Annotated in this window: 103 protein-coding genes, 3 pseudogenes and 1 riboswitch (1 of these 107 running past the window's edge); of the genes and pseudogenes, 63 read left to right on the top strand and 43 right to left on the bottom strand. The window is 34.7% G+C overall.

The annotated features are described in order from the left end of the window. A protein-coding gene (gene ppiB, locus ACGH49_RS05120) for a peptidylprolyl isomerase B (protein ID WP_065626113.1) crosses the window boundary here: on the top strand, positions 1-455 show its 3' portion. 37 nt of this gene lie to the left of the window's left edge; only the last 455 of its 492 coding nucleotides appear in the window; the start codon falls outside the window, past its left edge; it ends in the stop codon at positions 453-455. Continuing rightward, positions 448-1,200 carry a UDP-2,3-diacylglucosamine diphosphatase gene (locus ACGH49_RS05115; RefSeq protein ID WP_411588478.1) on the top strand — a complete coding sequence of 251 codons (753 nt, stop codon included), beginning with the start codon at positions 448-450 and terminating at the stop codon, positions 1,198-1,200. Before ppiB ends, ACGH49_RS05115 begins: the two co-directional genes overlap by 8 nt. Here ACGH49_RS05115 and modC read toward each other — a convergent pair. Genes modC through modA form a run of 3 tightly spaced genes read right to left on the bottom strand, consistent with a single transcriptional unit; the run spans position 1,179 to position 3,338 of the window. Next, positions 1,179-1,859, bottom strand: a complete 681-nt coding sequence (modC, locus tag ACGH49_RS05110) for a molybdenum ABC transporter ATP-binding protein (protein ID WP_411588477.1) — start codon at positions 1,857-1,859, stop codon at positions 1,179-1,181. The two genes, ACGH49_RS05115 and modC, sit on opposite strands and share 22 nt — an antisense overlap. Positions 1,860-1,864: 5 nt before the next feature. Continuing rightward, complete coding sequence (modB, locus tag ACGH49_RS05105) at positions 1,865-2,554, bottom strand: molybdate ABC transporter permease subunit (protein WP_411588476.1); 690 nt, start codon at positions 2,552-2,554, stop codon at positions 1,865-1,867. Positions 2,555-2,582: 28 nt separating this feature from the next. Continuing rightward, positions 2,583-3,338, bottom strand: coding sequence for a molybdate ABC transporter substrate-binding protein (gene modA, locus ACGH49_RS05100; RefSeq protein WP_411588474.1), 756 nt, complete (start codon positions 3,336-3,338; stop codon positions 2,583-2,585). 280 nt (positions 3,339-3,618) lie between these two features. Between modA and ACGH49_RS05095 the strand changes: the two genes are divergently transcribed. From ACGH49_RS05095 to amtB, 9 genes are all read left to right on the top strand, one after another. Continuing rightward, the gene (locus tag ACGH49_RS05095; RefSeq protein WP_411588473.1) at positions 3,619-4,401 is read left to right on the top strand and encodes a TOBE domain-containing protein; all 783 of its coding nucleotides are present in this window, start codon (positions 3,619-3,621) and stop codon (positions 4,399-4,401) included. Between the two features lie 15 nt (positions 4,402-4,416). After that, complete coding sequence (gene modF, locus ACGH49_RS05090; protein ID WP_411588471.1) at positions 4,417-5,889, top strand: molybdate ABC transporter ATP-binding protein ModF; 1,473 nt, start codon at positions 4,417-4,419, stop codon at positions 5,887-5,889. A gap of 383 nt (positions 5,890-6,272) precedes the next feature. Next, entirely contained in the window at positions 6,273-8,276 is a 2,004-nt protein-coding gene (gene uvrB / locus ACGH49_RS05085) for an excinuclease ABC subunit UvrB (protein WP_411588469.1), read from the top strand. 70 nt (positions 8,277-8,346) lie between these two features. Beyond that, the gene (locus tag ACGH49_RS05080) at positions 8,347-8,652 is read left to right on the top strand and encodes a RidA family protein (protein ID WP_255308748.1); all 306 of its coding nucleotides are present in this window, start codon (positions 8,347-8,349) and stop codon (positions 8,650-8,652) included. Positions 8,653-8,821: 169 nt separating this feature from the next. Next, a complete protein-coding gene (gene purE / locus ACGH49_RS05075; protein WP_411588467.1) occupies positions 8,822-9,322 on the top strand; it encodes a 5-(carboxyamino)imidazole ribonucleotide mutase in 501 nt (166 codons plus the stop codon). Between the two features lies 1 nt (position 9,323). Beyond that, positions 9,324-10,400, top strand: a complete 1,077-nt coding sequence (gene purK / locus ACGH49_RS05070; protein ID WP_411588465.1) for a 5-(carboxyamino)imidazole ribonucleotide synthase — start codon at positions 9,324-9,326, stop codon at positions 10,398-10,400. 41 nt (positions 10,401-10,441) lie between these two features. After that, on the top strand, positions 10,442-11,932 hold the full coding sequence (gene dgt, locus ACGH49_RS05065) for a dGTPase (protein ID WP_411588463.1): 1,491 nt from the start codon (positions 10,442-10,444) through the stop codon (positions 11,930-11,932). Positions 11,933-12,186: 254 nt separating this feature from the next. Next, positions 12,187-12,525, top strand: a complete 339-nt coding sequence (glnK, locus tag ACGH49_RS05060; protein WP_034912116.1) for a P-II family nitrogen regulator — start codon at positions 12,187-12,189, stop codon at positions 12,523-12,525. A gap of 21 nt (positions 12,526-12,546) precedes the next feature. Continuing rightward, entirely contained in the window at positions 12,547-13,827 is a 1,281-nt protein-coding gene (amtB, locus tag ACGH49_RS05055) for an ammonium transporter AmtB (RefSeq protein WP_411588462.1), read from the top strand. 121 nt (positions 13,828-13,948) lie between these two features. Here amtB and ACGH49_RS05050 read toward each other — a convergent pair whose 3' ends face one another. The 5 genes from ACGH49_RS05050 to fdhD all read right to left on the bottom strand — a co-directional run bounded on the left by ACGH49_RS05050 (position 13,949) and on the right by fdhD (position 19,889). After that, positions 13,949-14,425: a hypothetical protein gene (locus ACGH49_RS05050; protein ID WP_065607533.1), complete on the bottom strand. Its 477-nt coding sequence runs from the start codon at positions 14,423-14,425 to the stop codon at positions 13,949-13,951. Positions 14,426-15,553: 1,128 nt separating this feature from the next. Continuing rightward, positions 15,554-16,501: an EamA family transporter gene (locus ACGH49_RS05045; protein ID WP_411588461.1), complete on the bottom strand. Its 948-nt coding sequence runs from the start codon at positions 16,499-16,501 to the stop codon at positions 15,554-15,556. A 173-nt stretch (positions 16,502-16,674) separates the two neighbouring features. After that, positions 16,675-17,913 carry a nucleoside permease gene (locus ACGH49_RS05040; RefSeq protein WP_411588460.1) on the bottom strand — a complete coding sequence of 413 codons (1,239 nt, stop codon included), beginning with the start codon at positions 17,911-17,913 and terminating at the stop codon, positions 16,675-16,677. 58 nt (positions 17,914-17,971) lie between these two features. After that, the gene (locus tag ACGH49_RS05035) at positions 17,972-18,790 is read right to left on the bottom strand and encodes a purine-nucleoside phosphorylase (RefSeq protein WP_411588459.1); all 819 of its coding nucleotides are present in this window, start codon (positions 18,788-18,790) and stop codon (positions 17,972-17,974) included. A 292-nt stretch (positions 18,791-19,082) separates the two neighbouring features. Then, on the bottom strand, positions 19,083-19,889 hold the full coding sequence (gene fdhD / locus ACGH49_RS05030) for a formate dehydrogenase accessory sulfurtransferase FdhD (RefSeq protein WP_141674040.1): 807 nt from the start codon (positions 19,887-19,889) through the stop codon (positions 19,083-19,085). A gap of 183 nt (positions 19,890-20,072) precedes the next feature. Here fdhD and ACGH49_RS05025 point away from each other — a divergent pair, with 183 nt between their 5' ends. After that, entirely contained in the window at positions 20,073-20,603 is a 531-nt protein-coding gene (locus tag ACGH49_RS05025) for a DedA family protein (protein WP_065607522.1), read from the top strand. Here the strand turns inward: ACGH49_RS05025 and mscM are convergent. From mscM to ACGH49_RS05010, 3 genes and pseudogenes are all read right to left on the bottom strand, one after another. Then, positions 20,600-23,218: a miniconductance mechanosensitive channel MscM gene (gene mscM, locus ACGH49_RS05020; protein WP_065607520.1), complete on the bottom strand. Its 2,619-nt coding sequence runs from the start codon at positions 23,216-23,218 to the stop codon at positions 20,600-20,602. The two genes, ACGH49_RS05025 and mscM, sit on opposite strands and share 4 nt — an antisense overlap. Before the next feature lie 7 nt (positions 23,219-23,225). After that, a pseudogene (asd, locus tag ACGH49_RS05015) lies at positions 23,226-24,071 on the bottom strand (archaetidylserine decarboxylase); the annotation flags it as partial. A gap of 259 nt (positions 24,072-24,330) precedes the next feature. After that, a complete protein-coding gene (locus ACGH49_RS05010) occupies positions 24,331-25,743 on the bottom strand; it encodes a sodium:proton antiporter (RefSeq protein WP_411588458.1) in 1,413 nt (470 codons plus the stop codon). A gap of 273 nt (positions 25,744-26,016) precedes the next feature. On the opposite strand from ACGH49_RS05010, the gene rlmF reads away from it, so the two are divergent. Both rlmF and dld read left to right on the top strand, forming a co-directional pair. After that, positions 26,017-27,009: a 23S rRNA (adenine(1618)-N(6))-methyltransferase RlmF gene (gene rlmF, locus ACGH49_RS05005; protein WP_411588457.1), complete on the top strand. Its 993-nt coding sequence runs from the start codon at positions 26,017-26,019 to the stop codon at positions 27,007-27,009. Positions 27,010-27,161: 152 nt separating this feature from the next. Beyond that, positions 27,162-28,859, top strand: coding sequence for a D-lactate dehydrogenase (dld, locus tag ACGH49_RS05000; RefSeq protein WP_411588456.1), 1,698 nt, complete (start codon positions 27,162-27,164; stop codon positions 28,857-28,859). Between the two features lie 107 nt (positions 28,860-28,966). On the opposite strand, the gene mutS is transcribed toward dld, so the two are convergent. Next, positions 28,967-31,525: a DNA mismatch repair protein MutS gene (mutS, locus tag ACGH49_RS04995; protein ID WP_411588455.1), complete on the bottom strand. Its 2,559-nt coding sequence runs from the start codon at positions 31,523-31,525 to the stop codon at positions 28,967-28,969. Positions 31,526-32,411: 886 nt separating this feature from the next. Between mutS and ACGH49_RS04990 the strand changes: the two genes are divergently transcribed. Further along, the gene (locus tag ACGH49_RS04990) at positions 32,412-33,620 is read left to right on the top strand and encodes an MFS transporter (RefSeq protein ID WP_411588454.1); all 1,209 of its coding nucleotides are present in this window, start codon (positions 32,412-32,414) and stop codon (positions 33,618-33,620) included. A 103-nt stretch (positions 33,621-33,723) separates the two neighbouring features. On the opposite strand, the gene surE is transcribed toward ACGH49_RS04990, so the two are convergent. Continuing rightward, positions 33,724-34,503 carry a 5'/3'-nucleotidase SurE gene (surE, locus tag ACGH49_RS04985; protein WP_075524084.1) on the bottom strand — a complete coding sequence of 260 codons (780 nt, stop codon included), beginning with the start codon at positions 34,501-34,503 and terminating at the stop codon, positions 33,724-33,726. Between the two features lie 9 nt (positions 34,504-34,512). Continuing rightward, positions 34,513-35,370, bottom strand: coding sequence for a neutral zinc metallopeptidase (locus ACGH49_RS04980; protein WP_411588453.1), 858 nt, complete (start codon positions 35,368-35,370; stop codon positions 34,513-34,515). A gap of 211 nt (positions 35,371-35,581) precedes the next feature. On the opposite strand from ACGH49_RS04980, the gene ACGH49_RS04975 reads away from it, so the two are divergent. Continuing rightward, positions 35,582-36,463 (top strand): DMT family transporter, encoded by an 882-nt coding sequence (locus ACGH49_RS04975; protein ID WP_411588452.1) that lies wholly within the window; start codon positions 35,582-35,584, stop codon positions 36,461-36,463. A 351-nt stretch (positions 36,464-36,814) separates the two neighbouring features. Then, positions 36,815-38,320, top strand: a complete 1,506-nt coding sequence (gene proP, locus ACGH49_RS04970; RefSeq protein ID WP_065559897.1) for a glycine betaine/L-proline transporter ProP — start codon at positions 36,815-36,817, stop codon at positions 38,318-38,320. A 339-nt stretch (positions 38,321-38,659) separates the two neighbouring features. Here the strand turns inward: proP and ACGH49_RS04965 are convergent, their stop codons facing one another. Beyond that, positions 38,660-38,830 carry a hypothetical protein gene (locus tag ACGH49_RS04965; protein WP_167370038.1) on the bottom strand — a complete coding sequence of 57 codons (171 nt, stop codon included), beginning with the start codon at positions 38,828-38,830 and terminating at the stop codon, positions 38,660-38,662. Positions 38,831-39,225: 395 nt separating this feature from the next. On the opposite strand from ACGH49_RS04965, the gene ACGH49_RS04960 reads away from it, so the two are divergent. The 5 genes from ACGH49_RS04960 (at position 39,226) to ACGH49_RS04940 (ending at position 41,298) form a co-directional block, all read left to right on the top strand. Further along, positions 39,226-39,333 carry an EexN family lipoprotein gene (locus ACGH49_RS04960; RefSeq protein WP_411588451.1) on the top strand — a complete coding sequence of 36 codons (108 nt, stop codon included), beginning with the start codon at positions 39,226-39,228 and terminating at the stop codon, positions 39,331-39,333. 134 nt (positions 39,334-39,467) lie between these two features. Beyond that, on the top strand, positions 39,468-39,689 hold the full coding sequence (locus ACGH49_RS04955) for an EexN family lipoprotein (protein WP_411588449.1): 222 nt from the start codon (positions 39,468-39,470) through the stop codon (positions 39,687-39,689). Between the two features lie 215 nt (positions 39,690-39,904). Beyond that, a complete protein-coding gene (locus tag ACGH49_RS04950; RefSeq protein WP_411588448.1) occupies positions 39,905-40,444 on the top strand; it encodes a siderophore-interacting protein in 540 nt (179 codons plus the stop codon). Continuing rightward, a complete protein-coding gene (locus tag ACGH49_RS04945; protein WP_411588447.1) occupies positions 40,357-40,710 on the top strand; it encodes an SIP domain-containing protein in 354 nt (117 codons plus the stop codon). Before ACGH49_RS04950 ends, ACGH49_RS04945 begins: the two co-directional genes overlap by 88 nt. A 15-nt stretch (positions 40,711-40,725) precedes the next feature. Next, positions 40,726-41,298 (top strand): ACP phosphodiesterase, encoded by a 573-nt coding sequence (locus tag ACGH49_RS04940; protein ID WP_297224076.1) that lies wholly within the window; start codon positions 40,726-40,728, stop codon positions 41,296-41,298. Positions 41,299-41,374: 76 nt separating this feature from the next. Here the strand turns inward: ACGH49_RS04940 and ACGH49_RS04935 are convergent, their stop codons facing one another. Next, positions 41,375-43,555 carry a 3-hydroxybutyrate oligomer hydrolase family protein gene (locus tag ACGH49_RS04935; protein WP_411588446.1) on the bottom strand — a complete coding sequence of 727 codons (2,181 nt, stop codon included), beginning with the start codon at positions 43,553-43,555 and terminating at the stop codon, positions 41,375-41,377. Between the two features lie 117 nt (positions 43,556-43,672). Further along, the gene (ilvY, locus tag ACGH49_RS04930) at positions 43,673-44,575 is read right to left on the bottom strand and encodes an HTH-type transcriptional activator IlvY (protein ID WP_411588445.1); all 903 of its coding nucleotides are present in this window, start codon (positions 44,573-44,575) and stop codon (positions 43,673-43,675) included. Positions 44,576-44,777: 202 nt separating this feature from the next. Here ilvY and prfC point away from each other — a divergent pair, with 202 nt between their 5' ends. The 12 genes from prfC to ACGH49_RS04870 all read left to right on the top strand — a co-directional run bounded on the left by prfC (position 44,778) and on the right by ACGH49_RS04870 (position 59,918). Beyond that, on the top strand, positions 44,778-46,370 hold the full coding sequence (prfC, locus tag ACGH49_RS04925) for a peptide chain release factor 3 (RefSeq protein ID WP_297224074.1): 1,593 nt from the start codon (positions 44,778-44,780) through the stop codon (positions 46,368-46,370). A gap of 176 nt (positions 46,371-46,546) precedes the next feature. After that, positions 46,547-49,378, top strand: coding sequence for a pitrilysin (ptrA, locus tag ACGH49_RS04920; protein ID WP_411588444.1), 2,832 nt, complete (start codon positions 46,547-46,549; stop codon positions 49,376-49,378). A 99-nt stretch (positions 49,379-49,477) separates the two neighbouring features. Beyond that, on the top strand, positions 49,478-50,350 hold the full coding sequence (locus ACGH49_RS04915) for a helix-turn-helix domain-containing protein (protein ID WP_065559891.1): 873 nt from the start codon (positions 49,478-49,480) through the stop codon (positions 50,348-50,350). 21 nt (positions 50,351-50,371) lie between these two features. After that, complete coding sequence (gene aroA / locus ACGH49_RS04910; RefSeq protein ID WP_065559890.1) at positions 50,372-51,652, top strand: 3-phosphoshikimate 1-carboxyvinyltransferase; 1,281 nt, start codon at positions 50,372-50,374, stop codon at positions 51,650-51,652. 1 nt (position 51,653) lies between these two features. Beyond that, complete coding sequence (gene cmk / locus ACGH49_RS04905; RefSeq protein WP_411588443.1) at positions 51,654-52,334, top strand: (d)CMP kinase; 681 nt, start codon at positions 51,654-51,656, stop codon at positions 52,332-52,334. A gap of 111 nt (positions 52,335-52,445) precedes the next feature. Continuing rightward, positions 52,446-54,128 carry a 30S ribosomal protein S1 gene (gene rpsA, locus ACGH49_RS04900; RefSeq protein WP_411588442.1) on the top strand — a complete coding sequence of 561 codons (1,683 nt, stop codon included), beginning with the start codon at positions 52,446-52,448 and terminating at the stop codon, positions 54,126-54,128. Positions 54,129-54,226: 98 nt separating this feature from the next. Further along, positions 54,227-54,517, top strand: coding sequence for an integration host factor subunit beta (gene ihfB / locus ACGH49_RS04895; protein ID WP_034912930.1), 291 nt, complete (start codon positions 54,227-54,229; stop codon positions 54,515-54,517). 352 nt (positions 54,518-54,869) lie between these two features. Then, entirely contained in the window at positions 54,870-57,152 is a 2,283-nt protein-coding gene (locus ACGH49_RS04890; RefSeq protein ID WP_411588441.1) for a DNA internalization-related competence protein ComEC/Rec2, read from the top strand. A 92-nt stretch (positions 57,153-57,244) separates the two neighbouring features. Then, entirely contained in the window at positions 57,245-58,258 is a 1,014-nt protein-coding gene (gene lpxK, locus ACGH49_RS04885) for a tetraacyldisaccharide 4'-kinase (protein ID WP_411588440.1), read from the top strand. Then, positions 58,255-58,440, top strand: coding sequence for a Trm112 family protein (locus ACGH49_RS04880; RefSeq protein WP_411588439.1), 186 nt, complete (start codon positions 58,255-58,257; stop codon positions 58,438-58,440). The genes lpxK and ACGH49_RS04880 overlap by 4 nt, the downstream gene beginning before the upstream one ends. A 17-nt stretch (positions 58,441-58,457) precedes the next feature. Continuing rightward, complete coding sequence (kdsB, locus tag ACGH49_RS04875) at positions 58,458-59,222, top strand: 3-deoxy-manno-octulosonate cytidylyltransferase (RefSeq protein WP_297224069.1); 765 nt, start codon at positions 58,458-58,460, stop codon at positions 59,220-59,222. Positions 59,223-59,225: 3 nt separating this feature from the next. Then, complete coding sequence (locus ACGH49_RS04870; protein WP_297224068.1) at positions 59,226-59,918, top strand: DUF2461 domain-containing protein; 693 nt, start codon at positions 59,226-59,228, stop codon at positions 59,916-59,918. A gap of 24 nt (positions 59,919-59,942) precedes the next feature. Here ACGH49_RS04870 and ACGH49_RS04865 read toward each other — a convergent pair whose 3' ends face one another. Together ACGH49_RS04865 and ACGH49_RS04860 are read right to left on the bottom strand one after the other, a co-directional pair. After that, positions 59,943-60,605, bottom strand: coding sequence for a MarC family NAAT transporter (locus ACGH49_RS04865; protein WP_411588438.1), 663 nt, complete (start codon positions 60,603-60,605; stop codon positions 59,943-59,945). A gap of 272 nt (positions 60,606-60,877) precedes the next feature. After that, positions 60,878-61,396 (bottom strand): single-stranded DNA-binding protein, encoded by a 519-nt coding sequence (locus ACGH49_RS04860; RefSeq protein WP_411588437.1) that lies wholly within the window; start codon positions 61,394-61,396, stop codon positions 60,878-60,880. 218 nt (positions 61,397-61,614) lie between these two features. Here ACGH49_RS04860 and corA point away from each other — a divergent pair, with 218 nt between their 5' ends. The 4 genes from corA to ACGH49_RS04840 all read left to right on the top strand — a co-directional run bounded on the left by corA (position 61,615) and on the right by ACGH49_RS04840 (position 64,400). After that, positions 61,615-62,556 (top strand): magnesium/cobalt transporter CorA, encoded by a 942-nt coding sequence (corA, locus tag ACGH49_RS04855; RefSeq protein WP_034912903.1) that lies wholly within the window; start codon positions 61,615-61,617, stop codon positions 62,554-62,556. A 188-nt stretch (positions 62,557-62,744) separates the two neighbouring features. Then, entirely contained in the window at positions 62,745-63,707 is a 963-nt protein-coding gene (locus ACGH49_RS04850; RefSeq protein WP_411588436.1) for a glucokinase, read from the top strand. A gap of 25 nt (positions 63,708-63,732) precedes the next feature. Next, positions 63,733-63,981, top strand: coding sequence for a YcgL domain-containing protein (locus tag ACGH49_RS04845; protein ID WP_411588435.1), 249 nt, complete (start codon positions 63,733-63,735; stop codon positions 63,979-63,981). Further along, complete coding sequence (locus ACGH49_RS04840; RefSeq protein WP_411588434.1) at positions 63,978-64,400, top strand: YcgN family cysteine cluster protein; 423 nt, start codon at positions 63,978-63,980, stop codon at positions 64,398-64,400. Before ACGH49_RS04845 ends, ACGH49_RS04840 begins: the two co-directional genes overlap by 4 nt. Positions 64,401-64,433: 33 nt before the next feature. Here ACGH49_RS04840 and ACGH49_RS04835 read toward each other — a convergent pair whose 3' ends face one another. After that, positions 64,434-64,991 carry a YggT family protein gene (locus tag ACGH49_RS04835; RefSeq protein WP_411588433.1) on the bottom strand — a complete coding sequence of 186 codons (558 nt, stop codon included), beginning with the start codon at positions 64,989-64,991 and terminating at the stop codon, positions 64,434-64,436. A gap of 36 nt (positions 64,992-65,027) precedes the next feature. Further along, on the bottom strand, positions 65,028-65,729 hold the full coding sequence (locus ACGH49_RS04830; RefSeq protein ID WP_411588432.1) for a YggS family pyridoxal phosphate-dependent enzyme: 702 nt from the start codon (positions 65,727-65,729) through the stop codon (positions 65,028-65,030). Between the two features lie 37 nt (positions 65,730-65,766). Between ACGH49_RS04830 and ACGH49_RS04825 the strand changes: the two genes are divergently transcribed. The 3 genes from ACGH49_RS04825 (at position 65,767) to ACGH49_RS04815 (ending at position 68,149) form a co-directional block, all read left to right on the top strand. Next, the gene (locus tag ACGH49_RS04825; RefSeq protein ID WP_065608588.1) at positions 65,767-66,708 is read left to right on the top strand and encodes a type IV pilus twitching motility protein PilT; all 942 of its coding nucleotides are present in this window, start codon (positions 65,767-65,769) and stop codon (positions 66,706-66,708) included. 119 nt (positions 66,709-66,827) lie between these two features. Beyond that, the gene (proC, locus tag ACGH49_RS04820) at positions 66,828-67,637 is read left to right on the top strand and encodes a pyrroline-5-carboxylate reductase (RefSeq protein WP_065608590.1); all 810 of its coding nucleotides are present in this window, start codon (positions 66,828-66,830) and stop codon (positions 67,635-67,637) included. A 302-nt stretch (positions 67,638-67,939) separates the two neighbouring features. After that, a complete protein-coding gene (locus tag ACGH49_RS04815) occupies positions 67,940-68,149 on the top strand; it encodes a cold shock domain-containing protein (RefSeq protein WP_065560231.1) in 210 nt (69 codons plus the stop codon). 413 nt (positions 68,150-68,562) lie between these two features. Here the strand turns inward: ACGH49_RS04815 and ACGH49_RS04810 are convergent, their stop codons facing one another. From ACGH49_RS04810 to ACGH49_RS04800, 3 genes are all read right to left on the bottom strand, one after another. Continuing rightward, the gene (locus ACGH49_RS04810; RefSeq protein ID WP_411588430.1) at positions 68,563-69,084 is read right to left on the bottom strand and encodes a thermonuclease family protein; all 522 of its coding nucleotides are present in this window, start codon (positions 69,082-69,084) and stop codon (positions 68,563-68,565) included. 97 nt (positions 69,085-69,181) lie between these two features. Further along, entirely contained in the window at positions 69,182-69,703 is a 522-nt protein-coding gene (gene fabA, locus ACGH49_RS04805; RefSeq protein WP_034909831.1) for a bifunctional 3-hydroxydecanoyl-ACP dehydratase/trans-2-decenoyl-ACP isomerase, read from the bottom strand. 117 nt (positions 69,704-69,820) lie between these two features. Continuing rightward, the gene (locus tag ACGH49_RS04800; protein WP_411588429.1) at positions 69,821-71,593 is read right to left on the bottom strand and encodes an AAA family ATPase; all 1,773 of its coding nucleotides are present in this window, start codon (positions 71,591-71,593) and stop codon (positions 69,821-69,823) included. 189 nt (positions 71,594-71,782) lie between these two features. Here ACGH49_RS04800 and ACGH49_RS04795 point away from each other — a divergent pair, with 189 nt between their 5' ends. After that, positions 71,783-73,555, top strand: a complete 1,773-nt coding sequence (locus ACGH49_RS04795; RefSeq protein ID WP_411588428.1) for a DUF3413 domain-containing protein — start codon at positions 71,783-71,785, stop codon at positions 73,553-73,555. Positions 73,556-73,592: 37 nt separating this feature from the next. On the opposite strand, the gene lipA is transcribed toward ACGH49_RS04795, so the two are convergent. Then, entirely contained in the window at positions 73,593-74,552 is a 960-nt protein-coding gene (gene lipA / locus ACGH49_RS04790) for a lipoyl synthase (protein ID WP_411588427.1), read from the bottom strand. A 10-nt stretch (positions 74,553-74,562) separates the two neighbouring features. Next, entirely contained in the window at positions 74,563-75,183 is a 621-nt protein-coding gene (gene lipB / locus ACGH49_RS04785) for a lipoyl(octanoyl) transferase LipB (RefSeq protein ID WP_411588425.1), read from the bottom strand. Between the two features lie 372 nt (positions 75,184-75,555). On the opposite strand from lipB, the gene aceE reads away from it, so the two are divergent. Genes aceE through lpdA form a run of 3 tightly spaced genes read left to right on the top strand, consistent with a single transcriptional unit; the run spans position 75,556 to position 81,259 of the window. Then, the gene (gene aceE / locus ACGH49_RS04780; RefSeq protein WP_411588424.1) at positions 75,556-78,222 is read left to right on the top strand and encodes a pyruvate dehydrogenase (acetyl-transferring), homodimeric type; all 2,667 of its coding nucleotides are present in this window, start codon (positions 75,556-75,558) and stop codon (positions 78,220-78,222) included. A 12-nt stretch (positions 78,223-78,234) separates the two neighbouring features. After that, positions 78,235-79,818: a pyruvate dehydrogenase complex dihydrolipoyllysine-residue acetyltransferase gene (gene aceF, locus ACGH49_RS04775; RefSeq protein WP_411588423.1), complete on the top strand. Its 1,584-nt coding sequence runs from the start codon at positions 78,235-78,237 to the stop codon at positions 79,816-79,818. A 16-nt stretch (positions 79,819-79,834) separates the two neighbouring features. Then, on the top strand, positions 79,835-81,259 hold the full coding sequence (gene lpdA, locus ACGH49_RS04770; RefSeq protein ID WP_065560236.1) for a dihydrolipoyl dehydrogenase: 1,425 nt from the start codon (positions 79,835-79,837) through the stop codon (positions 81,257-81,259). A gap of 269 nt (positions 81,260-81,528) precedes the next feature. Here lpdA and ACGH49_RS04765 read toward each other — a convergent pair whose 3' ends face one another. Beyond that, positions 81,529-82,716, bottom strand: a complete 1,188-nt coding sequence (locus ACGH49_RS04765) for a carbohydrate porin (RefSeq protein WP_411588422.1) — start codon at positions 82,714-82,716, stop codon at positions 81,529-81,531. A 361-nt stretch (positions 82,717-83,077) separates the two neighbouring features. Between ACGH49_RS04765 and prfA the strand changes: the two genes are divergently transcribed. From prfA to ACGH49_RS04740, 5 genes are all read left to right on the top strand, one after another. After that, positions 83,078-84,163: a peptide chain release factor 1 gene (prfA, locus tag ACGH49_RS04760; RefSeq protein WP_034909811.1), complete on the top strand. Its 1,086-nt coding sequence runs from the start codon at positions 83,078-83,080 to the stop codon at positions 84,161-84,163. Continuing rightward, complete coding sequence (gene prmC / locus ACGH49_RS04755; RefSeq protein ID WP_065560245.1) at positions 84,160-84,996, top strand: peptide chain release factor N(5)-glutamine methyltransferase; 837 nt, start codon at positions 84,160-84,162, stop codon at positions 84,994-84,996. The genes prfA and prmC overlap by 4 nt, the downstream gene beginning before the upstream one ends. A gap of 16 nt (positions 84,997-85,012) precedes the next feature. Then, positions 85,013-85,867 (top strand): 3-deoxy-8-phosphooctulonate synthase, encoded by an 855-nt coding sequence (gene kdsA, locus ACGH49_RS04750; RefSeq protein ID WP_034909929.1) that lies wholly within the window; start codon positions 85,013-85,015, stop codon positions 85,865-85,867. Between the two features lie 875 nt (positions 85,868-86,742). Further along, on the top strand, positions 86,743-88,080 hold the full coding sequence (locus tag ACGH49_RS04745) for an OprD family outer membrane porin (protein WP_411588510.1): 1,338 nt from the start codon (positions 86,743-86,745) through the stop codon (positions 88,078-88,080). A gap of 9 nt (positions 88,081-88,089) precedes the next feature. After that, positions 88,090-90,768, top strand: a complete 2,679-nt coding sequence (locus ACGH49_RS04740; RefSeq protein ID WP_411588420.1) for a beta-N-acetylhexosaminidase — start codon at positions 88,090-88,092, stop codon at positions 90,766-90,768. A 71-nt stretch (positions 90,769-90,839) separates the two neighbouring features. Here ACGH49_RS04740 and rraB read toward each other — a convergent pair whose 3' ends face one another. Next, positions 90,840-91,235 carry a ribonuclease E inhibitor RraB gene (rraB, locus tag ACGH49_RS04735; protein WP_034909805.1) on the bottom strand — a complete coding sequence of 132 codons (396 nt, stop codon included), beginning with the start codon at positions 91,233-91,235 and terminating at the stop codon, positions 90,840-90,842. Between the two features lie 70 nt (positions 91,236-91,305). On the opposite strand from rraB, the gene rnm reads away from it, so the two are divergent. From rnm to rluB, 3 genes are all read left to right on the top strand, one after another. Then, entirely contained in the window at positions 91,306-92,139 is an 834-nt protein-coding gene (rnm, locus tag ACGH49_RS04730) for an RNase RNM (protein WP_411588418.1), read from the top strand. 109 nt (positions 92,140-92,248) lie between these two features. Continuing rightward, positions 92,249-92,869 carry an L-threonylcarbamoyladenylate synthase gene (locus ACGH49_RS04725; RefSeq protein WP_065560248.1) on the top strand — a complete coding sequence of 207 codons (621 nt, stop codon included), beginning with the start codon at positions 92,249-92,251 and terminating at the stop codon, positions 92,867-92,869. Between the two features lie 80 nt (positions 92,870-92,949). Next, complete coding sequence (gene rluB, locus ACGH49_RS04720) at positions 92,950-93,954, top strand: 23S rRNA pseudouridine(2605) synthase RluB (protein ID WP_411588417.1); 1,005 nt, start codon at positions 92,950-92,952, stop codon at positions 93,952-93,954. 644 nt (positions 93,955-94,598) lie between these two features. Here the strand turns inward: rluB and ACGH49_RS04715 are convergent. Beyond that, positions 94,599-95,615, bottom strand: coding sequence for an amidohydrolase family protein (locus tag ACGH49_RS04715; RefSeq protein WP_296210586.1), 1,017 nt, complete (start codon positions 95,613-95,615; stop codon positions 94,599-94,601). A 458-nt stretch (positions 95,616-96,073) separates the two neighbouring features. Here ACGH49_RS04715 and ACGH49_RS04710 point away from each other — a divergent pair, with 458 nt between their 5' ends. Beyond that, positions 96,074-96,364 (top strand): putative quinol monooxygenase, encoded by a 291-nt coding sequence (locus tag ACGH49_RS04710; protein WP_411588415.1) that lies wholly within the window; start codon positions 96,074-96,076, stop codon positions 96,362-96,364. A gap of 47 nt (positions 96,365-96,411) precedes the next feature. On the opposite strand, the pseudogene ACGH49_RS04705 reads toward ACGH49_RS04710, so the two are convergent. The 6 genes and pseudogenes from ACGH49_RS04705 to queD form a co-directional block, all read right to left on the bottom strand. Next, positions 96,412-96,558: pseudogene (locus ACGH49_RS04705) on the bottom strand (hypothetical protein); the annotation flags it as partial. Positions 96,559-96,731: 173 nt separating this feature from the next. Beyond that, a complete protein-coding gene (locus tag ACGH49_RS04700) occupies positions 96,732-96,863 on the bottom strand; it encodes a hypothetical protein (protein WP_296210593.1) in 132 nt (43 codons plus the stop codon). 36 nt (positions 96,864-96,899) lie between these two features. Then, positions 96,900-97,472: a transglycosylase domain-containing protein gene (locus ACGH49_RS04695; protein ID WP_411588414.1), complete on the bottom strand. Its 573-nt coding sequence runs from the start codon at positions 97,470-97,472 to the stop codon at positions 96,900-96,902. Between the two features lie 230 nt (positions 97,473-97,702). Then, entirely contained in the window at positions 97,703-99,436 is a 1,734-nt protein-coding gene (argS, locus tag ACGH49_RS04690) for an arginine--tRNA ligase (protein WP_411588412.1), read from the bottom strand. A gap of 275 nt (positions 99,437-99,711) precedes the next feature. After that, positions 99,712-100,326: a 7-carboxy-7-deazaguanine synthase QueE gene (locus tag ACGH49_RS04685; RefSeq protein ID WP_411588410.1), complete on the bottom strand. Its 615-nt coding sequence runs from the start codon at positions 100,324-100,326 to the stop codon at positions 99,712-99,714. Positions 100,327-100,328: 2 nt separating this feature from the next. Continuing rightward, the gene (gene queD / locus ACGH49_RS04680) at positions 100,329-100,751 is read right to left on the bottom strand and encodes a 6-carboxytetrahydropterin synthase QueD (RefSeq protein ID WP_065611257.1); all 423 of its coding nucleotides are present in this window, start codon (positions 100,749-100,751) and stop codon (positions 100,329-100,331) included. 3 nt (positions 100,752-100,754) lie between these two features. Next, positions 100,755-100,800: riboswitch (PreQ1 riboswitch) on the bottom strand. A 285-nt stretch (positions 100,801-101,085) separates the two neighbouring features. Here queD and clpB point away from each other — a divergent pair. From clpB to hisM, 4 genes are all read left to right on the top strand, one after another. Beyond that, entirely contained in the window at positions 101,086-103,656 is a 2,571-nt protein-coding gene (clpB, locus tag ACGH49_RS04675) for an ATP-dependent chaperone ClpB (RefSeq protein ID WP_085165487.1), read from the top strand. 424 nt (positions 103,657-104,080) lie between these two features. Beyond that, positions 104,081-104,869 (top strand): lysine/arginine/ornithine ABC transporter substrate-binding protein, encoded by a 789-nt coding sequence (locus ACGH49_RS04670; RefSeq protein ID WP_411588408.1) that lies wholly within the window; start codon positions 104,081-104,083, stop codon positions 104,867-104,869. 3 nt (positions 104,870-104,872) lie between these two features. Next, complete coding sequence (locus ACGH49_RS04665) at positions 104,873-105,556, top strand: ABC transporter permease (RefSeq protein ID WP_065608385.1); 684 nt, start codon at positions 104,873-104,875, stop codon at positions 105,554-105,556. Between the two features lie 6 nt (positions 105,557-105,562). Continuing rightward, complete coding sequence (gene hisM, locus ACGH49_RS04660) at positions 105,563-106,270, top strand: histidine ABC transporter permease HisM (RefSeq protein ID WP_296209135.1); 708 nt, start codon at positions 105,563-105,565, stop codon at positions 106,268-106,270. A gap of 132 nt (positions 106,271-106,402) precedes the next feature. Here hisM and ACGH49_RS04655 read toward each other — a convergent pair whose 3' ends face one another. Further along, on the bottom strand, positions 106,403-106,789 hold the full coding sequence (locus ACGH49_RS04655) for a hypothetical protein (RefSeq protein WP_065608381.1): 387 nt from the start codon (positions 106,787-106,789) through the stop codon (positions 106,403-106,405). Positions 106,790-106,870: 81 nt separating this feature from the next. Then, entirely contained in the window at positions 106,871-107,497 is a 627-nt protein-coding gene (lexA, locus tag ACGH49_RS04650; protein ID WP_065608379.1) for a transcriptional repressor LexA, read from the bottom strand. A gap of 254 nt (positions 107,498-107,751) precedes the next feature. Here lexA and coaE point away from each other — a divergent pair, with 254 nt between their 5' ends. From coaE to tsaD, 4 genes are read left to right on the top strand one after another with little or no spacing between them, the layout of a single operon-like run. Further along, a complete protein-coding gene (coaE, locus tag ACGH49_RS04645) occupies positions 107,752-108,357 on the top strand; it encodes a dephospho-CoA kinase (RefSeq protein ID WP_065608377.1) in 606 nt (201 codons plus the stop codon). A gap of 5 nt (positions 108,358-108,362) precedes the next feature. Beyond that, the gene (gene zapD, locus ACGH49_RS04640; RefSeq protein WP_296209126.1) at positions 108,363-109,100 is read left to right on the top strand and encodes a cell division protein ZapD; all 738 of its coding nucleotides are present in this window, start codon (positions 108,363-108,365) and stop codon (positions 109,098-109,100) included. A gap of 30 nt (positions 109,101-109,130) precedes the next feature. Further along, on the top strand, positions 109,131-109,349 hold the full coding sequence (gene yacG, locus ACGH49_RS04635; RefSeq protein ID WP_411588404.1) for a DNA gyrase inhibitor YacG: 219 nt from the start codon (positions 109,131-109,133) through the stop codon (positions 109,347-109,349). Then, positions 109,349-110,374: a tRNA (adenosine(37)-N6)-threonylcarbamoyltransferase complex transferase subunit TsaD gene (gene tsaD, locus ACGH49_RS04630; RefSeq protein WP_411588402.1), complete on the top strand. Its 1,026-nt coding sequence runs from the start codon at positions 109,349-109,351 to the stop codon at positions 110,372-110,374. The genes yacG and tsaD overlap by 1 nt, the downstream gene beginning before the upstream one ends. A gap of 97 nt (positions 110,375-110,471) precedes the next feature. Here tsaD and ACGH49_RS04625 read toward each other — a convergent pair whose 3' ends face one another. Beyond that, entirely contained in the window at positions 110,472-110,828 is a 357-nt protein-coding gene (locus ACGH49_RS04625) for a DUF4282 domain-containing protein (protein ID WP_411588400.1), read from the bottom strand. A 127-nt stretch (positions 110,829-110,955) separates the two neighbouring features. Between ACGH49_RS04625 and ycaO the strand changes: the two genes are divergently transcribed. Beyond that, positions 110,956-112,731 (top strand): 30S ribosomal protein S12 methylthiotransferase accessory factor YcaO, encoded by a 1,776-nt coding sequence (gene ycaO, locus ACGH49_RS04620; protein WP_411588398.1) that lies wholly within the window; start codon positions 110,956-110,958, stop codon positions 112,729-112,731. 209 nt (positions 112,732-112,940) lie between these two features. Here ycaO and ACGH49_RS04615 read toward each other — a convergent pair whose 3' ends face one another. From ACGH49_RS04615 to ACGH49_RS04595, 5 genes and pseudogenes are all read right to left on the bottom strand, one after another. After that, on the bottom strand, positions 112,941-113,063 hold the full coding sequence (locus ACGH49_RS04615) for a hypothetical protein (protein WP_411588396.1): 123 nt from the start codon (positions 113,061-113,063) through the stop codon (positions 112,941-112,943). Between the two features lie 410 nt (positions 113,064-113,473). After that, complete coding sequence (locus tag ACGH49_RS04610; RefSeq protein ID WP_411588395.1) at positions 113,474-113,944, bottom strand: hypothetical protein; 471 nt, start codon at positions 113,942-113,944, stop codon at positions 113,474-113,476. Positions 113,945-113,990: 46 nt separating this feature from the next. Then, positions 113,991-114,524, bottom strand: coding sequence for a DUF2345 domain-containing protein (locus ACGH49_RS04605; RefSeq protein ID WP_411588508.1), 534 nt, complete (start codon positions 114,522-114,524; stop codon positions 113,991-113,993). Next, positions 114,449-114,812 (bottom strand): annotated as a pseudogene (locus ACGH49_RS04600) (type VI secretion system Vgr family protein). The gene ACGH49_RS04605 and the pseudogene ACGH49_RS04600 overlap by 76 nt, the downstream one beginning before the upstream one ends. Next, a complete protein-coding gene (locus ACGH49_RS04595) occupies positions 114,704-115,057 on the bottom strand; it encodes a phage baseplate assembly protein V (protein ID WP_411588507.1) in 354 nt (117 codons plus the stop codon). Before ACGH49_RS04595 ends, ACGH49_RS04600 begins: the two are co-directional and overlap by 109 nt. Positions 115,058-115,343: the final 286 nt, after the last annotated feature.

The following is a 115,343-nucleotide window of genomic DNA, read 5'->3' as shown; positions in this document are numbered from 1 at the left end:
TCAAAACTTTTGATGATAAGGCGCCAGAAACTGTTAAAAATTTTGTTGAATATTGCAAAGAAGGCTTTTATAACAACACAATATTTCATCGTGTTATTAATAATTTTATGATTCAAGGTGGTGGTTTTGAACCGGGAATGAACCAAAAAAAGACAAAATCACCAATTAAAAACGAAGCAAATAACGGTCTAAAAAATGAACGTGGTACTTTAGCAATGGCACGTACATCAGATCCTCATTCGGCAACTGCGCAATTTTTTATCAACGTCGTTGATAATGATTATCTCAACTTTCGCTCTGCGGACATTAATGGTTATGGCTATTGTGTTTTTGCACAAGTTGTTGATGGGCTTGATGTGGTTGATAAAATAAAAGCTGTTAAAACAGGGCGCAGTGGTATGCATTCTGATGTTCCTGTTGAAGATGTTATTATTACGAGTGTCACGGTTGAATAATCCTATTCGTTATTTTATTGCTGATATTCATTTAGCAGATAATGAGCCTGCTTCAGGTTATATTAATATAACCGCAGGCTTTTTGTCTTTTTTGGATACTTTGCCCGACAACTGCGAGCTTTACATTCTAGGCGACCTTTTTGATTACTGGGTTGGGGATGATGTAAAAACAAACTTACATTATCAAATTGCGCAGGCTTTACAAGCCTTATCAAAACGTAATATAAGAAAATATTTCGTTCATGGTAATCGTGATTTTTTATTGGGAAAAAAGTATGCTCAACAATGCGAAATGACCTTACTGCCTGAGATTAATAGCCTTCCTAATCAAGGAAAAAACATCATTTTTTTACATGGTGATTTACTGTGTATTGACGACCATCAATATCAAAATTTTCGAAAAGTTATGCATAATAAATGGCTTCAAAAATTATTTTTATTTTTACCACTTTTTATTCGGTTGAAAATTGCAGCTAAGTTACGAAAAAAAAGCAGTCAACATAATCAACTTAAATCTGAAAATATCATGGATGTGAATCAGCAAGCAGTTATTGAAATGATGGTTAAACATAATGCAGATATTATGGTGCACGGTCATACACATAAACCTGCTGTACATCATTTTCAAATTGAAGGCAACACTGCAACTCGTGCGGTGCTTGGTGCTTGGCATGATGGCGTTACATACATTAAACAAGCGGAAAATAGTAATACTTTAGAGCTTTATAACCATTCTTTTAAATAGTCACTTTGTAAAACATGTTTGATCTTACCAAACTCAATCAGCTTGCCTTGATCTAAAATTGCAACATTATCGGCTATTTGTTTAACTTCATTAATATTATGTGTTACATAAATAATGGGTATATTTAGCTCATTAGTTAATTTATTAATATAAGTTAACAATTCTTTTTTTCTTGGCATATCGAGAGCAGAAAGCGGTTCGTCCATTAATAGTAATAAAGGGTTGGTTAATAGTGCTCGACCAATTGCTACTCGCTGTTTTTCTCCACCAGATAACATGGCAGGATAACGATTTAATAATGGTCGGATATTAAGTACATTAACTATTTCATCAAATCTTAATTGCTTGAAATTTTTAGCACCATAAATCAGATTTTTAATAACTTTATAATGAGGGAAAAGTAATGCATCTTGAAAAACGGTACCAATATGCCGATTTTCAGGAGTAACAAAAAGGTGTTTATCGCAATCAACTAGTGGTAAGCCATTCAACTGGATTTGGCCTTGATCAGGTTTAATTAATCCATTAACAAGGTTTACTAGTGTGGATTTTCCCGAGCCAGAAACGCCTAAAATAGCAGTAACCCCTTGGCAGGCTATCTCATGATTGAATTGGAACGAAAACGAAGCAAGTTGTTTGCGAACATCTATTTTTAACATATTGATTATCCTGCTAACTTCTTTTTATGCCATCGATTTAACAATTCGGATAAAAAAAGTGCGATTAGTGATAACACAACCGAAATAATACACAGCCGTAATGCACCATGTTCACCATTGGGAATTTGTAGCAACGTATACATTGCTAATGGTAAGGTGCGAGTTTCATCTTGAATATTTGACACAAAAGTGATGGTTGCACCAAATTCCCCTAAGCAACGGGCAAAACCCAATACAATTCCCATAAGAATACCAGGAAAGGCTAATGGTAAAGTAATAGTTATAAAAACTCGCCACTTATGGGCGCCAAGAGTCCGAGCAACGTTTTCAAGGCGTGTATCAATTGATTCAATGGCTAAGCGAATTGAACGCACCATTAATGGAAATGCAACTACTGCCGAAGCTAAAGCTGCACCTTGCCAATTAAAGCTAAAACTAATATTTAAATGGCTACTCAACCACTCGCCAATAACGCTACGTCGTCCCATGGTTATTAACAACAAATAACCTAAAACAACTGGTGGTAAAACAAGAGGAAGATGCACGACGCTATCAAATAGCGATTTACCAAAAAATTGACAGCGTGCCAATATCCAAGCGGTTAAAATTCCTATTGGCAAACTAAAACCAATTGCTGTGGCGGCTATCTTTAAACTAAGTAGCAAGGTTTGCCATTCAAATTCAGTTAATAACATAGTGTTATAAAATTATTTACTTATTAAATTACTTTGTTATAAATCCATATTTTTCAAAAATATCTTTAGCTTGTGGTGAATTTAAATATTTATAAAAATCAGTTGCTTTTGGATTCAACAAAGTGATGGGATATTCGATAGACTTAAATGTATCATCAGGAAAGGATCCAATTATTTTTACCTTATTGCTTATTTTAGCATCGGTACTATATACAATACCAAGCGCAGCTTCATTACGCTCAACTAGTACCAAAGCGTCTCTTACATTGCTCGCTGGGGCAAATTGTGGCGATAATTTATTAAATACCCCTAAATTAGTTAATGATTCTTTTGTATACATCCCTGCTGGTACATGATCAGGATCACCAATAGCTATTCTTTCACCTTTAGGTAAAATAATTTCCCAATTGGTATTTTTATTAATTGAAACATTCTCTAAATGTGAATTTTGGGGAGCAATAAGCACCAATGTATTTTTTAATAAATCGTGTTTATTTTTAGTTAAATTATGCTCAATAAGATAAGTCATCCACTTTTGATCTGCTGACATAAATATATCCGCAGGTGCACCTTGTTCAATCTGCTTAGCTAATACTGATGATGAAGCAAATGAGAATATAATATTTGCATCTTTATGTTCTGCTTTATAAGCTGCAGCGATATCTTGCATAGCATTAGTCAATGAGGCAGCGGCAAATATAGTCATTTTTTCAGCAGCTGAAACTGAAAAAGTTATTGCCATCATTAAGATAATTCCAATAATTTTTTTCATTCTGTTCCTCACAATAAAATTGAGTTAATTTTAACTGTTAATATTATTTATCTAATTGATTATTATGATTTATTACGTTATTTGATAAATTATTAAATAACCGCTATATAAAATATAACATATCGATGCTAGCAGAATTTATATATAAAGTACAATTAAAATTCATTTAAGCTGATACGATATGATAATCAACAAGATTTTTAACAAGTTTTGAAGGAATGCCAAAAAGGGTCTACAATAATCACTATTATCTCTTCCAAATTGATTAGTCGGTTCTTCATGGTGTTAAATTATGTTTTCTCCTGAAATTTTATTAACGTTAAATATAAAACAGCAGTTATTTACTGATCCAAGGCGTATTGCGTTATTAAAAGCAATTGAACAGACGGGGTCATTAAGTCAGGGTGCCAAGCAAATTGGTATTAGTTATAAAACCGCATGGGATGCCATTAATGAAATAAATAAATTAGCACCTAAACCTTTTTTACTTACTGCAATTGGTGGTAAAAATGGAGGAGGCACTAAACTGAGTGCTTATGCAGTTAGATTTATCCAACTCTATGATTTATTAACTCAACTACAACAAAATGCTTTTAACATACTAAATGATGACAAAGTACCTTTAGATGATATTTTAAAAGCTACAGCTAGACTATCATTACAAACCAGTGCACGAAATCAATTATATGGTACGGTTAAGCAGATTCAAACAAATGATGTTGCTGGTTTTATTACAGTGCTACTTAGTGATAATCAAACTGAGTTAAAAGTTTATATTACTCAGTCAAGTATTGAACGGCTAAAGTTGAGTACGGACAAAACAGTATTGCTGTTGATTAAAGCTCCATTAATTGAATTAAAAAATGAAATCGAGAACGAAAACTGCTTGTCGGTTACCGTTGAAAAAATCACTACTGATGGCAATTGGAGTGAAATTGCTTTCACACTATCTTCTGGCATAGTGCTTTATGCTAACAAATTAGCCAGTGAAGTAAAAAAATCGGCCTTAACTACAGGCAAACAATCAAAACTATTTATTAATCCACAAAATATTATTGTTGCGACATTAGTTTAGCAATACGAGGTTATCATGCTACAAATAGAAAACGCACATTTTAAAATTAGCGACTACCTAGTTTTTACAATTAAATCACTTACAATAAATCAAGGCAGTAATGTTGCTTTTGTGGGGCGTAATGGCAGCGGTAAATCTATACTAGTTAAAGCATTGGCTGGTGAGCAAACATTATTATCAGGCAAAGTAATTAATCAATTTAACTCCATAGCACACATATCGTTTGAACAGTTACAAAAACTAATTGATGATGAATGGAAACGTAATAATACAGATATGCTAAGCGAAGGTGAAAACGATACAGGATTAACCACTCAGCAAATTATACAAGAAAATAATTTTAATCAAGCAATTTGCCAAAAATTAGCAATACAATTTGGAATTGAACACCTATTAACGAAACGCTTTAAATATCTTTCAACTGGTGAAATACGCAAAGCCTTAATCTGTCGAGTCTTGATGCAGCAGCCTGATTTTCTGATATTAGATGAGCCTTTTGATGGCTTAGATGTGGCATCACGTGAAAATTTAGCCGAAATACTAGCAGATCTTGCTAAGCAAGGTATCACAATTGTCCTTGTTTTAAATCGATTTAATGAAATTCCTACATTTATTGAAAATATTGGCATACTAGCCGACTGCCAACTATTGAAAATTGATACAAAAGATACAATATTAAACGATACAACTGTTAAGCAATTAGCTGATTTGGAAAATATTTCCAATATGCCATTACCAGAAACCGACGAACCATCAACTCAATTAGCTGATCAATTAGATCGTGTCATATTAAATAATGGTTATGTATATTATGATGATAAAGCAATCATTAATGGATTAACTTGGCGAGTAAAAGCCAAACAAAATTGGCAAATAGTTGGACCTAATGGCGCAGGTAAATCAACGTTATTAAGTTTAATAACTGGCGATCATCCACAAGGGTATAGCAATGATCTCACTTTATTTGGTCGTAAACGAGGTTCGGGTGAAACGATTTGGGATATTAAACGCCATATTGGTTATGTTAGTAGCAGCTTACATTTGGCTTATCGAGTTAGTTCTAGCGTTAAAACTGTGTTATTGTCTGGCTATTTTGATTCGATTGGTGTCTACCAAGCTACCAGTGATAAACAAGCTAAATTGGCTGATGAATGGCTACAGTTATTAGGGTTACAAACGCAGGCGGATAAACCCTTTCAATCGCTTTCTTGGGGACAACAAAAATTAGTATTGATTGCCAGAGCGTTGGTTAAACATCCGACACTGCTTATTTTAGATGAACCATTGCAAGGGCTTGATCATCTTAATCGAGAATTAGTAAAACGTTGGATAGATCGTTTAATTAGTGAAGGGTACACGCAGTTGCTATTTGTGTCTCATCACGCAGAAGATGCGCCAAAATGCATCACTCACCGATTGAATTTCATCCAATGCTTGGATCATAGCTATCAATATCAAATCGAACAGATAAATCGAATGATTAGTTAAAACTATCAAACATAGTGTTAAAGATAGGAATAAACATTAAAATAAAAGGGATTTGTTTTTGAAATTTTATCTTGATAATTGAAAAAAGTTTATAAAGACTATACTTATAAAGTTATCCCCGTTGCCTGTGGATAACTCTGTGAGTATTTTATTGAAAAAAGCGCTAACCTCAGTAACTATCAGGATTTTTCTTAATTTGATTGTAACTTAATCATGAAATATTTTTTTGTTTTATATCAACATGTTATCGTAAATCAAGTTATAAATTAGTTGTCTTTTTTATAAATGAAAATGTTAATTGAATAAAAAATAGTAAATTTTAAAAGGTCAAGTCCTTTTGGGGATAATTTTTATTAATAGGTAAAATATTAGGTTGCGATGTAATGAAAAAATTTAAATTATGTTCCGAATTTAAGCCAGCTGGTGATCAGCCAGAAGCGATAAAAAGGATTAATCAAAATCTTGATGATGGGATTGCGCATCAAACATTATTAGGCGTAACAGGATCAGGTAAAACATTTACCATGGCAAATGTTATTGCTAAACATAATCGCCCTACAATTATTTTAGCACCAAATAAAACATTAGCCGCTCAGCTATATGGTGAAATGAAAGCCTTTTTCCCTGAAAATGCGGTTGAATACTTCGTATCTTATTATGATTACTATCAACCTGAATCTTATGTACCGTCAACCGATACATTTATTGAAAAAGATGCATCAATCAATGAACATATAGAACAAATGCGTCTTTCTGCCACTAAATCACTACTAGAACGACGTGATGTTGTAATTGTTGCTTCGGTGTCGGCTATTTATGGTTTAGGAGCACCAGAAACCTATATGTCGATGATATTACACATAACAAAAGGCACCATAACCGATCAGCGTTCAATCTTAACTCGATTAGCTGAATTGCAATACACTCGTAATGAAATAGGTTTTAGTCGTGGTACATTTCGTGTTCGAGGAGATGTTATAGATATTTTTCCAGCTGATTCAGACGATCTTGCTGTGCGCGTAGAGTTATTTGATGATGAAGTCGATCGAATTGTTATGTTTGATCCGCTTACAGGTAATAGCATAAATGAAGTATCGCGGATAACAATTTATCCAAAAACGCACTATGTCACACCAAGAAACATTATGGAAAACGCTATTGCGCAAATAAAGCAAGAGCTTAAAGAACGTCAAAAAGTTCTGTTAGACAATAATCGTCTATTAGAGGAGCAACGTTTAACTCAGCGGACATTATTTGATATTGAAATGATGACCGAATTGGGGTATTGCTCTGGGATTGAAAACTATTCACGCTTTTTAGCTCAGCGTAATCCGGGCGATCCGCCAGCAACCTTATTTGATTATTTGCCACCTGATGGATTACTGTTTATTGACGAATCTCACGTGGCTATTCCACAATTAGGAGCAATGTATAATGGTGACCGTTCACGTAAACTTAATCTGGTTGAATATGGCTTTCGGTTGCCATCAGCACTAGACAATCGACCGTTAAAATTTGCTGAATTTGAAAACATCATGCCACAAACTATTTATGTGTCAGCAACACCAGCTAAATACGAGATTGAAAAATCAGGTAATGAAATTATTGAACAAGTAGTTAGACCTACAGGTTTATTAGATCCTATTATCGAAGTTCGACCAGTTGCAACGCAGGTTGATGATCTATTATCAGAAATCAAAATTCGTATCAATAACGAAGAGCGTGTTTTAGTGACCACATTAACTAAACGTATGGCAGAAAACTTAACTGATTATCTGTCAGAACATAATGTAACTGTAAAATATTTGCATTCAGACATCAATACGGTTGAACGTATGGAAATTATTCGTGACCTACGTTTAGGTAAAGTTGATGTACTTGTGGGCATTAACTTATTGCGAGAAGGTTTAGATATACCTGAAGTCTCACTAATAGCAATATTGGATGCTGATCGCGAAGGTTTTTTACGTTCAGAAAGTTCACTAATTCAAACCGTAGGGCGTGCAGCTCGTAATGTAAATGGTAAAGCCATATTATATGCTGATAGAATAACCCCTGCCATGCAAAAAACGATTGATGAAACTGCCCGTCGTCGTAAAAAACAGGAAGATTTTAATACAGCACACGGCATTACACCAAAATCAGTACGCAAAGAAATTAAAGACGTATTAGAGGCAGGTTTAAGTACCAAAAAATCAACAGCCAAAGTACAAGCATTTGAACCAGGCAAACCTTATCAGTATGTTTCAGTTAAAGAAGTACAAGCAAAAGTGAAAGAGCTTGAAGCAATGATGTACGAAGCGGCTAAGAATCTTGAATTTGAAAAAGCTGGTGTACTGCGTGATGAAATAAAAAAATTGCGTGCTGATTTTATTAAAGTTTCTTAATAACTCATCTAACAAGGAAAATATGATGACAATAACACGAATTGATCCAGATAACCGCTAGTCTGAAGCAGTGATCCATAATAACGTTATTTATTACACAAGTGTTTCAGCTGATCTTGAAAATGACGCTTATGTACAGACCAAAAGTGCATTAGCTGAAATCGACAAAATATTAGCCCGAGCTAACAGTGATAAATCACGTATATTAGATGTAACATTATTTTTAGTTAATAAAAGTGACTTTGCCGCTATGAATAAAGCATGGGACGAATGGGTAGCTAAAGGTAGTGCACCAGTACGTTGTACAGTGCAAGCTGGGTTAATGAAAAAAGAATATTTGATAGAAATTAAAATCGTGGCAGCAGTAAAAGGCTAACTTTTTCTTCACCACCGATACTATTCGGCGGTATCACTTTGTTTATCATCTTCATTTTGCTGGGAACATGTGTTTTAATTGCTAACAGATAAAATCCTTACTATCCCCATTAATTAAATTTTAGTGTATACTTCACATACATCTTATTTTAATTATTCATACATTTGCCATGCATACTCAACCTAGAATTGCCATTGTAATGGGTTCCAAAAGCGATTGGACTACTATGCAACACGCAGCCGATATCCTTGATGCGTTAACAATTCCTTATCATGTTGAAATCGTTTCTGCTCACCGTACCCCTGATAAATTATTTTGTTTTGCTGAAGATGCCAAACAAAAAGGCTTTGATGTGATCATAGCTGGTGCTGGCGGTGCGGCTCATTTGCCAGGTATGTTAGCTGCTAAAACGCTGATTCCTGTATTAGGTGTTCCGGTGCAAAGTGCTGCATTAAGTGGAGTAGATAGTCTCTATTCTATTGTTCAAATGCCTAAAGGTATTCCTGTTGGTACTTTAGCAATAGGTAAATCTGGTGCAGTGAATGCGGCATTACTTGCTGCACAGATTCTAGCTCTACATGATAAAGAAATATATCAACGTTTATCAACATGGCGATTAACTCAATCTGATGAGGTATTAAATAACCCAGATCCAAGAGTGAATGCCTAATATGAAACTTCAATCTGTTTGTGTACTAGGTAACGGGCAATTAGGGCGAATGCTTAAGCAAGCAGGCGAACCAATAGGTATAAAAGTTTATCCAGTTGGATTAGATGTAGATCCTACCGCCATTCCATATCAACAGTCAGTAATAACAGCCGAAATTGAGCGATGGTCAGATACGCCATTTACACAGATTTTAGCCGAGCATCCGCATTTTATTAATCGAGATGTTTTTCCGATTATTGCAGATCGTTTAACCCAAAAAAAACTACTTGATGAGCTAGGTTTACCTACAGCTAAATGGTTTGCACTTAATCAATACCAAGATTGGTCAAAGTTATTCACTGAACTTGGTGAGCTATTAATTGTTAAACGTAGAACTGGCGGTTATGATGGACGAGGGCAATGGCGAATTGCTATTAATGGTCCAATAACTGTACCTGATGATATCTATCAACAAGCTATCGTTGAACAGGCTATCCCGTTCGAAAAAGAGATGTCATTAATAGGTGCTCGTAATGCAAAAGGTGAAACAGTATTTTATCCCCTTACCAATAACTTCCACCAAGACGGCATCTTAAAAATAAGTGTTGTACAACCTAACGAATCAGATTCATTACAAATAAAAGCAGAACAAATGCTATCTGCTATTATGCATAAATTGAATTATATTGGTGTAATGGCAATGGAATGCTTTATTGTTGGTAATGAACTACTGATCAACGAACTTGCTCCACGAGTACATAATAGTGGTCATTGGACGCAAAATGGAGCTTCAATTAGCCAATTTGAATTACATCTTCGTGCTATATTGGGGCTTCCATTTCCTAAGCCAGATGTATTTACGCCATCAGTTATGGTTAACTTAATTGGCACAGAATTAAATTTAAATTGGTTATCAATTGATTTGGTACATCTTCATTGGTATGAAAAAGAAGTTAGAGTTGGACGTAAAGTAGGGCATTTAAATTTAACCCATAACCAAACAAACAAATTGTTAAAAGCATTAGAGAATTTAATACCGTTATTACCTAATGATTATCAAAAAAGTATTGAATGGGCAAAACAAACATTAGCAATTTGAAAACTTAAAACAATTTGAGTGATTAAATTAGGGATGAAACCATGATCAACTTTAACCAAAAAATCAATTATCAGCGTTATGCTAGCAAACAGCGTGAAGCTCTGTCTGATGAGTACTCAATAGTACGTTGTTTTGAAAGCGATCGTGGACGCATCATAAACTCAGCCGCTATTCGTCGCCTACAACAAAAAACGCAAGTTTTTCCATTAGAACGAAACTCAGTAGTTAGAACAAGACTTACTCACTCTATGGAAGTGCAACAAGTTGGGCGATACATAGTCAAAGAAATCGTTAATCGCCTAGGCAATGCTGGAAAATTAAAAAAATACGGGCTTGATAATTGTATAATGGCGATTGAAAGCCTAGTTGAAATGGCTTGTTTAATGCATGATATTGGTAATCCTCCATTTGGTCATTTTGGTGAGGCTGCCATTAATAAATGGTTTACTCTACGTTTAGGTCTTGGAAAAACAACAGATTATCGACTTCTAGAAATAAATGATAGTGATAAAAAAGAAATAAGAGTACTTAAAACTAAAATCCGTCAAGATTTATCAAGTTTTGAAGGTAATGCACAAGCAATTCGTTTAGTGCATACAATATTACGCCTTAATTTAACTTACTCTCAGATTGCTTCAATTATGAAATATTCTAAACCAGCTTATTGGTCTAAGCCGGTACTGCCAGAATTTTCTTATTTAATGAAAAAAGCAGGTTATTATTTATCAGAAGAACCATTTATTGAGGAGTTATCTAAACAGCTTGATATCAAACCATTTCATCGTTATCCATTTACCTATATTATGGAGGCAGCCGACGATATCTCATATTGCATTGCCGATCTAGAAGATGCGGTTGAAAAGAAAATTCTAACAGTAAAACAGCTTCATACTTACTTAGCTGAGGCATGGGGACCGATTAAAAAAGGTGATCTGTTTGATACCGTTGTCAATCGCCCTTATGAAAATCTAAATCAAAATGGTTTTGATGCGATAGGCATCGACCAATTTTTTATGTACCTACGTGTCAACACTATTGGCAAATTGGTACCACATGCTGCTGAACGCTTTATTAAAAATATTGAAGAAATTTATCACGGCTCATTTAATCATGCCTTACTTGAAGATCATGGTGCAGAATATAAATTACTCAATATTTTCAAAACAGTTGGACTTGAACATATATTTAACCATGAATCGGTTGAAAATATTGAACTTCAAGGGTACCGAATTATTAGTGGATTACTCGATATTTATAGCCCACTGCTTGATATGCCTACCAACGACTTTTTGAAATTGGTTGAGGATAAACATCACAAAAATTATCCTATTGAAACTCGCTTATATCATAAATTATCCTCAAAACATTGTGTCGCTTATAAACAAGCAGTTAACAAACTCAATATAAATAAAGCGGAAAATTTTGCGTGTATGGAATTCTACTATCGATGTCGCTTATTGCAGGATTATATTAGTGGCATGACAGATCACTTTGCTTATGACGAATATCGCAAGTTAATGGTGACATTCTAGATCCTATTAATTTTTATAACAGCTAAGCACCACTAATATGCATTGGCACCATATTAGTGCGCTGCTAAATAATAAATCTATTAACTATTTGTTATCTTTTGTTTTAACCTTCCAATCAAAACAGCTGAACTTTAATTTTATGATAGCTATATTTTTATAAATTAAGTTGTAGTAGCAAATTCAATTCAAGTTAATTTTTTTGGTACACTCTTTGCATAATTTAATCTGTAACTCACAATTTTTAGGAGCGATTGATGAAATTAGTTACCGTAGTTATAAAACCTTTCAAATTAGAAGAAGTCCGAGAAGCCTTATCTAATATAGGTATTACAGGATTAACTGTTACCGAAGTTAAAGGTTTTGGACGACAAAAAGGTCATGCCGAACTTTACCGTGGTGCAGAATATAATGTCAATTTTCTACCTAAAGTTAAAATTGATTTAGCTATTAGAGATGATGAACTTGACCAAGTTATTAGTACAGTTACTAAAGCAGCATATACTGGCAAAATTGGTGATGGAAAGATTTTTGTCAGTTCACTTGAACATGTAGTGCGTATACGTACTGGTGAAACCGATGACTCGGCATTGTAATTGATTGTTAAGGAAATCATTATGTTGAAAAAAATTATTCCCTTTTTAGTTATTTTATTCTCAAGTTCAGCTTTTGCTGAAGAAGCTGCCGTAGTTGATAAAGCGGATAACGGCTTTATGATGATCTGTACCGCCCTAGTACTTTTTATGTCGGTACCAGGGATTGCATTGTTTTATGGTGGATTATTACGTTCTAAAAATGTGTTATCGATGTTAACACAAGTGCTAGTAACTTTTTCGTTAATAGCGGTGCTATGGATTATTTATGGTTATTCACTTGCTTTTGGTGCAGGAAACTGGTTTTATGGCAACTTTAATCATTTTCTATTAACAGGGATAGGTATTACAGATGTGTCAGGATCGATTTACGAGCTAATTTGGATCGCATTCCAAGGATCATTTGCTTGTATTACTTGTTGCTTAATTCCTGGTGCTTTTGCTGAACGAATTCGTTTTTCAGCAGTATTAATATTTATGGTGTTATGGTTTACATTTTCATATATTCCCATGGCGCATATGGTATGGGGAGGCGGAATTTTAGGTGATGAAGGAGCACTTGATTTTGCTGGCGGTACTGTAGTACATATTAATGCTGCGATTGCAGGAATAGTGGGTGCCTATCTGATCAAACAACGTATTGGTTATAATCGTGAACCACTAAAACCATTTAACCTACCTTATGTCTACCTTGGAGCTGCTATTCTTTATATAGGTTGGTTTGGCTTTAATGCAGGATCATCAACGCATGCAGATGAAATCGCAGGTTTAGCCTTTATTAACACTGTTGCAGCTACAGCAGCAGCGGTTTTGGCATGGACATTCGCAGAATGGTTTTTACGAGGTAAACCATCTTGCCTTGGTTCGGCATCAGGAGTGATAGCGGGATTAGTAGGTGTAACACCAGCGGCAGGTCTTGTTGGTGTAGGTGGTGCTATGTTAATAGGGCTTATTTGTGGTTTTGCTGGTGTCTGGGGAGTATCAACACTCAAAAGAATTCTAAAAGTTGATGATACTTGTGATGTATTTGGTGTACACGGCGTATGTGGTATTGTGGGTTGTATATTAACTGGTATATTTATATCAGAATCGTTAGGAGGTATTGGTTATGCCGAAGGCATTACAATGGCAACTCAAGTAGGAATTCAATTGATGAGTGTTATTACCTGCGTAGCATGGACTACAGTGGTTGCTTATATTGCTTATAAAATTGCAGATATCACTGTTGGTTTAAGAGTATCAGAAGAACATGAAAGAGAAGGTCTGGATATTAATAGCCATGGTGAAAGTGCTTTCAATAGTTAATCCGTAAATAAACTTTCATTAATTAAAAAATCATATATAAAAAGGATTTAAATTAAAAATAATTTACAGGGAAATGTCCCTGTAAATTACTGTTTTTATTAATTATTGTTAAGATAAATTTTTAATCATCCCAAAGCATAATTGCATTATCTTCAGTCAAGATTAAAGGTGGAGCAAATAGATATTGTTTTATTTTAGTCGGTAAAATTCGCATATCATTAAAATTAAGTTGGAATTCAGGGTAAAGATTAGCGATTTCCTTTATTCTTTTCTTTAGCAATCCTTTAATTTTATTGGATTCATTTGTGATAGCTATTTCCTCTTTTAGCATTCCAATTTGTTTTTGATGATGTTCTGACTCAAATATTTCATGAAAAACAAAAGAAAAACCTCTTTTATTATTGCTCTTATCACTATCATGACATTCTCTATATTCAGGATGATGCAATTTAAGTTCTTTAACACGCAAAGCAATAATTTCGTCAATATGATCAGTGTAATAATTTAATGTGGGATCCAAATAAGCCAGAGTTCTGTGTTCAGGTATGGAATTATTACTATGTACTAAGGTAAATAAAGGTTTTTTATATATCTTCATTTTGTAACTTCCTTTTTATTAAAATAAAAAGATAACAAGACCTTAATAAAGAAAGAGGTTGTTAATTTTTATGTAAAAATGTTTCAGGTTGACAAAATACTTAAATATGAAAATAAACAAAAAATTCAAATAATTAATAATATTTTATTAGATATTCAAATAAATGAATTAAATCTCAACTCAAAAAAGCATAGAAAAATAAACACTGCTAGAAATGACTACTATTAGAGAAACGAAACAGTCTAATTTACTTATAAAGCCTGTTAAAAGGTTAATTACGGCATTTTATTAAAACAGCAAAACCCTTTACTTATTACTAGAAAACTAAATAAGCGATGACTACCTATTTTCAATAACGGACTAATACTATTAAAAATAGTCTCTTTGTATTAAGACAGATTTAATTTAGGAAAGTTCAAAAATATTGTAGATTTAATTTTTTTGTTGAAGATTTTTATTATATTTTCGCAGAAAAGTAAACCATAGAACGCCCCCAATATACTATAATAATTTTTAATATATTTGACTATTAAAGCTATTCAGAATAAGGCAGAGTATAAAATCATTTATTTTTTGATAATAAATAGCAAGATCGGCCAAATTATTAGACGATTATAGTTATGATGACGATAGTTGGTTTTTCAATGCCTTTGGATATTATAAATAATAAACCTAATATATAGAAATTACTCGCTTCGTTTACAGTAATTTCTGGGACTAAAGTAATTGACATACTTTAATTAAGATGTGGTGTACACTTTTTAGATTCTATTTCTGTAAAAATATTCAGGAATCTATACCATTTAGTAATTAATTTATATATCGTTCTATCTATTCGTTAAAACGTGTGATAACTACCATATCAATCAAAAAGCACAAAAACTGCTTATTCACAAACAAATGGAAAAGATGAAAAGAGTGATACGTACTTTGATAAAGATGAAGCATAATCAGCAAATAGTTAGCAATTCAACATATACAAACAAAATTTTAAGTGATTTGTAAGATTAATACCACATAAAGCAATTTTAAATAAAATGCCTTATGAGGTTTTAGAGGACAATTTTAACCATGAAATGTAAACAATTCGGTATTTTCTTACATTTTAAGTCAAAAAAGTCAGATAAACTAACTATTTTTCAAGTTTGCTCTTTTAATATGCTTTAAGTTAGGTAAAACAATTGCCAAAAAAATAATACCCACTCCAATCCATTGATTAAAATGGACCGATTCGTGTAAATAAAAATATGAACAAATGACTGCTACAGGCAGCTCTGTTGCCGACAAAATGGCACTTAATGAAATCCCAATTCTTGGGATTCCTACCGAAAACAAAAAAGGTGGCAATACAGTACCTAGCAATGCTAATAAAAATCCTAATTGATACAGTTTGTCGCTAATATCAAGTCTGAAGAAAAATAAAGGTGGAAATATCAAAAAAGTAACAATACATGCACCGGTAATCATCAACGCACTTTTTTCAAGCTTAGGTAATTCGTTACCAATATTGCTGCTAGTACTAATAAAGAGTGAATACATTAGTGCTGCTAAAAAACCAAAAAAACAACCAGTCAAATTTAAACTAATATCTTGATTAAAAATACCTGCTGCTAGGCAGCTACCTAAAATAATTATAATAACCGCTGAAAGTTGAATAATACTAGGTTTATTCTTAAATATAATAAAATCAATAAAGACACTAATCCACAAATATTGCATTAATAAAATAATTGCAATTGATGCAGGCACTAGTTGTACGCATTGGTAATAACAAATACCGACTAATCCAGGAAATAGACCAACAGCACAGATCTTCCATTTTTTTGTCAATTTTGTATACTTTTCTGTTGGAGTTGTTAATCGTGTGTTTGTTGATGTAGATACTTTTGGGGAGCGTATTATTTTGACAATAAAGTGAATACTCCATAACATTAACATTCCCAAAAAACATTGGATACCAGTGACTTCACCTAATTTATACCCGTTTTGATAAGCCGTCTTAACAATAGAAGATAGTACGCCAAAGCTACATGCACCTAATAAAACCAGTAAACCGCCTAAAAATTTATCTTTCATATCTAAATCTCGTAACAAAAAACAACATTGCCGATAATTGTCGGCTAAAAAACACAATAAAAGACATAGAAGAAAGATCATACAATTCATCTCCCGGTGTCTTTTTAATAAATTAATCAAATTACAATGATAATTAATGTTTCAAATATCTATTAATCTAAACGGATAAGTGATTATGCAGCACACTTACTTTTAGTATGGTCATAATTAAATGAATAATAAAAAACAATACCTAACACAAGTGCATATGTAGCAAAAATTAGCCAAATTGTTTGCCAATCTTTAAGACCATCATGTGTACACATGTCAACAACATAACCACTTAAAATCGAGCCAAAATAAGCGCCAATACCATTAACCATGGTCATAAACAGTCCTTGAGCACTGGCTCGAATATTTGAACTGACTTCTTTTTCAATGAAAATAGAGCCTGAAATATTAAAAAAGTCAAATGCACAGCCGTAAACGATCATTGAAAGCATTAATAGCACAAAACCAAAAGGTGTTGGATCACCAAATGCAAATAAACCAAATCGTAAAGTCCAAGCAATCAAGCTTATCATTATGACTTTTTTAATGCCAAATTTTTTGAGGAAAAATGGGATGGTCAAAATAAATGCGACTTCAGCCATTTGTGAAACTGATAATAAAATAGCAGGGTATTGTACAATTAAGCTATCTTTAAACTCTGAGACTTTACCAAAATCATGTAAAAAAGCGCCACCAAAAGTATTAGTGATTTGTAGTATCGCACCAAGTAACATAGCAAAAAGAAAAAAAACAGCCATAATGGGCTTTTTGAATAACACAAAAGCATCTAATCCTAAATAAGAAACCCAAGACTGTTTTTGATTTTTAGATACAGTAATATTTGGTAATATTGTACTATAAACAACAAGTACAGCGGATGCTGCGCAGGCAACATAGAGCTGAGCATTACTCAACTCGAATTTGCATAAACTAATTGTCCACATTGCAATGATAAAACCGACAGTACCAAATACTCGTATTTTAGGGAAAACGGTTACCGAATCTAAGTTATGTTGAGCCAAACAGTGGTAGCTAATAGAATTAGATAATGCAATAGTTGGCATAAAAGCTAACGCATTGCCTAACATTACCCAAAATAAAATAGCTGAATTATTAACTGATGCAGCATAAAAAAGCGCAATAGCACAAACAGAATGACAAAGCATATATAGATATTTAGCCTGTAAAAATTTATCGGCAATAATACCAATAATAAATGGTGTAATTAATGCCGCTAAACCTTTGGTACTAAATATCATAGATACTTCAACACCAGAAAAGTGTAAAGTATTGAATAGATAAGCACCAAAAGTGGCTAACCAGCTTCCCCAAATGAAATATTGGAAAAACATCATTATTTTCAATCTATTCTTTATGTTCATTGTTTATTCCTAAAATAAAGTGAACTTTTTATAGAAAATTACCAATAAAAAGTATTGGTTAGAAACGTGCAATAGTTTTTGTTATTAGTTGTAAAAAAGTTGATTTAACGCGTTCTGCTGTCTCTATAACTTCTTCGTGTCCTAATGGTTGATCTAAAATTCCGCAAGCCATATTAGTTAAACACGAAATTCCAATAGTTTTAATGCCTGAATGGTGTGCGATAATTGCCTCGGGTACAGTTGACATACCAACTGCATCGGCACCTAAAACACGAATCATTCTAATTTCGGCAGGTGTTTCATAAGTTGGACCTGTCCACCAAGCATAGACACCTTGTTGTAAGGTAATATTAAGTTCTTTGGCTACATCAATTACTTTTGAACACAATTGCTTATTATAAACCTCACTTACATCTAAAAAGCGCACACCTAAATCAGGGTTATTTGGTCCAATAAGAGGATTGTTGGCAGTAAGATTAATGTGATCGGTGATCAACATTAAATCGCCTGGTTTAAAACTCGTATTGACTGCACCACATGCATTAGTGATAATTAATTTTTCAACACCAAGCATCTTCATCACACGAACAGGGAAAGTAACTTGATCTAACGAAAAACCTTCGTAATAGTGAAAGCGCCCTTTCATTGCCACAACTGTTTTGTCTCCGCATTGGCCAATGACTAATTCATTTGCGTGGCCAACAGCTGCTGATTTGGCGAAATGTGGAATTGTGTCATAAGGAATATGAACAGCATCTTCAAGAGTGTCGGCAAAAGGTCCTAAACCTGAACCAAGAATAATTCCAATTGTTGGTTTTTTGTTTGTGTGTTTCTGAATAAAATTAACGGCTTGTTGAATATCTGAAGTTTGATGCATGATAGTATCCTTTCAAAAAAAATTAATGCTAAGCTAAAGTAAAATAGGTGAATATAATAAAACAACGATAACCTATTGCTTAGTTTAATTGGGTAAAAATCCCATAAAATAATTAAAAAACAAAATAATTTTTGTTTTCGGCATATATTATGATGATCTTCGTCTAATAAAGGAAGATGCGAATTGATATATCTTAGAATGAATTAGAAAAATTTCTTTTTTATTTTTATTATTCAATATATTGAATTTAGATTAATTTAATCACCATAAATGAAAAATACAAAAGATTTTCTTAGATAAGACGATCATCGCCAGAATAGATCACGCCTTTATCACCTCTAAAAAAACCCAATAAAGTTAAATGGCACTGTTTTGCCAAATCAACGGCCATTGAGGTTGCTGCCGAAACCGCTAACAAAAATTTTACACCACACTTGGCCGTTTTTTGCACCATTTCGTAGCTGGCGCGGCTTGAAACCAATACCACACCATGTTGATAGCTAGGATTATTAGGCAATTGCATTGCTCTAAAACCAAGCAGTTTATCTAATGCGACATGCCGGCCGATATCTTCAAACCCTACCATAAATTGTCCTTTCAAATCTAGCCATACAGCTGCGTGCGTGCAACCAGTTTGTTTACCAACTTGTTGAACATGCGATAAATAGCTTAAGCTGTCACTAAAATCTGCTAAATCAATCTGGCTTATTAATGGTAAAGTAGGAATATCTTGGCAGACTTGCTCTATCTGCTCAGTACCACAAATACCGCATCCTGTTCGCCCAGTTAAATTACGTCGTTTTTCTTTCAGCTCGCTAAAGCGTCGTGACGAAAGTTCGATCTGTACTTCTATGCCTTTGGGAGTATCAATAATATCAATGCCATAAATATCATTAACCGAATGAATAATATTTTCCGTTAACGAAAAACCAATGGCAAAATAATCCAAATCTTTTGGTGTTGCCATCATCACTACATGTGAAATTCCGTTATAAATTAAAGCAACTGGCTTTTCGATAGCTAACATATCAGGTTGAAAATGTTGTAACTTACTGTTTTTAAATTTACGTACTGGAATTGATTTAACACCGATCGCCATTAATTGCCTCTTGCTAATTTGGTTATAATTAAGACTGCTATCAGCACAAGATCAACCATTAATAATTCTAAAATGTTAACGTAGTGTAATATTTTATCAATAGATAGCGTGCTCAGCACTTAATAAGCAATATTATGATAAAATAGTTCATCATAAGCAATTGATAATTCATAAACTAACTCTATGTCATTACAAGAAATCACACAGACTATCATGCAGTTTATTGAGCACCATCAAGTTTGGGCATTACCCATTATATTTTTATTGGCATTTGGTGAATCATTGGCAATTATCTCGCTTTTAGTGCCTGCAACGGCTATTTTATTAGGGGCAGGGGCTTTAATCGGTGGAGGAGCAATATCATTTGTACCCGTATTAATTGCCGCTTCGGCAGGTGCTGTTTTTGGGGATTTACTGTCTTATTGGTTGGGTAAACACTATCATCAACAAGTTATTGCTTCATGGCCACTTAATAAGCACCCTAAATTAGTTTATCGTGCTGAGCAATTCTTTCAGCGTTATGGAACGTTAGGGGTATTTATAGGTCGATTTTTTGGACCACTACGAGCCATAGTCCCTTTAATTGCTGGCACAATGCATATGCCAACCACCAAATTTAACCTAGCAAACATTGCTTCAGCACCAGTTTGGGCTTTTGTATTGCTTGCGCCAGGAGCATTTGCCGTGCCTTGGTTAGAAACTCTTTTTGGTTAAAGTGTACCGATGGTATAACTGCGACGCCCACTCTTGCGTCCCAATGCTTCTAAATTGGTTTGCAATGGTGGGAATGGTAGCATTAAATGATGTTTACGATAAGCTTCAAGTATCAATTTATGTATAGCGCTTCGCAGTAACATTCGGTGTCCCATTTCAGCAGCAAAAACACGTAATTCAAACAACTGAATGCCTTCTTGGATATCTACTAAAAATACTTGTGGTTCAGGATCGTTAAGCACATATTCACATTCGTCTGAGGCTTGTTGTAAAAGTTTGATAACCAAATCACTATCAGCATCGATAGTTGCAGGAATGGTTAATACAATCCGAGTGATCGAATCTGATAACGACCAGTTCACCAATTGTTCGGTAATGAAAGCTTTATTGGGCATCACAATTTCTTTACGATCCCAATCGACGATGGTAATTGCGCGAGTATTAATTTTGGTGATATTACCTGTCAAATCGCGAATTGTCACCGTATCGCCAATACGCACAGGTTTTTCGAATAAAATGATTAAGCCAGAGATAAAATTAGCAAAGATCTCTTGTAAACCAAAACCTAACCCTACACCTAATGCGGCAATTAACCATTGAATTTTAGACCAGTCGATACCAATAAACGAAAACGCAATCATACAGCCTATCATCAAAGTAATATATTTTGAAACTGTGGAAATAGCATACCCCGTTCCCGGTGCTAAATCTAAATGTTGCAAAATGCCTAACTCCAACAAAGAGGGCAAATTTTTGACCAACTGTATGGTAATTGTCATCACTAAAATTGCAATACATACTGCGCCAAGGGTGATGTATTGTTCGATTTCGGTTCCATTAACAATGGCACTGGTTCCCCAAAGTTTAATATTATTCATAAAAGCAAAGGCCGAATGCAGTTCAGACCATAGCAAAATCATACTAATTAGCGCAATCATCATAATAATCGATCTGACTAAATGTAATGATTGAGCACTAATGACATCTAAATCAATAACAGGTTCATCAACACTTTCGTTAAGTGAATTGAGATCATCTTCATGTGATTTGGCTCGTTGCATACGCTCTAAGCGACGTTGCTTGGTTCGTTCAAATTCAATACGGCGTTTTTGGATCCACATCCAACGGCGAATCATAAAATAAATAACTAACAGAGCAAACCAAATAATGACAGAAGCTTCAAGACGCCCTAATAGTACTTGAGCTGTCGAAAGATAACCTAAACAAGCCGCAATGATAGCTAGCCATGGTGCACTTAATAAAATAAACCACAAAATATGGCTTAATAAATTATCGCCTGCTCCTTTTTTATCAATATAAAGAGGAACTTCAGCACGATGGATAGAGTTAGTCATAAACACCAAAGCAAAGCAAAGAAAAATAAACGACGTTCGACCAATTGTGGCTGCAAATTGGTGATTATTATATTGATCAAAACTCATCACTATCATTACTAGTGGAATTACAAGCCAAATTGAAAGTTGATAATATTTCATTGCCGAGCGTACACTACGTTCTGACCAACCAAAATGGGTAATAAACAGCCCATTGGATGATGCAAAATGTGCTGAAATAATAAATACCCACAAAATAGGCGCTGCTGCATTCACGCCATAACCTAAGGCAAATGCGACAGGATAATCTGAATTAATCTGTAAAGCATAGCCAAATACCGCCCACAAAATTGGTATAGGTAAGGCCATTATTAATGAAAATATAATTACTTTTAATGTTAAAGAATAGCTATCTTGTGTTATTTTTCCCACACGGCTAGCTGATTTGTTTAAAAAAGTATTATATTTAGCACGCATTTTAAAGTGTGCAAACACGAACAGCAACGATAAAATAATTAAAAATAACGTTTTTGGAGAACTAAGTACTTCAACGCTAGCATTATAAAGTTGCGAAATTGTATCAACAGAAAAAACCATATAAACAACATCTTTAGCTAAATCGATTGGATAATTTAACGATATTGGATTCACATCTGCTACCCAGAAAAAATATCTGTGTGCGGCATCGTTTACTTCGTCGATCGCATTAGTTAATTGCTTATTGGCAATTTTTAATTTAGTCAACTCTAAAATGGTAGTGTCAGTTCCCGAAATAAGAGTCTTAAGTAATTCGTTCTGTTCCCGAATTAAACGACGATATTGTGTTGCTTCTTTGACACTGTCAAGTGAATTTGTTAACATTGGGTAATCGTCCAAAGACGTTAAAATATTACTATAATTAAGTTGTTGAGCCTTTGCCTCGGCAATTTCGGCATCAAGTGCTTGTGATTTAGGTTTCTCAGGCAAACGCAATAATTGTTGACGTAAGGTTTCGCCCAAAGCGGTCGAAAAACTTAACCACTCCCCTTGTTCATCAAGGGTTGCCAGTGTATTTTGTACATGTGAAATTTGTGTAGTAATATTGTTCTGTTCATTAACAATACTAGTTAGATGTGCTTTTTGTAACTCCATATTTTGTCTGAGTTCATCATTTTTATCATTTAACTGGTGAACAACTAGCGAAAGATCATCCTCATTGTTAATGATTGGCGTGGTTTCTTCGGCAAAGGTCAGTGAAGAAAACAACACAGCAACAAAGCACATGACACCACGAGTCCACATAACGTTATATCCTATCGGCTAATTTTTGGCCTACACGCGTAACTTCACCTACTTTGAGTTGATTATCAAACTCAATTGAATTTGACGCAAATAGCGTAATCACAGTTGAACCTAATTTAAAGCAACCTATATCTTGCCCTTTAGTTAATTTTATACCGTTGGCATAAGTCCAGCGTTTCATAATTCCTTCTCGCGGAGGGGTAACAATGCCTTCCCATTGCACTTCTATGCTACCTACAATGGTTGCACCAACTAAAATTTGTGCCATTGGACCTAATTCGGTTTCAAACATACAAATTAAACGTTCATTACGAGCAAAAATATTAGGAATGCTTTCGGTTGTAGCCTTATTAACTGAAAACAGTGAGCCAGGCACATAAATCATCTCACGCAAAATACCATCGCAAGGCATATGAAAACGGTGATAATCTTTAGGTGATAAATAAATGGTTGCATATAAACCATTTTTAAAATATTTGATCATATCTGAATGGCATGCAAGCAATGCTTCTAAAGAATAAAAATGCCCTTTAGCTTGTAGCAGTTGTGTATCTTGAATAGTACCGAACTGACTAATTACACCATCAGCAGGCATAACAACTGTACTATCAGTAGTATCAATTGGGCGTGCATCTTCGTTTAATTCACGAGCAAAAAAGTCATTAAAGGTTTTAAACTCTTTTAAATCATTAATTTTTGCTTCACTCAAATCCACTTTATATAATTTACAAAAAAACATAATCATCCATGTAGTAATTTTTCCCAATTGTTTTTTTGCCAGCCAACCCAAAAAAACAGTTAATAACTGTTTAGGAAGAAGGTACTGAATAATTGCTTTTAATTGATTTAACATATATATCTCTCAAAATTATGTTAGGAATATTTCATTATACCAAGATTTGTACACAAAGTGTAAAATGACTAAAAACAGTAATACATGATGTGTACATTAACTACTAGAGTTTTAAAAATATTATGAATATTAATTTACAGTTTATATGAAATGAAGAATGCTGCTATTTAGTTATATTTTATCTTAAAGTAAAAAAACAACATAACAGAGTTTTTACAGTATCAGAATCACTTTAATTTATGCTTGTTAACAGTCTAAATTAAAAGAACACAAAAAACACTAAATTATCAATAATAAACACTGGTATTAAAATACACACAGACCACTTCATATAACTAAAAAAGCTTGGCATATTAATTTTATTTTGAATTGCAATGCTTTTGACCATAAGGTTAGGTGCATTACCTATGTAGCTAAGAGCTCCCATAAAAACCGAACCCATTGAAATAGCGAGTAAGGTTTTTTCTAGTATATTCATTAAAGTAGTGGCATCGCCGGAAGCTAGATTAAAGAAGACCAAATAAGTGGGAGCATTATCTAAGAATCCTGAAAGTAGACCTGATAGCCAAAAATACATGCTATTGATCGGTTGTCCTTGTTCATTTGTTACTAGTAATACTATTGGGGCTAGTGCACCATGGCTACCTGCTCGTAAAATAGCAAGTACAGGGACGATAGTAATAAAAATCCCGATAAACAGCTTAGCAACTTCAATGATAGGCTCCCAATTAAATTCGTTACCGGCACGGACTTGTTTAGGGGTAATTAACATAGAAAATAGGGTAATCATGATAAAAATAATATCACGGATTAAATTTTGTAAAGCAATATGTGTTCCTAAAACCGTAAAATTAACCGATGAATGCCAAATACCAGACATTAACACGCAGGCAATAATTGTCACCAATAAAAAAATATTGCTCATACCATAAATTTTAACGTTTTTAGTTTCTGAAATCGACGTCAGTGTCGATAAATTACCATATTGCAAACTAAAGTAGTAGTGATCAATAACGTAATAAATTGCCAGCAGTAAAAGAGAGTTAAGTAAAACAGGTAACAGCATATGCTTAACTGTCCATCCAAAATTAACGCCTTTTAAAAAGCCAATAAATAAAGGTGGATCGCCGAGTGGTGTTAACCCACCACCAATATTAGCCACTAAAAAAATAAAAAAGATAATTGTATGCACAGCATACTTACGATTTCGATTAGCTCTGATTAAAGGCCTAATCATTAACATAGCTGCGCCAGTAGTGCCCATGAGTGACGCTAACAGTGTACCTATTGCAAGCAAACCAACGTTTAGTTTGGGTGTGCTAGGCACATCGCTCTTAATTAAAATCCCTCCTGAAACGGTAAATAGTGCAAGCAATAACAAAATGAAAGGAATATATTCAGCTATAATTGCATGAGCAGTAAGATTGATGGTGATTTGTAGACCAAAAGAATATAAGGCAAACAGTACAAACAGCATTGTCCAAAAAGTAATAATTTTGCCATAATGATAGTGCCAAAGCCGCGACAGAAATAGCGGCATTAATGCAATAGAAAGTAAAATTCCCACAAACGGAATACCCCAAAAGAGTGATAGATTATGGCCACTAAAATCCATAGCAAAAAGATCAAAAGGCATTATGGTTAAGGGGATAATGGGTACAAGGGCTTTCATTTCGCATTTGTTTTTGTTTTAAAGTGATGGAGGATTATAACAAAGTGTTTTTAATATATCGAATTTTAGAATTTTTGAGGGAGATGACACTATGCAACAATGGTTATGCGGTTATGCTGGAAATTTAGTTGTATAAAACTAAAAAACGTCAGGTAGAGTAAAAAACAACATTCCACCGTAGTCATTTTGATTAATTGATTTGTTCGGTTTTCGCATATTGCTGTTAAGTCGTTATAATAGCGGTTATTTGATTTTGGATAAAATAGGACAATCGTGCAAACCCCATTAAAAAAGCCCCAATTACATTGTAGAAACAAACACCGGAATGGCTATGATTTTGCAAAGCTCATTAAAATACTGCCTGAGCTGTCTCGATATGTAAATCAGAATTCCTATGGCAATTTATCGATCGATTTTGCCGATCCTATGGCTGTTAAAAAGTTAAATAAAGCCTTGTTATTTAATGATTATCAAATGAATTATTGGGATATCCCAGACGGTTTTTTATGTCCGCCCATTCCTGGTCGAGCTGATTATATTCACTATTTGGCTGATTTATTATCTCAAGATAACCAAAATAGCATTCCAACAGGTAAACAAATTCGGGTTTTAGATATCGGCGTTGGGGCTAATGTGATTTACCCTATTATTGGTTGTGCCGAATATGGTTGGTCATTTGTAGGGAGTGATATTAATCCAGTTGCGATCAAAGTTGCTTTGCTAATTACACAAGCCAATACGTTATTAAAAAACACTTTGCAGTGTCGATTACAAAAAGACAGTGGATCGATTTTTAAAAATATCATTAAACCCAATGAATTTTATACTTTAACGCTGTGCAATCCGCCTTTTCATGCTTCAGCAGAAGATGCGTTGGCAAGTACGCAAACCAAATTGAAGAAGTTAGGTAAGTTAATAAATTCCACTCAAAAAACTGTGCTTAATTTTGGTGGACAACATGCCGAGCTTTGGTGTCAAGGAGGTGAAAGTGCTTTTATTAGTAATATGATTAATGAAAGTACTCAATATAAAACTCAATGCCTATGGTTTACTTCATTAGTTTCAAAAAAAGAGACTTTGTCGATAATTAACAAAAAATTAAAACAAGCTGCTGTTGTTGAAAGCCGTATTATTCCCATGGCGCAAGGGCAAAAAGCGAGCAGATTTGTAGCGTGGACTTTTTTTAATCAAACTGAACGCAACAACTTTTGTCAAAAAATACCAAAAAACAAATTGTTAAACATTATAAATAAATTACCTTTATAGACCTTTTTGTTGTAAAAGGTCGTTTAAGTGTGTTTTGTTCATCTGCAATAAAAATTCCGATAGCTTATTGTTTTGCTTTTGGTTAAGATGGTGATTATTTAATCGCCACTATTAACCCATCTCAATTTTCAATAACCATAGGAAATACCGATATGAAAATTAATCAAACAGCTAAGCTCATTGAGCAGCTACAAGGTATTGTTGGACATAAATATACTTTAACCAATCCAGCACGCACATTACCTTATCGTCAAGGTATTCGCTTTGGTGAAGGTGATGCATTGGCAGTTGTTTTGCCGGGAACGTTAGTTGAACAGTGGCAGGTGTTAAAAGCGTGTGTTGAAGCGGATGTGATTGTTATCACACAATCCGCAAATACTGGATTAACTGGTGGTTCAACGCCTGATGGTAATGACTATGATCGTCCTGTTGTTATTGTTAGTACTCGTCGCTTAGATAGTATTAAAGTGATAGAAAATGGTGAACAAGTTGTCTGCTTGCCAGGTAGTACACTTTTTCATCTAGAAAAGGAATTAAAAAAATATCATCGAGGTCCGCATTCGGTTATAGGTTCATCTTGCATTGGCGCTTCTGTGATGGGTGGGGTATGTAATAATTCGGGCGGGGCACTGATTCAGCGTGGACCTGCGTATACTCAAATGGCGGTGTTTGCTCAATTAGATGCGCAAGGGCAATTGCGTTTAGTTAATCATTTAGGTATAGAATTGGGTGATGAACCAGAAACAATTTTACAGAATCTTCAAAATCATACTTATACTGATAAGAATATTAAACATGATGCTGGTTTAGGTCATGATCACCATTATTGTGAGCATGTTCGTGAAGTAGATGCCGATACGCCTGCTAGATTTAATGCTGATCCTGCTCGTCATTATGAAGCATCAGGTAGTGCTGGTAGATTAATGGTATTTGCTGTGCGCCTTGATACATTTCCGTTAGAGAAAAAATCAGCCGTATTTTATATTGGTACAAATGATATTAATGAATTAAATGGTATTCGTCGCCATATTTTAAGCCAATTTAAAACCTTGCCTGTATCGGGAGAATATATACATCGCGTGGCTTTTGATATTGCCGCGGTTTATGGGAAACCGACCTTTTTAGCCATTAAAAAGTTAGGTACAGATATGATGCCACGCATGTTTGTGTTTAAGAACTTTGTTGATCGTGTTACCGCTAAAATTCCATTTTTTCCAAAAAATTTTTCAGATCGGTTTTCTATCTTTGCTTGCAAATTTTTGCCAAATCATTTACCAAAATCAATGCGTGATTATCGTGATCGTTATGAACATCACCTTATTTTAAAAATGGCAGATGATGGGATTGCAGAAGCCGAGGTTTTTTTAAAAAACTATTTTCAAAATAAAAATGGTAATTATTTTTTATGTAACGAAAAAGAAGCTGAAGCCGCAATGTTACACCGTTTTGCAGCTGCGGGTGCTGCTACGGCTTATCGTAATGTACATAGCAAAACAGTGGAAAACATTGTTGCATTAGATATCGCACTACGACGTAATGATACCGATTGGTTTGAAACGCTGCCAGAAAACATTGATCAAAACTTTATTTATAAAATGTATTATGGGCATTTTTTCTGTTATGTATTTCATCAAGATTATATAGCTAAAAAAGGGGTGGATTGTGATAAAGTTAAGGAGGATATTTTAGCATTGCTTGATCAGCGTGGTGCGCAATATCCAGCTGAGCACAATGTGGGGCATTTGTATCATGCCAATGAGGATTTGAAAAAATTCTATCAAGAGCTTGATCCTACAAACTGTCTTAATCCGGGCATAGGTAAAACATCTAAGAAGAAAAATTGGGCTTAATTTTTTAAATTCTAGATGCTATTAATAATTAAAACCAACCGCTAGAAATCACATCTAGCGGTTTTTTCAGAATAATATCACAATAGAACAATTAGAGGTTATTTAAATTACACCAACTTTTTTAATTGATATAAAATTTCTAATGCTTGTTTTGGTGTTAAAGCATCAGGATCAATCTGTTTTAACGCTTCTTCAACTTCCGAAGGTTCAGGTTCGTTGATAAAAGAAAGTTGAGATTGAGCAACTCCACTGTTAGCCGTTTGTTTTGAAATAATCTCGAGCTCTTTCAATTTTTGTTTAGCTCGTTTTAGTACTGTCTTAGGCACACCGGCAAGTCCAGCAACAGCAATACCAAAACTTTTACTAGCTGCGCCTTCAGATACTTCGTGGATAAAAGCAACAGTATTATCATGTTCAATGGCATCAAAGTGGATATTATAAACACCTTGCATATGCTCGGGTAATTGGGTTAATTCAAAGTAATGAGTGGCAAAAAGCGTCATTGATTTGATTTCATTTGCTAAATTTTCGGCACAAGCCCAAGCTAATGAAAGCCCATCATATGTTGAAGTTCCTCGACCAATTTCATCCATTAATACTAAACTTTGTTGAGTTGCATTGTGCATAATGTTAGCCGTTTCGGTCATTTCGACCATAAAAGTGGAGCGACCAGATGCCAAATCATCAGAAGCGCCAATACGTGTAAAAATGCGATCAACAGGTCCAATGACTGCTTTTGATGCAGGGACAAAGCTACCAATATAAGACAGTAATACAATTAAAGCAGTTTGACGCATATAAGTACTTTTACCGCCCATGTTTGGTCCCGTAATAATTAACATACGTCTGCTTGGTAATAATGAGAGCGAGTTTGCAATAAATGGTGTTTGTAAAACTTGCTCAATCACCACATGTCGGCCATCTTTAATTTCTATTCCTGAGTCGGTTGATAGTGTTGGCTTTTGATAGTTAAGGGTTAGTGCTCGTTCCGCCAAGTTGGTAAGCACATCAAGTTTGGCAATGGCTTCAGCACTGATTTGCATAGTGGTTAGATCTGGCATTAATAGATCAAATAGCTGTTCGTAAAGTTGCTTTTCGAGTGCTAATGCTCGTCCTTTGGAAGTTAGCACTTTATCTTCGTACTCTTTAAGTTCGGGGATGATATATCGCTCAACATTTTTCAGTGTTTGACGACGAGTATAATGAATTGGTGCCAAATGGCTTTGCCCACGGCTGATTTGGATATAGTAGCCATGCACAGCATTAAATCCAACTTTTAATGTGTCAATGCCAAGTGTTTCACGTTCTCGGATTTCTAACTGTTCTAAATAATTGGTTGCACCATCCGCTAAACTTCGTAGTTCGTCTAGTTCTGCATTATATCCAGTAGCAATAACCCCACCATCACGAATAATTACCGGCGGTGTTTCAACAATAGCCTGATTTAATATTTCAGCTATACGGTCAAATTGGTTTATTTTTTTACGCAAGTTAATTAACGCAGGTGAAGTAAGACCACTTAATAGTGTTTGTAATTGTGGTAATAAATTATAAGCATCACGTAAACGAGCAAAATCACGAGGTCGAGCCGTATGTAATGCAAGTCTTGCCAAAATACGTTCCAAATCACCAATTTGTTTTAATAATAGATTAACTTCATCAATATAGTTTTGTAATTCGCCAATAGCTTGTTGTCGATTTTGTAATATAGTTAAATTACGAATTGGTGAATGCAACCAACGTTTAAGCATACGGCTACCCATTGGTGTTTGAGTTTTATCAAGTATTTCAGCTACAGTATTTTGAGTTCCACCAGATAGGTTTTCGGTGATTTCTAGATTACGGCGTGTTGCGGCATCTAACACGACAAAATCATAAGCCGACTGTTTAATAATTGAACGTATATGAGGTAGAGCTGTGCGTTGGGTATCTTTAACATATTGTAACAAACAGCCAGCTGCACAAAGTGCATAATTACACTCTTCCACACCAAATCCAATTAAATCATTAGTACCAAATTGTAGATTAAGCTGTTGTTTTGCTGTTTCAAGATCAAAGTCCCATTGTGGACGACGGCGCAATCCAGAGTTATTTTCAATTAATGGCATGGATTGGAATTCTTCCGGATATAGCAATTCGACAGGACTTGTACGTTGTAATTCGGCTTGCATTTCCTCGAAATTGTCACATTCAAAAATATAAAATCGTCCTGAACTGATATCGAGTGTAGCATAGCCGTAATAATTTCTATATTGCCAAATTGATGCCAGTAAATTGTCTTTGCGATCTTCTAATAATAGCTCATCACTTACTGTACCAGGAGTTACAATACGGACAATTTTTCGTTCTACTGGTCCTTTACTAGTAGCTGGATCGCCAACTTGTTCACAAATAGCAACTGATTCACCCAGTGCGATTAATTTTGCTAAATAACTTTCAACCGCATGATAAGGCACGCCAGCCATTGGAATGGGCTCTCCATTTGAAGATCCTCTTTTAGTAAGAGAAATATCTAAAACCTGTGATGCTCGTTTGGCATCGTCATAAAACATCTCATAAAAATCACCCATGCGATAAAATAATAAAATATCAGGGTTTTCAGCTTTAAGTTTTAAATACTGCTGCATCATTGGGGTGTGGTTGGCAAAATTGTCTTTATTAGTCATGGTGGTTTTTCTTTTTTTTATCCTTCAACGTAATAAGTAAATTCATTAGTCTAACAAAGAACCATTAAAAAGCATAAATTCGTACTGGTTCTTATTTTTAGTTTAATCATAAATTATGATAAATGTAATTTGTATAATGTAATCATTTAGATAATAATTTTATTATAACTGATTATTGGTTTATTACAGAGAGCTATTTGGGGCTTAATGTAAAATGGATATGCTTGCATTTAATTAAAGAATTGGACTCATTACGAGCCCATTATTCTAAATTATGTACTTTTTTGTGTGGTTTGGTTATTCAACAATATTGAATATAAAAAAGTTGTTATCTTGATGTTGCCACATAATTTTTATATCATTTTTGTACTAATAACCAGATATTTACAATTCAATTCTTTTTTATGATTAGTTAAGACTTTTAGATTAATAAAATGGGCAAAAGTAACCAATGGATCGTTATTATCAATTTTATTCAGTAAATTATCAAAGGTATTTCGCTTTTTTCCTAATCTATTGGTCAATGATTGTAGTACAAGCAATTTTTTTTACTTGTTTGTGTAATTATACAAATAGTTTCTCTCATTCTCTTTTTCCTTTGTTCTTACCTTTTTTTACTGTTTTTGATTCATTGGCACAGCTTAGATTAGAATTTAATTATTATGTAAATTAGTTTAATTATAATCGATTTTATTCGACATTAAATTATCAGTCACCGATTGAATACAAAAGAAGTCGATGACCTTATATTTTTGGTACTAAAAAGTGTGAACACACCAGTTTAAAAATGAGCAGATACACAAATTTATTTACAGAGTCGAATTTTGTTACGTTTATGCCAATTTTAAGTATATAATTGGTATAAATTCCTCTACTATGTATTGTTATGACTAAAGTATCTTCGTTTCGCCAAAAGCAAAGCACTATTTTTGTCGCATTTCTAGTCACAACTTTTATTGTTGGTATTGCTGGTGCTTTACAATCTCCTACTTTAAGTCGATTTTTAACTTTTGAAGTTAATGTTAATTCACGGCTAGTTGGGCTTTTTTTTTCTGTTAATGCTTTAGCAAGTATTGTGGGTAGCTTTTTATTGGCTAAATATTCCGATAAAAAGGGCGATAGGCGTTATATTGTTATATTTTGCTGTTTAATGGGCATTGCTAATAGCATTACTTTTGCGTTTACACGTCACTATTTGGTGTTAATCACGCTGGGTGTTTTGTTTGCTGCGTTATCGTCTGCTGCTATGCCACAAATTTTTGCTTTAGCACGCGAATATGCCGTTAAAACTGGGCGTAATGTTGTGGCATTTAATTCACTTATTCGAGCTCAACTTTCGCTTGCTTGGGTATTTGGCCCACCAATTTCTTTTGGCTTAGCTATTAATTTTGGTTTTACGGCAATGTATTTAACGGGCATGTGCATGTTTATGGTCGCGATGCTGTTTGTTGCTATTTTTTTACCTTCGGTTGAAAAAAATCCCACCTCACAATTTAATAACGAAGCAGAGTTACAAGCGGCAAACCAACCACTTTGGAAGAATACAAATGTGCTTTGTTTATTGCTATCTACGGTATTTATGTGGACAGCAAATATGATGTATATTATTGATATGCCAATTTATGTTGATGTTGTATTACATCTTTCAGATTCATTGCCGGGTGTATTGATGGGGCTTGCTGCTGGTATCGAAATTCCAGTTATGCTTATCGCTGGATATTTAGTACCCCATTTAGGTAAACGAAATCTGTTTTTTATTGCGATTGTTTGCGGTTTGATTTTTTATCTTGGTATGATTTTTTGTACTGGTAAATATGCCTTATTAGCATTACAGCTCTTTAATGCTCTATTTATTGGTATTGTAGCTAACATTGGTATTATCTATTTTCAGGATTTATTGCCTACTCGAATGGGAGTGGCTTCTACTTTATTTAATAATGGTATTATTTTCAGCATAATTATAGCTGGAATGTTGCAAGGATTTGTATCAGAAGCCTATGGACATCAGGTTATCTATTGGATTGCGTTAGTAATGGTTGCGATATCATTGTTATTCTGTACGTTGGTGAAAGATGTAAAAACTAACGTGGGCTGAAAGTAGATGAATAGTTAGATAATTAATAACAAAATCAATAGTAAATAAATAATTAAGTGTAATTTGTCTTCTTAATAGTTAGGAAGACAAATTACTGAAACAATTAAAGATTAGATGTGTTTAACAGTTTTTCATAAAAGGCATAATCGGTCCTTTCATAACCCAATGGCGTAATGGCAATAAAGTTGGCATTAGCGGCATCAAGTTCTTTATTGTCATCAAGTATTTGTAAATTGCGTTTTGCTCTAAACCAAAAGTAATCGTTGCCTTCGGGATCTTGTGTTGGTATCACCATAAAACGACTTACATCGCTATCGCCTTGTTTTGTTATTTTCAAACCTTTAATTTGTTGTGCTGTACATGCAGGAAAATTAACGTTAAAACAAATATTTTGCGCAGATGGTAACGAAAGTAATTTAGCAATAACTGTTTGAGCGTGATGTTTAGCACAACTCCAGTCAGTTGGCTGGTTATCTTCACTGGTTAATTGACTCAATGCAATTGCAGGAATGCCCAAAGTCATAGCCATCATTGCCGCACCAACAGTGCCAGATAACACTGTTTCAAATCCTACATTTGAGCCATTATTAATTCCAGATAGTACTAGATCGGGTAGGTTGTTAGCCATCAAATATTTAATTGCAAATAGTGAGCAATCGGCAGGTGTGCCATAAACGGCAAATTCTTGTTTTCCACGTTGAACAACTCTAAATGGCGTTTTTAAGCTCACTGAACAAGATACTCCACTTTGATCTATGGCTGGTGCAACTACCCAAACCTCGTGAGCTATCTTTTTTGCCACTTCTTGCAATAGTTTAATACCTGGTGCATCAAAGCCATCATCATTGACTAGTAAAACGCGATTAACTAATTTTTCTAACATATTATTTCCTTATTGAGCAAATGTATTACATTCGTTAATTGCACCACTATCAAACCCACGTTTAAACCAAGTATAACGTTGCTTAGATGTACCATGGGTAAAACTATCAGGTACAACATAACCTTCACTTTGTTGTTGCAAGCGATCATCACCAATGGCTTTTGCGGTGTTTAAAGCTTGTTCAATATCACCTTCATCCAGCCGATTTTGCTGTTGCATTGCATTGCCCCACATGCCAGCAAAACAATCGGCTTGGAGTTCTAATTTAACCGACAATTGGTTATTTGTGATTGTGGACTGACCTTGTTTTAATTGCTCAACGTGGCTAAATGTACCCAGCAAATTTTGTACATGATGACCAACTTCATGCGCAATTACATAACCTTGAGCAAAGTCGCCACCACCACCAAGTCGCTGTTTCATCTCTTGATAGAAAGACATATCTAGATAGACAGTTTTGTCAATACTACAATAAAATGGTCCCATAAAGGTTTGACCAGTGCCACAAGATGTTCTTGTAGAGCCTTTATAAAGTACTAACTTAGGGGGAGTATAGGTTTTACCTAAACGTTGAAATTCTTGATGCCAATAATCTTCAGTACTTGCTAAAATGATAGACGTAAATTTGACGGCATCTTCATCATCAATTGAATATTGATTAGTATTTTGTTCGGTACTGTTCGTATCAATTAGTGTTGAATCTAGCAAGCCAGTTAAATCAACACCATAATAGCCAGCAATTAACACTACAATAAATAAAACAACCTTACCTTTACCACCAATTGGAAGTCTTGTTCCTATTTCACTTCCTGATTGTGAGCGACGATCTTCAATGTTATCGCTTTCTCGTTGGTCTCTCCAGCGCATAGGAATTACCTTGTCAGTTTTAGTTTAATTATTTTAATGGATAACAAATAAGTATTCTAGATTAAGTTATTAGCGTTGTTATAAATTGAACAAATTAACCGTATAAAAATAGGTAAAGTATTTGTTTGTAAATTTGGTTATTTCTTGCTTTTTTTAGGTATATAATAGAATTCATACCATTATATCTTTATACTAATATTTGGGTATTGTTATGCCATATTTATTTCTTACTTTGGCGGCTTGTTTTTGGGGTGGTAATTACGTTGTTGGACGTGTTTTAGTTACTCAAGCCGATCCTATGGTAATATCCGAAGGTCGTTGGGTTATTACTGCGCTGTTATTATTGTGTTTATATCAACGTCAAGTTCGTAATGACTTATCCAAAATTAGAAAATCAATTGGTCCCATTTGTTTGTTAGCCATTTTTGGGCAGATTTTATTTCCATTAACACTTTATGTTGGATTGCAATATACCTCATCGCTTAATGCATCAATTTACCTTTCTGCAACACCATGTATGGTGTTGGTTATGAATAAATTGTTATTTAATGATACGATTTCAAAAAATAATATTTTAGGCGTGCTATTTAGTACAATTGGCGTTATTTATTTGATTTTACAAGGGAATATAACCAATTTAAGTGAGTTGAGTAATATTAATAAAGGGGATTTATGGGCAATGGCATCAGCAATGAGCTGGGCTTGTTATAGCGCATTTATACGGTTAAAAGATAAATCTATATCTGGCAATGCTTTTGTGACTGTTAGTGCCGTGTTAGGTTCGGTCATGTTACTTCCTGTTGCGTTAGTGTATTTTTATTTTTACCCAGTTTCTAATCTAGCGCATTATACCTCAACAAGTTTTTTGCTTGGCTTATTATATATTGCTATTTTTGCGTCTTGGTTATCTTATTTATTTTGGAATAAAGGTATTATGGATATTGGCGCAACACGTGGGCAAATCTATACTCATATTATCCCTTTGTCAGCAGGAATTTTCAGTATTCTATTTTTACATACGCCAGTTGCGTATTTTCATGTTGTGTCGATAGTGCTAATAGTTATTGGGATCTACTTTTGTTCACGGAAATAGTTAATAATGCAAACCATGAGTCATTTTTAAAATGACTTTAGTATTAACTTAAAAATCAAGAAAATTTTACAAAATGAGGTTATTTTGCTATAATTAGCATTCATTTTTCACAAAAAGGAATTGTTTTGTTGTTATTTAGTAGAAATTAAAACAAACAATAAAACATTAGTTTTTGCTTTTTTATTATCCTCTTTTTTTATCTTTGCTGTATTTTGCTTCAATTTTAATTAACTGATAAACACTTTTTCAAAGTGAAATTTAAAAAGTATTGTTCTTTGTGTATTAAAAGGTAACCGTTTACCTTGTTGCATCATTCCTTTTTATTATTTGTATGTAAACAGGCGGTATTTTATGAAAAAAATAAGACAGTCCCAAAATAAACCATTAAACATCAACGATATTACTATAATTGATGATAGCAAGTTAAAAAAAGCTATTACCGCAGCAGCACTTGGTAATGCGATGGAGTGGTTTGATTTTGGTGTATATGGCTTTTTAGCTTATGTTTTAGGGCAAGTCTTTTTCCCTGATGCATCCCCTAGTGTTCAAATGGTTGCCGCACTTGCCACGTTTTCCGTACCATTTTTAGTTCGGCCGTTAGGCGGTTTAGTGTTTGGGATCCTTGGTGATAAATTTGGACGCCAAAAAGTATTATCAATAACCATCATTATTATGTCGTTAAGCACTTTTTGTATTGGTTTAATTCCTTCTTATGCCTCGATTGGTATTGCTGCACCAATATTATTATTGCTAGCTAAATTTGCGCAAGGATTTTCAATAGGGGGTGAATATTCTGGTGCGGCTATATTTGTTGCCGAATATTCGCCAGATCGCAAACGTGGTTTTATGGGGAGTTGGTTAGATTTTGGTTCGATTGCTGGTTTTTTAGTTGGAGCAGGTTTAGTCGTGCTTTTATCTAGTATTCTTGGCAAAGTTGCATTTCATGATTGGGGCTGGAGAATTCCATTTTTATTCGCTTTACCGCTAGGACTAATTGGGCTTTACTTACGTCATGCACTAGATGAAACACCTGCATTTCAACAGCATACCGATTTGATGGATCAAAATGTTCGCGATCATATTACTAATCAACCTAAAATGACTTTCAAACAGATTATTATCAAATATTGGAAAAGCCTATTAGTCTGTGTAGGGTTAGTGATTGTTACTAATGTGACTTATTATATGTTGCTTACCTATATGCCTAGTTATTTATCTCATAACTTAAATTACGATACAGATCATGGCGTACTAATTATTATTGCTATCATGATAGGTATGTTATTTGTTCAACCATTAATTGGTTTTATTAGCGATAAAATAGGTCGCAGACCGTTCATTATTGGGGGAAGCTTAGGTTTATTAATTCTTGCTTATCCGTCATTTGTTATGATCAATAGTGATATTATAGGTCTTATCTTTTTAGGATTATTGATTTTAGCTGTATTACTTAACTGTTTTACTGGTGTTATGGCCTCAATTTTACCGGCTATCTTTCCGACTAGTATTCGTTACAGTGCTCTAGCTATATCATTTAATATCTCGGTATTAGTTGCTGGTGCTACTCCAACAGTGGCGGCTTGGTTGGTTGAAGAAAGTAATAATTTATACATGCCAGCTTATTATTTAATGGTTGTGGCATTAGTGGGTTTACTTACAGGCATAAAAATGAAAGAAACCGCAAACCGTCCACTCCGCGGCGCAACGCCTGCAGCATCAGACAGGTCAGAGGCAAAAGAAATATTATCGGATCACTTTGACTCAATAGAACAAAGAGTCGAAGATATAGAACAGCAGATCGAAACATTACAACAACAGCGTCAGAATTTAGTCGATCAGCATCCTAAGTTAGATTGATGTGGTTATTTTTTGGTTTTGTATATTTTGTTTAACATACAAAACCAAAATTTAATAAAATCAATACGATACGCAAGTAATTTTTAACGGTAAAATTGATCCATCATAGAAATAGCTAAAACACTGCCAATCCTTTTTTTATTAATAAATAAAAGTAAATAAAAACAAAGTATTATGTAAGATCTATAAAAAGGTTTTGAAAACAGAAATCCTATTTGCCTTTTGCTAAACAGAGTTTATAGTATATCGGTTTCTAGTTTACCGCCGCATAGGCGGTTTGGAAGTCATTGGTTATGTTATCCAGTGATTATTTTGCCTGGATAGGTTTTGTTATAGTGTTTAGTTAGCTTGTTGTCTTAATTTATCTTCAATGGACTTTTTAACTTTAACCAGATGTTTAATTCCATAACCAATGGTTTTATAACGTTTACCTTTACAGGTTAGAGGCACAAACAGCTTCAATCGGACTTTCTTTAGCACGCTATAAATGGTCGTCAGACGACTAGTCATAAAACGTTTAGCCAATTCAGTGACAGTTATTTTTTCTTTATGATATAGGTGACATATCTCTTGTTTTTGATAAAGGTTTATTTTTTATTTATATTCATTATAATGCCTTACCAAATTACTATAAACAACTAAGCGAGTAAACTGGCTGATGAATTAGCAGATCGTTCATATGCTGGTGGCGGTAAGAAAGAATCTAAATCTAAAGTAATGAGAAAAATTTAGTTTGAAATTGATGAAAGCCAATATGAGGAATTAGAAGATATTGCAATAAAAAATAAGCGGCGAAGTTGCCTTTAAAAACAATACCTGATTTATTTAGGTTAGCTGTAGATGATTTTTTAATAAAATACAATAAAGCTTAATCTAATATTAACCAACGATTTTAAGGAATTTATATGAAAAAGATACTAGTATTAATTACAGCCATGTTTTTATTTGGATGTAATGAGAAGACCTATACTGTGGACGATTTCAAAAATAACAAAGAACTACTAGATAAATAGCGTAAAAAATGTAAAAACGGTGAAATTGATGGTGATAGCTTAAATTGTCAAAACTCTCACAAAGCAATGGTTAGTCTTAGTAGACCAACTAATACAGGAAAATGGACTGATTAATTTAATTGTAAGGAATTTATATGAAAAAGATACTAATATTAATTACTGCTATATTTTTATTCGGATGTAATGAAAAGACCTATACTGTTTCTGACTTTGAAAATAACAAAGAACTACGAGATGAATATAATAAAAAATGTCAAAATGGCGAAATTGATGGAGATAGTCTAAACTGTAAAAATGTATTTGATGCATTAATAAGTATAGAAACACCAAAACAAAACCCTCACGCGTGGGATTAATTAAATCTCTATCTGTGATAAGTTTATAGACTTAATTTGCTCCTTATTTGTAGGAAAAAGCTTATGAGTTTTTAGATGATTATTTTAATCATGAAGTGTAAACAACTCGGCATTTTCCTACAGTTTATCTATTTTTTCAATTATAAAAATAGCATTATTCTAATATATTTTGTTGTATGATGATGCCATTTAGCAATAAATATAAGGATCTGCTGATGGATGAAAAAATAGGAAAAATCAAATTCAATAAGAAAGTCATCGTCAATGCGTTATTAACAGTATTGAATATTGAAAAAATATCTCCCAGTTTTATTCGCATACAGTTTAGTAGCGATAAATCAGTGAATATCGATCCATTATGGGTTTGTCCGTATTTAAAATTGCTTTTTCCTGATCCTTCAACCAATGTAATTACTTTCCCTAAACTTGATGATAATAATAAAATCGCTGTTGATGATAAGCAACATCAGCTAGTCCGTAGTTATAGTGTGCGCGAATTTGAGCGTGCCTCTAATCAATTTTTTGTTGATTTTGCTGTTCATGATACAGGTTTGGCTTCAGTGTGGTCGCAAAAAGCTAAGATTGGTGACCAAATCGGTTTGATTGCGGCAGCCAGCAAGTTGCGATTTACTGATAATTGTTTGGTGTTAATGGGGATATTTCGGCTGTGCCCACCATATGTTATACGCTTGAACATCTTCCCCAAAATCAGAAGGCTTTTGCCTTTATACAGGTTAATCATAAAAGTGATATAGTGCTGTTGCCAGATAATAAAAATATTAAGGTGAATTGGTTTATACAAAATAGGGATAATCCCTTTCAATTAGTTGATGCGGTAATTAATGCTGATTTATCAGAGCAAAATAAGTTGTTGTTTTGGGGAGGAATGGAGCGTTCGTTGGCACAATCTGTTCGTCATGCTATTAAAGATAAATATATACATTTGTCGCCTGATGCTTTTCATATTACTAGTTACTGGCGAGAAGGTTTCGCTGAAGGCGAATTTAAACATCGTGAATAATTAACGGTTACTTTTATGAATATTCTTGCTCATTTGCATTTGGCTACGTTAGCACGTAGTTCGTTAATTGGTAATACAGTAGCTGATTTTGTTAAAGGTGATCCTTATTTAATTTATGACTCTAATATTGCCGATGGCATTATGCTACACCGCAAAATTGATAGATTGACCGATAGCCTGCTTGAAGTTAAAAAAGCCAAGTTGCTGTTTAGAAAATCGCATCAGCGTGTTGCACCGATTACATTAGATATTGTGTGGGATCATTTTTTGTCAAAGCATTGGGCTAATTACGGTTTGCTGTCTAGTGTGTCTCAATTTAATCAAGTAACAAAAGCTCATATCCAACCTTATATTGACGTTTATCCGGCAGATTATCAGCATTTTATGAATTCAATGTGGCAAGGGGAGTGGCTCGAAAATTATGCTTCTATTGACTTTGTTGGTAATGTGCTTAGTGGCATGGCAAATAGACGACCAAAATTATATTTGTTAAAAGAAACAATTGTTGATGTTAAGCAGCATTATGCTCAATTAGAGTCGTTATTTTTTTTGTTATATCCCAAAATCTGTTTAATAGTAAAAGCTTAGCTCTAGCTAAGCTGAGTTTTGGTGCTACCAGTTCAAGCCGCTGTGCTTAAACCAGTAGCATTTTGAATATTTGCTGTTAATTAGGCAATATCAGTTTGCCATCCTCTTTTTGGATAATGCTGTTGCTATTTGGCGTTTGGGCTATCGGTTTTAGGTTGTTGTTGGTTATTTGTGGCGCATAACCACTTTTACCTCCACGAGTTTTAGTATGTACAACTTGGCTTATTGGTAGCGTAGCGTTGTTGGTTAAGTTAGCCCATAACCATTCGATGGCATCTTCGCCATAATAATCAATTGGTAGTAATGTGTTGTCAAATGGGGCTCTGCCATCTAAGTAGCTGGCGTTTTCTACTTCAATATATCGCAGTTGTGATTGTTTACCTTCTACCAAACTGTTTAATGCAACATAAGCGCGCGATGTATAGTTTGGTAATTGTTTAACATTATTCCGACCATGGACAATAAAGGTTTTTATACCATGTAAGTTACCCGATGCCATAACTTGTTTTATGCCTTCGTTAACGCGTGGTTCTTGTGATTTTTCATAAACACAGATCGACCCTTTGGTGCCATAGTCAATAGTGTTTTTTGTTTGCGAGCTAGAATAAAATTCACGTCTTGGGGTGTTTAGGTCTTTGTTTTCAACTAGATCTAAAATTGTTGCATTATAACCATTCCAAAGCGGTAAATGACCGTTAGCCATTCCCCATATTTGTTCAAAAGATATTTCTTCTAATGGTGCAACTTTACCTGTGTTATTAATTGGATTCTGCTGGGTACTTGCTACCGAAAAATCACACATATTTTCGATGACACTATATTTGCCATAGGCACTAACATATTGATAAGGCAGACCAATGGATTCAGTGTAGTAAAAATAGGGTAGCTGGATGTCCATTTCTGGTGTCCAACCATTTTTGTGTAGTTTTTCTAATGCTTCTTTGGGTGTTCCTGTAGTCAGTAAATTTGCTTTTTTAAGTGCGTTACAGCGTTCTTGCGAATAAATAAAATAATCCGCATAAGGTACATAAGAATCGTCTTTATAGGCTTTTATGGCTGGTATGGCGCATGGTATATATAACGCACCATAAGCACTGTAATTTGCAATGGATTTGGATTCTAGATTTTGTAAGTTGTTGCCAATTTTTAGTGTAACCGAAGCTTGGTCAAGATTCGGTTGTATTTGCGGATTAACTGCAACAATGCCGTCAATCATATTTTGATCATCTAATTCACCAGCTTTTAATGCTGCTCCACCGCCATCGCTTGCGCCATAGACTAAAACGAGGGTGTTATCTTTGTTGAATATAGCTTGATCATTAGAGGAAAACATACTATTAAGTTCATAAAAGGCAAATTCTATGGATTTTAATACATGTTCCCCCCAGCGGGCTTCGGCATTGAGTTGCGAGTGTAGTTGTTTTATAGCATAGCGATGGGGATATTTTTTAATATATTTATCTTTATTATTAATCGAAGGAGAGAATAAGATGTTACCGCTTTGTGCTTCTCCCCAAACGGTGAACCCAAGATTGCGTTCAATATCATAAATGCCGTTACCTAGTCCTTTATCGTTATATACTACTGCACAGTTGTGACGGAGTCCCCATAATCCACGAATTTGTATATCTTTGGTATTAAATATTCCATCCGAATCACTAGCAGGAACTGCAACAATACAGGGTTTTTTTTTGTTAAAATCAAGTGGAATTTGTAGCAACATGCCAACACCGTCTTGTCTTTGTACGGCTGATATTTCGGTACCTGCAATTTTACCGTCAAACAAAGGTGTTAGTTCTTGCTTCCTGAAACCAAATAGTGTGCCTTCACCAATTTTGATGTCAATGTAGCGATTTAGTTTGGCTTGTCGGCGTTCTTGAAAGTTTGGTTTAGCTGGGATTTTAACTTTTGGCGTGATAATGGTGGTTGACAGTGGGGTAAACCCAAGCCCTGCTGTAACAAGGTCATCACTATCGCCATCATAATAAGCCAATGTATTGCGGACTAGCCACTTTGGTTTTTTTATTGTGTTATCAATTTGAGATGGCGTGCTGTTGTTAGTTTCAACATTGGTTGTTGTAGTCGTGGTTGTGGCTGTATTTGCGGTTTTGCTGTCGACCTCTGTATTTTTGGAGTCACTGTCAGTGTTTATGTTAGATGTGGGTGATTTTGTGGTATTGGGCTGTGCCGTTAATGGCATAATAACAGCGACAAAAAGAATCAATGAGACCAAAGTTTTTAATTTTATTTTTTTCATTTTCAATACCATGGAATGTTATTCTGTTATATAAAATTTTAATAAAAAATTAGGTATATGCTAGTTAATACGTTATATAGTTTTAATTTTGAGATGCGATTATACACTATAATTTTGTTATGCGTTATTAGGTAAATTGAGATTGCATATTGCCCAAAAGGCAGCAATGATTTTTTCTGATAATCTTCTTTTTTGTACACAAATACCAACATCAAACGGTTCCATTAAGTTTGTTGACCATTCGGTTATGCGTTCTCTTATTCGTTCAGGGCTATTGTCCATTACGACTTTAGGTAATAAGGCTACCCCACAACCTAAAGCTACCATTGATACAATGGCTTCATGTCCTGCGACTGTAGCATAAATTTTGGGATTAGAAATTTTTCTTTGCTTAAACCATAAATCAATACGGTGGCGACTGGGGCCATGTTCAGGCAATATAAAGGGAATATTGTGCCAGTCAGGCTGTTTTTGATGTAATTTGTCACTAAATGTGCTATTAAGTTTAGGTATTAGCAATACCATTTCAATTTCGCCAAATTTTAAAAACTCAATACCAGTGGGGAGCTGTTTTGGTTTGCCAGCAATAGCTAAATCGGCTTCATTTGCTTGTATTTTTTTTACTGCGTCAGCTGCATCCCCCGTTGATAGTTTGATTTCAACCAGTGGATAGTGGATCCTAAAGCGATCAAGTATTTCAGGTAGATGACTATAAGTAGCGGTGACTGAACAAAATAGAGTAAGTTCACCGACAATCTGTTGGTTAGATTGATCTAAATCATGTTTTAGTTGTTGGTGCATATTTATAACTTGTTGAGCAAAACGTTTAACTTTTTCGCCCTCCGAAGTGATTTGTACTTGCCTATTGTCGCGAATAAATAGCGGATGACCAAAATGTTCTTCAAGTCGCTGGATCTGCCTTGATAAGGTTGATGGACTAACATGCATAGCATTTGCTGTTATACCAAAGTGACAGGTTTCACATAAATGTAAGTACAATTTTAAATCACGAATGTTCATAGCAAATTCCAGTTTTATACTTAAACACATAGTTACCGGAAACTTTTTAACAAGAAGCAGTAAATAGTGCATTACTTATTAGAGTAAATATTATGCATAGATAAATAAATAAGGCAAATAACGTTACATATAACATCAATGGCAAAATAGGCAGATACCTGCTAAAATATGCGATTATTTTTGTGTGGGTTAAAACAGTTTTATGACAGAACAAGCTTATTTAGACGAAGTTAATGCACGTCGCACTTTTGCAATTATATCTCACCCCGATGCTGGTAAAACAACCATTACCGAAAAGGTATTGTTATTTGGTCATGCAATTCAAACAGCAGGTACAGTTAAAGGCCGTGGCGCTAATGCCCAACATGCTAAATCAGACTGGATGGAAATGGAAAAACAACGTGGTATTTCAATTACTACATCTGTGATGCAGTTTCCTTATAATGATTGCTTAGTTAATTTATTAGATACTCCAGGGCACGAGGATTTTTCTGAAGATACTTATCGTACGCTAACAGCGGTTGATAGTTGTTTGATGGTGATTGATGCCGCAAAAGGGGTTGAAGATCGTACACGTAAATTGATGGAAGTGACACGATTACGCAATACACCAATTTTAACCTTTATGAATAAGTTAGACCGTGATATCCGCGATCCAATGGAACTGCTTGATGAGGTTGAAAACGAGTTAAATATTATGTGCGCCCCTATTACTTGGCCGATTGGTTGTGGCAAATTATTTAAAGGTGTTTACCATTTAGCTAAAGACGAAACTTATCTTTATCAATCAGGGCAAGGTCATACAATACAAGAAGTGCGAATTATTAAAGGGTTAACTAACCCTGATTTGGATTTAGCGGTGGGTGATGATTTAGCGCAGCAACTGCGTGAAGAGCTTGAATTAGTGCAAGGCGCATCAAACGAATTTGATTTAGATGCTTTCTTGTCAGGCGATTTAACACCAGTCTTTTTTGGTACGGCATTGGGTAATTTTGGCGTTGATCATATGCTTGATGGTTTAACAGCTTGGGCACCAACTCCTCAACCTCGTCAAACCGATAAGCGCGAAGTCGAATCATCAGAAGAAAAGTTCAGTGGTTTTGTTTTTAAAATTCAAGCCAATATGGATCCTAAACACCGTGACCGCGTTGCATTTATGCGCATTGTATCGGGTAAATATGAAAAGGGCATGAAATTACGACATGTACGTATTGCTAAAGATATCAATATTTCTGACGCCTTAACATTTATGGCAGGTGATCGTGAACATGTTGAAGAAGCCTATGCTGGTGATATCATTGGTTTACATAATCATGGCACGATTCAAATAGGTGATACTTTTACACAAGGTGAAGATCTGAAATTTACAGGCATTCCTAACTTTGCACCAGAACTGTTTCGTCGAATTCGTCTTAAAGATCCACTTAAACAAAAGCAGTTATTAAAGGGGTTAGTTCAATTGTCCGAAGAGGGTGCTGTACAAGTGTTTCGCCCATTAACCAATAATGACTTAATTGTGGGTGCTGTAGGGGTTTTACAGTTTGATGTGGTGGTTGCTCGATTAAAATCAGAGTATAACGTTGAAGCCATTTATGAGCCAGTTAATGTGACAACAGCGCGTTGGGTTGAGTGCTCAGATGTGAAAAAACTGGAAGAGTTTAAACGTAAATGCGAACAGAATTTGGCATTAGATGGTGGTGATAACCTTTCTTATATTGCGCCAAGCATGGTTAATTTGAATTTGACGCAAGAACGGTATCCTGATGTTGAATTTAGAAAAACTCGAGAACATTAATTGTATTCATCACAAAATAGCGGAATCTATCATTATGTTTAAGCATTTTGATACATCCGCTTCTTTCTTTTTAACCGCATTTTTTTGATGATAAAGTCAAGCGAGTGAATATTATGGATTTGAAAAATAAAAAAATAGTCAATTTAATAATTAGTAGTGTTATTGGATTATTAACTATGACTACTTCACCGGTATTGTTTGCTATTGAAAATAAGCTTGTGAGCCCAGTTTTGTTAGAAAAAGTTCAGCAAAGCGAGCGCGATAAGCGCCAATATGAAGTGATTGAGCTAGCAAATAAAATGCGCGTGTTACTTGTGTCTGATCCTAATGCTGTAATATCACTGGCATCATTAGCATTACCCGTCGGCTCGTTGCAAGATCCCAAAGAGCAACAAGGGTTGGCTCATTATGCTGAACATATGGTATTAATGGGATCGAAAAATTATCCAGAACCAGCAAGCTTTTCTCAATTTTTAAGTCGTCATTCGGGAAGTTATAATGCTAGCACTGCAGCACATAGAACGGCTTTTTATTTTGAAGTTGAAAATAGCGCATTTGATAAAGCACTGGATTATTTAGCTGATGCTATTGCTGAGCCCAATTTAGATCCTAAATTTGCCGATAAAGAACGTAATGCAGTTAACGCTGAATTGACAATGGCCAGATCAAATGATGGTTTTAGGATCGGGCAAGTTAATTCCGAAACTATTAACCCTAATCATCCATCGGCACAGTTTTCGGGTGGTAATTTAGAAACATTAAGTGATAAACCAAGTAGTAAATTACAAGATGCTTTAGTGACTTTCCATAAAGATTATTATTCGTCTAATATCATGGTGGGGGTAATTTATAGTAATCAGTCGATCAATAAATTGGCAAAATTAGCTGAAAACACCTTTGGTAAAATCCCTAATAAAAATATTAATGCTCCAATAGTTGATAAGCCAGCGATCACACCAAATGTGCTAAGCAAACAGATTGCAATGGTGCCAGCGCAACCTAAAAAATTGCTATTTTTACAATTTCCAATGGAAAACAATTTAGATAAATTTGCTGATAAAAGTGATGAATATATCACTTATTTAATTGATAACAGTAGCACCAATACGTTGTCTGATCAGTTACAAAAGCAGGGGCTTATTGAAGGTATTAGTTCGTCTATCAACCCTATCCGTTATGGTAATAGCGGTATGTTGAGTATTAATGTGAGCTTAACCGACGATGGTCTCGCTCAAAAAGATAAAGTTATTGGGGCTATTTTTAATTATTTACAGTTAATTCAAAAGCAAGGAATTTCTGATGCTTATTATGAAGAACTTAAGAAAGTTTTAGCTCTAGAATTTAAGTATCAGGATGTTGAGCGTGATATGTCTTATGTGGAATGGCTATCTGATCAGATGTTGTTGTACCCCGTTAAAAATATATTAAATTCTGATTTTATTGCTAATAATTTTGATAAAACAGCGATCACCGCTCGTTTAAAAAGCCTAACGCCGGATAACGTTAGAGTTTGGATTATTTCACCAAATGAAACAACTAATAAGACGGCTTATTTTGTAGACGCACCTTATAAAATCGATAATATTACTAGTGAGCAAAAAGCGAATTGGTTGGCTTTAGGCAAAAATTTCACATTTAGTTTACCTGAATTAAATCCTTATATTCCCGACGATTTTTCAATTGTGAAGCAAAACCGTGCTCAAGCTCAACCAGCTGGGTTTAGTAAACGTGGTAATCATCTTCATTTTGTTAGTCAATATTTCAAAACTGAACCTAAAGCGGCGATTGTGGTTTCGTTACGGAATAACGAGGCTTTTAGTGATGCTAAAGCAGAGGTCGCTTTTAATTTACTTGATTACATTGCAAGTCGTAATTTAGAACAATTACTATTTCAGGCAGGCGTTGCGGGTATTTCGTTGTCAACGGATGATGATAATGGCTTAATGATTTCAGCCAGTGGTTTTAGTCAGCATTTACCAAAAATGGTGACAGCAATTCTTAATAGTTATCGCAATGTGACGATTGATGATCAAAGCTTAGTGTTAGCTAAATCTTGGTATTTGCAGGAATTGGATAAATCTGAGCATGCTAAAAGTTATTGGTTGGCGGTTAATCCTGTTAATGAATTGTCAGATTTACCGTATTTTGAACGGGATGAAAGACGTCAAATTACAGCAACCATGACTATTAATGACGTGTTAACTTATCGCGATAATTTATTAACCCACTCAGTACCTTATATGCTTAGCTTGGGTAATTTGTCTAACGAGGATTCTTTGGATCTTTATCATTCCATCCAAAAAACACTAGTGCGTGATGTTGAATTTACTCCTGTTGATAATATTCAGATTAAAAAATCATTGGAGGCCAAAATGACTCAATATGCGAAAAGCACTGATAATGCTTTGATGATGAGCTATATTCCAACAGGTTATGATCGAATTGCTAGTAGTATGCTAAGTTATACGTTGTCGAAAATTATTTCACCTTGGTTTTATGATCAGTTACGCACCAATGAACAACTCGGCTACGCTGTATTTGCTGGCCCTGTTACAGTTGGAGATTCAGTTGGAATGAGTTTTATCATTCAAAGCAACCAATACGATCCAGTTTATTTATTTAAGCGTTACCAAGAATTTTATCCTGTTATATTAAGTAAGCTTAAAGCATTATCTAAAGAAGATATTGAGCAATATAAAAAAGCGGTACTTGATGAATTGAAAATGCCTCCGCAAACATTGGATGAAGAGTTTAGTCGTTATATGGCTGACTATCGAAATTCGCGTTTTACGTTTGATTCACGGCACAAAAAAATTGAACAATTGAAAAAAATCACTCAACAAGATTTAGTTGATTTTTATAACCGTTCAGTGATGGATAAAAAAGGTTTTGTATTTGCATCGCAAGTTCTTGGTAAGCGTGAAGATAATGCTAAACAACCAGAGGCAATTTCTGAGTTTACTGAATTTGAAAATGTATCGGCATTGCAAGATGTGTTATTAAAATAGTTGTTAAAAATATAGGCTACACCTAAAACATTTTGCCAAAAATTGGCATTGCTATCACCTTGTGATACACTGCCAAAATCCTAATAGTTTGAGTGTATTATGATTACTGGATCGATTGATTATTGTGCTATAGGTCAGCGTCTGCGTGCGTATCGGATTGCTGCCTCTTTGAAGGCTGAAGATGTTGCAGAAAGCCTTAAAATTTCAAGAGCAGCAGTATATCGGTTAGAGAAGGGTGAGATCGTTAAAATTGAAACTCTAGAGCGATTGGCTTCCTTGCTTGATACGTCTTTTGCTAGTTTACTCGGCATTGATACTGAATACTATTCGAGTGGTGAAGGTTTTTTTGAACGTATGCGCCAATTAGAAGAACAATCAACTCATATCTATTCTCATTTCGATCCTTTTTCCTTTTTATTAACTTCTTCTGATTATTTGTCTCATTTAGCGATGATGTTAAATGAATCGAGTAAACCCGCTGATCCTCAAAAATATGCCACTACCTTATCCATTTTAAAAGATCGTAAAACTCAGTTCTGTCAATCAATTCCAAAAGTTATTAATTTAATCAGTTTACGTAATGTAGAACGTTTTTTACATATTGGTTTGGTTGGTAATTTAACTATTTCGCCGGGTAAAAAATCGGAAAGAATGCTACTAGCACGCAAAGAAGTTTATCACTTAATTCAGTTAATTGAACAACAATCTCTTGCGCCAACAATTGCTATTACACAAGAAGCTATTCCGTCAATTGCTTTTCAGATTTTTTATCAAGATGGGGATCCTATTTCATTAGCAATGAGCCCATTTCGATTAGGTGAGTTACCTAATGTTACTACTGGTATTGCGTCGATTACGTCATCTTATCATGCAATTAAACGGTATCGCCATTTATTTGATAAGTTATGGGAAAATAGTGCTAAAGATAAGCAAGCAATTGATTTATTGAAAGCGACGTTAGAGAAATTTTAAAGAATATTAAAGAGAGTCCTTATGTTATCCTTAACATTACAACCGATAAAAAGATTTAATGGTACTATCAATTTGCCTGGTTCAAAGAGTGTTTCTAATCGTGCTTTATTATTATCAGCATTGAGTAAAGGTAATACACGGTTAACGAATTTACTTGATAGTGATGATGTTCGTTATATGCTTGATGCGCTTGCAGCGTTAGGTGTGAAGTATCAGCTATCACACGATCGCACGATTTGTGATGTGCAAGGTGTAGGCGGTATTTTGCAATCCAACCATGCATTAGAGCTTTTTTTAGGTAATGCTGGCACAGCGATGCGTCCACTGACTGCAGCTTTATGCCTTGGTCATAATAATATTGTGCTAACCGGCGAACCACGCATGAAAGAGCGCCCAATTGGCCATTTAGTCGATGCGCTGCGTCAAGGTGGTGCTAAAATTGATTATCTCGAAAATGAAGGATACCCACCATTACACCTTCATGGTGGTTTTATTGGTGGTGAAATCCAAGTTGATGGTTCGGTCTCTAGCCAATTTTTAACTGCGTTGTTAATGGCTTCGCCATTAGCACAAAATGATACTCAAATTACTATAATTGGTGATTTGGTGTCTAAGCCTTATATTGATATCACTATTAAGATGATGGCTATGTTTGGTGTTTTGGTTACCAATCACAATTATCAAAAATTTACTGTTAAAGCTAATCAGTGTTATCAATCGCCAGGCGATTATTTAGTTGAAGGCGATGCTTCTTCTGCTTCTTATTTTTTAGCAGCGGCTGCAATTAAAGGCGGTACTGTTAAAGTAACTGGCATTGGAAAAAATAGCTTACAAGGCGATACCCAATTTGCTCATGTACTTGAAAAAATGGGGGCTAAAGTTATTTGGGCTGATGATTATATTCAATGCTCTCGTGGTGAATTACACGGTGTTGATATGGATATGAATCATATCCCAGATGCAGCAATGACTATCGCCACAACAGCGCTGTTTGCTAAAGGTCCAACAACAATTCGTAATATTTACAATTGGCGAGTTAAAGAAACTGATCGCTTATATGCGATGGCAACTGAATTAAGAAAGGTTGGCGCAACTGTTGATGAAGGTCACGATTATATTACTATTATTCCTCCAGTTAAATTAAACCATGCCGAAATCGAAACCTATAATGATCATCGTATTGCTATGTGTTTTTCATTAGTGGCGCTTTCAGATACACCTGTGACAATATTAGATCCTAAATGCACAATGAAGACTTTTCCTGATTATTTCGAACAATTTAAACGATTAAGCGAAGAATAAAATGAATAAATCTGTTCCCGTTATTGCTGTTGATGGGCCAAGCGGTGTCGGTAAAGGCACGTTATGTCAAGCATTAGCCAATCATTTTAAATGGCATCTTTTAGATTCTGGTGCTATCTATCGTGTGCTAGCTCTTAGCGCGCTTAAGCAAGGTATTGCGCTAGATGATGCCAATAAACTTGAACAACTAGCTCTGAATTTGCCACTAACGTTTGATACGCAAGGTTATAATGTTAAAGTGTTATTAGATCAGATTGATGTGACTAAAGAAATTCGTACAGAACAGACGGGGGGAGCTGCATCAAAAGTGGCGGCAATTAATTCGGTTAGAGCAGCTTTATTACAACGTCAACGTGACTTTAAGCAAGCACCTGGATTGGTTGCAGATGGTCGTGATATGGGCAGTGTAGTATTTAGTGATGCCCCTGTTAAGATATTTCTTGATGCTAGTGCCCAATCTCGTTCAGAAAGGCGAATGAAACAGTTGCAAGATAAGCAAAATAATGTTAAATTCGCCGAAATTTTGCAGGAAATAACTGCGCGTGATGAACGAGATCGTCATCGCGCCGTTGCGCCACTTAAACCTGCAATTGATGCTCTAATAATTGATACTACATCACTGTCTATTCAAGATGTTTTTAATCAATCAATTGAGTATATAAACGAAAAACTTGCGTTGTAACTTAAATTATAGCGCGAACATAGCTCCATTATAAGGATGTATGGAGTATTATAAACAACCCCACAAGACAGGATGTAATGTGGACGTTAAAATTAACTTAAGTATATAAATATGACTGAATCTTTTGCTCAACTCTTTGAAGAGTCTATCAATCAACTAGACACTCGTTCTGGTAATATGATCCATGGTACTGTCGTTGCAATCGACAAAGATGTTGTTTTAGTTGACGCTGGTTTAAAATCTGAATCAGCGATTCCAGTAGAGCAGTTTAAAAATGCCCAAGGCGAATTAGAAGTTCAAGTCGGCGACGTTGTTGATGTTGTGCTTGACTCAATCGAAGATGGTTTTGGTGAAACTATCTTATCTCGTGAAAAAGCTAAGCGTCATGAAGCATGGCTTACACTAGAAAAAGCAGTTGAAGATGCTGCAACAGTTTTAGGTGTTATCAATGGTAAAGTTAAAGGTGGCTTTACGGTTGATCTTAATGGCGTTCGTGCGTTCCTTCCTGGTTCACTTGTTGATGTTCGTCCATTACGCGATACTTCTCATATTGAAAATAGAGAAATCGAATTAAAAGTTATTAAATTAGATCAAAAACGCAACAACGTTGTTGTTTCACGTCGTGCAGTTATTGAATCTGAAAATAGTGCAGAAAGAGAACAACTTCTTGAAAATCTACAAGAAGGTTCTGAAGTTAAAGGTATCATCAAAAATCTTACCGATTACGGTGCATTCGTTGATCTTGGTGGGGTTGATGGTTTACTTCACATTACTGACATGGCTTGGAAACGTGTTAAACACCCAAGTGAAGTGGTTGAAGTTGGTCAAGAATTACTTGTTAAAGTACTTAAATTTGATAAAGATCGTTCACGTGTATCACTTGGCTTAAAACAATTAGGTGAAGATCCATGGGTTTCAATCGCTAAACGTTATCCAGAAGGTACTAAAGTAACAGGTAAAGTAACTAACTTAACTGACTACGGTTGTTTTGTTGAAATTGAAACAGGTGTTGAAGGTTTAGTTCATGTTTCTGAAATGGACTGGACAAACAAAAATATTCATCCATCTAAAGTTGTTAGCTTAGGTGATGTTGTTGAAGTTGTTGTGCTTGAAATTGACGAAGAACGTCGTCGTATTTCTCTTGGCCTTAAACAATGTAAACCAAACCCATGGTTACAATTTGCTGAAACACACAATAAAGGTGATAAAGTTAGTGGTAAGATCAAATCAATCACTGATTTTGGTATCTTTATCGGTTTAGATGGTGGTATCGACGGTTTAGTTCATCTTTCAGACATTTCTTGGAATATGCCTGGCGAAGAAGCTGTTAAAGCTTATAAGAAAGGTGATGATATCGAAGCTGTTGTTTTACAAGTTGATGCAGAACGTGAACGTATCTCTCTAGGTATTAAACAATTAGAAGATGATCCATTTAGTAGCTTTGCTTCTAACTATAAAAAAGGCACAATAGTTAAAGGTACAGTAAGTGCAGTTGACGCTAAAGGTGCAACCATCGAAATCGCTGAAGGTATTGAAGGCTACTTAAAAGCACAAGATATCGCTCGTGAGCGTATTGAAGATGCAACAACTGCATTAAAAGTTGGTGATGAAGTTGAAGCTAAAATTGTTAACATCGATCGTAAAACTCGTGCAATTTCGTTATCAGTACGAGCGAAAGATGAAGCTGATGAAAAAGAAGCTCTCGCAGCAGTAAACAACACAGCAACTCAAGAAGATGCATCATTTACTAATGCAATGGCAGAAGCATTCAAAGCTGCATCAAAAACTGAGTAAAAAATATTTATGTAAAGAGTAAAGAGGGCTTGCCCTCTTTTTCTTTTATGGGATAGAATGAAATAGTTACATGCCACATAAATAAATTAGGAGTGATCATGAACAGATCAGATTTAGTAGAACGAATTGTTAACTGGCGAACACACCTCCCTGTTCAACTAGTTGATGATTCAGTTAGAGATATCATTGAACAGATCGCTTTAGCTATGGAAAGTAACGATCGTGTGGAAATTCGAGGTTTCGGTAGTTTTAGTTTGAACTATCGAGCTCCACGTAAAGCAAGGAATCCAAGAACTGGTGGTAATGTTGAAGTGAAACATAAATATATACCTCACTTCAAACCAGGTAAAGAATTACGTGAAAGAGTAAATAATGCTGCAAACGCATAATCTTTAAATTTTACACCTAGATAGAAGCCTTTGAGTTAGATCAAAGGCTTTTTTGTTTTAGCTAGTTTAATTTCTATCATTTAGTCGTACTTACTTATTTAAACAATCTTTACCATTTATCATTAAGGAAAAACCAGTCAACGTTATGTTGATTTAAGTCGTTAACTCCCTCTTTTTAAATATGCAATATTCCGAATAATTTCAGTAAATTTCATTAAGATTAATAATTAAAATGGAACAAAGATCGAAAAATTCAACATCAATTATTTTTTTATGATATCAAGTGATAGGCTTATATTGTTTAATATAAAGATGGTAAGTATTAGTGCAGAAAATTTGTTCTTTGGATTTAATGGCTATAATGTTTTCATTAGGTTGTTTACCATTACTATTTTTGCCACATTTATTGTCTGATCTATATTGGTATTTACTTGCTTTTATCTTGTTTTTAGTTGTGTTAATCGTTCCTGTTAACTTTCGTTGGTATTTATCTGTTTTTGTTGTATTTAGTTTAGGTTTTTTGTGGTCAACTGCTTATTCTAAGCAATATTTATCCAACATTTCTCCCTATATTGATAAAACGCTAGTTGTTCACGCCAAAGTAGTTAATATCAATACTCATCAGGCAGCAACGGCCAACGAACCTTATTACATGCCATTTTCTATTTTTTCCATTTCAGATGTTACGCTTGCAAAGGATATTCCGATTTCGGTTTACTGGGATAGGTTAGATCCCCCTAAATCTGGGGAAATTTGGCAATTGACACTAAAAACAAAAATTGTACATGGGTATTTAAATGATGGAGGATTTGATAGCCAACGCTTTTCGATAGCAAACCGTAGTTTATTATCGGCTAAATTGGTTGATGCCAAGTTGTTAAATAATAAATCTGACTTAAGACAATATATTACTAATTTGGCTCTACCTTATATCGATTTATTTAGTTATAAAGGTATTTTGCTAGCCCTTGCTTTTGGTGATCGTTCTCAATTAGGTGACGAGCATCGTATGGTAATGATGCAAACAGGTATTGCTCATTTAATGGCTATATCTGGTATGCATATTTTAGTTGTTTATGGGCTTAGTTGCTTTTTGGCTAAAGCTATACTGTTTTTTATTCCAAAGCGTTTTATCTATTTTTTTGTACCAATTATAATAGGGTGGTTATGTGCATTTTTTTATGCATGGTTAACAGGTTTTAATCCGCCTACTTTGCGAGCTATGGTTGCTTTGTCAATTTGGATCTATTTTCGTTATAAAAAATATAAAATAAGTTCATGGCAAAAAATCAATCGGATCATTGCGTTGTTATTATTATTTGATCCATTGATGATTTTATCTGAAAGTTTTTGGTTATCTTGCTATGCAGTAATAACTTTAATTTTTTTGCATGATTGGGTGCCGCTTTCCAAAGCAGTAAGGCATAAAAAACGTTGGTATATAATTAGGATATTGTATTTGCAGTGTGGGTTAACCTTATTGCTGCTTCCTATTCAGTTTTTTGTTTTTCAAGGTGTTAGTGGAGTTTCGATTTTAACAAATTTAATTGCAATTCCTGTTATTTCATTAGTTACATTTCCTACCATTTTATTGGCGTTAATATTTAGTATTTTTGATTGTTTTTCTATTGCCTTATGGTTTTGGCTAATTGCTGATAAATCTCTAGAATGGCTATTTTTGAGTTTAAATTGGCTTAATCAATTATGGATTAACATTCCTTCAGATTTTTATTTATTAGGTTTTTTAGGTTGGTTAACTGTAGTGATAATCCGTACAGGAGTTTGGCAACGCTTTAGCATTACTTTGCTCGTAATTTTGATGATACTGGTTACCCCTTTTTTTAAACAGCAACACTATCGTTGGCGGTTAGACATGTTAGATGTAGGTCATGGATTAGCTATCGTTATCCATGATGGTAAGTCTGCAATTTTGTATGATACAGGGGCTAAGTGGGAAAAAAGTTCCGCTATGGAAAGGGTTATTATTCCTTTTCTACAATGGCATAATTTGAATGTACAAGGTATTATTATTAGTCATCAACATAATGATCATGTTGGCGGTTTGAAATTACTTCAACTTATTTACCCTAAAGCATGGTTAATGAGTTCGTCTTCTGATTTTAATAATGATTATCAATGCTTAGCGGGTAATAGTGTTATTTGGAATGATCTGACGTTTAATGTGCTGTGGCCTAATCAGCTGGTTAGCGATGCTCAAAATAAGGATTCCTGTGTGGTACAAGTTACCGATGGACATTTTTCTGTATTGTTAACTGGGGATCTAGAACGTAATCAGGAATATCAGTTAGTTACTAAATATCGAAATCAGCTAACATCCACTATTTTACAAATCCCCCATCATGGTAGTAGTACATCGTCAAGTTATACATTTTTAAATCATGTTAAACCAGTAAAGTCATTGGTGTCTACATCTCGTTATAATCCTTGGAAACTCCCCTCCAATAAGGTAATGGCAAAGTATAAAGATTTACAATTAGACTATTATGTTACTGCTAGAACAGGTCAAATAAGTCTTTTTTTTGATAAACAAACATGGAAGCTAAAAACTATGCGAGGTGAAATTAAACCTAGATGGTATCATGATTGGTTTGGTAGTTTACCAAATTATGAGTAAAATAGGCTATCGTTTGCTATAGGCAACTATAATAATTGTTATATTGAGATATAAAACAATTTTACTAAATGTAATTGAGTGATGTTAAAGTTATGATTGAAAAACTGTGGTATGGTAAAAATCGTTTATTTTGGTTATTCATACCATTTTCCTTATTATATGGTTTAATTGCTATTTTCCGTCGCTTTTTATATCAAGTTGGTATTTTAAAATCTTGGCGATCTCCTGTACCTGTTATTGTTATTGGCAACTTATCTGTTGGCGGTAACGGTAAAACGCCACTAGTTATTAGTTTAATTGAATCGTTAAAACAAAAAGGATTACAGGTTGGAGTCGTTTCACGAGGATATGGAGGCAAGGCTGATAACTATCCGCTTATTTTAGATAATACAACCACAACCGAACAAGCAGGTGATGAACCTGTGCTTATTTATCAACGTACTAGTGTACCTATTGCTGTCTCACCTTATCGCTCTGAGGCTGTTCAAGCGTTATTAAAGCAGTACCAGTTAGATGTTATTTTGACTGATGATGGTTTACAACATTATGCTTTAGCGCGTGATATTGAAGTGGTGGTGATTGATGGAAAGCGACTATTTGGTAATGGATGGTGGATGCCGGCAGGGCCAATGCGAGAGCGTGAAAGTCGGTTAAAATCGGTTGATCTTATCGTCATCAATGGTGATAGTGTAAATAATTTAGCGCAGCAGTATCCTAATAAAACCTTTACTATGCAATTAATGCCCTTGTATGCAGTGAATTTACTTACTCAAGAAAAAAGAGCGTTATCTTCGTTGTCAAATATATGTGCTATTGCTGGTATTAGTAATCCAAAACGTTTTTTTAATATGTTAGGTAAAATGCAAGCGGATGTGGTTGAAACCGTTTCTTTTGCCGATCATCAAAAATTTACTTTACCGTTGTTAAACAATGTTGCACGTAATAAACAAACACTTTTAATGACTGAGAAAGATGCAGTTAAATGTAGACAATTTGCTCAACAAAATTGGTGGTATCTGCCCATCGATGCAGTAATACCTGTGCAAGTTATTGATCAAATCTGTTTATTACTAGCTGAGACAAAATCCCAAGAGAAGAAAAAATGAAAGATATCCTATTAAACGCACTTGCTTGTCCTAAATGCCATGGCCAATTGCAATATAATACTACTAATCAGCAGTTAATTTGTCATGCAGATAATTTAGTTTATACAGTTAAAGATAATATTCCGGTGTTGCTAGAATGTGAAGCTAAACCACTTAACCAATCTGAATGTATTAAAGAATAAATAATAAGGTCTTAATTATGAACTTTTCGGTTATTATTCCCGCTAGGTATGCTTCGAGCCGTTTACCAGGTAAGCCACTAGCGGATATTCATGGTAAACCAATGATTGTGCGTGTAATGGAGCAAGCAAAAAAATCCTCAGCTAATCGAGTGATCATTGCAACCGATCATCAGCAAGTTTTTGATGTAGTCAAAACGTATGGTGGAGAAGTTATTCTGACAAGTGATAAGCATAATTCAGGTACTGAAAGGTTAGCAGAGGTGATTAATACTTATCAATTTGCAGATGATGAGATTATTGTTAATGTACAAGGCGATGAACCTTTAATACCGCCTATCATTATTAACCAAGTGGCTGAAAATTTAGTGCAATATAAAACGGGAATGGCAACGTTAGCTGTGCCAATTGATTCTGTTGAAGAAGCATTTAATACGGGTGCTGTTAAAGTTGTGACAGATAAAGATGGTTATGCGCTTTATTTTTCAAGGGCTACCATTCCTTGGGAACGCGATCGTTTTGCGAAATCAGCTGAACAGTTAAAACCGTCTAGCATTGGTGATTTTTATCTTCGTCATATTGGTATTTATGCTTATCGTGCTGGCTTTATTCGTCAATATATTAAATGGGCACCATCAACGCTTGAGCAAATTGAGATGTTAGAACAATTAAGAGTACTTTGGTACGGTGAAAAGATTCATGTTGCTGTGGCAAAACAACCTCCTGCAATTGGTGTTGATACATTAGAAGATTTAGAAAAAGTAAGAGCGTTATTTAAGGAGTAAGCAATGGCAAACTTTACTGGGTTTACGCAAGAAGGGCTTAATTTTTTACAAGACGCTTGGATTAAAAACAGCAAACCGTGGTTTGAAGAGCATCGTGCTATTTATGATAACGATTTAGTTAAACCGTTTAGGCTTTTGGTTGAACAATTAACACCAGAGATGCTCAAAATTGATGAGTGGTTTGAAACTCGTCCTGCTATTGGTAAAACGATTTCACGTATACATCGAGATACTCGTTTTTCAAATGATAAATCACTTTATCGTAGCCGACTATGGTTGACATTTAAACGACCAAATAAAGATTGGAAAGAAGCGCCTGCTTATTTTTTTGAAATTAGCCCTAGTAGTTATCAATATGGACTTGGCTATTATTGTTCGTCAAAACAGACGATGGATATTTTTCGAGATGAGATTATTAACGATACTAAGAAGTTTTTGACCATGACACGTTGTGTCAAAAAACCATTTGAACTTGTTGGTGAAAGCTATAAACGTCCTTTAATCAAAGAGCAGGATGCTAAAATTGCAACATGGTATAACCGAAAAAATCTCGCAGTTATGGTAACAAGTAATCATATTGAAGACGTGTTAAATAGTGACTTACCCAAAAAATTAATTAAAGGATTTAAACAACTCGTTCCACTCTACGATTATTTAATGCGAGTGGAAATGATTAAAAATATACCAATGCTTTAGCTTTATTGAGTTTATGTTTTTATATTAGATATTAGGGAAATTTAATATAATTTCTTTCACACCATTAATTATAAATTGTGTTCCAACACAAACTAATAAAAAGCCCATAATTCTTGAAGTGGCTTCAATGCCACTTTTTCCCATAAAGCGCATTATACTGCCAGCACTGCGCATACAAAACCAAAGAATAATACATAATAATAAAGGCACTAATATCGAAGCGGTATAAACAACCCAAGTTGAAACGTTATAGCCACCACTTTTTACTGTTGATGACATACTTATTATCATTGCAATCGTTCCGGGTCCTGCTGTACTTGGCATGGCGAGAGGAACAAAAGCGATATTATTTGAGATCTCTTTCTTTTTTGCATCTGCTTCAAGAGTTTTGTGTGATGGTTGCTGTGGAAATAACATTCTAAAGCCAATAACGCCAACAATCATGCCACCAGCAATACGTAATCCGGGAATCGATATGCCAAATGTGCTCATCACTAGTTGCCCACAATAAAACGAGACAACCATAATTATAAACACATAAATACAGGTCAATTTTGATTGGTAATTCCGTTCTTCATTGGTCATATCCCCAGATAGACCCAATAACAGTACCACAGTGGTTAAAGGATTCGTTAAAGGAATAAATAAAATTAAACCAAAGCCGACAGTTTGTATAAGTTCCAACATAGATTTATTTTAAATCCAACAAAATTTGTAGCTAAGTATAATTGAAATAATCAAAAAATGATATATGGAGGTGGTTGTAATTGGGTATCGGATTTTATTACCATGTTTGAAAAAATTGCAGGTTCTACGCTGATAATTATAGGTCTAATATTAGTAAAAATAATACTAAATCTGAATAATTCTTATAAATTAGTAGATAAAATGTGATATCAAATTAAAGTTTGAAAGGAGTATAATATTACTCCTTTCATTTAATCAAATAGGACTTCTAATCAGAATGGAATATCATCATCAAAATCCATCGGCGGTTCTGGGGTTGCTGCAGGCTGTGCTGGCGCATTTTGTGTTGTAGGACGAGACTGAGCCATTGGTGCTGATGAAGAATTATTAGCACTTTGTCCCCAATTTTGTGATCCATCGCCCATATTTTCACCACTATTGCGTGTTCCTAGAATTTGCAAAGTACCGCCAATAGGGTTTATTACAACTTCTGTCGTGTAACGATCTTGTCCTGATTGGTCCTGCCATTTTCGAGTTTGTAATTGTCCTTCGAGGTAAACTTGTGAGCCTTTTTTTAAATATTCGCCCGCAATTTCAGCTAATTTACCAAATACAACAACGCGATGCCATTCAGTTCGCTCACGATTTTCATTAGTTTGTTTATCCTTCCATGTTTCCGATGTTGCAATGCTAATATTTGCAACAGCATTACCATTAGGCATGTAACGAACTTCGGGATCTTGACCTAAATTACCAACTAAAATGACTTTATTTATTCCTCTACTGGCCATTATTGACTCCTAAAAATTACACTAAGCATTTAAGTTGCGTATTGTAACATGAGACTGCAGTAATATCAGCGAATTTAATTCAATAATGGAATTTTGCGTTCATTTTATAAATGATATAGAAAGATAGGTTTAAACATAGGAATTTGTTGCTATAGCGAGTATAATGCCAAACATTTGTTAATGTGATGTTCTAAAAGATTTTTCCTATAGGAGGCCTTATGATTAATGCGTTTGGATTGAAAAACAAACAATTAGTAAAAATTAATGAAGGCGATATAAATAATGCAACTTGGATTGATTTAATTGAGCCAGAAGAAGCTGATCGAGATTTTGTTTTAACACATTTAGGACAAAACTTAGCAACTAGTATTGAACTTGACGATATTGAAGCGTCAGCTCGTTTTTTTGAAGATAACGAAGGTTTACACGTCCACTCTTTCTTTTTTTATGAAGATGCTGAAGATCGTGCTGGCAACTCAACGGTAGCTTTTACAGTGCATAATGGTCGTTTGTTCACTCTACGTGAGCGAGATTTACCAGCATTTCGTTTGTATCGCATGCGATCGCGCTATCAAGGCATGAACGATGGAAATCCTTATGAAGTTTTACTTGATTTATTTGAAGTTAAAGTTGAGCAGTTAGCAGATCAAATTGAAAATATCTACAGTGAACTCGAAGAATTAAGTTTAATTATTATGGATCGTTCTGCTCAAGAGCATTATGATGAAGCTATTACCTCATTGGCTGAACTTGAAGATACCGCGTGGAAAGTTCGTCTTTGTTTGATGGATAGCCAACGAGCGGTTAATTATTTAGTTCGCCGAGCAAAAATGCCAGTAGATCAGCTAGAGCAAGCTCGTGAAGTTATTCGCGATATTGAATCGCTTGTTCCTCATAATGAGTCATTATTCCAAAAAGTAAACTTTTTAATGCAAGCTGCAACCAGTTTTATCAATATTGAACAGAGTCGAATTATCAAAATTTTCTCGGTTGTATCTGTTGTGTTTTTACCCCCAACGGTAGTTGCTTCAGCTTATGGTATGAATTTTGAATTCATGCCAGAATTAAAATGGGAATATGGTTATCCGTTTTCATTACTATTAATGTTGCTAGCAGGCGTTGCTCCTTATATTTATTTTAAACTTAAAAAGTGGTTGTAGATTTATTGATTTAAATTGAGTTTTTATTCGATAGTTTTTTAATATATTAGATGAAATTCTTATCGTACTAACTGCTTAGGATAATTTAATATAAATAATTATTAATATCAGCAATATACTTTCATCGATTGATGGGCAAAACTTATTATTTTAACTAAAAAGAATTAATTTATCATAAAGGAAGTAACATGAATCAATATGCACTTGTCACCGATATTGGTGGAACTAATGCTCGATTTGCGCTTTATAATTTGGCTACAAATGAGTTATCAGCAATAACTAAAGTTCTTATTGCAAAGGATGATGTATTACTAAAATTAATTAAGAATTACTTACAAGCTCAATCAGTTACTATAAAAATGGCTTGTATTGCAATTGCCTGTCCGATTAATGATGAAGATATAATTAGCATGACAAACAATGATTTGTCGTTTTCACGAGCTAAATTAGTTAAGGAACTTAATCTTGAAAAACTAGAAGTAATTAATGATTTTACAGCAGTATCGACTTCAATCCCTAAATTATCTAAACAAGATCTTGTTCAGATTGGTGGCGATGAACCTGATTTAGATTATCCAATTGCAATTTATGGTGCAGGTACAGGGCTTGGAGTGTCGCATTTAATTAAAGTTAATGGACGCTGGATTAGTTTGTCAGGAGAAGGGGGGCATACAGAGCTTCCAATGATAAGTGATGATGAAGACCGTATTTTAATGCAACTTCGCAAAAAATTTGGGCGTGTTTCTACTGAGCGGTTTTTATCAGGCAATGGTATTGTTAATATTTATCAAGCGTTGTTACAAATTAATAATCAACCAGTAATAGAGATTACACCCGACATTATTGTTGAGAAAGCTCTATCTAAAAGTTGTCCACTTTGCTTACAAACTTTAACCTATTTTTGTACTTTTATGGGGCGTTTTGGAGGTAATTTGGCATTAACACTTAATACACAAGGTGGTGTTTATATTGCTGGTGGTATTGTGCCGCGTTTTATCGAATTTTTTAAAACATCTCCATTTAGAGATGCTTTTGAACATAAAGGGCGTATGTCCTATTTAGTCAAAAAAATTCCTGTTTATGTAATAACACATGAAGATCCAGGCTTGTTTGGCGCAGGTGTTTATTTACAAAATTGTCTTAATAAATAGTATTAATGAGTAAAGGTTTTATTCTATGATGTGGTGTTATATTTACCGAAGTACCAAAAAAGAGAACAGCTATCTATATATGGAACATGAAAATGATTTTTCAACGATTCCTGAAAAAGTAATGTCTATTTTTGGTTCTCCTGTTTTTGTCATGAAAGTATTACTTGACGGTAAACGAAAATTTGTAGTTGGTACCGCCACTGAAATAGAAGAAAAAATTAAAACTGATGGATTTTTCTTACAAATGCTAAAAGAAGATGATTTCAAAGTATGATTGAGCCATTTTGGGAATCTAAGACATTAGCTCAGATGAGCGATGAAGAATGGGAACAGCTCTGTGATGGTTGTGGTCAATGTTGCTTAAATAAATTGATGGACGAAGATACAGACGAGATCTTATATACTAATGTTGCTTGTAATTTGCTTGATTCCAATACTTGTCAATGTAAACATTATAATAGACGTTTTGATTATGAACCCGATTGTATCAAGTTAACTCGTGATAACCTCCTTACCATTGAATGGTTACCTTTAACCTGTACCTATCGTTATTTTTCTGAAACAGGGCAATTGCCACATTGGCATCCGATTATTACGGGTAATAAAAAGCTTATGCATAAGCTGAAGATATCAGTTAAAAATCGGATTGTTTATGAAAAAGATGTGATTTGTTGGGAAGACCATATTATTTAAAATAGGGAGCTACTGCTCCCTTTTGATTTGAGTTTAAAGTATCAGCCATAAATATCCAAATACATCAACAGCAAGCATATTTAAAAACATTAAAATAAATACAAAAATCATAAATGAGATATCAATCATTCCAAGCGGTGGCACAATACGGCGAATTGGTGCTATAAGTGGCTCAGTTAACTGGGTAAGTAATTCATCTGTATTTGATTGTCCACGGCTAACCCAACTTAGAATTGCTCGAAATAGTAATAACCAGAATAATAAATGCCCAAATGCATGAGCTATGGCAGCAACAGCATAAAGTAGGTATTTACTAGCCCAAATTGATTCACTAATCATTCCATAGTTGGAAATAAAAAGAATTTTGATGACGGCAACAAAGTATAAAAGAACCCATGTAGCGGTATCGATTTGCTTAATAGAAGGAATGACTTTGCGTAGTGGACCGATAACAGGTTGAGTTATTCGTACGATAAATTGGGTAAATGGGTTATAGAAATTTACACGCACACGCTGCATCCATAAACGCAAAATTAAAACATAGAGACATACCGTTAAGATGGTATTACCTAGAAAATAAAGCGATGTCATTTAAGACTCCTTAAAATAAACTATTCGGGCAATATATCACAAATACTGTCTTGTTCCAAAGATCGCTGTACCTATTCGAACCATAGTGCTACCAGCAACAATAGCAGCTTGCATGTCGCCACTCATGCCCATGGATAATGTATCCATAAATGGATAATCAGTTTGTAAAGAACGCAAAAGCTCATGCATTTTGTTAAAGACGTTTAATTGTTTGTCAAAATCATTTTCAATTTCAGGGATCGCCATTAATCCACGTAAATTTAAATTGGGTAGTGTTATAATTTGTTTTGCTAAATCAGAAACTTGTTCAGGATCAACCCCCGACTTGCTGGCTTCTTTACTAATATTAACTTGAATAAGTACATTTAAGTTTTCCATATTAGCTGGGCGCTGAGCATTTAAACGTTGAGCAATTTTAAATCGATCAATGGTATGCATCCAATCAAAGTGTTCAGCGACTAATTTGCTTTTGTTCGATTGTAATGGACCAATAAAATGCCAAGTTAATAAAGTATTGGGAAGTGTTTGTTTAAAATACAGGATTTTTTCAACGCCTTCTTGAACATAGTTTTCACCAAAAGATAGTTGACCTGCATCTATCGCTTGTTTGATTAGGGTTACTGGTTTTGTTTTACTGACCGCAATAAGTTCGATTGTATTGGGATCTCGTTCGCATTTTTCGGCTATTTTTTGAATTGTGTTTTTTATAGTAAGTAAATTGTCACGTACTGTATTCATGTTAATTCCCAATTAATAAACTAATAGGTAAAATATAATGTTAAAATCGATGTTGTCGCTTAGTGTAACGCAAAAAGCATCTGATTTGCACCTTTCAAGTGGTGAAGCACCATGCATTCGAGTTAATGGGCAATTAAAGTTTTTGTCTGAAGACAAATTATCTCCGGTAGAACTTGAAATTAAATTACTCAATTTATTGGAACAACCACAAATTGATATCTTAAAACAAAGTGGACAAATAGATCTTACATATCATTTGGTTGAAGTAGGGCGATTTAGAGTTAATATTTTTTATCAACAGCGCGGCATTTCTGCTGTGTTTCGCATTATTAATCATCGGATACCTACTCTTTCGGAAATTAATGCCCCCAATATTTTTAAGGATCTAGCCGTAATTGAGTCGGGAATTATTCTTGTCACAGGTGCAACAGGAAGTGGTAAAACAACGACTTTGGCGTCATTAATTCAATACATAAATTCAACAGTAGCTAAGCATATTATTACCTTAGAAGATCCGATTGAGTATATTTATCAAAATGATAAATCGTTAATTCAGCAATGCGAAGTGATAAATTTCACAAGCGCTATCGATAGCCTTTTAAGACAAGATCCTGATATCCTATTGCTAGGAGAACTACGCAATAAACGTTCAATCCAAGCCGCATTAACGGCTGCTGAAACAGGCCATTTAGTTTTTGCTACTTTACATACTAGTTCTGCTATTCAGACCATTAATCGTATTATTGATGTATTTGAATACGGCTCTCGAGATTTTATTCGCTCGCAACTTTCCAATAGTTTAAAAGCTATTATAAATCAAAAATTAATACCTATTGAAAATGGACGTAAAGCATTATTTGAAGTGCTTATAAATACATCTGCCGTTAGCAATTTAATCAATGAAGGTAAAATTAAGCAAATATTTTCCCTTATGCAAAATGGGCAGCAATATGGTATGCAAGTAATGCCGGACTGTTAATATAATCTGCATTTTTTTATAAAAGTAATTAAATAATTTCTTAGAATATAAAATTTTGAGATTTATATATAAAATCAATTATAATCTTTTTAAATAATCTTTTGTAAAAGAGGGTGAAAATGGAACAACGAATTGGTTTTATTGGTTTAGGTAACATGGGGAATGCTATATTGCAAGGTATTTTGGGTAGTAATATTGTGCCGGGAACACAAATTTATGTTTATGATCATCATCCGGAAAAAGGTCAAGTTCTTAATCAAACTTATTCAGTAAATAATCTCGATTCAGCAAGAGATGTTGCTCGAGAAGCCGATATAGTTTTTGTTGCGGTTAAGCCTAATGTGTTTGTTGATGTACTTGTTGATATTCAAAAAGAATTAAAGAAAAATACCATTGTAATTTCAATTGCAGCGGGTGTTACTATTAAAACAATTGCCAAATGTGTGGGTTATGAGCAAAAAATTATACGAGTTATGCCAAACACACCAGCCCTTGTTAATGCTGCTATGTGTTCAATTACCCCTAATACCGAAATTACCGATGAAGAATTGTCTATTGTTCAACAATTGTTAAATTGTATTGGTGAAACTGAAGTTGTTCCTGAAGGTTTAATTGACGCAGTTATTGGCGCAAGTGGATCTTCCCCCGCTTTTGTGTTTATGTTTATTGAAGCACTAGCAGATGGCGCGGTTAAAGGCGGATTATCAAGAAAACAAGCTTACAAGTTTGCTGCCCAAGCAGTTTTAGGATCGGCAAAACTATTATTAGAAACAGGTAAACATCCTGGGGAGTTAAAAGATATGGTCTGCTCACCTGCAGGTACAACCATTGAAGGTGTGCAAATACTTGAAGCCAAAGGATTTAGATCGGCTGTTATTGATGCAGTGGAAGCAACGATAAAAAAATCTCAAATAATGGCAAAAAATTAATATTATAAAATTCATAATGTTATATCTTCAAATTAGCGTTATGAATTATTTTTACTGATATAATAAGTAATCTTTTAAAAAGATTGCTTGCATTAGTAAACTAATTATGAGTAAATAGAAACAAGCATACGACATGCGGATTTATTTTGTAACATTTCGATATATGTAGTTTGTAGTTTACTATGTCTTAGAGATTAGTTTTCTTTAGTATATTCTTCTTAGTGTTAATAAGTAATCTAGGTTTTATGTTTTTGAATAAGCCCTTTAGGGGCTAAAGTTAATTTATTTATAGGAAGATTATTATGTCTAAGAAAACTGGCCAAGTAAAATGGTTTAACGAAAGTAAAGGTTTTGGTTTCATTTCTCCCGCTGATGGTAGCAAAGATGTATTTGTACATTTCTCTGCAATTTCTGGCGATGGATTCAAAACTTTAGGTGAAGGTCAACAAGTAGAGTTTTCTATTCAAGATAGCCCTCGAGGTCCTTCAGCTACAGATGTTAGTGTGATCTAATTTTTTTTATTATCTTATCAGCATTTGCTGGTAAGATTTATATATTTCCATCCTAAAATTTTTCATTAAATCCTAGTTATTTTATAATATTTAATTTGTTTTTTTTATACATTACCAATAAATATGAAATATAAAAAGGTAAAAATTAGTATTTTTATGGCACTTTTAGGCATTTTTCCTGTAGCTATGGCTGATTTGTCTGAAGCTTGTAAAAATTTTATATTGATAGTTAACTCAAAACTAGCTCTGATGATTTAGCAATTAAATAACCAACTGACATAATCAAACAAAGCTTAGAATATAATAAACAATAGATTTCTGTACTACCAGCCGATAATCAAGAAGTAGACTTGCTTAGCATTGACATGTTGAAGCTCTACTCCTCTTAAAAAATAGGTATTTTATAAGGCGCTTTATTTGTTATTATGTCGAAAATCCCAAGGAGCTATTGGATGTTTATCTTTCCATAGTCCTATTTGGTTCTGTTTTGCTCTGGCCTCTAATTTTACCATCATTTTGTTATTAGCTACCCCTTTATAACGATATGCCCAAGCATAACCTTTTTCGACCATTTTGGCATTAATATTAACTTTATTTAAAAAAATAGTACCTAAGGTTCTTTTATAGATATCTTTTTTGTTTTCTTTAACAAAGACATTTTTACCAGCAATAAGTGAAGCTAAATATTTCCGTGATACATTACCATAGGCTTGTTTACTTTCAGGAGCATCGATATCAAGCAAACGAACACGGATTTTTTGTTTTTTGACAGTTAAGATATCGACTGTATCGCCATCAATTACTTTGACAACTTTACCATTGAAATCAGCATAAACTAGCGTGTTTGATAAAAAAAATAAAATAATACAAATCAATAAATGTTTTAAACGATTCATTATAAATAAAAAAGTATAAAAATTTGTAGCATTATACATGATTGTTTATGCTATAACTACATATGAATTTGATAAAAAAGAGATGATGTCAACCTTACTTGTATTTAATAAGGCTGACAGAAAGAGTGACTTTTAATTAAAAAGCGTTGGTATCTTGGAATAGACCTACTTTTAAATCAGATGCTTGATAAATAAGCTTACCATCAACAAAAACTTCACCATCACCGATACCCATAATTAATTTTCGATTAATTACACGTTTGAAATGGATTTTATAGGTTACTTTTTTATTAGTTGGTAGTACTTGCCCTGTAAATTTTACCTCACCAACACCTAAAGCTCGCCCTTTCCCTTTACCGCCAATCCAACCTAAATAAAATCCAACTAATTGCCACATAGCATCAAGTCCAAGGCAGCCAGGCATAACCGGATCGTTTTTAAAATGACATTTAAAAAACCATAAATCAGGATTAATATCAAGTTCAGCTTCAACAAAACCTTTGCCAAAGTTACCACCGTTTTCATTCATTTCGATAATACGATCCATCATTAACATTAAATCAGATGGTAATGGTGGTCCATCATGACCAAATAACTCATTATTGCCTGATTTAATCAGATCTGCTTTATCGTAAGATGATTTACGTTCAAATGTCATAAAAAAACCTTTTATTTAATGTAAATTAAAACATGTTTTGAAAAATTGAAAGTTAGCTAACTCTCTTTTTCTATTTCGTAATTAATAAAATTTTGAACCAAAGTTTATTTGGTATTGTTACTTTTTGCAATATTTTTGCCATCTACTTAACCAACTATCTTGTTTTTTGTCTTGTAGTAATACTGCATGCATACGTGCGTGAATTAATTGGTAAAGATTGATGTTACTTTTATCTTTATACGGAATACCTGTCAGCAAATAAAGAGCATCGGCAATATGTTCAACTGTCCATATTGAAAACTTCTCTTGTTCAATAGCTTCAATAACTTCATCACTTAAACTTAGATGGCGTTGATTGATAGCTGGTATGATCACTCCTTGTTGACCTGTTAAGCCTTGATGCTGACAAACGGCAAAAAATCCTTCAATTTTTTCGTTAACGCCACCAATTGCTTGAACATGACCAAATTGATCCACTGAACCGGTTACAGCCAACTGCTGATCGATAGGTTGCTGAGATAAAGCGCTAATGATTGCACAAAGTCCGGCAAGCGAAGCACTATCACCATCAATTTCACTGTAAGATTGTTCAAACACTAAAGAAGCCGAAAAAGGTAATTGGTGATTAAATGCAAACTCAGACATGATAAAAGCTTGCATTATCATCATTCCTTTTGAATGAATATTACCGGCTAATTCTGTTTTGCGTTCAATATCAATGAGTTCACCATCGCCAAAATGAATAAGGCAACTTAAACGTGTCGGTTCGCCGATAGTTTTTGGATGTCCAGGATATTCAATTACCGATAAACCATTTATTTGTCCAACCACTTGATCTTTCGTATTAATCATTATTTGATTACTAAATATCTCCTCATGTAGCCTTTCTTGCAAATAATTTTCGTGCCATGATTTTTGCTTTATAGCAGAAGTGATGGCTGATTCATCGATTACACTATTTTGCATAAAGTGTGTAGCATTAACTAATAGCGAATTAATCCAATCTACCGAAAGAGGGAGGTAATGTTGATCACCAGTATAGCGAGTAGCCTCTTTGTAAATTTTTGCTAAAGCTAAGGTGTCAATATTAGGTAATTGTTGTTTATTAGCGATAAATTTTAAGTAATTAATCCAGTGTTCTATTTGCTCGGATGATTTGACTGGTAATTCATTTTCAAATTCAGTATAGATAGAAGTTGAATAAAATTCAGGTTCAAAATCTTGTAATTCTGCTAAACTTAATCTATCCCCAACTAAAATGATTCGTAAATCAAGTGGCATAGGAGGAATAGACAAAGGTAAAGGATGAGATTCGTCAGCTGAAACCCATTCAAATTCTTGCTTTATTACCATTTGTTTTAGTTTAGACCATAACAATGGTTGGCTAAGTAGTGAGCGAAGGCCTAAAATTAGAATGCCGCCATTAGCACGATGAACAAGTCCAGCTTGTAATTTTATAGGGCTATTCTCAGGTTGTCTAACACAACCAAATAGTTTTTCACTATCAACAGATGATGCAAATAAACAATTGTCTTGGGCTGCAAAATTATCTTGTTTGCTCTTTGCATTGGTCAGCGTAATTTTACTTTCGCTAAAAAAATAACTATAGCCTAATGAAGGTGAAGATAAATCAGATTTAATGGCTTGTCTTAGTAAATCAAAAAAAAGCTCACTTTCAGGAGCTTTAAGCAACATAAAGCGGGGGCTATAACATACTCTTTTGGGTGGGCATAACAGTGCTAAGGCAGAGGCCAAACGTGGTTGCCACATGAGTAAATGTTCTGATTTTTCTGATTCTAATGATATTGAATTATTAGTTTTGTTTCTAAGTTCAGAAATATAGGATAAATCAGGCTGGATCAGTTTTGCGTTGAGTTGTTTAATTGCCAAAGTTTTTATCTTTTTGTTAACTTATTTCATTTTGAAATTATAACAAGTATCCGATGTATCGCCAACAGATTACCAAAATCTTTATGGTAGCAAATAAAAAATTTACAGAAAGATTTTTTAAAATAAGGTAAACTAAAACATAATTTATTGTTTATTTATCTTAACAATCACCATTAGCAACGACTTAATATGCTCAAAATCAAAAATACTTACTTCAAAGACTATCGTGCCTCACAAATTGTTAGTTGGGGGCATTGGTTTACGTTGTTTAATATTTTTGTTGTAATTTTACTAGGTAGTCAATATTTATTTATTGCAGATTGGCCTCGTACTTTTATGGGGCGATTTTATGCAATTATTAGTGCAATCGGACATTTCAGCTATTTGACCTTTATTGCTTATTTGATTCTGCTTTTTCCATTAAGTTTTTTCATTCATTCATCTCGATGGCAAAGGATTATAGCAACGGTTTTTGCAACAGTAGGTCTTTCATTACTAATTATTGATATTGAAGTTTTTTCGCATTTTAGAATGCATCTTAATTTGTCTATTTGGCAATTATTTTCATCGCAAAAAGTCACTTATTTAAGTACGGTATTTATTGCTATTCCGTTTATTTTGTTGATTGAAATTTTATTTTCGGTATGGAGCTGGAAAAAATTACGTAGCTTAAGTAAACGTAAGTACTATGCAAAGCCCGTAGTAATTCTTTTTATTCTTTGTTTCGTTACCTCACATTTGATTCATATTTGGGCTGATGCTAATTTTTATCGACCAATTACTATGCAGCGTTCAAGCCTACCACTTTCTTATCCTTTAACTGCTCGTCATTTTCTTGAACGTTATGGTTTTATTAAGGAAAATGGTTATCATGACCGTGTTATTCAAGAAGGAAATCCTTTTGCGATGGCAATTGAGTATCCGTTGGGAAGTGTTGTTTATGATCAAAAACCGATGAAAAATAATGTGTTAATGATTGTTATTGAAGGGTGGAATACTAATTTATTAACTAAACATATGCCGTGGTTAAATGAATTTTCTCAAGATAATATTTTCTTTACTAATCATTATGGTGCAAGTAATCAGTCCTATTTAAATGACTTTTCATTGTTTTATGGGTTAGATCCTAACTACTATAATAGTATCCTTGTTGGACATAAACCGTCTGTATTGCTTGATGTTGTTACTAAACAGCACTACAACTTAGGTCTATTTTCGGAAGATGGTTTTGCTGAGCCTTTATATCGTTCAGCTTTGTTATCTAATTTTTCAATACCACAACCTAAAAAACAATCTAATAAACAAATAACAGAAAACTGGAGGGCTTGGCATGAAGAACAAAATAGCCTTGCTAATCATGCACCTCTGTTTTCTATAATCCAATATTCATTGGGAAGTAAAAATAAAAAAATTACAATATCAGATCTTCAATCAGAAGCTAAAAGGCTAGATCAATACATTGAATCATTAATTGCCTATTTAAAATTATCTAATGCCAATGATGATACAATTATTGTTATTACTGGTTCGAATGATATTAAAATTGACGAGCTAAAAAAAGTAGCATCACGCAATACAAGTAGCGACTTTAAGAGAGAATCATTAAAAGTACCATTGATTATATCATGGCCGAATAAAGGAAGAGCCCAAATAACAGAAGCAACTTCGCAAACTGATATTATGCTTACATTAATGCAAGACGCATTTTATGTTACTACGCCACCTCAACAATACAGTCAAGGTAAAAACCTATTTACTCGAAAGCCTAGACAATGGCTAGTTGCTGGTGGTGAAAATACTATAGCTGCACTTTATGATGATAAAACGGTTGTTTTAGATGCCTTTGGTCGTTCTAAAATTTATGATATTAATGGTAAATTGCAAAAAGAAGAAAAAATTAGCTTACCCATCTTTTTGCAAATCGTTACTGAAAATCGCCGTTTTATGGTTGTGGATAATTGATTTAGCTTTTGAATAGAATAATAAAAAGAGGTGAAGATTACTTCACCTCTTTGCCCATTGCTTGTAAATCAGCATGATAAGATGAACGTACAAATGGCCCACAAGCTGCATGAGTGAATCCCATATTTAATGCCGTTTGCTTTAATTCTTCAAATTCTTGTGGTGAAACATAACGTTCAACGGGTAAATGATATTTACTTGGTTGTAAATATTGACCAAGCGTCAACATAGTAACACCATGACTGCGTAAATCTTTTAACACTTGAACTAATTCTTGATTTGTTTCGCCAAGTCCTACCATCAACCCAGATTTTGTAGGAATTTTAGGATATCGTTCTTTAAATGCTGCCAGTAATTTAAGTGACCCTTCATAGTTAGCGCCAGGTCGGATCCTTTTATATAAGCGAGGTATATTTTCTAAATTATGATTAAATACATCAGGTGGATTATTACTTAAGACATCAATTGCTTCATCAATACAACCACGAAAATCAGGTGTTAATGTTTCAACCTTTATATTTGGGTTTAATGCTCTGATTTCTCGAGTACAATTAGCAAAATGGCTAGCTCCACCATCTTTTAAATCATCCCTATCAACCGAGGTAATAACAACATAGCGTAATTTCATTTCTTGAATGGTTTTCGCTAACTTAATGGGTTCTTTACTATCTGGTGGCAATGGTCTACCATGAGCTACATCACAAAATGGGCAACGGCGGGTACAAATATCGCCCAAAATCATAAAAGTAGCCGTGCCATGATTAAAACATTCAGCTAAATTAGGGCAAGATGCTTCTTCACAGACTGAATGTAATCCATGTTTGCGCATTGTTTTTTTAATATGTGCTATATTATCAGAGTGAGCAGATAATTTAATTCGCATCCATTCAGGTTTTTTTAGTGGTGCGACATCTTCTAATGTTACAGTTGGAATTAAGCGCGTCTTTTCGGCATCACGATATTTCGAACTTCTGATTATTGTTTCATTATTTTGCATAATTGGTATCTTATCTTTGAGGTAACTGCTTAATAAAATTATTGGTTAATAGTTGTTTTATCTCTTTACGGTCAATTTGAGAGACATATTCTTTTAGTTGAGTCATTTGTAATCCGGCGTAGCCACAAGGGTTAATATTATTAAAAGGGGAAAGATCCATATCAACATTAAATGCTAGTCCATGTAAAGTACAACCTCGACTAATATGCAACCCAAGTGAGCAAATTTTTTTTTCGTTAATATAAACTCCCGGCGCATCAGACTTTGCATGAGCTATAATACCATAATGGAGCAATGTTTGAATGACACTATTTTCTAAATAACTAACTACGTCTCGGATACCTAGCTTAAGTCTTTTTAAATCAAATAAAATATACATGATTTGTTGACCTGGAGCATGATAAGTAATTTGACCACCGCGATCGGTCTGAATAACAGGGATATCTGTCTGATTTAATAAATGTTCTGCTTTACCAACTTTACCTTGGGTAAATACAGGTTCATGCTCGACTAGCCAGATTTCATCAAGAGAATGCTCATTACGTTGTTTGGTAAAATTATGCATAGCTTGATAGGTGTGCGCATATGGTTCAATTTTTAAGTCTTTGATAATGACATCATTAATGATCATAGTATTTTTTGTTATCTTCAAGTAGTATTATCGTTATTTTTACAAGTATATAACAGATTTTATAATAACTTGACAACTTGTAGTTATTTTTAGTGTAGCTATTAAAATAATATTTATACTTACTCTTAATTAAAATTTAATTATTTATCAGATAAATAATATTAATTTTGTTATTATTATTGAAATAGTTGATTAATTTGATAGGAATTAACATTCTTTTCAAAGTAGCAGTTTGCTTTACTTTTTTTTTAAAAATGGCAGACTGCTATAAATGAAACTCCGTAATCCAGCGTTTTAGCTTGATTAGTGACATTTTTTAATGTAATTAAGAATAAAACGTTGTATTTTTCTAAACAAAAAAGAGGTTTTTATATGTCGGACATGCAAATGAATGATGTCGATCCCATTGAAACACAAGATTGGCTCAAAAGTGTTGAGTCTATTATTCGAGAAGAAGGTGTCGAACGTGCACAGTATATTATTGAACAAATAGTTAATAAGGCGAGAGATGGTGGTGTTCCAGTACTTTTTGGTTCTTCAACAAGCAATTATGTCAATACTATTCCAGTAGAAGAGCAACCTGCTTATCCTGGCGATTGGGAAATAGAAAGACGTATTCGTTCAATTGTCCGTTGGAATGCAATTATGATGGTGTTACGAGCTTCAAAGAAAGATTTAGAGCTTGGTGGTCATATGGCATCGTTCCAATCTGCAGCTACTTTTTATGAAGTCTGTTTTAACCACTTTTTCCGTGCTCGTAATGAAAAAGATGGCGGTGATTTAATTTACTTCCAAGGGCACATCTCACCAGGTATTTACTCTCGAGCCTTTATTGAAGGACGTTTAACCGAAGAGCAGTTAGATAATTTCCGTCAAGAAGTTCATGGTAAAGGTTTACCATCATACCCTCATCCTAAATTGCTTCCAGAATTTTGGCAATTTCCAACAGTATCGATGGGGCTTGGTCCTGTTAATGCCATTTATCAAGCACGTTTTTTAAAATATTTAGAAAATCGTGGTTTGAAAGATACTTCTGAACAGACTGTCTATGCTTTCTTAGGTGATGGTGAGATGGATGAACCAGAATCAAAAGGTGCAATTACCGTTGCAACACGTGAAAAACTAGATAATTTAGTTTTTGTTATCAACTGTAATTTACAACGTTTAGATGGTCCAGTAACGGGTAATGGTAAAATTATTAATGAACTAGAAGGTGTATTTGCTGGTGCTGGTTGGAACGTAATTAAAGTTCTTTGGGGTGACCGTTGGGATAAACTTCTCCAAAAAGATAAATCAGGTAAGTTAATTCGCCTAATGAATGAAACACTTGATGGTGATTATCAAACATTAAAATCAAAAGACGGTGCTTATGTTCGCGAGCATTTCTTTGGTAAATACCCTGAAACTGCTGAATTAGTTAAAGATATGTCTGATGAAGAAATCTTTAGATTAAACCGTGGTGGTCAAGATCCAGTTAAAATGTTTGCAGCATTCCAACGAGCAAAAGAAACTAAAGATCGTCCAACTGTTATTCTTGCTCACACCATAAAAGGTTATGGTATGGGGGCTGCTGCTGAAGCAAAAAATATAGCTCACCAAGTGAAAAAAATGAATATGGATGGCGTGCGTCATGTTCGCGATTTCTTCAATATTCCAGTGACAGATGAAGCACTTGAAAAATTACCATACATCAAATTTGAGGAACACACGCCAGAATACAAATACATTCATGAGCGTCGTGAAGCGTTACATGGTTATGTACCATCTAGATTAACTCATTTTTCAGGAACTGTTTCAATTCCTCCATTAAGTGAATTTGCGTCATTACTTGAAGCTCAATCGAAAGAAATATCAACCACTATAGCATTTGTCCGTGCGCTTAATATTATGCTTAAGGATAAAGAACTTGCTCCACGTTTAGTACCTATTCTAGCTGATGAAGCACGTACTTTTGGTATGGAAGGTTTATTCCGTCAAATTGGTATTTATAATCCACACGGTCAACAATATACACCACAAGATAAAGAACAAGTGGCTTATTATCGTGAAGATGAGAAAGGTCAAATTCTTCAAGAAGGAATTAATGAATGTGGTGCAACGGCTTCTTGGATTGCTGCGGCCACTTCATATAGTACAAATGATTTTCCAATGATTCCATTCTACATTTACTATTCAATGTTTGGATTCCAACGTATTGGTGATCTAATGTGGGCAGCAGGTGATCAACAAGCTCGTGGATTTATGATTGGTGGAACCTCTGGTCGAACAACGCTAAATGGTGAAGGTCTACAACACCAAGATGGTCACAGTCACATTCAAGCATTAACTATCCCTAACTGTATATCATATGATCCTGCTTATGCTTATGAAGTTGCGGTAATCATGCAAGACGGTTTACGTCGCATGTATGGTGAGCAAGAAAACGTTTACTACTATATTACAACTCTCAATGAAAACTATGCACAACCAGCAATGCCAGAAGGTGCAGAAGAGGGTATTCGACGAGGTATTTATAAACTAGATATCGTTGAGGGTCAAAAAGGCAAACCGACTGTTCAGTTACTAGGTTCAGGCTCTATTTTACGCCATGTTCGTGAAGCGGCTGAAATCTTAGCTAAAAATTATGGTATTAGCTCAGAAGTTTATAGCGTAACATCATTTACTGAACTTGCTCGTGATGGTCAAGATTGCGAACGATATAATATGTTGCATCCAAGTGAAACACCAAAAGTGCCTTATGTTGCACAAATTATGAATAACAATCTAGCGGTGGTTTCAACTGATTATATGAAATTGTTTGCTGAGCAAATTCGTGGATTTGTACCTGCTGAAAGCTATCGAGTACTCGGTACTGACGGTTTCGGTCGCAGCGATAGCCGTGAAAATTTACGTCATCACTTTGAAGTCGATGCATCTTATGTTGTGGTTGCAGCATTGGGTGAACTTGCTAAACGTGGCGATATTGAAGTTAGCGTTGTTGAAGATGCGATCAAAAAATTCGAAATCAATGCCGATAAACTTAATCCACGAATTGCATAAGAGGTTATTATAATGAGTATTCAAATCAAATTACCTGATATCGGTGGTGACGAAGTAGAAGTAACCGAAATTCTGGTTAAAATAGGCGATAAAGTTGAAGCTGATCAGTCAATTATGACAGTTGAAGGTGATAAAGCATCAATGGAAATCCCTGCACCACAGGCTGGTATTGTTAAATCTATTTCTGTAAAAATTGGCGATAAAGTCAAAACAGGCGTTGACATTATGGTCTTTGATGGGCAAGGTGGCGAGACTGCCGTTCCAGCTCCAGCTATAGTTACAGCACAAGAAGCACCAAAAGTTGAAGTAACACCAACTGCAACTAGCCAAATTGTAGATGTAAAAGTTCCAGATATTGGTGGTGATGAAGTCGAAGTAACGGAAATTTTGGTAAAAGTAGGCGATACTATATCTGTTGATGATTCATTAATTACCGTTGAGGGTGATAAAGCCTCAATGGAAGTACCAGCAACCATTGCTGGTACGGTTAAAAGTATCACGATAAAAGTGGGTGATAAAGTAAAAACAGGTTCCAAAATCATGGAATTTGAAACTACATCTAGTGCAGCTCCAGCTGCCGCAGCTCCTGTTGCTGAAAAAGCAGCACCTGAGCCAACGCCAGCACCAGTTGCTGCAAAATCAGCGCCTGCTTCATCAAGCAATGAGTTTGTTGAAAACGATGCTTATGCTCATGCAACACCATCTGTACGTCGTTTAGCACGTGAATTTGGGGTAAATCTAGCAAAAGTTACCGCTACAGGTCCTAAAAACCGTATTTTACGTGAAGACATTCAAACTTACGTAAAAAATGCTGTTAAACAAATTGAAAGTGGCGCTACAGGCGGTGCATTACCTGGTCTATTACCATGGCCTAAAGTTGATTTTAGCAAATTTGGTGAAGTTGAAAGTTTACCATTAACTAAAATTCAAAAAGTATCAGGTGCAAATTTACACCGTAACTGGGTAATGATTCCGCATGTGACAGAATTTGATGAAACAGATATTACTGATTTAGAAGCATTTCGTAAGCAACAAAATGCAGAAGCAGATAAGAAAAAACTTGATCTTAAGATCACTCCACTTGTGTTTATCATGAAAGCGGTAGCAAGTGCATTAACAGCGTATCCACGCTTTAATAGCTCATTATCTGAAGATGCCCAAACCTTAATTATCAAAAAATACATTAATATTGGCGTTGCTGTCGATACACCAAATGGTCTTGTAGTACCAGTATTTAAAGATGTTGATAAAAAGGGTATTGTTGAACTTTCTCGTGAGCTTGCGGCAATTTCTAAAAAGGCACGTGAAGGTAAATTGACAGGTAGCGATATGCAAGGTGGATGTTTCACTATTTCTAGCCTTGGTGGCATTGGTACAACCTCTTTTACACCAATTGTTAATGCGCCAGAAGTTGGTATTTTAGGTGTATCTCGCTCTAGCATGAAACCAGTTTGGAATGGCAAAGAGTTTACTCCACGGCTAATGTTGCCATTATCATTATCATTCGATCACCGAGTTATTGATGGTGCTGATGGTGCACGCTTCTTAAGCCATATTGTTAACGTCTTATCCGACTTACGTCGTTTAGTGATGTAATTAAGGAGATCAAATTATGAGTCAAGATGTTAAAACACAAGTTGTGGTTTTAGGAGCAGGACCAGCGGGTTATTCCGCTGCGTTTCGTGCTGCAGACCTTGGACTAGAAGTTACCCTTGTTGAACGTTATTCAACACTTGGTGGTGTTTGTTTAAATGTAGGCTGTATTCCATCAAAAGCATTACTTCATGTTGCTAAAGTAATGGATGAAGCAAAATCATTAACCGAACATGGTATCCATTTTGGTACACCTAGACTTGAATTAGACAAAGTGCGTGGCTGGAAAGAAAAAGTTATTAGTCAACTGACTAATGGACTAGCTGGTATGGCCAAAATGCGTAAAGTCAATGTTATTCAAGGTGAGGCACAGTTTACCGGTAGTCATACAATGGAGGTAACTTCATCAAAAGGAATCACTAAGATCACCTTTGATAATGCGATTATTGCAGCGGGCTCTCGTCCAATCAAGTTGCCTTTTATTCCACATGATGATCCTCGTATTTGGGATTCTACAGATGCCTTAGCTTTAACCACCATTCCTAAAAAATTATTATTAATGGGTGGCGGAATTATAGGTCTTGAAATGGGGACTGTATACCATGCACTTGGTTCAGAAGTCGATGTAGTTGAAATGTTTGATCAAGTGATTCCGGCTGCTGATAAAGATGTAATTAAAGTCTTTACTAAACAGATCCAAAAGAAATTCACTTTACGATTGGAAACTAAAGTTACTACCGTTGAAGCAAAACATGATGCAATTTATGTTACCATGGAAAAGAAAGACGGCAGCACCGAAACTCATACTTATGATGCGGTATTAGTGGCTATTGGTCGTACACCAAATGGTAAATTAATTAGTGCGGAAAAAGCAGGCGTTAATGTTACTGACCGTGGATTTATCGAAGTCGATAAACAGATGCGTACCAATGTTCCGCATATCTATGCAATTGGAGATATTGTTGGTCAACCAATGCTTGCGCACAAAGGCGTACACGAAGGTCATGTGGCAGCAGAAGTAATTGCAGGTAAAAAACACTTCTTTGATCCAAAAACCATTCCTTCTATTGCTTATACCGAACCCGAAGTTGCTTGGGTTGGTTTAACTGAAAAAGAAGCGAAAGAAAAAGGTATTGATTATGAAGTATCAATCTTCCCATGGGCAGCTTCAGGACGAGCTATTGCTTCTGATTGCTCTGAAGGGATGACAAAACTGATCTTCAATAAAGCAGATAATCGCCTATTAGGTGGTGCGGTTGTTGGTGCAAATGGCGGTGAATTACTTGGTGAAATCACCTTAGCTGTCGAAATGGGTTGCGATGCCGAAGATATTGCATTAACAATTCATGCTCACCCAACATTGCATGAATCAATTGGCTTAGCCTCTGAAATTTATGAAGGCTCAGTCACTGATTTACCAAATGCTAAGGCGAAGAAGAAATAGTAATAATAAGTCATTTATATACTTAATAAAATGCCGTTAGCTCAAACTAACGGCATTTTTATTTTTTTATAAGATAATTTTTGTCAAAAACTTTCAGGTAACCATACGTTTCAGTAAAAAATAAATAAATTATCTATAACTATATTTTTAAATTATAATTAAATTCAACTCTAACTTTTTTAAGCTATACACCTAGAGTAAAAGTAAGCAAAAAAGGATAGAAAATAAGCCAATTTATCAGTACAATTCAAATAAATTGGCTTATTTAATTAATAGAAATATTTAAATCTAACACGAGCACCATAACGATCTGCGGTATTATCACCATATGCTTTATTTCTATCTAGTAAAGACCAATATGCTCCTAAATAAATATTAAAGTTCTCCATATCCATCACATTATTAATTAGATAAGAAGTATTAACGGTGTGAATTTTATATCTACCTTTGTTATTAATATGTCCGTGCTTTTCTTTTTTGCCTGGATCTGAATTATATTTCTTAATATTGTTATTGGCATAATAATAACCTAAACCAACTTTTTCCCAGATGATATCAGTACCGATGGTCATATCATTTTCATCTTTAGCATTCATATAAGCAAAACTAGTATTGATTTTTAGCCCTTTATTAGTTTCATCCCAATTACCCTCACTGTTCCATGAAAATGTCGCACCATACCCCGTACGTTGTGACTGATCACGGAATTTGCCATTGCTGTCATAATAACCATAGGCATTTTTTACCACGTTAGTTTCAGCAGCAATTGCTGAAGAAAAATTATCATTTTTCCACGATAAAACTGGTCGAACATAAACTACATTTTTCTTTTTCTCAATGTCATAACCGTGATAACTTGAATTATTAAACATTTTTTCACCATTATTAACTAATGCATTTACCTCAAAGTTAAAATTGTCTAAGAATGGTTTATTGAATTGAATACTACCACCATTTTTGCTACGTCCTCGACCTTCTTTCATCATATAAATATAACCAAAACCATCTTCATAAAGATCATTAGCCGTATTACCTGAATATTCAATAAAAGTATCTTGCCCAAGCGGAAACATATCATAAGCTTCATAGCGGCCAACTTTAATGCTCCAATCTTGTTTTTGTCCAAAATAAAACACAGCATCATCTAAATTCATATCACCACCTAAATCAGCAAGTGGTTGCACAACAAATCCTGCAAAATTATTATTGATTTCGCGATAACCATCCAAACCAATTAATATCCGACCATTAATATCCCAATGATCTTTATCCGCTGGCTTATTTTTTTTCTCGGCGGTTGCACGTAGTGAACTAAGTTGTTGTTTACTGCTAGCTGCATCGACATTAAATTCGATATCACCATATAATTTTAATTGCCCTTGTGGCGTGTCCCATTGGACTGTGGCATTAGCCATTGAACTTAATCCAACCAAACTAAATATAAAAAGTTTTTTCATAAAACCAACTCCTTAAATATATTAAATTAATTTATTGCTAATCGTAATGTTTGCGATAATATCTTTATGAAAATTATGGATAACGCCATCTAAGTCAAATAAAAGTAAATTATTAATGATACCGTTTACATTTTTTGATGTTATATGGTGATTGGCTTTTTTTAAACATTAAAAATGTATTTATGTGACACGAGTAACATTTTTGGCAGATTGATTTGTTGTGAATTACAAATTTTCCCTTTTAAATAAAATAACTTTGACACTGTAAGTGTAAGACGAAACTGTATTTTAAAAGGGAATAAGTATATAATGCCGCACAAATTTAATTAATTTTACTTTTTATTATATAAAATATACTTTTATGAAATCTTCAATTATCAACAAATTAGAAATGCTACAAGAGCGTTATGAAGAAGTTCAAGCATTATTGTCTGATGCTTCGGTTATTGCGGATCAAAATCGCTTTCGCACTTTGTCTAAAGAATATTCGCAATTAACAGGGGTGGTTAAGTGCTTTTCTGATTGGAAGCAAACACAAGAGGATATTGAGACAGCTAAAATGATGCTATCTGATCCTGAAATGAGTGAAATGGCACAAGAGGAGTTAAACGAAGCATTAAGTCGAGTTGAAGAACAAGAAAAGCAACTACAAGTTTTACTATTACCTAAAGATCCTAATGATGATTATAATTGTTTTATCGAAGTTAGAGCAGGAACTGGTGGTGATGAAGCGGCTATTTTTGCTGGCGACTTAGCTCGAATGTATACAAGATTTGCCGAATCACGGAATTGGCGTGTTGAGATTATGAGTGCAAATGATGGTGAACATGGTGGCTATAAAGAAGTTATTATGTTAGTTAGTGGGGATGGTGTTTATGGTAATTTAAAATTTGAATCTGGTGGACACCGAGTCCAACGTGTACCGGAAACAGAATCTCAAGGTCGTATTCATACATCTGCTTGTACCGTTGCTGTTTTACCGGAAGTCCCTGAAGCAGAAATGCCTGAAATCAACCCAGCTGATTTAAAAATTGATACCTATCGTTCATCTGGCGCAGGTGGTCAGCATGTTAATACAACAGATTCTGCTATTCGTATTACCCATATTCCTACAGGCATCGTTGTTGAATGTCAAGATGAGCGATCGCAACATAAAAACAGAGCCAAAGCAATGTCAGTTTTAGCTGCAAGAATTCAAGATGCGGAACTACGTAAGCGCCAACAAGAAGAGGCTTCAACACGTCGAAATCTATTAGGTTCAGGCGATCGTTCAGATAGAATCAGAACATATAATTATCCACAAGGTCGAGTAACCGATCATCGAATTAATTTAACGCTTTACCGTTTAGATGAAGTCATGGAAGGAAAATTAGAGATGCTAATCGATCCGATTGTGCAGGAATATCAGGCTGATCAACTAGCAGCTTTATCGGAACAAGATGAATGACATACTTACAATGGCTTAAAAGTGCCTCTCAAACCTTAACAGATAGTGAAAGCCCAAAGCGAGATGCTGAAATTTTACTGAGTTTTGTTACGCAAAAAACGCGGACATTTTTAATGGCGTTCAGTGAAACATTGCTAACTGATGATGAATTGATTGCTTTATCTAAATGTTTAGAACGCAGGAAAAATGGTGAGCCTATCGCTTATATAACTGGCGAAAAAGAGTTTTGGTCTTTAAAGTTTAATGTTTCTAACGTCACTTTAATACCTAGACCGGATACCGAAAAATTAGTTGAATTAGGTTTAGAGTACCTTCCTAAAGTGCCTTGTGAAGTATTGGATCTTGGCACGGGTACAGGCGCGATAGTTATTGCAATGGCAACCGAACGTCAAGACTGTTTATTTACCGCAATTGAAAAAAATAAAGATGCCCTAATCTTAGCTCAAAAAAATGCCGCTCAAATCGGGGTGAATAATGTTTATTTTTTACAAGGTGATTGGTACAAACCAATAAAGAATAGAAAGTTTTCAATGATTGTCAGTAATCCTCCTTATATTGAGCCAACAGACATCCACTTATCCCAAGGCGATGTACGCTACGAACCAAGAAGCGCATTAGTTTCTGAAGATGATGGTTTAGCTGATATTAAACTAATTGTACAAGGTGCAACTAAGCACTTAAACCAATATGGGTGGTTACTAATAGAACATGGTTGGAAACAAGGCGAGGCAGTGCAAACTGTTTTTAAACAACACGGATTTCAATTAGTAGAAACCTTCACCGACTACAGTGGTAATGATAGAGTTACCCTTGGTCGCTGGTTTAAACCTTAACTAGGAAAATTTTATGATGCAGCAAAAAAAAGTAAACATTGGTGACATTACTGTCGCTAATGATCTACCCTTTGTACTATTTGGTGGTATGAATGTGCTTGAATCTCGTGATTTGGCGATGAAAATCTGTGAACATTATGTCACCGTTACCAATAAACTAGATATTCCTTATATTTTTAAAGCCTCTTTTGATAAAGCAAATCGCTCATCAATTCATTCCTATCGTGGACCAGGATTAGAAGAAGGGCTAAAAATATTCCAAGAGCTTAAACAACAATTTGGCGTTAAAATTATTACTGATGTACATACTGAAGCACAATGTCAACCCGTTGCTGATGTGGTTGATGTAATTCAATTACCTGCCTTTTTAGCAAGACAAACTGATTTAGTTGTTGCAATGGCTAAAACAGGCGCAGTAATTAATGTCAAAAAACCACAATTTGTTAGTCCAGGGCAGATGGGTAATATTGTTGAAAAATTTGAAGAGGCTGGTAACAATCAAATCATCCTTTGTGATCGTGGTAGCTGTTTTGGTTATGACAACTTAGTGGTTGATATGCTTGGTTTTAACATTATGAAAAAAGCAAGCAAAGGGTCACCAGTTATTTTTGATGTTACTCACGCTCTTCAATGCCGTGATCCTATGGGAGCAGCATCAGGTGGACGTCGTGGCCAAGTAACTGAACTTGCACGCTCGGGCATGGCTGTTGGTATTGCTGGGTTATTTTTAGAATCCCACCCAGATCCAAGTCATGCAAAATGTGATGGACCGTCAGCATTACCACTAGCAAAATTGGAACCTTTCTTAAAACAGATGAAAGCCATTGATGAACTAGTAAAAAGTTTTGATGAAATTGATACTGAACACTAAGAGTTTAATTATTTAGCTACAATTAAAAAAACGTTATTTATTATAAAGTAAACGGTATTTTTAGCATATTAATAAAAAAGAGAAACCAAATATGATTTCTCTTTTTTATTTGGTTATGTGGTCATTTTACGTCATTAATCTTTAGAAATTACTTACTTTTTAATCTTCAATTTTTCAACCACGGTAATAAATATACATAAAAAATGCCATACCCTAAATCATAGGTAGCGTGTTGATATTATAAATAAAATTGGTGATAGACTAAATATTGACACCAAACGTTCATCTAGAACATATTCATTAACATCTTCTAAAATCGTCATAACACATTAAATAATGTGACTTTAATGATTAATACTAACGTAATTTTGTACGTGGGTTGTCCATTTACAATGGGATATTTATACAAAGGTTTTTATTTTAAGTTATATTTTTGTAAAAAATATTCAGGATTCTATACCGTCATAAGTTTAAAAAATTCTAAAAAAGTCCGTTATATTATTTTTTTTAATAAAAAAAGTTGTGACTTTTATCTAAAAATTAGCATAAAAATCGATCTTTTTAGTGATTATGATCACGATTTAGAGTGTTTAATTTGCTAGATAAAATATGTTTATGCATTATAAAAATACATATTTACCTCATATCTGAATTTAAATATGTTCCTAAATAAAGCTTAGTTTTCAAATATTTAAAATAAAAGTTACTTTGAAGTTCAATTTATTAATAATAATCATATGTTAATAAGTTTTACTGTAAGTTAAATAGCATAATTTCATTATTTTAGGAAAATAAATATGAATATTTATAATGCAAAAATGATACCTAACCGATTAAATCTTTTAACTAAACTTATTTTTTCTTTTTCTGTTTTAATGGGGGTAACTCCAGTTGATGCCGTCTATGAAAATCATTTTTTCGATGATGCTTCATTAACTGGTAACATCTTTTTCTGGAATCGTGATCGTGACCGTAAAGATATAGAAACCAATAAATATAAAAGCAATATTAGACAATCAACATTTAATAGTAATTTGGATTATCGTTCTGGCTATATTGCAGATAGATTTGCTATTGAACTTGGTGGTTATGGCGCTTGGGAAGTCAGTAATGGCGGTAATGGACACCCAAATGAAATAGGATTTAGTGGTGCTCATACCCGTTGGGATGAGGATTGGAAGAAAGATGTCAGTGGACTTAGTTTTTATAAAGCACAAGCAAATTTTAAAATTGACGAATTATTTTGGGTAAAAGCAGGTTATATTCAACCCTCAGGTCAAACGTTACTTGCACCACACTGGAGTTTATTACCAGGTACTTATCGAGGTTTTGAGGTAGGGTCAACTCTTGATTTTGATAGCGCTGGAGCATTGTCGATGTCATATATGTGGAGTGATAAATATAAAGCACCTTGGTATAAACGGCTTTATGAATTTAAACAGTGGGGAAAAGGTAAAAAAATTAATTATTTACATTCTGCCGGTTTGAAGTATGACTTTAAAAATGACTTAGTATTAGAAAGTGCATTTGGACAAGCACAAAATTATATGAACCAATTTTTTGGTAAAGTATCTTATAAAATGGAAGTGTTTGATAATCCTATGATTATGAGCTACCAATTTTATGGCGCTAAAGATCAATCGCATAAAGGTACAGATGTATATGATGGCTTGGCGTGGTTGCAAGCAGCAACATTAGGCTATCAAGTTGGTGCTATCGGTCTACGATTTGAAGGCGTTTCGGTTAAAGCTGATGGAGAACAGGGATTCTTTTTACAGCGTATGACACCTGATTATGCTTCATCAAATGGTCGTTTAGATATATGGTGGAATTCTCGCTCAGACTTCAATGCCAATGGTGAAAAAGCAGTGTTTGCTGAAGTGACTTATGATTTAAGTTACCTATCTCATTATTTAGCGGGTTGGAAAACAGGTGCGTCTTATGCCTATGGTTGGGATGCAAAACCTAGCACTAATCGTCAATACAATCAAAAACAGCGTTTGATTGAATCTGCATATAACTTTGATTTAGGTTATACCGTGCAAGAAAGTTGGGCAAAAGATACAACCTACCAATTGCACTATACCAAATATAATAACCATTCAAATATACCGAGCTGGGGTGGTGGATACGGTAATATCTTCCAAGATGAACGGGACATTAAATTTATTGTTACAATTCCATTCACTGTTTTTAGTGCTAAACAAAAATAGGTAAAAAAGATGAAAAAGATTAAGGCAACGATATTAGCAACTTCAATCCTTTCTTTGTTAAATATATGTGCGATTCAATCAGTGCATGCTTCTCAACAAATTGCTAATTTGATTAGTTCTCAACTTAATGTTAAATATGAAGTTGTCGACAATCAAGCAAACGCAAATGGCGTTAACTGTTCAACTTTAGGTGCTGATTGGGCTTCTTGTAATAACGTTATGATTTCACTTAAAAATACTGGAACAGCCATTAATAATAAAGATTGGGCTATCTATTTTGATAATATCAGAATGATTCTAGCTGTAGACAATGATCAGTTTAAAATCACCCATATTACAGGTGATTTACATAAGCTCGAGCCAACAGAAAAGTTCACTGGTTTTCCTGCCAATACAACGGTGAATATTCCAATTATTGGGGAATATTGGATGCTTAGTGAAAGTGATGTTATGCCACGTTGGTATGTAACTTCCAGTGATGCTAAACCCAAAATTATTGCTAACACTAACACTGATTCTGACAATTTATCGGCATTTGTTGCACCAATAAAACAACAATGGAAAAGAACGGCTGATGATCACAATATTTTAATGATGCCTGCTAACCGTTTTGAATATAACGCCGATATTAATAAATTATCTGAATCATCGTTACGAGGACAGATTTTACCGACACCAAGCAAACTTACAATAGGTAAAGAGGATGTTACAATTGATCAGCAAGGAGTTAATTTGATCCTTAATGGTTTAAATCAAGAAAGTTTAGCTATTTTACAGGATCAATTTAAAGCATTAAACATAGCTGTGACAGAAAAAGGTTATCAAATAAAAGCAACGATTGATCCTAAACAATTCGAACAAGGAAAAGTAGGATCATATCAATTAGGTATTAAAAATGATAAGACATTAATCACCGCTTATGATGAAGCAGGGATTTTTTATGCCATTCAATCCATTTTATCTATCATTCCCGTAAATCATTCAAATTCAATACCAATGCTAAATACTATTGATTCGCCACGTTTTGTTTATCGAGGAATTATGCTTGATATTGGGCGTAATTTTAAATCTAAACAAGCCATATTAAGTTTATTAGATCAAATGGCAAAATATAAAATGAATAAATTTCATTTTCACTTAAGTGACGATGAAGGTTGGCGAATTCAAATTCCTGGATTACCTGAGCTAACCGATATCGGTAGTAAACGCTGTCACGACCTCACGGAGCAAAATTGTTTATTACCACAATTAGGTTCGGGACCTGATAGTAATACAAGTGGATCAGGATTTTTAAGTCGTAATGATTACATTGAAATTGTCAAATATGCAAAAGCACGCTTTATCGAGGTTATTCCTGAAATCGATATGCCTGCACATGCCAGAGCAGCAATAGTATCAATGGAAGCACGTTATAAACGCCTAATGAATGAAGGAAAAGAGCAACAAGCTAATGAGTATCGTTTAGTTGATCCAACCGATACATCCAATACCACAACGGTACAATTTTATAATCGCTTAAGCTATTTGAATCCTTGTCTTGATTCATCTAAACGCTTTGTTTATAAAGTTATCGATGAAATCGCAAAAATGCATATTGAAGCAGGGCAACCGCTTAATACTTGGCATTTTGGTGGTGATGAAGCTAAAAATATCCGTTTAGGTGCAGGTTATCAAGATCTGCAAGCAAAAGAAAAAACTAATATTAAAGGTACTATTGATCAAAGTATTGAAGATCATCCATGGGCTAAATCACAAGCTTGTCAAACTTTTGTGAGAAAAGGCGAAGTGAAAGATATTGAGCATCTACCAAGTTATTTTGCACAACAAGTCAGTACCATTATTAAAGATCATGGCATAAACCATATGCAAGCATGGCAAGATGGTATGAAACATGCTAAAAATGCCAAATCTTTTGCAGTCGATAAAGTTACAGTTAACTTTTGGGACACATTATATTGGGGGGGATTTGATTCAGTTAATGAATGGACAAATAAAGGTTATCAAGTAATTATCTCTAATCCAGACTATGTTTATTTAGATATGCCATATGAAGTGAACCCAAAAGAAAGTGGTTACTATTGGGCAACACGTTTTAGTGATGAACGTAAAATATTTAGTTTTGCGCCCAATAATTTACCACAAAATGCTGAAACTTCGGTTGACCGAGATGGTAATCCATTTACAGCTAAAGGTACTATGAACTGGTCAGGTGCTTATGGGCTATCAGCACAAATTTGGACTGAAGATATCCGTAGTGATAACAAAATGCAATATATGGCTTTTCCTCGTTTACTAGCGGTTGCTGAAAGGGCTTGGCATCAAGCTGATTGGGAAATGGCTTATCAAAAAGATCGCCAATATCAGCAAGGTGAAACACATTATGTAGATAGCAAAGCGTTACATGATGATTGGAATCGCTTTGCTAATTTACTTGGACAAAGAGAGCTAGCTAAACTTGATCTTGCGGGTATAAATTATAGATTACCTATTCCTGGTGCAAAAATTGTAAATGGTAAATTAAACGCCAATATTGTATTTCCAGGATTAAACATTGAATATTCAACGAATAATGGAAAAAATTGGAAACTTTATACTGCTCCAGTGGCAATTAATAAAGATGACACTATCTCTATTCGTAGTATTTCATCAGATCAAAAAAGAACAAGTCGTATAGAAAAGCTAAATTAAGCTTTAAAGCACTAATATTCTTATCCGTTTATCGGATAAGAATAAAGCCTAAGAAAGGGAGTTGATGATATTTAATGAAGTGTCTCCATAAGCTCAGCTTCATCAAAATCGTCATCATTCCCATCTTCAAAATAAGTGCCCCAACCATCATATGTGACGCCAAATTGGGTAGTAAGTGCGATGATTTCTGCAATTTGTGCATTTATTAGTTCGGCATTGAGTAGGCTTTCAGTAACAATATCAAAAGCGATAACAACATTGCCTGCATCGTCAATATCTTCATCGGGATCGGTTGCTTCATAGCCTAATTTATAGGCTTCTACTGCCACTTTTTCTAATTTATCAAAATTTTGTGATGAAATGTGATGCTCAATGATATAAAGTGCATGAGGATCGCTACCATCTTCTAATAGTTCCTCAATAATTGTGCTAGTATCTTGTTGAGCAAGGCGAATTTGATCTTTCATAATATACCTTTTAGTGGTCATGCAAATTGTGTGGTATATTACACGTTTCAAAATAATTTTCGAGAAAAAAATGATCGTTGATTTACATTCACATACTACGGCATCGGATGGTCTCTTAACACCTAGCGAACTTGTCAAAAGAGCTGTAGATAACCAAATTGCTATTTTGGCTATTACCGATCATGACACCGTTAAAGGTTTACCTGAAGCTCAAAAAACGATTGCTAACGAAAATTTACCTATTAAATTAGCTTGTGGTGTTGAAATATCAACTTCTTGGAAAAACAACGAAATCCATATTGTTGGGTTAAATATTGATATTGCACATCCTGAGTTAACGACACTGCTATCATCACAAGAACAAGGAAGAATCGATCGAGCGTTGGCTATAAGCCATAAATTAGCTAAAGTTAGTATTGCAAACGCTTATCAACAAGCACAACAATTTGCAAAAGGAGACATTGTTTCGCGTGCTCATTTTGCAAGATTTTTAGTTGCTAACGGCTATGTTAAAGACATTAAATGCGCCTTTAAAAGGTACTTAGGCAAAGGTGGTTGTGCTTATGTACCTGCAACATGGTGTAGTATTTCAGATGCGGTTAATGCCATTCATGCGGCAAGAGGGCAAGCAGTACTTGCGCATCCAAGTCGCTATGATCTAACTTTAACTAAATTGAAATTATTAATAAGTGAGTTTAAATCTAGTGGTGGTGATGCAATTGAAGTTTCACAAAGTAGGCAAACGCAAGATGATTTACAAAAATTAGCTAAATTAGCCAATGAATTTGAACTATTGGCATCACAAGGATCGGATTTTCATGGTGTTGACACCTATTTAGATTTAGGGAAAACAACCCCACTACCCGGTAGTGTTACACCAATTTGGCATAATTGGAAACTCTAAATAAATCTGGATTAAAATCGATTTATATTCGTGCTTCACTATAAGGTTAACGATATAAAATTTAATAATGCAAATCAGATTAACAATAATATTGATATAGAAGAAAATTATGAGTCAAACTTTTTATATTCATCCAGATAATCCGCAAACTCGATTATTAAATCAAGTTGTCAACATATTAAATGATGGTGGTGTTATAGCTTTTCCGACCGATTCAGGATATTCACTGGGTTGTTTACTAGACAATAAATCGGGTGTTGATCGAATTTGTCAAATTCGTCAACTCGATAAAAATCACAATTTTACCTTGATGTGCCGTGATCTTTCTGAACTATCTAGTTATGCTTTTGTAGATAACACAACTTTTCGGTTACTAAAAAATAATACCCCGGGTAAATATGTTTTTATTTTACAGGCAAGTAAAGAAGTACCCCGTCGATTGATGAATGAAAAACGCAAAACAATTGGACTAAGAATTCCTGATAATAAAATTGATTTAGCGTTGCTCGAATTATTAGGGCAGCCATTAATGACTGCGACATTAATTTTACCTAATGATGACCAAGCGCAATCCGATCCCGACGAAATAGAAGATAAAATAGGTTATCAGCTTGATGCGATTGTGCATGGTGGTTATATAGGTCAACAACCTACCAGCGTAATTGACTTGACTAATGACTATCCAACAGTTATTCGCAAAGGAAGTGGAGACACTAAGCCATTCGAATAAATGTCCATTTTTTATTGTCAATATATCGACAATATAGCTAATAGAAAATTGATACCTGAGAAGGTAACAGCGAGGATTTTATGAAAAATAGCAAATCAGCATTCCCACAACTTGGCAAAAAGACAAATAGCGTTAAAGCAAAGGAAAAGCAACTCTATGAAAAACCAAAAACCTCAAGAGTACCAGCTATTACACGCAAAACATCGGTACATGATAATACTGAAAAACTCCAAAAAGTATTAGCTAATTTAGGTAATGGATCACGCCGAGAGATTGAAGCCATGATTGTGGCAGGTAAAATCAGTGTAGATGGAAAAATTGCCACATTAGGCGATCGGGTTGATGTTAATGCCAATCCGAAAATTCGTATCAATGGTCATTTAGTTCAGCTAAGAAGTAAAGAAAAAGAAGTTTGCCGAGTACTAGCTTATTATAAACCAGAAGGTGAAATTTGTTCACGGAATGATCCTCAAGGACGTGCGACGGTTTTTGAGCGTTTACCTAGATTAAAAAATGCTCGTTGGGTGAACATTGGCAGACTTGATATCAATACATCGGGCTTATTATTATTCACAACTGATGGTGAATTAGCTAATCGATTAATGCATCCACGGCACGAGATTGAGCGTGAATATGCAGTGCGAGTATTTGGTAATGTGGCTGATCAACAAATTAACCAACTTCGTAAAGGGGTGCAACTAGAAGATGGCCCAGCCTCATTTCAATCAATTAAAGCACAAGGTGGTGATGGAATTAACCAATGGTTTAATGTAGTTATAACAGAAGGCCGTAATCGAGAAGTTCGTAGAATGTGGGAAGCTATTAATGTGCAAGTTAGTCGATTGCTACGCATTCGCTATGGCAATATCACTTTACCCAAAGGATTATCACGCGGAACTTGGCTAGAACTTGGTATTGACTCAGTCAATTACTTACGTGAACTAGTCGGTTTGCCACCTGAATCTAAAAGTTTCACCACAAGTTCTTCTTCTGACAAAAGAATAGTAAGACCTAAACGAGTCAAACTTAATCAACAGACTAAAATAACACGGCAAAGAGTAACTCAAAAAGCAACTCGAAAATAATCTTCACTTTGCTTTTAAATAGTTATAGTTTTTACTCGCGTTGTTTACAGTAATTGGAGAAACTACTGTAATAAATATACATAAAAAAACAAAACTAACGCCTTATCACAGACAAGAGATATGGCGTTTATATCATAAAGAAAAATAACGGTTACTGATTTGGCTAAACGCTTTATAGTCAGTCGCTAGGTCATTTATAACGTACTAAAGAAAGCCCGATTGAAGCTTTTTGTGCCTTTAATCAGTAAAAATTAATGTTATAAAACTATCAGTTATGGCATTAAACGTCTGGTTAAAGTCGAAAAATCTATTGGAGATAAATTAAGGCGGCAAGCTAAACGCTATAACAAAACCTATCCCAGTGAAATGCTACACGTTGATACCGAACGTTTACCTTTACTTAAAAATGAAACAAAACAGCAAACTAGAGAATATTTATTTGTCGGCATTGATGATTTTTCATAGAGGCGACTTCTGCACACTTTTATGGCGAGGATCAGCCATCTCTCTACCTATTTTTTACTCGTTAGAGATGTTCAAAAATAGACAAATACACAAATTTATTTACAGAATCAATATTGGCGTCATTTTTTCAAATAAATAAGGATGATTAACTGATTTGATTAAGTTTACTTGATGACAAATCAATCAATACCCAGCACCATTCGCCCATTTTTAGTTGCCACATTCACCACATTATCTAAATCGGTATAACGGCATCCAGTGACTAATAATTTAAGTTCTTCCCACATGTTACCCGTTGAAAACGGTAGCATGTAATCGCTGACATTATCCGTGCCAATAGCAACAGGAATACCCGCAGCAGCGAGTTCATCCACTGGCGTTAGTGAGTTACGAGTAGGGCCATGCTCTTCACGGCGAGGGCTATCGATCCAAGCAAATGGGCAGGCGATAACCATCATTTTGGCTTCTTGCATTTTTTTATAGAGTTTTTGGCGATATTCTAAACTGTGTGCAGTAATTGATATGCTATGAATCGCAACCACACGCCCATGCATACCGTGTTCAAGGGTTTTATCAGTAAGCTGTTCTGTTTCGATTTCATCTTGTGAATTAAATTGGTCAACATGCACATGCACCATTTTGCCTAATGATTTACCAGTTTGCATTAACACGTCAAGATGTTTAAGCCCCATACCTTCGCCATGATCACGTTCATCACGACGTGGCAAACCGCCAATAATATCAACCAAATCAGCGCCTTTATCAAACCAATAACGCGCCTCTTTATCAATAACACCTTTAAGTGTTTGATTGACTAATTTTATGGTGATGTCATTTTTATAAGTTTCTCGTGATCTTAAGGCACCTTTAATTGCCCGCTCTTCAGCAATAGGATCAATATCAACAAACGATCCCATGGCACTTACACCTTGCTCAATCATACGTTCAACCGCCATACTAAAATGACGATAGTAATCATCTTCACTCATTGATGCTTTGACTTTATCTAATGTATCCCATTTTTCAATTAAAGTCTGTTTTTGATAGACATCAAAGCTATCAACCGAAATAGTAAAAGCACGATCAGCATGCATATGTGCATTAACCCATCCGCCATTTTGCTTAATATTATTCATTAAATAGGCTTTTAAACTTTGGTCTCTTGTGGTTAATAACATGTTTTTATGTTCAATCATAATATGCCTCTACAATTCAATCATTTTAAATCAAGTTGATAAAATCTGGCGCAATAGGCAAAAAAAATCCCCCAAAAAGGAGGATAAAATGAAATCAATAATATTAATGATTAAGATTACTGAGTTACAATTGATCATTGCGCTTACACCGTATCGATAAAAAAACTGCAGAAATTCTAACCAAAATATTTTTAATAGCAAGCACTATAGCTTATAAAATATATAAATAAATGAAATAGTTAAAGTATTATTTTTTAGATTTCTTACTTCAAAAAATAGTTTTTAATAAAGTTAATTACCAATAAAATAAAAAATAAAGTCATAAATAGTTATTTAATAAAAATAATTTATTGTCACAAAAATGAGATTATTAACATTAAATACTGCTTTTGGATATTAGCAGTAGCAAGCGTATACTACACAAACAACTTATTTTGAAATATAGGTAGGCTACTAACATGAGTCAATTAAATATTATTGCCACAATCACAGTTAAACCAGAATTCTATGACGCATTTCAGCCAATTTTTAAACGCCTAGTAGCAGGTAGTCGAGCTGAAGCAGGTTGTTTACGCTATGAACTTAATCAAAGTATAGATAATTCAAATATCTTCATAGTGATCGAAACATGGGCATCACAGCAGGCAATTGATTTTCACAACACAACGTCACATTTTGTTGAATTTGCCAACTTTGCTAAAGAACATACTGATAGATTAGAGATTAATATTGCCAAACAAGTAATATAACTTAAAAGATGATGATAGTTAACATTTCGGGTTAACTATCATATTAATTAATCAAACAGTTCAATTTTTATATTCCGTGAATCACTTTGTTCCATATCGTCAAGCACTAAAATTTTGAAAGTCCCGCTTTGTGTTGGGATCCAGCTAAGTGCCTTGCGTGGTTCGGTTTGCCCAATAAAATTGTTATTAACAAACCAATAAAGTGATTTAACATCGCATCACAATTAGAAGTAAAACTAATTTGTTCATTTTTTTGTTTAGTGGTTCTAAATTGATAAACCACATTTTTAAGAGGCAAAGTTATTTTTGGCGGTTCGCCTAAAAAATTTGTGATGAACCACAATGTTTTGTTGATGGTGACGCTTTTTTAGCAATCCCCCGCTTTAGCAAAAACAGCTAAGTGAGAGGTTGTTAAATCATAAGGAGGACAAATAGCCTTACCTGTTTGATTGTCGACCATCACGGGTCTAAAAATAGTATCGGGATTAATAGGTGACACACCTAGAATAAAACACGTTTTACCTTTTTCTTTGCATCATTGAATAAGAAGATTGCCACTGGTTAGATAAATATCAATACGCTTTAAATTTGGTGGTAATGTGCGATTAGGTTCACGCAAGTATTGATTTCTTGCTTTAATTAACGCTTTGTCAGCAAATCCTGTTTTACGATCAACTCGAAACGTTGGTGATTGATGTAACACCTCCAAAGTTAACGCCTCAGGCAAATTGACTTGTGAAGGCGGTTTATTAAAATAGATAAATGACGCTGCGCCAACACTTTCAATATTGCGACCAAAAGGGGCATAATTTAAATACGCTTCTAAAATATCATGTTTAGAATACATCAACTCTAACTGTATAGCCCTAGTAATTTGATGCAGCTTCCCACCAACGGTTTTGGTATTTGACCGCCAATGTATTTGCGCTAGCTGTATGGTAATGGTTGAAGCACCTTGACGATTTCCACCACCAAAATAGGTTGCCTCAAAAGCCCTAATTAAACTAAACGGATTAAAACCAATATGATAATAAAACCACCGTTCTTTTGTAACAACAATCAGACGAAATATCTTCCAAAGGCGTCCATAAACGATAACGATCATCATTGGCTAATGTAGCTGATTATTATCATCATAATAGTGCTTTGAAAAAGTGAGTGATTCAGAAACAGGGGGCATGTGGTAACAAACGAATAACAAAGATCGCAATAAATAACTGCAACAAAGCCATTAACTTATTTTGATGACGAACAATAAACCTAAACATATTTAGTCAAAATTTTAAAAAGCATGTATTAAAATACACCACCAATGCATTCACATTGGTGGTGGTTAAATTACATTTTATCAACAGTTTTAATGCCTAGCATATCAAGGCCAGTTTTAAGTGTTTTAGCTGTTAAAGAAGCTATTTTTAAGCGACTTTGTTTCAGGCTTTCGTTTTCAGCTGCTAAAATAGGGCAGTTTTCATAAAAACTTGAAAACAGCGTCGCAATTTCATAAAGATAAGCACAAAGCACATGCGGTGTACCTTCGCTTGCCACGATTGAAATAGTCTCATCAAATTGAATTAAACGAGTTGCTAAAGCACGTTCTTTATCAGATTCCAAACTAATCTTAGCTGTTAAGCTATCTTCGGAAATATTGGACTTTTTAAAAATTGATAACACACGGGTATAAGCATATTGCAAATAAGGTGCGGTATTGCCTTCAAATGACAACATATTATCCCAATCAAAAACATAATCAGTAGTCCGATTTTTAGAAAGATCAGCATATTTAACTGCACCAATAGCCACCGCATCGACAATTTTTGCAAGCTCACTTTCAGAAAGATCTGGATTTTTGCTACGAATTAAAGTTGTTGCGCGCTCACACGCTTCATCTAGCAAATCATTTAATTTAACAGTATCACCAGAACGGGTTTTAAACGGCTTACCATCTTTACCTAACATCATACCAAACATATGGTGTTCAAGCTTTAATGAATCTGGTACATACTTAGCTTTATGAACAATAGCCCAAACTTGCTCTAAATGTTGATGTTGGCGGGAATCAGTATAATAAAGAATACGATCGGCATGTAACGTTTCGTAACGATATTTAGCACAAGCAATATCGGTTGTTGCATAAAGGTAGCCACCATCACGTTTTTGAATGATAACACCCATCGGTTCGCCTTCTTTGTTTTTATACTCATCAAGAAAAACAACAATCGCCCCTTCACTTTCAACCGCAAGCCCTTTCTGTTTTAAATCGGTAACAATATTAGGTAGCATGCTGTTATAAATGCTTTCACCCATAGTGTCTTCAAGCGATAACGTAACATTTAAACGTTTATAAGTGGCAATATTTTGCGTCATGGTAATATCAACTAGCTTGCGCCACATATCACGACAATATTCATCGCCACCTTGTAATTTCACTACATAATTACGAGCTTTTTCGGCAAACACTTCGTCTCCGTCATAATGTTGTTTAGCGGCGCGATAGAATGACTCTAAATCTGAAAGATCCATATCATTGGCATGTTCATTTTGCATCTTTTCAAGATACGCAATTAACATACCAAATTGAGTTCCCCAATCACCAACATGATTAGCACGAATAACATTATGACCTAAAAAAGATAAAACACGAACGCTAGCATCACCAATAATAGTTGAACGCAAGTGTCCAACATGCATCTCTTTGGCGACATTAGGCGCCGAATAATCAACCACAATAGTTTGCGGGTTGGCGGGTAAAGTAATATTAAGCTTATCATTACTTAAAGCAACTTCATTTTGCTCAGCAATCCAGCTATTTTTCAAAAAGATATTAATAAAACCAGGACCTGCAATTTCAACTTTTTCAGCGATATCATCAACATCAAGATGCTGTAAAACCGTCTGAGCAAGTTCTCGAGGAGGTATCCCCATTTTTTTAGCAACAGACATAATGCCATTAGCTTGATAATCACCGAATTGTACTTTAGCTGATTGCTTAATTAAAGCGTCGCAGTTCTTATCTGCACCTGCCATAATCATAGCTTGCGAAACACGTTGCGTTAATAATTGTTGAATATTCACACTAAACCTAACCGATTATAATAAAATGCCCAATATAATACCGACAAAGTGATGAATTGTCACTGATCGCATAAAAGAGGAAGGATCCTTTTTATTAAAAGAATGTAAAAAATCGAATAAAACTGATGCTCCAGCCAAAATGTTTTAATAAAGTCGTAATTTTAATAGAAAAAAATAATAAAAATCAATTCAATAACTGATGTTATTTTACTTTTTGATGTAAAAAATAGCTATTTTACTAACTTCCGAAAACTAGTTGAACCTAAAGATAAAAACTATTCAATGTCTGCAAACTTGTGGCTTTGCACACTCAAAAGCCATTTATTATTCAGTCGATTTTGGTTGATTTTTCCTAACAACTCTATCGTTTCAAACATATTAAATACACCATCTTTTTCACAAGGAGATAGATAATAGCGTTTGGCTTGAATATGAGTTTCGATATATTGGCAAAAAGGAATAAAATCGCAGTGATTTTCGGCTACTATGCGTACTTCATTTGCTATTGGTTGTACTATTTTTTGATAGCGTGACTGATAACAAAATTTAGGGCTTAGCGCAATATAATCAATAAGCGGATCGATTTTACCAAGACCGTTGCTTTCAATGGCGATAAAATAACCCGCTTTTTTAAGTGGCAAAAGCAATTCAGGTAACGCTTTAACCATTGTCGGTTCGCCACCTGTAATAATAATATTTTTGTTTTTATATTCGCTCACTTTAGTCATTAAAGCATCTAACGTGAATCGAGTAAATTTGCGAAAATTAGTGTCACACCAGGCGCAATTTAAATTGCATCCTGCAAAACGAATAAAAACGGCAGGCATGCCAGTATTATAACCTTCGCCTTGTAAGGATTCGAAGATTTCAACAATACGAAATTCAATCATTATTAACTCCGATGATATTCACAATACGAAGTTGGCGTTTCCCATAGTTTGATCATCGAAACAGGCAAATATTGCGATAAGCAATCAAAAATAAATTTGCTCATTCCTTCTGCGGTGGTTCTACAGGGAAAGGCAAAAATTTTACGATCCATTTCTTGTAGTAACGACGCGATACGGCACTCATTAGGGTTATGTTGATTGTAAAGATAGGCGTGATCTAACGGATCGACAATATGTTGTTTAACTATTAGCTTTAAATCGGCATAATCCATGACCATATCTTGGCTTGAGCCGTTATCAATAAGCTCTCCGCTAATTTCAACTAATAGGCGATAAGTGTGACCGTGCAGATTATGACACTTTTTATTGTGCCCATCTAACATGTGACAAGCATCAAATTGAAACTCTTTGGCTATTTTGAACATTTTATATTCCTAGTTTTTTTTCGTGGGATGGGTTACGAACCACGGTTAGCGAACCTAACAAAATAAAGGTAACAATATAAGGGATAAAAGTGAATTTGTCATCTTACCAGTATATCTTAAAACGAAATTTAGATGTAATTGCTTGAATTGCAAACAGCTTTATTTTTGTGTCAATTAATTCTTACATACTTGATAATTTTGTTGTATAAATTTTGTAAAAAATATTTTAACTTTGCTCTTGAAATTTAGGTTGCAACACTCATTTAGATCACATGCAAATGGATTAAATATGTTAAGCGTTTAATCCAAATTTATTGCTCAGGAGATAAACACTATGAGGTTAGATAAACTAACAAATAAGTTTCAACAAGCTTTAGCTGATGCGCAGTCAATGGCATTAGGTAAAGACAATCAATATATAGAGCCTGTGCATGTCCTATCAGCCATGCTTAATCAAGAAGGGAGTAGTGTAATGCCTTTATTGATTGCAGCAGGTGCAAATATTGTTAATTTACAACAAGAATTAGCTCAAGCTATTGACCGATTACCCCAAGTTCAAGGTGTGGGTGGAGATGTTATTCCATCGCAAGATTTTGTTCGAGTATTAAATCTTTGCGATAAATTATCCCAAAAGAACGGTGATAGCTACATTTCATCAGAACTCTTTATATTAGCCGCTTTAGAGGATAAGGGCAGTTTAGGCGATCTTCTTAAAAGATCAGGTGTTAATAAAGATAAATTTAGCCAAGCAGTTAATCAAGTAAGAGGTAGCGATAACGTGAACGATCCTAATGCAGAAGATCAACGCGGTGCACTTAAAAAATACACCATTGATTTAACTCAACGAGCAGAACAAGGTAAACTTGACCCTGTTATTGGTCGTGATGAAGAAATTCGTCGAACTATTCAGGTATTACAACGTCGTACTAAAAATAATCCAGTATTAATTGGGGAACCAGGTGTAGGAAAAACTGCTATTGTAGAAGGATTAGCACAACGCATTGTTAACCGTGAAGTCCCTGAAGGATTACGAAATAAACGCGTTTTATCATTAGACATGGGTGCATTAATTGCTGGTGCCAAATATCGAGGGGAATTTGAAGAACGCCTAAAAGCCGTGCTTAAAGACTTAGCAAAAGAAGAAGGTCGCATTATATTATTTATTGACGAAATCCATACCATGGTTGGCGCAGGAAAAAGCGATGGAGCAATGGATGCTGGTAATATGTTAAAACCCGCATTAGCTCGCGGTGAATTACACTGCGTGGGAGCAACAACGCTTGATGAATACCGTCAATATATTGAAAAAGATCCTGCGTTAGAGCGTCGTTTCCAAAAAGTATATGTTACCGAACCAACAGTTGAAGATACTATCGCTATTTTGCGTGGTTTAAAAGAACGTTATGAACTGCATCACCATGTGCAAATAACCGATCCGGCAATCGTAGCTGCGGCTACATTATCGCATCGTTATATTTCTGATCGCATGTTACCTGACAAAGCGATTGATTTAATTGACGAAGCCGCATCAAGTATTCGTATGCAAATGGATTCAAAACCAGAATCTTTAGATCGACTTGAAAGGCGCATAATTCAACTTAAACTTGAACAACAAGCGCTTAAAAAAGAATCTGATGATGCGAGTAAAAAGCGACTACAAATGTTAAATGATGAACTTTCTGAAAAAGAAAAGGAATATGCTTCACTTGAAGAAGAGTGGAAGTCAGAAAAGGCAGCTGTTTCGGGGACTCAAAACATCAAAGCAGAACTAGAAAAGGCACGTACTGAAATAGAGCAAGCTCGTCGAGCTGGCGACTTGAACAAAATGTCAGAATTACAATATGGCAAAATTCCAGAGCTCGAAAAGAAACTTGCTTCAGCAACGCAGTTAGAAGGCAAAACCATGAAGTTATTGCGTAACAAAGTGACCGATAACGAAATTGCAGAAGTATTATCTAAAGCGACAGGTATTCCAGTCTCTAGAATGCTTGAGAGCGAAAAAGATAAACTATTGCACATGGAAGATGCCTTACATAAACGTGTAATTGGTCAAAATGAAGCAGTATTAGCGGTTGCAAATGCGATTCGACGTAGCCGAGCAGGGCTTTCAGATCCAAATAAACCGATTGGATCATTCCTATTCTTAGGACCAACTGGTGTCGGTAAAACCGAGCTTTGCAAATCATTGGCTAACTTTATGTTTGACAGCGAAGATGCTATGGTGCGTATAGATATGTCAGAGTTTATGGAAAAACACTCCGTTGCTCGCTTAATTGGTGCGCCTCCAGGTTATGTTGGGTATGAAGAAGGGGGGTATTTAACCGAAGCAGTTAGACGACGACCATACTCAGTAATTTTACTTGATGAAGTCGAAAAAGCACACCCAGATGTCTTTAATATCTTACTGCAAGTATTGGATGATGGGCGCTTAACAGATGGTCAAGGTCGCACAGTTGATTTTCGTAACACTGTCATAATTATGACATCAAACTTAGGTTCTGACCTAATTCAAGGTCAAGTTGAACTAAGTTATGACGAAATGAAATCTCTAGTGATGACGGTTGTAACCAAACACTTTAGACCAGAATTTATCAATCGTATTGACGAAACAGTGGTATTCCACCCATTAGGTCAAGAAAACATTAAAGCGATTGCCAAAATTCAGTTAGCACACGTTGAAAAACGTTTAGAAGAACGTGGTTACCAATTGGATATTTCGGATGCTGCACTTGAACAGTTAGCTAAGGTTGGCTTTGACCCAATTTATGGCGCAAGACCGTTAAAACGATCGATCCAACAAGAGATCGAAAACCCATTGGCACAACAAATACTGTCAGGTAAATTAGTCCCAGGTAAAACTATTCATCTAGATTTAGTTGGCGGCAACATTGAAGCCCAACAGTAATAAAACTTCAAAAGACAAACCGACCTCTATGGTCGGTTTTTTTATACTTGATACAATTTAGTTTACCTATAGTACTTAGAATTTAATCAGACAAACATTATTTTCGCAAAATGGATGTCTGATGAATAAAATAACAACAACACAAACCTGAACCCAACTAAACAACTCATTTTATACTTTAACATATAGTTATCTGAAACTTTTTGACAAAATTTTTTTAAAACCGTTTTCAAAATTTTGCAACCAAAGCTCAATCAAACTAGCTTTTATTAGTTGTTAAAAGTAACAACTTTAACTATTTTGTCTAGCGTTTTTGCCATTAAGTAATTCTAATTTTACATACCACAATAATAACTTTTTTTATTAGAAAATTACCTTAGAACACGTTATATTATTGCCTTAAATAAAAAAGGAAAGATTAAACATGAAAAATTTATTAAAAAAATTAGTTATTTTCGGTTGTTTAAGCTTGCCAATGGCAAGTTATGCTGCGTTACCTGAATCGATTAAAGTTGGTTCGGATACATCCTATGCGCCTTTTGATTTTATTGATGCTAATGGTGAAGTTACTGGATTCAACATTGAAATCACGAAAGCATTGTGTGAAAAGATCAATATTAAATGTACTTTTCAATCGACCGACTTCGATGCGTTGATCCCGTCGTTATTATCAAGAAAGATTGATATTATCTCGTCTTCGCTAATGATGACCGAAAAACGTAAAAAACAGATCGCTTTTTCTGACGAAATCTTTATGACTTATTCACGTTTGATTGTTAAAGAGGGTACTAATTTAATGCCTAATGCTGAGTCATTGAAAGGTAAGCGTGTTGGTGTTGAGCAAGGTACATCGCAAGAACATTTTGCCAACGAGATGTGGCGTCCGAACGGTGTAGTTATTGTGCCTTATCAAAATCAGTTACAAGTATTTTCTGATCTAGTGGCTGGTCGTTTAGATGCGGCATTGCAAGACGAAGTGACTGGCAGTTATGCCTTTTTAAAACAGCCACAAGGGAAAGGTTTTATTTTTTCTGGTGATGCTCTAACCGATGTGAACTACTTTGATGTCGGAGTGGGGATTGGTTTTCGTAAAAATGATAATGAGTTGCGCGAGGCCTTTAACCTAGCTTTAAAAGACCTCTTAGCTGATGGCACCTACCAAAAAATCAACAATAAGTATTTTGATTTTAATGTGTACGGTAATAAAAAATAAACCATGCAGGGGTATATTTCTTTAATTTGTCAAGGTGCATGGTTGACTATTATTTTAGCATTGACATCGCTACTACTGGCCATGATACTTGGTATTGTTTGTGCATTAGGTAAACTGAGTCATTCAAAAGTATGTAATGTGCTTTGTCAGGCTTATACATCGTTAATTCGAGGTGTACCCGATTTAGTGTTGATGATGCTAATCTTTTTTGGCTTGCAGTTTTTGGTTAATAATATAACTGATTATTTTAACGCTCCTTTTATTGAAGTTGATCCTTTAATCGCGGGTATTATTACGTTAGGCTTTATTTATGGGGCATATTTTACCGAAACTTTTAGAGGAGCTTATCTTGCGGTTTCTAGAAACACCTTAGCGGCAGCAACAGCGCTTGGTTTAAGTAAAGTGCAAGTATTTGGGTATGTAATGTTTCCTTTAATGATGCGCTTTGCCCTGCCAGGTATTGCTAATAATTGGTTAGTGGTGTTAAAAGCTACAGCGTTAGTGTCGTTATTGGGGTTGTCGGATTTAGTCAAAGCTACTAAAAATGCAGGCGAAGCTCTGTACCAACCTTTGTTATTTGCTTTGATTGCTGGGGCGTTTTATCTGTTTTTTACATCAATATCTAATATCATTTTATGGTGGCTTGAACGGCATTATTCTATTGGCATTACTAAAACTAAATTATAAGAACTCATGTTAGAAATTATTCAACAATATTGGCAATCACTATTATGGACCGATGGTTATAATATCACTGGTCTTGCGATGACGCTATGGATTTTTATTTTATCGGTTTTAATGGGGGGAATTTTGTCGCTAGCGTTAGCGGTAGGGCGAAACGCACAAAATAAACTGATTAAACTACCTATTTGGCTATTTACTTATATTTTTCGAGGTACGCCTTTATATGTGCAGTTATTGATTATTTACACTGGTATATATACCTTAAGTGTGGTTAAAAATAGTACTTGGTTAGAGGATTTTTTTCAAAGTGGTTTAAATTGTACGGTGTTAGCCTTTACCCTAAACACCTGCGCCTATGCTACTGAGGTTTTTGCTGGTGCCATGCGGAATGTGCCAAATGGCGAAATTCAAGCCGCAACAGCACTTGGTTTTAATCGTTTTCAACTCTATCGTTATATCATTTTTCCAAGAGCATTTCGTATTGCATTGCCAGCTTATAGTAACGAGGTCATTTTTATGTTGCATTCAACTGCACTGGCTTTTACTGTTACTGTGCCAGATGTGATGAAGATTGCGCGCGATATTTATGCCGAAACCTATCAACCTTTTCATGCCTTTGGTATTGCGGCAGTGATTTATCTTTGTGTGAGCTTTATGCTAATTTTTGGTTTTAAAAAATTGGAGCAACGTTATTTGACTTTTCAGCAGGCTATTTAAGCAAAACAATTAATAATTTGATTTAAGCAAACAGATTATTTTGCAATTCATTTATGATTTTATTGATCTTTCAAAATAAAAAATCCGACAATTGCGATAACATTTGCCGGATATTTAATGATTTGTCAAAAATTAATTTACTGGATAAAATTCGTTTGTAGCGTCGCTATTGTTGCCATCATCGTTATCATGGTGACTTGAACCAGGTAATGCTCTAGCTCGTTCAATAGGAACATAACTGCCGCTAGGCGTTTCTATTTGGCACTCACTTAAAAAGATAGAATATTTTGTGTTAGCACGCATACTCTCACCTCTAAAATAACAGTGAGCTGCATTGTATAAATCAACTCGACAGAGAAGTGCAATAACTAACCAAACAACTAATACTGCTAAAGCGACCCATTTCAAATGTTTCCAAATAAAAGACCAAAAACCGATTTCTCTAAAACGGCAGTATCCAGAAACGAGTAATATAACTGCAATAAATCCTAAAAATTCGTATAACCAAAATAGCCACATAGTAATCTCCAACACGTTAATTAATTGTTATTTTATACTAACTTTGCCTATACTTCTATATACTTGCGTCTATGCGTTTGCTTACATCCAAGAACCATTACGAATGATACCAACTGCTAGTCCTTCTATGGCAAAATTTTGTTGTTCCAAATCGACTTTGATTGGTGAAAACTCGACATTTTCGGCAAGAAGGTGTACATGTTTTCCCTTACGTGATAAACGTTTAACTGTAACTTCGTCGTCAATGCGAGCAACCACAACTTGCCCATTTTTAACGTCTTGGGTTTTATGTACAGCCAACAAGTCACCGTCAAATATACCAATATCTTTCATTGACATACCTTGAACTCTTAATAAAAAGTCTGCCCGAGGTTTAAATAGTGAAGGATCAACTTGGTAATGGCTTTCGATATGTTCTTGCGCTAATATTGGTGATCCAGCCGCGACTTGCCCAATGAGTGGCAAACCTTCTAGTTCGTTTAGCTCAATAGGCATTTCAAGTAAAAGGCGAATTCCACGTGACGATCCGGCGATCATTTCGATTGCGCCTTTTTTAGCTAAAGCTTTCAGATGCTCTTCGGCTGCATTAGCAGATCTAAATCCCAATTTTTGAGCAATTTCAGCACGTGTGGGTGGCATACCGGTAGTTTTAATATTATTTTTTATTAAATCATAAATCTGTTGTTGGCGTTCAGTTAACGGTCTCATTACGTATTCCTGTTTTTATATACAGATATATGTGATTATATACAGCTAATAATATAAAACAACTGTTTTATTTAATTTATTTTTTTATTAGGCAATAAATTTTTCAAATTGCTGTTTATACGTACTGATTTTGTGAGTTATTTTTAAAATTTAATAGCTAATTAACAACTAAATCTTTCTCAATATTTGTATTATTTAATCAAATTACATATATGCTATAATAAAGCAATTTTTGTTGGATTGGAATTTGCCTTATGCCTTATGTTGTTGCGCTCAGTGGTGGTATTGCCAGTGGCAAAAGCACTATCGCCGATTTGTTTGCCAAATTAGGTGTACCTATTATTGATGCAGATATTATTGCAAGGCAAGTTGTGCAAGCAGGTAGCTATGCGTTTAACCAAATTGTTAAGCATTTCAGCCAAGAAATTTTGCTTACTAATGGTGAACTTGATCGTAGTCAGCTTCGTGAAATTATTTTTAATAATGATCATGAACGGCTCTGGCTTAATGATTTATTGCATCCCATCATTCAACAAGAAACCCAAAAACAAATTGCTATGCAAAGTACAACTTATCTAATTTGGGTTGTGCCGTTATTGATTGAAAACAATTTGCATACTTGGGCTGATCGCGTGCTGATAATTGATGTCCCATTTTCACTACAATTGGCACGATTAGTAAAAAGGGATAATATTAATGAATTATTAGCTAAAAAGATGATAATGTCACAAGTATCTTTGAAGAAACGTTTATCTTATGCTGATGATATTATAGTTAATGACGGTAATTTGTCGTCGCTAACAACACAAGTTAATCTACTGCATCAACAATATTTAGATAGCTTTAAAAGTAAGATTTAGAATAGATGAATAATATTATTTTTGAACACCCATTAAATGAAAAAATGCGCACTTGGCTTCGTGTTGAATTTTTATTAAATCAATTAAATACACATTGTCATTTTGATGATAATAATGGATTGATTTTTTTTCATGCGTTGTCCGAGTTGTTAGAGATTATTGAACGTAATGATATTAAAAGTGATTTGGTTAAAGAACTTGAATTGCAAAAACAAAAGTTAGTTTTGTGGTCAAATATTGAGGGGGTGGATCATGATTTACTTAATGACCTGATTCACCAATTTGATGATTTTATTGCTCAATTTAATGCAATTGGGCGCTTAGGACAACCATTAAAAGATGATCGATTTATTACTGCCATTCGTCAACGCTTAATGATTCCGGGGGGATGTTGTAGTTTTGATTTGCCTTCGTTTCATTTATGGCTCAAAATTTCGAAAGAAAGGCGTTATAGTCAAATAGAAAATTGGTTACAACACTTATCAATACTTGATAAATCTCTAACATGCTATATGCAATTAATTCGACAGTTAGGTGAATTTAAACGGTTTGTTTATACTAATAACTTTTTTCAAGAAACTAATGGCGATGTTAATTTAATTCGTATTCGAATTTCGTTAGATAAAAATGTGTATCCTCAAGTATCTGGTCATATGACCAGATATAGTATTCGTTTTTTAGCACTTGAGGATTACGATAACGTTAATTCTGATGGTATTGAATTTGAATTAGCTTGTTGTTGATTGAATACTGTTACTCAAAAAAGAGTTGAAATGAATAAAAATACTACTACACTTGTTAAGTGTCCAACTTGTCAAAAAGAAGTTGAATGGAGTCAAACCAGTCTTTATCGCCCGTTTTGCAGCAAGCGTTGCCAACTTATTGATTTAGGTGATTGGGCAACCGAAGAATATCGCATTCCTGATAAAGATATAACAGAACAAGAACTATGGAATGAACAAGACTTTGCTGATTTTGTAGGTAGACATTAATGAAGATCCTTGGTATTGAAACTTCATGTGATGAAACTGGCATTGCCATTTATGATGATGTCAATGGTTTAATTGCAAATCAGCTTTATTCACAAATTAAATTACATGCTGATTATGGTGGTGTGGTGCCAGAGCTGGCATCACGCGATCATATTCGTAAAACCGTGCCATTAATTCAAGCAGCTTTAAAACAAGCTAATTTAACCGCTCAAGATATTGATGGGGTTGCTTATACTGCTGGTCCGGGATTGATTGGAGCCTTGATGGTAGGCGCATCAATTGGACGATCGCTTGCTTATGCTTGGAACGTACCAGCTGTTGCAGTTCATCACATGGAAGGCCATTTACTTGCGCCGATGCTTGAAGATAATCCACCTAAATTTCCCTTTGTTGCATTATTAGTTTCGGGGGGACATACACAGCTTATTAGTGTGACTGGTATTGGTAAATATGAACTTATTGGAGAGTCAATTGATGATGCTGCAGGAGAAGCTTTTGATAAAACAGCCAAATTGCTTGGTTTAGATTATCCCGGTGGCGCAAAATTATCAAAATTGGCTGAACAGAGTAGTGGAGCGCGATTCCATTTTCCTAGGCCAATGACTGATCGTCCTGGGCTTGATTTTAGTTTTTCAGGCCTTAAAACAGCAGCAGCTAATATAATTCATCAGTATAGTGATAATCATATTATTGATGCACAAACTAAAGCTGATATTGCTAGAGCGTTTGAAGACGCTTTGGTCGATACATTGGTGATTAAATCAAGACGGGCACTTAATCAAACTGGGTTTAAAAATTTAGTAGTTGCCGGTGGGGTAAGTGCTAACAAAACATTGCGAACTAAATTAACTGAATTGATGCATCAGCGAAAAGGGCAGGTTTATTATCCAAGGCTTGAATTTTGTACTGATAATGGTGCCATGATTGCTTACGCTGGGATGCTTCATTTAAAAGCAGAGCAATATTCAGATTTAGCAATCAATGTTAGGCCAAGGTGGCCACTTAGCGAGCTTAATGCTGGTTAATAGATTATTTTGATTTAAAAATATGCAGCTTAAAACAAAAGAAAAAAAGCGGGAATCAGTTCCCGCTTTTTTAGTCTATATAGTTAAATCAATGATATTAATTAATAGTATTGATGCTAGACGATTCTTCTTTTTTTTCGGAGTCTGTTTTTTCGTTAGCTAATTTTTGAATATTGTGATTAATATTAAATAGCACACAAATCAATTCAAAACCAATACGAGTTGAAATAAATCCTACAACAAAGGTAATAATGCCAGTAAAAAAGGTAAATAAACCGGCGGTAAAACTATAAGTAAATAAAGCAAAACTACTTAGTATTATAGTGAATGCACTAAAGCCAATAATAATTAATGCAATCCAATACACGATAGTAATAAATGAAGGTGTTAACATTTTATCAAAGCAGAATAAGTCTTTAATGGTAAGATTTTTAAAATCTATTTTTTTGTTCATTTTATTTCCTTATTTATGTGGATTAATTTTATTACTTCTATTTTTTTATATTTGCGTATAAAGTGATAAATTATTGAAAGCGGTAAATGCAAAAAATTATAACATAAAATTATTTTGAGATTAACTTATGAAAACTTATATCCCCGGTAAAGATGCTGCTCTTGAAGATTCGATCAACTATTTTCAGCAGCAATTAGCAAAATATGATTTAGAAGTAAAAGAAACTTCTTGGCTAAATCCGGTACCTAATGTGTGGTCAGTGCATATTCAAAATACTAAATGTCCATTGTGCTTTGCTAATGGTAAAGGCGCAAGCAAAAAGGCGGCATTAGCATCGGCTTTAGGAGAGTATTTTGAACGGTTATCAACCAATTACTTTTTTTCAGATTTTTACTTAGGAAAGCAAATAGCGAATGCCGATTTTGTGCATTATCCAAGTGAAAAATGGTTCACTATTCCTGAAGATAATTCCCTACCTAAAGGACTATTATCCAAAGAACTACTTAAGTTTTATGATCCTAATCAGGAATTGAGTGCAACAGATTTAATTGATTTACAATCAAGTAATGGTGATCGAGGTATCTGCGCTTTACCATTTGAACAGCAGTCTGACAAAAAAACTATTTATGTGCCAGTTAATTTAATTGCTAATTTATATGCCTCTAATGGAATGTCAGCCGGTAATACTCGTAATGAGGCTCGAGTACAAGGATTATCTGAAATTTTTGAGCGTTATACTAAAAATAAGATTATAGCCGAAGGCATTAGCTTACCAATTATCCCAACTGAAGTGATTAACCGTTACCTCACCGTTTTAGCTGCAATTGATGCACTTGAAAATGAAGGATTTCCGCTTTATTGTTTTGATGCTTCATTGGGTGGCGAGTTTCCGGTTATTTGTGTAGTGTTATTTAATCCACAAAATGGAACGTGTTACGCCTCATTTGGTGCGCATCCAAATTTTGGCGTTGCGCTTGAAAGAACAGTAACAGAATTACTACAAGGACGCAGTTTAAAAGATCTTGATGTGTTTTCACCTCCAAGTTTTGATAATGATGATATTGCCGACCTTAGCAATTTAGAAACGCATTTTATTGATTCAAGCGGTTTGATTTCATGGGATCTATTTAATGAGCAAACAGATTACGAATTTGTCGATTGGGACTTTTCCGGTTCAACTGAGCAAGAATTTGCTAATTTGATGGATATTTTTACCCGCCATAATACTGAAGTGTTAATTATGGACTACGAACACCTTGGTGTATATGCTTGCCGAATTCTGGCCGTTGGTATGTCTGAAATTTATCCTCCTGAAGATCTTATAATTGCCAATAGCAATATGGCTATTGGATTACGAGAGCTTATTTTGTCATTACCTTACCAAAAACGTACAGCTAAACAGTACCTAGCAATTATTGAACAGCTTGATGATGAAGGGCTTGATGATTATGCTCGAATTCGCGAACTGCTAGGCATAGCAACAGGTAACGATAATGCTTGGTTAACTCTTCGCATTGGCGAGTTAAAAGCAATGCTGGCATTGGCAGGCAAAGACTTAATACAAGCACAACAGTGGATTGATTGGACGATTGAAATGAACAAGTCTATATTCACGCCATCACGCAATCATGCTTATCGTTGTTTACAGACATTAGTTAATTTTATTTTACAACGAGACAAAAATCAGTTTAATAATTATCAAGCCGCATTTAATAAAATGTATGGTAAAACTTGTGTTGATGATATGTGGCAATACGCTAATGGTGACAAAATATTTTTTGATTTAGCTGATTATAAGAAAATCGAAAAACAGACCAATAACAATCTAGAACAGTTTGAAATGCACCAAAAATTATTAGCTGTATATGATAAATTGCATCAAACAATGTGTAGGATTTATTAGCGTTGTTTACAGTAATTTGAGAAACTACTGTAATGAATATACATAAAAAAAACAAAACTAACGCCTTATCGCAGATAATAGATATGGCGTTTATATCATAAAGAAAAAATAACGGTCACTGATTTGGCTAAACGCTTTATTAATTTTTATAATACCGTTAAACCGCATAAAGTGATTTTTGGAAAAACGCCTTATGATTTTTTAGATGATTATTTTAACCATGAAGTATAAACAACTCGGCGTTTTCCTACATCTAATGTTTTAGTATAATCCGCCAGTTCTTGATAAGTCTGGTTAACCTGTTTAATTTTATTTAATTTTGTTTTTATCACTGCTTGACGCAGTAAAAAGACCTGTAATCCTATTCGTTCACAGGCAAGGCAACGACCGGCTGCTTCATTTTTATTTTCTATCGCGGTGTTTGCTGTTTTTTTTCATCTTACACTCTTTAATGCTTGTCTTATTCGTTAATAGAAAGTAATTGGTTTTCAAGGTTAATATTGGCGTCAATAATGTGTTTTGATAATGTGCTCGGCTCTTTTTGCGCTTTGGCAATTTGCTCAAGTACTTTAGGATGCTGAGTAAAAGCAGTTTGGTACCTTAAGCTTTTTAAGCGCTGACAATAATGAGTGCTCCAACGGTCTTGCGTTTCAAGTTCACTATCGGCCGTGAAACGAACAAACTGCCCAGCATGAATGGACGGATAATAATAGTTTTCAATTTGAGCAAATTGCGATTTTAGTCATGCGGTGTCTTGGTTGGTAGCAACTTCGTGCAAAAATTGCATACGAAACGGTTCAAAGAAAGGATAATAAGGCTGTTGCAATATTTTAGCGATGTTATTACCTATAGCTATCAACTGTTTTGCCAATATCGACGGTTTAAGGGGGCTAACAATATAAGCGCAAATATAACGCTTTGACCAAAAACATTCGATTTCAGCCTGTTTACCAATTTCATCAAGGATCGGACTGTCTAAAAATTCATTGGGCTCTGCCAGTTTAATTAGTGTTGGGTATATGCTTGGATCATAATCTAAATCGGTACGTAATACCTGAGTGAGTTTATGTTCACCAAATAGTTTTTCTTCACCAAATTGATTCACTAATGAGTCGTGTGACAATGGGTTTATTGAATTAAGTGACACTAAATTATCGACTAGTAAATAGCGATATTTGTTAAAGTTATTTTGATTATTTAATTCAGTAATCATTTTTAATCGGTTTCTGCACAGCGTTTTACATTCAGTTCACTTGAATTTAATCTAATTGTTTTAGATTGGGTTGCGGCCCCACCTTTTGCATCACATTACACTTAAGATAAACATTATCCTGTGTGCCCAGTTCAATGCCTTCGCTGCTGATTTTGATATAAGAGCCACCACAAATAAAGGTGAGGTTGTCTTTGGCGGTAATGGTCACCTTACCATTCACGCTATCTACTTTGATATCTTGCTTGGCGGCCATATTGAGGTTGGCGTTTTGGGCTTGTACCTCAATATCACCTTGGTTGGCAAATAGTTTCATGCCTGTTTGTTGGGCAAATAAGCCAAACACCTCGCCCGATGAGAGGGTGACGTTTTTTAAGACGTTGATGTCGGTTTGGTCTTCACTGGTTAAGGTGAAACTGTTAGCTGTCGATAGTTGGATGTTTTCAGGGCTGGTTAGGGCGATACCTTCTTGCGCATAGGCTAATAGGCCACTTTGGGTTAGCTGAGTTAAGTTAGCTTTAAGTTGCTCTTGGCTGTCGGTATTGGCGCTGTGCGACTCGGACTGGGTGGCGTTTGTAGGGATTTTGCAATCGAGAGAGCATTTTCAAGTTGGCTTATTGCCGCTTGCATATCGAGCTGTTTGCCTTGCGCTTTGGGCTGGGTTTGGGTGGTTAAGTATAGGCCTCTATTGGCAGCAATCGCCCCCCATTCATCAGTGCGTAGTTCAAAACCTTCACCGCGGGGTTGTTTTTTTTTCGTTAACTAAGTGACCAATATTAAGTTGGCTTTTGCCGTATTCAATAGCCAGTTTGATATGCTTTTGCCCACGTTTATCATCCATGCGTAGTTTGTTATTGGCGGGGGTGCGAATGACATTGCGGTGTTTGTTAATGGTGGTGGAACACTATCATGCATCGCATGGGCAACATACGGCCTATCAGGATTGCCTTGCATAAAGGCGATGGCCACTTCGGTGCCGTCAATTAACGGGAAGTGAAAGCCATAGGCGTTGCCCGCATACGGTTTGGCTAAGCGTAGCCATAAGCTTTCCGTGCCACTTTTCCACGCTTTTAAATCAAAGTTAAATTTAACCCGATACCGTCCTTGGGGATCGATATTGGATCGGCTACACTAAATCATACAACTTTTTTAAGGGGTAAGGTAAACTTATCACAACTAAAAAAGGAGCAAATATGAATAAGATTAAACACAAAAGACGACATTCAATAACGATTTTAAACACCAAATGGTCAGTCTTTATCAACATATAAATCACATAGTGAAATCATTGCAGAATATGATTTGACACCATCAGCATTGAACCATTGGATAACGCAAGCAAGCCAAAGTGGCTCATTTAAAACAAAAGATAATCGCAGTCCACAAGAACAAGAGTTAATCG

The organism is Gilliamella sp. BG7 (assembly GCF_046635565.1).
Taxonomy (GTDB): domain Bacteria; phylum Pseudomonadota; class Gammaproteobacteria; order Enterobacterales; family Orbaceae; genus Gilliamella; species Gilliamella apicola_P.
Note: the sequence above shows the minus strand (reverse complement) of the source record. Positions and strands in the feature narration are given on the sequence as shown.

What these genes read in the sequence shown, in the direction of transcription:
- modC (WP_411588477.1), bottom strand. Translation starts at nt 1,859, where the DNA reads ATGTTAAAAATAGATGTTCGCAAACAACTTGCTTCGTTTTCGTTCCAA.
- modB (WP_411588476.1), bottom strand. Translation starts at nt 2,554, where the DNA reads ATGTTATTAACTGAATTTGAATGGCAAACCTTGCTACTTAGTTTAAAG.
- ACGH49_RS05095 (WP_411588473.1), top strand. Translation starts at nt 3,619, where the DNA reads ATGTTTTCTCCTGAAATTTTATTAACGTTAAATATAAAACAGCAGTTA.
- modF (WP_411588471.1), top strand. Translation starts at nt 4,417, where the DNA reads ATGCTACAAATAGAAAACGCACATTTTAAAATTAGCGACTACCTAGTT.
- uvrB (WP_411588469.1), top strand. Translation starts at nt 6,273, where the DNA reads ATGAAAAAATTTAAATTATGTTCCGAATTTAAGCCAGCTGGTGATCAG.
- purE (WP_411588467.1), top strand. Translation starts at nt 8,822, where the DNA reads ATGCATACTCAACCTAGAATTGCCATTGTAATGGGTTCCAAAAGCGAT.
- purK (WP_411588465.1), top strand. Translation starts at nt 9,324, where the DNA reads ATGAAACTTCAATCTGTTTGTGTACTAGGTAACGGGCAATTAGGGCGA.
- dgt (WP_411588463.1), top strand. Translation starts at nt 10,442, where the DNA reads ATGATCAACTTTAACCAAAAAATCAATTATCAGCGTTATGCTAGCAAA.
- glnK (WP_034912116.1), top strand. Translation starts at nt 12,187, where the DNA reads ATGAAATTAGTTACCGTAGTTATAAAACCTTTCAAATTAGAAGAAGTC.
- amtB (WP_411588462.1), top strand. Translation starts at nt 12,547, where the DNA reads ATGTTGAAAAAAATTATTCCCTTTTTAGTTATTTTATTCTCAAGTTCA.
- ACGH49_RS05050 (WP_065607533.1), bottom strand. Translation starts at nt 14,425, where the DNA reads ATGAAGATATATAAAAAACCTTTATTTACCTTAGTACATAGTAATAAT.
- ACGH49_RS05045 (WP_411588461.1), bottom strand. Translation starts at nt 16,501, where the DNA reads ATGAAAGATAAATTTTTAGGCGGTTTACTGGTTTTATTAGGTGCATGT.
- ACGH49_RS05040 (WP_411588460.1), bottom strand. Translation starts at nt 17,913, where the DNA reads ATGAACATAAAGAATAGATTGAAAATAATGATGTTTTTCCAATATTTC.
- ACGH49_RS05035 (WP_411588459.1), bottom strand. Translation starts at nt 18,790, where the DNA reads ATGCATCAAACTTCAGATATTCAACAAGCCGTTAATTTTATTCAGAAA.
- fdhD (WP_141674040.1), bottom strand. Translation starts at nt 19,889, where the DNA reads ATGGCGATCGGTGTTAAATCAATTCCAGTACGTAAATTTAAAAACAGT.
- ACGH49_RS05025 (WP_065607522.1), top strand. Translation starts at nt 20,073, where the DNA reads ATGTCATTACAAGAAATCACACAGACTATCATGCAGTTTATTGAGCAC.
- mscM (WP_065607520.1), bottom strand. Translation starts at nt 23,218, where the DNA reads ATGTGGACTCGTGGTGTCATGTGCTTTGTTGCTGTGTTGTTTTCTTCA.
- ACGH49_RS05010 (WP_411588458.1), bottom strand. Translation starts at nt 25,743, where the DNA reads ATGAAAGCCCTTGTACCCATTATCCCCTTAACCATAATGCCTTTTGAT.
- dld (WP_411588456.1), top strand. Translation starts at nt 27,162, where the DNA reads ATGAAAATTAATCAAACAGCTAAGCTCATTGAGCAGCTACAAGGTATT.
- mutS (WP_411588455.1), bottom strand. Translation starts at nt 31,525, where the DNA reads ATGACTAATAAAGACAATTTTGCCAACCACACCCCAATGATGCAGCAG.
- ACGH49_RS04990 (WP_411588454.1), top strand. Translation starts at nt 32,412, where the DNA reads ATGACTAAAGTATCTTCGTTTCGCCAAAAGCAAAGCACTATTTTTGTC.
- surE (WP_075524084.1), bottom strand. Translation starts at nt 34,503, where the DNA reads ATGTTAGAAAAATTAGTTAATCGCGTTTTACTAGTCAATGATGATGGC.
- ACGH49_RS04980 (WP_411588453.1), bottom strand. Translation starts at nt 35,370, where the DNA reads ATGCGCTGGAGAGACCAACGAGAAAGCGATAACATTGAAGATCGTCGC.
- ACGH49_RS04975 (WP_411588452.1), top strand. Translation starts at nt 35,582, where the DNA reads ATGCCATATTTATTTCTTACTTTGGCGGCTTGTTTTTGGGGTGGTAAT.
- proP (WP_065559897.1), top strand. Translation starts at nt 36,815, where the DNA reads ATGAAAAAAATAAGACAGTCCCAAAATAAACCATTAAACATCAACGAT.
- ACGH49_RS04965 (WP_167370038.1), bottom strand. Translation starts at nt 38,830, where the DNA reads ATGACTAGTCGTCTGACGACCATTTATAGCGTGCTAAAGAAAGTCCGA.
- ACGH49_RS04960 (WP_411588451.1), top strand. Translation starts at nt 39,226, where the DNA reads ATGAAAAAGATACTAGTATTAATTACAGCCATGTTTTTATTTGGATGT.
- ACGH49_RS04955 (WP_411588449.1), top strand. Translation starts at nt 39,468, where the DNA reads ATGAAAAAGATACTAATATTAATTACTGCTATATTTTTATTCGGATGT.
- ACGH49_RS04950 (WP_411588448.1), top strand. Translation starts at nt 39,905, where the DNA reads ATGGATGAAAAAATAGGAAAAATCAAATTCAATAAGAAAGTCATCGTC.
- ACGH49_RS04940 (WP_297224076.1), top strand. Translation starts at nt 40,726, where the DNA reads ATGAATATTCTTGCTCATTTGCATTTGGCTACGTTAGCACGTAGTTCG.
- ACGH49_RS04935 (WP_411588446.1), bottom strand. Translation starts at nt 43,555, where the DNA reads ATGAAAAAAATAAAATTAAAAACTTTGGTCTCATTGATTCTTTTTGTC.
- ilvY (WP_411588445.1), bottom strand. Translation starts at nt 44,575, where the DNA reads ATGAACATTCGTGATTTAAAATTGTACTTACATTTATGTGAAACCTGT.
- prfC (WP_297224074.1), top strand. Translation starts at nt 44,778, where the DNA reads ATGACAGAACAAGCTTATTTAGACGAAGTTAATGCACGTCGCACTTTT.
- ptrA (WP_411588444.1), top strand. Translation starts at nt 46,547, where the DNA reads ATGACTACTTCACCGGTATTGTTTGCTATTGAAAATAAGCTTGTGAGC.
- ACGH49_RS04915 (WP_065559891.1), top strand. Translation starts at nt 49,478, where the DNA reads ATGATTACTGGATCGATTGATTATTGTGCTATAGGTCAGCGTCTGCGT.
- aroA (WP_065559890.1), top strand. Translation starts at nt 50,372, where the DNA reads ATGTTATCCTTAACATTACAACCGATAAAAAGATTTAATGGTACTATC.
- cmk (WP_411588443.1), top strand. Translation starts at nt 51,654, where the DNA reads ATGAATAAATCTGTTCCCGTTATTGCTGTTGATGGGCCAAGCGGTGTC.
- rpsA (WP_411588442.1), top strand. Translation starts at nt 52,446, where the DNA reads ATGACTGAATCTTTTGCTCAACTCTTTGAAGAGTCTATCAATCAACTA.
- ihfB (WP_034912930.1), top strand. Translation starts at nt 54,227, where the DNA reads ATGAACAGATCAGATTTAGTAGAACGAATTGTTAACTGGCGAACACAC.
- ACGH49_RS04890 (WP_411588441.1), top strand. Translation starts at nt 54,870, where the DNA reads ATGGCTATAATGTTTTCATTAGGTTGTTTACCATTACTATTTTTGCCA.
- lpxK (WP_411588440.1), top strand. Translation starts at nt 57,245, where the DNA reads ATGATTGAAAAACTGTGGTATGGTAAAAATCGTTTATTTTGGTTATTC.
- ACGH49_RS04880 (WP_411588439.1), top strand. Translation starts at nt 58,255, where the DNA reads ATGAAAGATATCCTATTAAACGCACTTGCTTGTCCTAAATGCCATGGC.
- kdsB (WP_297224069.1), top strand. Translation starts at nt 58,458, where the DNA reads ATGAACTTTTCGGTTATTATTCCCGCTAGGTATGCTTCGAGCCGTTTA.
- ACGH49_RS04870 (WP_297224068.1), top strand. Translation starts at nt 59,226, where the DNA reads ATGGCAAACTTTACTGGGTTTACGCAAGAAGGGCTTAATTTTTTACAA.
- ACGH49_RS04865 (WP_411588438.1), bottom strand. Translation starts at nt 60,605, where the DNA reads ATGTTGGAACTTATACAAACTGTCGGCTTTGGTTTAATTTTATTTATT.
- ACGH49_RS04860 (WP_411588437.1), bottom strand. Translation starts at nt 61,396, where the DNA reads ATGGCCAGTAGAGGAATAAATAAAGTCATTTTAGTTGGTAATTTAGGT.
- corA (WP_034912903.1), top strand. Translation starts at nt 61,615, where the DNA reads ATGATTAATGCGTTTGGATTGAAAAACAAACAATTAGTAAAAATTAAT.
- ACGH49_RS04850 (WP_411588436.1), top strand. Translation starts at nt 62,745, where the DNA reads ATGAATCAATATGCACTTGTCACCGATATTGGTGGAACTAATGCTCGA.
- ACGH49_RS04845 (WP_411588435.1), top strand. Translation starts at nt 63,733, where the DNA reads ATGATGTGGTGTTATATTTACCGAAGTACCAAAAAAGAGAACAGCTAT.
- ACGH49_RS04840 (WP_411588434.1), top strand. Translation starts at nt 63,978, where the DNA reads ATGATTGAGCCATTTTGGGAATCTAAGACATTAGCTCAGATGAGCGAT.
- ACGH49_RS04835 (WP_411588433.1), bottom strand. Translation starts at nt 64,991, where the DNA reads ATGACATCGCTTTATTTTCTAGGTAATACCATCTTAACGGTATGTCTC.
- ACGH49_RS04830 (WP_411588432.1), bottom strand. Translation starts at nt 65,729, where the DNA reads ATGAATACAGTACGTGACAATTTACTTACTATAAAAAACACAATTCAA.
- ACGH49_RS04825 (WP_065608588.1), top strand. Translation starts at nt 65,767, where the DNA reads ATGTTAAAATCGATGTTGTCGCTTAGTGTAACGCAAAAAGCATCTGAT.
- proC (WP_065608590.1), top strand. Translation starts at nt 66,828, where the DNA reads ATGGAACAACGAATTGGTTTTATTGGTTTAGGTAACATGGGGAATGCT.
- ACGH49_RS04815 (WP_065560231.1), top strand. Translation starts at nt 67,940, where the DNA reads ATGTCTAAGAAAACTGGCCAAGTAAAATGGTTTAACGAAAGTAAAGGT.
- ACGH49_RS04810 (WP_411588430.1), bottom strand. Translation starts at nt 69,084, where the DNA reads ATGTATAATGCTACAAATTTTTATACTTTTTTATTTATAATGAATCGT.
- fabA (WP_034909831.1), bottom strand. Translation starts at nt 69,703, where the DNA reads ATGACATTTGAACGTAAATCATCTTACGATAAAGCAGATCTGATTAAA.
- ACGH49_RS04795 (WP_411588428.1), top strand. Translation starts at nt 71,783, where the DNA reads ATGCTCAAAATCAAAAATACTTACTTCAAAGACTATCGTGCCTCACAA.
- lipA (WP_411588427.1), bottom strand. Translation starts at nt 74,552, where the DNA reads ATGCAAAATAATGAAACAATAATCAGAAGTTCGAAATATCGTGATGCC.
- lipB (WP_411588425.1), bottom strand. Translation starts at nt 75,183, where the DNA reads ATGATCATTAATGATGTCATTATCAAAGACTTAAAAATTGAACCATAT.
- aceE (WP_411588424.1), top strand. Translation starts at nt 75,556, where the DNA reads ATGTCGGACATGCAAATGAATGATGTCGATCCCATTGAAACACAAGAT.
- aceF (WP_411588423.1), top strand. Translation starts at nt 78,235, where the DNA reads ATGAGTATTCAAATCAAATTACCTGATATCGGTGGTGACGAAGTAGAA.
- lpdA (WP_065560236.1), top strand. Translation starts at nt 79,835, where the DNA reads ATGAGTCAAGATGTTAAAACACAAGTTGTGGTTTTAGGAGCAGGACCA.
- ACGH49_RS04765 (WP_411588422.1), bottom strand. Translation starts at nt 82,716, where the DNA reads ATGAAAAAACTTTTTATATTTAGTTTGGTTGGATTAAGTTCAATGGCT.
- prfA (WP_034909811.1), top strand. Translation starts at nt 83,078, where the DNA reads ATGAAATCTTCAATTATCAACAAATTAGAAATGCTACAAGAGCGTTAT.
- prmC (WP_065560245.1), top strand. Translation starts at nt 84,160, where the DNA reads ATGACATACTTACAATGGCTTAAAAGTGCCTCTCAAACCTTAACAGAT.
- kdsA (WP_034909929.1), top strand. Translation starts at nt 85,013, where the DNA reads ATGCAGCAAAAAAAAGTAAACATTGGTGACATTACTGTCGCTAATGAT.
- ACGH49_RS04745 (WP_411588510.1), top strand. Translation starts at nt 86,743, where the DNA reads ATGGGGGTAACTCCAGTTGATGCCGTCTATGAAAATCATTTTTTCGAT.
- ACGH49_RS04740 (WP_411588420.1), top strand. Translation starts at nt 88,090, where the DNA reads ATGAAAAAGATTAAGGCAACGATATTAGCAACTTCAATCCTTTCTTTG.
- rraB (WP_034909805.1), bottom strand. Translation starts at nt 91,235, where the DNA reads ATGAAAGATCAAATTCGCCTTGCTCAACAAGATACTAGCACAATTATT.
- rnm (WP_411588418.1), top strand. Translation starts at nt 91,306, where the DNA reads ATGATCGTTGATTTACATTCACATACTACGGCATCGGATGGTCTCTTA.
- ACGH49_RS04725 (WP_065560248.1), top strand. Translation starts at nt 92,249, where the DNA reads ATGAGTCAAACTTTTTATATTCATCCAGATAATCCGCAAACTCGATTA.
- rluB (WP_411588417.1), top strand. Translation starts at nt 92,950, where the DNA reads ATGAAAAATAGCAAATCAGCATTCCCACAACTTGGCAAAAAGACAAAT.
- ACGH49_RS04715 (WP_296210586.1), bottom strand. Translation starts at nt 95,615, where the DNA reads ATGATTGAACATAAAAACATGTTATTAACCACAAGAGACCAAAGTTTA.
- ACGH49_RS04710 (WP_411588415.1), top strand. Translation starts at nt 96,074, where the DNA reads ATGAGTCAATTAAATATTATTGCCACAATCACAGTTAAACCAGAATTC.
- ACGH49_RS04695 (WP_411588414.1), bottom strand. Translation starts at nt 97,472, where the DNA reads ATGATGATCGTTATCGTTTATGGACGCCTTTGGAAGATATTTCGTCTG.
- ACGH49_RS04685 (WP_411588410.1), bottom strand. Translation starts at nt 100,326, where the DNA reads ATGATTGAATTTCGTATTGTTGAAATCTTCGAATCCTTACAAGGCGAA.
- queD (WP_065611257.1), bottom strand. Translation starts at nt 100,751, where the DNA reads ATGTTCAAAATAGCCAAAGAGTTTCAATTTGATGCTTGTCACATGTTA.
- clpB (WP_085165487.1), top strand. Translation starts at nt 101,086, where the DNA reads ATGAGGTTAGATAAACTAACAAATAAGTTTCAACAAGCTTTAGCTGAT.
- ACGH49_RS04670 (WP_411588408.1), top strand. Translation starts at nt 104,081, where the DNA reads ATGAAAAATTTATTAAAAAAATTAGTTATTTTCGGTTGTTTAAGCTTG.
- ACGH49_RS04665 (WP_065608385.1), top strand. Translation starts at nt 104,873, where the DNA reads ATGCAGGGGTATATTTCTTTAATTTGTCAAGGTGCATGGTTGACTATT.
- hisM (WP_296209135.1), top strand. Translation starts at nt 105,563, where the DNA reads ATGTTAGAAATTATTCAACAATATTGGCAATCACTATTATGGACCGAT.
- ACGH49_RS04655 (WP_065608381.1), bottom strand. Translation starts at nt 106,789, where the DNA reads ATGTGGCTATTTTGGTTATACGAATTTTTAGGATTTATTGCAGTTATA.
- lexA (WP_065608379.1), bottom strand. Translation starts at nt 107,497, where the DNA reads ATGAGACCGTTAACTGAACGCCAACAACAGATTTATGATTTAATAAAA.
- coaE (WP_065608377.1), top strand. Translation starts at nt 107,752, where the DNA reads ATGCCTTATGTTGTTGCGCTCAGTGGTGGTATTGCCAGTGGCAAAAGC.
- zapD (WP_296209126.1), top strand. Translation starts at nt 108,363, where the DNA reads ATGAATAATATTATTTTTGAACACCCATTAAATGAAAAAATGCGCACT.
- yacG (WP_411588404.1), top strand. Translation starts at nt 109,131, where the DNA reads ATGAATAAAAATACTACTACACTTGTTAAGTGTCCAACTTGTCAAAAA.
- tsaD (WP_411588402.1), top strand. Translation starts at nt 109,349, where the DNA reads ATGAAGATCCTTGGTATTGAAACTTCATGTGATGAAACTGGCATTGCC.
- ACGH49_RS04625 (WP_411588400.1), bottom strand. Translation starts at nt 110,828, where the DNA reads ATGAACAAAAAAATAGATTTTAAAAATCTTACCATTAAAGACTTATTC.
- ycaO (WP_411588398.1), top strand. Translation starts at nt 110,956, where the DNA reads ATGAAAACTTATATCCCCGGTAAAGATGCTGCTCTTGAAGATTCGATC.
- ACGH49_RS04610 (WP_411588395.1), bottom strand. Translation starts at nt 113,944, where the DNA reads ATGATTACTGAATTAAATAATCAAAATAACTTTAACAAATATCGCTAT.